87 protein-coding genes and 1 pseudogene (2 of these 88 cut by a window edge) are annotated in these 115,343 nt (G+C 70.7%); 50 read left to right on the top strand and 38 right to left on the bottom strand.

Features of this window, described 5'->3' with window-relative positions:
• Window positions 1-84, top strand: partial view of a TetR/AcrR family transcriptional regulator gene (locus tag ACY34M_RS12270; RefSeq protein ID WP_462718461.1) — the final stretch only. Its footprint begins 495 nt before the window's first position; only the last 84 of its 579 coding nucleotides appear in the window; the start codon falls outside the window, past its left edge; its stop codon occupies window positions 82-84.
• 19 nt (window positions 85-103) lie between these two features.
• On the opposite strand, the gene ACY34M_RS12265 is transcribed toward ACY34M_RS12270, so the two are convergent.
• Both ACY34M_RS12265 and ACY34M_RS12260 read right to left on the bottom strand, forming a co-directional pair.
• The gene (locus tag ACY34M_RS12265) at window positions 104-1,234 is read right to left on the bottom strand and encodes an agmatine deiminase family protein (RefSeq protein ID WP_462718460.1); all 1,131 of its coding nucleotides are present in this window, start codon (window positions 1,232-1,234) and stop codon (window positions 104-106) included.
• Between the two features lie 203 nt (window positions 1,235-1,437).
• Window positions 1,438-1,833, bottom strand: a complete 396-nt coding sequence (locus ACY34M_RS12260) for a VOC family protein (RefSeq protein ID WP_462718459.1) — start codon at window positions 1,831-1,833, stop codon at window positions 1,438-1,440.
• Window positions 1,834-1,927: 94 nt separating this feature from the next.
• Here ACY34M_RS12260 and ACY34M_RS12255 point away from each other — a divergent pair, with 94 nt between their 5' ends.
• Window positions 1,928-2,902 carry a helix-turn-helix transcriptional regulator gene (locus ACY34M_RS12255; RefSeq protein WP_462718458.1) on the top strand — a complete coding sequence of 325 codons (975 nt, stop codon included), beginning with the start codon at window positions 1,928-1,930 and terminating at the stop codon, window positions 2,900-2,902.
• A gap of 2 nt (window positions 2,903-2,904) precedes the next feature.
• Here the strand turns inward: ACY34M_RS12255 and ACY34M_RS12250 are convergent, their stop codons facing one another.
• Entirely contained in the window at window positions 2,905-3,933 is a 1,029-nt protein-coding gene (locus tag ACY34M_RS12250; protein WP_462718457.1) for a LacI family DNA-binding transcriptional regulator, read from the bottom strand.
• Window positions 3,930-6,350, bottom strand: a complete 2,421-nt coding sequence (locus ACY34M_RS12245) for a glycoside hydrolase family 2 protein (RefSeq protein WP_462718456.1) — start codon at window positions 6,348-6,350, stop codon at window positions 3,930-3,932. Before ACY34M_RS12245 ends, ACY34M_RS12250 begins: the two co-directional genes overlap by 4 nt.
• Before the next feature lie 226 nt (window positions 6,351-6,576).
• Here ACY34M_RS12245 and ACY34M_RS12240 point away from each other — a divergent pair, with 226 nt between their 5' ends.
• The 4 genes from ACY34M_RS12240 to ACY34M_RS12225 all read left to right on the top strand — a co-directional run bounded on the left by ACY34M_RS12240 (window position 6,577) and on the right by ACY34M_RS12225 (window position 10,801).
• Window positions 6,577-7,905, top strand: a complete 1,329-nt coding sequence (locus ACY34M_RS12240; RefSeq protein WP_462718455.1) for an ABC transporter substrate-binding protein — start codon at window positions 6,577-6,579, stop codon at window positions 7,903-7,905.
• Window positions 7,906-8,004: 99 nt separating this feature from the next.
• Window positions 8,005-8,865, top strand: coding sequence for a carbohydrate ABC transporter permease (locus tag ACY34M_RS12235; protein ID WP_462718454.1), 861 nt, complete (start codon window positions 8,005-8,007; stop codon window positions 8,863-8,865).
• Window positions 8,862-9,725 (top strand): carbohydrate ABC transporter permease, encoded by an 864-nt coding sequence (locus ACY34M_RS12230; protein ID WP_462718453.1) that lies wholly within the window; start codon window positions 8,862-8,864, stop codon window positions 9,723-9,725. The genes ACY34M_RS12235 and ACY34M_RS12230 overlap by 4 nt, the downstream gene beginning before the upstream one ends.
• Window positions 9,722-10,801 (top strand): LacI family DNA-binding transcriptional regulator, encoded by a 1,080-nt coding sequence (locus ACY34M_RS12225; RefSeq protein ID WP_462718452.1) that lies wholly within the window; start codon window positions 9,722-9,724, stop codon window positions 10,799-10,801. The genes ACY34M_RS12230 and ACY34M_RS12225 overlap by 4 nt, the downstream gene beginning before the upstream one ends.
• On the opposite strand, the gene ACY34M_RS12220 is transcribed toward ACY34M_RS12225, so the two are convergent.
• From ACY34M_RS12220 to ACY34M_RS12185, 8 genes are all read right to left on the bottom strand, one after another.
• Window positions 10,791-11,795 carry a glycosyl hydrolase gene (locus ACY34M_RS12220; RefSeq protein WP_462718451.1) on the bottom strand — a complete coding sequence of 335 codons (1,005 nt, stop codon included), beginning with the start codon at window positions 11,793-11,795 and terminating at the stop codon, window positions 10,791-10,793. The genes ACY34M_RS12225 and ACY34M_RS12220 overlap by 11 nt on opposite strands.
• 138 nt (window positions 11,796-11,933) lie before the next feature.
• Entirely contained in the window at window positions 11,934-13,493 is a 1,560-nt protein-coding gene (locus ACY34M_RS12215; protein WP_462718450.1) for an AbgT family transporter, read from the bottom strand.
• 15 nt (window positions 13,494-13,508) lie between these two features.
• A complete protein-coding gene (locus ACY34M_RS12210) occupies window positions 13,509-14,456 on the bottom strand; it encodes a CE1 family esterase (protein ID WP_462718449.1) in 948 nt (315 codons plus the stop codon).
• 67 nt (window positions 14,457-14,523) lie between these two features.
• Window positions 14,524-15,297, bottom strand: a complete 774-nt coding sequence (locus tag ACY34M_RS12205) for a creatininase family protein (RefSeq protein ID WP_462718448.1) — start codon at window positions 15,295-15,297, stop codon at window positions 14,524-14,526.
• A complete protein-coding gene (locus tag ACY34M_RS12200) occupies window positions 15,294-15,992 on the bottom strand; it encodes a FadR/GntR family transcriptional regulator (RefSeq protein ID WP_462718447.1) in 699 nt (232 codons plus the stop codon). Before ACY34M_RS12200 ends, ACY34M_RS12205 begins: the two co-directional genes overlap by 4 nt.
• Before the next feature lie 76 nt (window positions 15,993-16,068).
• Window positions 16,069-16,701, bottom strand: coding sequence for a response regulator (locus tag ACY34M_RS12195; RefSeq protein WP_462718446.1), 633 nt, complete (start codon window positions 16,699-16,701; stop codon window positions 16,069-16,071).
• Entirely contained in the window at window positions 16,698-17,903 is a 1,206-nt protein-coding gene (locus ACY34M_RS12190) for a sensor histidine kinase (RefSeq protein WP_462718445.1), read from the bottom strand. The genes ACY34M_RS12195 and ACY34M_RS12190 overlap by 4 nt, the downstream gene beginning before the upstream one ends.
• Window positions 17,904-17,908: 5 nt before the next feature.
• Window positions 17,909-20,080 carry an MMPL family transporter gene (locus tag ACY34M_RS12185; RefSeq protein WP_462718444.1) on the bottom strand — a complete coding sequence of 724 codons (2,172 nt, stop codon included), beginning with the start codon at window positions 20,078-20,080 and terminating at the stop codon, window positions 17,909-17,911.
• Between the two features lie 261 nt (window positions 20,081-20,341).
• On the opposite strand from ACY34M_RS12185, the gene ACY34M_RS12180 reads away from it, so the two are divergent.
• The 5 genes from ACY34M_RS12180 (at window position 20,342) to ACY34M_RS12160 (ending at window position 23,974) form a co-directional block, all read left to right on the top strand.
• Window positions 20,342-21,100, top strand: a complete 759-nt coding sequence (locus tag ACY34M_RS12180) for an ABC transporter ATP-binding protein (RefSeq protein ID WP_462718574.1) — start codon at window positions 20,342-20,344, stop codon at window positions 21,098-21,100.
• Window positions 21,101-21,206: 106 nt separating this feature from the next.
• Entirely contained in the window at window positions 21,207-21,587 is a 381-nt protein-coding gene (locus ACY34M_RS12175; RefSeq protein ID WP_462718573.1) for a cell division protein SepF, read from the top strand.
• 111 nt (window positions 21,588-21,698) lie between these two features.
• Window positions 21,699-22,865 carry an ATP-binding protein gene (locus tag ACY34M_RS12170; RefSeq protein ID WP_462718443.1) on the top strand — a complete coding sequence of 389 codons (1,167 nt, stop codon included), beginning with the start codon at window positions 21,699-21,701 and terminating at the stop codon, window positions 22,863-22,865.
• A complete protein-coding gene (locus ACY34M_RS12165; RefSeq protein ID WP_462718442.1) occupies window positions 22,862-23,218 on the top strand; it encodes a nucleotide pyrophosphohydrolase in 357 nt (118 codons plus the stop codon). The genes ACY34M_RS12170 and ACY34M_RS12165 overlap by 4 nt, the downstream gene beginning before the upstream one ends.
• Window positions 23,219-23,470: 252 nt before the next feature.
• Entirely contained in the window at window positions 23,471-23,974 is a 504-nt protein-coding gene (locus ACY34M_RS12160) for a DUF6099 family protein (RefSeq protein WP_462718572.1), read from the top strand.
• An 18-nt stretch (window positions 23,975-23,992) separates the two neighbouring features.
• Here the strand turns inward: ACY34M_RS12160 and ACY34M_RS12155 are convergent, their stop codons facing one another.
• Both ACY34M_RS12155 and ACY34M_RS12150 read right to left on the bottom strand, forming a co-directional pair.
• A complete protein-coding gene (locus ACY34M_RS12155; RefSeq protein ID WP_462718441.1) occupies window positions 23,993-24,181 on the bottom strand; it encodes a hypothetical protein in 189 nt (62 codons plus the stop codon).
• 346 nt (window positions 24,182-24,527) lie between these two features.
• Window positions 24,528-25,451: an LLM class F420-dependent oxidoreductase gene (locus ACY34M_RS12150; protein WP_462718440.1), complete on the bottom strand. Its 924-nt coding sequence runs from the start codon at window positions 25,449-25,451 to the stop codon at window positions 24,528-24,530.
• A gap of 105 nt (window positions 25,452-25,556) precedes the next feature.
• Between ACY34M_RS12150 and ACY34M_RS12145 the strand changes: the two genes are divergently transcribed.
• The 7 genes from ACY34M_RS12145 (at window position 25,557) to ACY34M_RS12115 (ending at window position 37,101) form a co-directional block, all read left to right on the top strand.
• Window positions 25,557-27,140, top strand: a complete 1,584-nt coding sequence (locus tag ACY34M_RS12145) for a 3' terminal RNA ribose 2'-O-methyltransferase Hen1 (protein ID WP_462718439.1) — start codon at window positions 25,557-25,559, stop codon at window positions 27,138-27,140.
• Window positions 27,137-29,704 carry a polynucleotide kinase-phosphatase gene (locus tag ACY34M_RS12140; protein WP_462718438.1) on the top strand — a complete coding sequence of 856 codons (2,568 nt, stop codon included), beginning with the start codon at window positions 27,137-27,139 and terminating at the stop codon, window positions 29,702-29,704. The genes ACY34M_RS12145 and ACY34M_RS12140 overlap by 4 nt, the downstream gene beginning before the upstream one ends.
• 194 nt (window positions 29,705-29,898) lie before the next feature.
• Window positions 29,899-31,134, top strand: a complete 1,236-nt coding sequence (locus ACY34M_RS12135) for an arginine deiminase (RefSeq protein WP_462718437.1) — start codon at window positions 29,899-29,901, stop codon at window positions 31,132-31,134.
• A gap of 170 nt (window positions 31,135-31,304) precedes the next feature.
• On the top strand, window positions 31,305-32,777 hold the full coding sequence (locus tag ACY34M_RS12130) for an APC family permease (protein WP_462718436.1): 1,473 nt from the start codon (window positions 31,305-31,307) through the stop codon (window positions 32,775-32,777).
• Window positions 32,778-32,825: 48 nt separating this feature from the next.
• On the top strand, window positions 32,826-34,427 hold the full coding sequence (locus ACY34M_RS12125; protein WP_462718435.1) for an amidohydrolase: 1,602 nt from the start codon (window positions 32,826-32,828) through the stop codon (window positions 34,425-34,427).
• A gap of 106 nt (window positions 34,428-34,533) precedes the next feature.
• On the top strand, window positions 34,534-35,529 hold the full coding sequence (gene argF / locus ACY34M_RS12120) for an ornithine carbamoyltransferase (RefSeq protein ID WP_462718434.1): 996 nt from the start codon (window positions 34,534-34,536) through the stop codon (window positions 35,527-35,529).
• A 120-nt stretch (window positions 35,530-35,649) separates the two neighbouring features.
• Entirely contained in the window at window positions 35,650-37,101 is a 1,452-nt protein-coding gene (locus ACY34M_RS12115) for an amino acid permease (RefSeq protein ID WP_462718433.1), read from the top strand.
• Here the strand turns inward: ACY34M_RS12115 and ACY34M_RS12110 are convergent.
• Complete coding sequence (locus ACY34M_RS12110; RefSeq protein ID WP_462718432.1) at window positions 37,064-37,522, bottom strand: ATP-binding protein; 459 nt, start codon at window positions 37,520-37,522, stop codon at window positions 37,064-37,066. The genes ACY34M_RS12115 and ACY34M_RS12110 overlap by 38 nt on opposite strands.
• A 254-nt stretch (window positions 37,523-37,776) precedes the next feature.
• Between ACY34M_RS12110 and ACY34M_RS12105 the strand changes: the two genes are divergently transcribed.
• Both ACY34M_RS12105 and ACY34M_RS12100 read left to right on the top strand, forming a co-directional pair.
• A complete protein-coding gene (locus ACY34M_RS12105; RefSeq protein WP_462718431.1) occupies window positions 37,777-38,607 on the top strand; it encodes an enoyl-CoA hydratase family protein in 831 nt (276 codons plus the stop codon).
• Window positions 38,608-38,614: 7 nt separating this feature from the next.
• Window positions 38,615-40,903, top strand: coding sequence for a bifunctional salicylyl-CoA 5-hydroxylase/oxidoreductase (locus ACY34M_RS12100; RefSeq protein WP_462718430.1), 2,289 nt, complete (start codon window positions 38,615-38,617; stop codon window positions 40,901-40,903).
• A gap of 426 nt (window positions 40,904-41,329) precedes the next feature.
• On the opposite strand, the gene ACY34M_RS12095 is transcribed toward ACY34M_RS12100, so the two are convergent.
• From ACY34M_RS12095 to ACY34M_RS12060, 8 genes are read right to left on the bottom strand one after another with little or no spacing between them, the layout of a single operon-like run.
• Complete coding sequence (locus tag ACY34M_RS12095; RefSeq protein WP_462718429.1) at window positions 41,330-42,541, bottom strand: sulfate adenylyltransferase subunit 1; 1,212 nt, start codon at window positions 42,539-42,541, stop codon at window positions 41,330-41,332.
• A 2-nt stretch (window positions 42,542-42,543) separates the two neighbouring features.
• Window positions 42,544-43,452 (bottom strand): sulfate adenylyltransferase subunit CysD, encoded by a 909-nt coding sequence (gene cysD / locus ACY34M_RS12090; RefSeq protein ID WP_462718428.1) that lies wholly within the window; start codon window positions 43,450-43,452, stop codon window positions 42,544-42,546.
• Window positions 43,449-44,006: an adenylyl-sulfate kinase gene (gene cysC, locus ACY34M_RS12085; protein WP_462718427.1), complete on the bottom strand. Its 558-nt coding sequence runs from the start codon at window positions 44,004-44,006 to the stop codon at window positions 43,449-43,451. The genes cysD and cysC overlap by 4 nt, the downstream gene beginning before the upstream one ends.
• The gene (locus ACY34M_RS12080; protein WP_462718426.1) at window positions 44,003-45,250 is read right to left on the bottom strand and encodes a glycosyltransferase family 4 protein; all 1,248 of its coding nucleotides are present in this window, start codon (window positions 45,248-45,250) and stop codon (window positions 44,003-44,005) included. The genes cysC and ACY34M_RS12080 overlap by 4 nt, the downstream gene beginning before the upstream one ends.
• On the bottom strand, window positions 45,247-45,678 hold the full coding sequence (locus tag ACY34M_RS12075) for a hypothetical protein (protein WP_462718425.1): 432 nt from the start codon (window positions 45,676-45,678) through the stop codon (window positions 45,247-45,249). Before ACY34M_RS12075 ends, ACY34M_RS12080 begins: the two co-directional genes overlap by 4 nt.
• Complete coding sequence (locus ACY34M_RS12070; RefSeq protein WP_462718424.1) at window positions 45,660-46,550, bottom strand: sulfotransferase family protein; 891 nt, start codon at window positions 46,548-46,550, stop codon at window positions 45,660-45,662. The genes ACY34M_RS12075 and ACY34M_RS12070 overlap by 19 nt, the downstream gene beginning before the upstream one ends.
• Window positions 46,551-46,608: 58 nt before the next feature.
• Window positions 46,609-47,424 carry a PaaX family transcriptional regulator gene (locus ACY34M_RS12065; RefSeq protein ID WP_462718423.1) on the bottom strand — a complete coding sequence of 272 codons (816 nt, stop codon included), beginning with the start codon at window positions 47,422-47,424 and terminating at the stop codon, window positions 46,609-46,611.
• Between the two features lie 4 nt (window positions 47,425-47,428).
• Entirely contained in the window at window positions 47,429-49,051 is a 1,623-nt protein-coding gene (locus ACY34M_RS12060) for an AMP-binding protein (protein ID WP_462718422.1), read from the bottom strand.
• A 150-nt stretch (window positions 49,052-49,201) separates the two neighbouring features.
• On the opposite strand from ACY34M_RS12060, the gene ACY34M_RS12055 reads away from it, so the two are divergent.
• Window positions 49,202-50,329, top strand: coding sequence for an acyl-CoA dehydrogenase family protein (locus ACY34M_RS12055; protein ID WP_462718421.1), 1,128 nt, complete (start codon window positions 49,202-49,204; stop codon window positions 50,327-50,329).
• Complete coding sequence (locus ACY34M_RS12050; RefSeq protein WP_462718420.1) at window positions 50,326-50,730, top strand: RidA family protein; 405 nt, start codon at window positions 50,326-50,328, stop codon at window positions 50,728-50,730. Before ACY34M_RS12055 ends, ACY34M_RS12050 begins: the two co-directional genes overlap by 4 nt.
• A gap of 62 nt (window positions 50,731-50,792) precedes the next feature.
• Here ACY34M_RS12050 and ACY34M_RS12045 read toward each other — a convergent pair whose 3' ends face one another.
• On the bottom strand, window positions 50,793-52,322 hold the full coding sequence (locus ACY34M_RS12045) for a UDP-N-acetylglucosamine 1-carboxyvinyltransferase (protein WP_462718419.1): 1,530 nt from the start codon (window positions 52,320-52,322) through the stop codon (window positions 50,793-50,795).
• A gap of 329 nt (window positions 52,323-52,651) precedes the next feature.
• Between ACY34M_RS12045 and acnA the strand changes: the two genes are divergently transcribed.
• A complete protein-coding gene (acnA, locus tag ACY34M_RS12040; protein ID WP_462718418.1) occupies window positions 52,652-55,366 on the top strand; it encodes an aconitate hydratase AcnA in 2,715 nt (904 codons plus the stop codon).
• A gap of 85 nt (window positions 55,367-55,451) precedes the next feature.
• Here acnA and ACY34M_RS12035 read toward each other — a convergent pair whose 3' ends face one another.
• Window positions 55,452-55,976, bottom strand: coding sequence for a hypothetical protein (locus tag ACY34M_RS12035; protein ID WP_462718417.1), 525 nt, complete (start codon window positions 55,974-55,976; stop codon window positions 55,452-55,454).
• A gap of 120 nt (window positions 55,977-56,096) precedes the next feature.
• On the opposite strand from ACY34M_RS12035, the gene ACY34M_RS12030 reads away from it, so the two are divergent.
• The 3 genes from ACY34M_RS12030 (at window position 56,097) to ACY34M_RS12020 (ending at window position 63,099) form a co-directional block, all read left to right on the top strand.
• Window positions 56,097-59,300: an NACHT domain-containing protein gene (locus ACY34M_RS12030; RefSeq protein WP_462718416.1), complete on the top strand. Its 3,204-nt coding sequence runs from the start codon at window positions 56,097-56,099 to the stop codon at window positions 59,298-59,300.
• A gap of 116 nt (window positions 59,301-59,416) precedes the next feature.
• Entirely contained in the window at window positions 59,417-61,573 is a 2,157-nt protein-coding gene (locus ACY34M_RS12025; RefSeq protein WP_462718415.1) for an ATP-binding protein, read from the top strand.
• A complete protein-coding gene (locus ACY34M_RS12020) occupies window positions 61,573-63,099 on the top strand; it encodes an ABC transporter substrate-binding protein (RefSeq protein ID WP_462718414.1) in 1,527 nt (508 codons plus the stop codon). Before ACY34M_RS12025 ends, ACY34M_RS12020 begins: the two co-directional genes overlap by 1 nt.
• Window positions 63,100-63,144: 45 nt before the next feature.
• Here the strand turns inward: ACY34M_RS12020 and ACY34M_RS12015 are convergent, their stop codons facing one another.
• Together ACY34M_RS12015 and ACY34M_RS12010 are read right to left on the bottom strand one after the other, a co-directional pair.
• Window positions 63,145-66,999 carry a GH92 family glycosyl hydrolase gene (locus tag ACY34M_RS12015; RefSeq protein WP_462718413.1) on the bottom strand — a complete coding sequence of 1,285 codons (3,855 nt, stop codon included), beginning with the start codon at window positions 66,997-66,999 and terminating at the stop codon, window positions 63,145-63,147.
• Window positions 67,000-67,079: 80 nt separating this feature from the next.
• A complete protein-coding gene (locus tag ACY34M_RS12010; RefSeq protein ID WP_462718571.1) occupies window positions 67,080-68,225 on the bottom strand; it encodes an MFS transporter in 1,146 nt (381 codons plus the stop codon).
• Window positions 68,226-68,592: 367 nt separating this feature from the next.
• Here ACY34M_RS12010 and ngcE point away from each other — a divergent pair, with 367 nt between their 5' ends.
• The 10 genes and pseudogenes from ngcE to ACY34M_RS11960 all read left to right on the top strand — a co-directional run.
• Entirely contained in the window at window positions 68,593-70,050 is a 1,458-nt protein-coding gene (ngcE, locus tag ACY34M_RS12005; protein WP_462718412.1) for an N-acetylglucosamine/diacetylchitobiose ABC transporter substrate-binding protein, read from the top strand.
• A gap of 64 nt (window positions 70,051-70,114) precedes the next feature.
• Entirely contained in the window at window positions 70,115-71,038 is a 924-nt protein-coding gene (locus tag ACY34M_RS12000) for a carbohydrate ABC transporter permease (protein ID WP_462718411.1), read from the top strand.
• A gap of 2 nt (window positions 71,039-71,040) precedes the next feature.
• Window positions 71,041-71,973 (top strand): carbohydrate ABC transporter permease, encoded by a 933-nt coding sequence (locus ACY34M_RS11995; protein WP_462718410.1) that lies wholly within the window; start codon window positions 71,041-71,043, stop codon window positions 71,971-71,973.
• Between the two features lie 200 nt (window positions 71,974-72,173).
• On the top strand, window positions 72,174-73,385 hold the full coding sequence (locus ACY34M_RS11990; protein ID WP_462718409.1) for an ROK family transcriptional regulator: 1,212 nt from the start codon (window positions 72,174-72,176) through the stop codon (window positions 73,383-73,385).
• Window positions 73,386-73,506: 121 nt separating this feature from the next.
• On the top strand, window positions 73,507-74,625 hold the full coding sequence (locus tag ACY34M_RS11985; RefSeq protein ID WP_462718408.1) for an ABC transporter substrate-binding protein: 1,119 nt from the start codon (window positions 73,507-73,509) through the stop codon (window positions 74,623-74,625).
• Between the two features lie 157 nt (window positions 74,626-74,782).
• Window positions 74,783-75,574, top strand: coding sequence for an ATP-binding cassette domain-containing protein (locus ACY34M_RS11980; protein ID WP_462718407.1), 792 nt, complete (start codon window positions 74,783-74,785; stop codon window positions 75,572-75,574).
• Window positions 75,571-76,851 (top strand): sugar ABC transporter permease, encoded by a 1,281-nt coding sequence (locus tag ACY34M_RS11975; RefSeq protein WP_462718406.1) that lies wholly within the window; start codon window positions 75,571-75,573, stop codon window positions 76,849-76,851. The genes ACY34M_RS11980 and ACY34M_RS11975 overlap by 4 nt, the downstream gene beginning before the upstream one ends.
• A 225-nt stretch (window positions 76,852-77,076) precedes the next feature.
• The gene (gene dxs, locus ACY34M_RS11970; protein WP_462718405.1) at window positions 77,077-78,999 is read left to right on the top strand and encodes a 1-deoxy-D-xylulose-5-phosphate synthase; all 1,923 of its coding nucleotides are present in this window, start codon (window positions 77,077-77,079) and stop codon (window positions 78,997-78,999) included.
• A 147-nt stretch (window positions 79,000-79,146) separates the two neighbouring features.
• Window positions 79,147-80,679, top strand: a complete 1,533-nt coding sequence (locus ACY34M_RS11965) for an amino acid permease (protein WP_462718404.1) — start codon at window positions 79,147-79,149, stop codon at window positions 80,677-80,679.
• A gap of 71 nt (window positions 80,680-80,750) precedes the next feature.
• Window positions 80,751-82,211: pseudogene (locus ACY34M_RS11960) on the top strand (ArnT family glycosyltransferase); the annotation flags it as partial.
• Between the two features lie 41 nt (window positions 82,212-82,252).
• Here the strand turns inward: ACY34M_RS11960 and ACY34M_RS11955 are convergent.
• A complete protein-coding gene (locus tag ACY34M_RS11955; RefSeq protein WP_462718403.1) occupies window positions 82,253-83,341 on the bottom strand; it encodes an LCP family protein in 1,089 nt (362 codons plus the stop codon).
• A gap of 302 nt (window positions 83,342-83,643) precedes the next feature.
• Between ACY34M_RS11955 and ACY34M_RS11950 the strand changes: the two genes are divergently transcribed.
• Window positions 83,644-84,705 (top strand): PLL family lectin, encoded by a 1,062-nt coding sequence (locus tag ACY34M_RS11950; RefSeq protein WP_462718402.1) that lies wholly within the window; start codon window positions 83,644-83,646, stop codon window positions 84,703-84,705.
• A gap of 243 nt (window positions 84,706-84,948) precedes the next feature.
• On the top strand, window positions 84,949-88,824 hold the full coding sequence (locus tag ACY34M_RS11945; protein ID WP_462718401.1) for a bifunctional glycosyltransferase/CDP-glycerol:glycerophosphate glycerophosphotransferase: 3,876 nt from the start codon (window positions 84,949-84,951) through the stop codon (window positions 88,822-88,824).
• A 14-nt stretch (window positions 88,825-88,838) separates the two neighbouring features.
• Here ACY34M_RS11945 and ACY34M_RS11940 read toward each other — a convergent pair whose 3' ends face one another.
• Window positions 88,839-89,645 carry an endonuclease/exonuclease/phosphatase family protein gene (locus ACY34M_RS11940; RefSeq protein ID WP_462718400.1) on the bottom strand — a complete coding sequence of 269 codons (807 nt, stop codon included), beginning with the start codon at window positions 89,643-89,645 and terminating at the stop codon, window positions 88,839-88,841.
• A gap of 149 nt (window positions 89,646-89,794) precedes the next feature.
• Here ACY34M_RS11940 and ACY34M_RS11935 point away from each other — a divergent pair, with 149 nt between their 5' ends.
• Complete coding sequence (locus tag ACY34M_RS11935; protein WP_462718399.1) at window positions 89,795-91,309, top strand: hypothetical protein; 1,515 nt, start codon at window positions 89,795-89,797, stop codon at window positions 91,307-91,309.
• Here the strand turns inward: ACY34M_RS11935 and ACY34M_RS11930 are convergent.
• Both ACY34M_RS11930 and ACY34M_RS11925 read right to left on the bottom strand, forming a co-directional pair.
• A complete protein-coding gene (locus ACY34M_RS11930) occupies window positions 91,303-91,695 on the bottom strand; it encodes a PIN domain-containing protein (protein ID WP_462718398.1) in 393 nt (130 codons plus the stop codon). The genes ACY34M_RS11935 and ACY34M_RS11930 overlap by 7 nt on opposite strands.
• Window positions 91,692-92,609, bottom strand: coding sequence for a hypothetical protein (locus tag ACY34M_RS11925; RefSeq protein WP_462718397.1), 918 nt, complete (start codon window positions 92,607-92,609; stop codon window positions 91,692-91,694). Before ACY34M_RS11925 ends, ACY34M_RS11930 begins: the two co-directional genes overlap by 4 nt.
• An 80-nt stretch (window positions 92,610-92,689) precedes the next feature.
• Between ACY34M_RS11925 and ACY34M_RS11920 the strand changes: the two genes are divergently transcribed.
• The 6 genes from ACY34M_RS11920 to ACY34M_RS11895 all read left to right on the top strand — a co-directional run bounded on the left by ACY34M_RS11920 (window position 92,690) and on the right by ACY34M_RS11895 (window position 100,542).
• Window positions 92,690-93,913 carry a CapA family protein gene (locus ACY34M_RS11920; RefSeq protein WP_462718396.1) on the top strand — a complete coding sequence of 408 codons (1,224 nt, stop codon included), beginning with the start codon at window positions 92,690-92,692 and terminating at the stop codon, window positions 93,911-93,913.
• Window positions 93,914-94,136: 223 nt separating this feature from the next.
• Window positions 94,137-96,392 carry a HAMP domain-containing protein gene (locus ACY34M_RS11915; RefSeq protein WP_462718395.1) on the top strand — a complete coding sequence of 752 codons (2,256 nt, stop codon included), beginning with the start codon at window positions 94,137-94,139 and terminating at the stop codon, window positions 96,390-96,392.
• An 8-nt stretch (window positions 96,393-96,400) separates the two neighbouring features.
• Complete coding sequence (pgsB, locus tag ACY34M_RS11910; RefSeq protein WP_462718394.1) at window positions 96,401-97,888, top strand: poly-gamma-glutamate synthase PgsB; 1,488 nt, start codon at window positions 96,401-96,403, stop codon at window positions 97,886-97,888.
• Window positions 97,885-98,367: a poly-gamma-glutamate biosynthesis protein PgsC/CapC gene (locus ACY34M_RS11905; protein ID WP_462718393.1), complete on the top strand. Its 483-nt coding sequence runs from the start codon at window positions 97,885-97,887 to the stop codon at window positions 98,365-98,367. Before pgsB ends, ACY34M_RS11905 begins: the two co-directional genes overlap by 4 nt.
• A 31-nt stretch (window positions 98,368-98,398) precedes the next feature.
• Window positions 98,399-99,460 carry a C40 family peptidase gene (locus ACY34M_RS11900; RefSeq protein WP_462718392.1) on the top strand — a complete coding sequence of 354 codons (1,062 nt, stop codon included), beginning with the start codon at window positions 98,399-98,401 and terminating at the stop codon, window positions 99,458-99,460.
• A 44-nt stretch (window positions 99,461-99,504) separates the two neighbouring features.
• Window positions 99,505-100,542 carry a hypothetical protein gene (locus tag ACY34M_RS11895; RefSeq protein ID WP_462718391.1) on the top strand — a complete coding sequence of 346 codons (1,038 nt, stop codon included), beginning with the start codon at window positions 99,505-99,507 and terminating at the stop codon, window positions 100,540-100,542.
• A gap of 83 nt (window positions 100,543-100,625) precedes the next feature.
• Here ACY34M_RS11895 and ACY34M_RS11890 read toward each other — a convergent pair whose 3' ends face one another.
• From ACY34M_RS11890 to ACY34M_RS11870, 5 genes are all read right to left on the bottom strand, one after another.
• Window positions 100,626-102,758, bottom strand: a complete 2,133-nt coding sequence (locus tag ACY34M_RS11890) for a 3-hydroxyacyl-CoA dehydrogenase NAD-binding domain-containing protein (RefSeq protein WP_462718390.1) — start codon at window positions 102,756-102,758, stop codon at window positions 100,626-100,628.
• On the bottom strand, window positions 102,755-103,981 hold the full coding sequence (locus tag ACY34M_RS11885; RefSeq protein ID WP_462718389.1) for a thiolase family protein: 1,227 nt from the start codon (window positions 103,979-103,981) through the stop codon (window positions 102,755-102,757). The genes ACY34M_RS11890 and ACY34M_RS11885 overlap by 4 nt, the downstream gene beginning before the upstream one ends.
• 302 nt (window positions 103,982-104,283) lie before the next feature.
• The gene (locus tag ACY34M_RS11880) at window positions 104,284-105,588 is read right to left on the bottom strand and encodes an HRDC domain-containing protein (RefSeq protein WP_462718388.1); all 1,305 of its coding nucleotides are present in this window, start codon (window positions 105,586-105,588) and stop codon (window positions 104,284-104,286) included.
• Between the two features lie 144 nt (window positions 105,589-105,732).
• A complete protein-coding gene (locus ACY34M_RS11875; protein ID WP_266602921.1) occupies window positions 105,733-106,395 on the bottom strand; it encodes a response regulator transcription factor in 663 nt (220 codons plus the stop codon).
• A 326-nt stretch (window positions 106,396-106,721) separates the two neighbouring features.
• The gene (locus ACY34M_RS11870) at window positions 106,722-107,447 is read right to left on the bottom strand and encodes a DUF3000 domain-containing protein (RefSeq protein WP_462718387.1); all 726 of its coding nucleotides are present in this window, start codon (window positions 107,445-107,447) and stop codon (window positions 106,722-106,724) included.
• 137 nt (window positions 107,448-107,584) lie between these two features.
• Here ACY34M_RS11870 and hemE point away from each other — a divergent pair, with 137 nt between their 5' ends.
• The 5 genes from hemE to ACY34M_RS11845 all read left to right on the top strand — a co-directional run bounded on the left by hemE (window position 107,585) and on the right by ACY34M_RS11845 (window position 113,740).
• Window positions 107,585-108,664 carry a uroporphyrinogen decarboxylase gene (hemE, locus tag ACY34M_RS11865; protein WP_462718386.1) on the top strand — a complete coding sequence of 360 codons (1,080 nt, stop codon included), beginning with the start codon at window positions 107,585-107,587 and terminating at the stop codon, window positions 108,662-108,664.
• Between the two features lie 135 nt (window positions 108,665-108,799).
• Window positions 108,800-110,176 (top strand): MFS transporter, encoded by a 1,377-nt coding sequence (locus tag ACY34M_RS11860; RefSeq protein ID WP_462718385.1) that lies wholly within the window; start codon window positions 108,800-108,802, stop codon window positions 110,174-110,176.
• Complete coding sequence (locus tag ACY34M_RS11855) at window positions 110,173-111,402, top strand: CaiB/BaiF CoA transferase family protein (RefSeq protein WP_462718384.1); 1,230 nt, start codon at window positions 110,173-110,175, stop codon at window positions 111,400-111,402. The genes ACY34M_RS11860 and ACY34M_RS11855 overlap by 4 nt, the downstream gene beginning before the upstream one ends.
• Window positions 111,403-111,535: 133 nt before the next feature.
• Complete coding sequence (locus ACY34M_RS11850; protein ID WP_462718383.1) at window positions 111,536-112,753, top strand: acyl-CoA dehydrogenase family protein; 1,218 nt, start codon at window positions 111,536-111,538, stop codon at window positions 112,751-112,753.
• An 18-nt stretch (window positions 112,754-112,771) separates the two neighbouring features.
• The gene (locus tag ACY34M_RS11845; protein WP_462718382.1) at window positions 112,772-113,740 is read left to right on the top strand and encodes a LysR family transcriptional regulator; all 969 of its coding nucleotides are present in this window, start codon (window positions 112,772-112,774) and stop codon (window positions 113,738-113,740) included.
• A 37-nt stretch (window positions 113,741-113,777) separates the two neighbouring features.
• Here the strand turns inward: ACY34M_RS11845 and ACY34M_RS11840 are convergent, their stop codons facing one another.
• Both ACY34M_RS11840 and ACY34M_RS11835 read right to left on the bottom strand, forming a co-directional pair.
• The gene (locus ACY34M_RS11840) at window positions 113,778-115,166 is read right to left on the bottom strand and encodes an FAD-dependent oxidoreductase (RefSeq protein ID WP_462718381.1); all 1,389 of its coding nucleotides are present in this window, start codon (window positions 115,164-115,166) and stop codon (window positions 113,778-113,780) included.
• 9 nt (window positions 115,167-115,175) lie between these two features.
• Window positions 115,176-115,343: the end of a DUF4349 domain-containing protein gene (locus ACY34M_RS11835; protein ID WP_462718380.1), read on the bottom strand. The gene runs 792 nt beyond the window's last position; the window shows 168 of its 960 coding nt (coding positions 793-960); its start codon lies beyond the right edge, outside the window; it ends in the stop codon at window positions 115,176-115,178.

Genomic DNA, 115,343 nt, shown 5'->3' with positions numbered 1-115,343 from the left:
CTCAGCGGCATGCTCCAGATCGCCCACGCGCGGACCTTGATGAGCGAGGCCGTCGAAGCCGAGGTCGAACGACTGGGCCGCTGACGGCGCGCACCACCGCGAGTCAGTCGACCGGCTTGCCGGGTTCGTCGTGCGTCGAGCAGTGGATGCCGCCGCCACCGGAGGCGATGGCGTCGATCCGCACCTGCACGATGTCGCGCTTCGGGAAGTGCTCCTGCACGATGCTCCGGGCGCGCTTGTCGGCCTTGCGGTCCCCGAACTTGGGCAGGAACACCGAGTCGTTGGCGACGTAGAAGTTGGCGTACGTCGACACGAAGTCGTCGCCCTCGCCGGTGATCTCGTAGAGGTCGGGCTGCGGCAGATCGATGATCTCGAAAGGCCGGCCCTTCGCGTCGGTCGCCTTGCTGAGCACGGCCCTCGCCTGGTCGGACGAGCGCGACCAGGAGTCCGGGGGCGTGTCGGGGTGCGCCGTGTCCAGGAGCACCACGCCGGGCGCGGTGAACCGGACAAGGCTGTCCACGTGCGCGTCGGTGATGTCCTGGCCGCGCACGCCGGCCAGCCAGATCACCTTCTCGATGCCCAGCGTCCGCTTGATCTCGGCCTCGATCCGGTCCCGGCTCTTTCCGGGGTTGCGGTTGTCGTTGACGATCGAGCTCTCGGTGATGAGGAGGGTGCCCTCGCCGTCGGTCTCGAAGGAGCCGCCCTCGGCGACCAGGGGAGCCTTCCGGCGCGGGATGTCGTACCGCGCCAGGAGCGTGGCGCCCACACGGGCGTCGTTGGTGTGCACCTGCTTGTTGCCCCAGCCGCTGAAGTTGAGGTCGACGCCGGTGACCTTGCCGTCGTCCTCCACGAACACCGGCACGGTGTCGCGGGCCCACAGGTCGTCGACCTCCAGCGGGATGACCTCGACGTCGCGCCCGCACGCCTTCTGGGCTGCCTTCTGCTGGCCGGGCCGGGCCATCATCACCACGTACTCGTACTCCGCGACCGCACGGGCGACGCGGGCGATGTCCTCGCGTACGTAGGGGAGGTCCTCCCCCCATACGGACTCCAGCGCGGGCCACGACATGAAGGTACGTGCGTGGCTCTCCCACTCGGCACCCATACGAAGTCCCGTGCTCGTGGCGCCCGCCGCCTTGTCGCCGGGGCCGCAGGCCGAGGCGCCGAGGGCGACGGCACCGATTCCGGTGAGCGTGCGCAGGGCCGTGCGGCGGGTGGGGAGAGGAGGAGACACGGGGAGCTCCGTTGATCGCGGTGGGGGGCGAGGTATCCATCGTCGCTTCCTCGACTCTGGCACAGACTGAAAATTCAGTCAAAGAGGTGGTGTGGTTGGCGAAACCACGGGTGGATGGGCGACGCCCAGTCGCCGGTCGACTCACTTTCACGCTTTATGCAGCTTTATGTCCCGGTCTTAGAGTGGCCAGGCTGACTGAAATTTCAGTTAACAGTCGCCCGTCCCGCCCCGCTTGCCGGCGTGAAGAAGTTGACGAGGTTGCCGTCCGGGTCGCGGAAGAGCAGGGAGCGGTTGCCCCAGGGCATCGTGGTGGGGCCGTTGACGAAGTCCGTCACGTGGTCGGCCAGGTCCCGGTGGACGCGGTCGACGTCGGCCACGCGGAACTCGATGATCACGCTGTGGTTCGCCGCGGGACGGGCCGAGCCCGGGGCGAAGAGCGGCACCGTGCGGGTGCCGGCGATCGCGAGTGTGCCGTGGGATGTCCGGAGTTCGGCGAAGTCCTCGGTGGCCCACGCCGCCTTCACGCCGGTGGCCCGCTCGTAGAACGCGACCAGGCGTGCGACGTCACCGGTGATGATGCGGATCGAGACGAAGTCCATGGGGTCTCCCTGAGCTGTGGGTGGGGTCGGGTGCTTCGCAGGCTAGGAGCAATAGCGGACAGAATCGGTCCGGTATACGCGCTAACCTGCGAGCATGTCCCGACCCACCGGCCGCGTGCTCACCCTCCTGGAGCTGTTGCAGTCCGGCGGCACCCGCACCGTCGCCGAACTCGCCGACCGGCTCGGCGTCGACGGGCGCACCGTGCGGCGGTACGTCGACCACCTGATCGACCTCGACGTTCCCGTGGAGTCGGTGCGCGGCCGCTACGGCGGGTACCGGCTCGGTCCCGGACACCGGCTGCCGCCGCTCATGCTCGGCGACGACGAGGCGCTGGCCGTGCTGCTCGGCCTGATCGCCGGTCGCCGGTCTGGGCTGACGGCGGCGGGGGACACCGCGAGCGAGACGGCCGCGGCGAAGATCCGGCGGGTACTGCCCAAGCCGCTCGCCCGGCGGCTCGACGCGCTCCTGGACTCGCTCGCCTTCACCGACGGCACCCCGGAATCCCCCGCCCCGGACGCAGGCGTCCTGCTCACGCTCGCCGACGCGGTGCGCCACCGCAGGCCCGTCTCCGTCCGCTACGTCGACGGCCAGGGGCGGCGCAGCGAGCGCACGCTGCACGCGTACGGGATCGTCGCCCACGCGAGCCGCTGGTACGTCGCCGGGCACGACGCCGGGATCGGCGAGGACCGGACCTTCCGGCTCGACCGCATCGCGGACGCGCGCGCCCTGACCGGCACGTTCGAGGCGCCCGATGGGCCCGAACCGGCGGAGCGCGTGCTGTCGGCGCTCGCCACGGCCGCGTACCGCTACGAGGTCACTCTGCGGATCCACGGCACCGTCGAGCAGATCCGCGCCCGCCTTCCCGCGAGCGTCGCGGTCCTCGACGAGCCAGGTCCCGCGGAGTCCGAGAGCTGGCGGCGCGTCGAGCTACGGGCCGAGCGGCTCGACTGGCTGCCGCCCGTACTCGCCTCGCTCGACCGGCCGTTCGTCGTCGAGCGGCCCGCCGAACTCCGTGACCTCGTCGGCGAGTTCGCCGGGCGTCTCGCCTCGTACGCCCGTCGGACCTGACGTCACCCTCGCGGCGGCGCCGTCGACCCCCGAGGGGTCAGGGACGGGGTCGGGGCCGGGCCCGGCGTGGCCGGGGTGCCCGCGATGATGTCGAAGAGGACGCGGGCGACCCTCGCCCCGAAGCTGTGCACGTCGTGGCTCATCGCGGAGAGCGTGGGGTGGGTGAGGCGGCAGAGCTGCGAGTCGTCCCACGCCAGCAGCGAGAGGTCGTCGGGCACCGCGACGCCCATCTCGGCGGCGACCCCGAGCCCGGCCACCGCCATGATGTCGTTGTCGTAGACGATCGCGGTCGGCCGGTCGGGGCGGAGCAGGAGCGAGCGGGTGGCCCTGGCCCCCTCCTCGTCCGCGAAGCCGGTGTTGAGGTGCAGGCTCGGGTCGAGGCCGAGCCCGCGCAGCGTCGACTGGAACGCCTCCTCGCGGATCGCGCTGTGCCCGAGGTCCGCGGGGCCGCCGACGCGGGCGATCCTGTGGTGGCCGAGCGCCGCGAGATAGCGCACGGCCTCCGTCATCGCGGTGGCGTCGTCCGTCCACACGGAGGGCAGGCCGCCCGTGAGGTCCGGGTGGCCGACCGCGACGGCCGGAAGACCGAGCCGGGAGAGCGGTTCCACGCGCGGGTCGTCCTGGTGGAAGTCCACCAGCACGCTGCCGCCGACCTGCCGTTCGCGCCACCACGTCTGTTGCAGCGCGATCTCCTCCTCCAGCGTGCTGACCAGGCGCAGCAGCAGCGAGCAGGAGTGCTCGGCCAGGACGCTCTCGATGCCGGAGATGAACTCCATGTAGAAGGGTTCCAGGCCGAGCAGCCGCGCCGGACGGCACAGCGCGAGGCCGATCGTGTCCGTGGTGCGCCGGGAGAGGCTGCGCGCCGACGCGTTCGGCGCCCAGCCCAACTCCCGTGCGGCGGCGAAGATCCGCTCGCGGGTCGCCTCGGAGAGCCCCGGCTTCTGGTTGAAGGCGATCGACACCGCGCCCTTGGACACCCCGGCCGCCGCCGCGACGTCCTTGATGGTGACGTTCCTGATCGGGGCGCTCACGCCGGTTCCACGCAGAAGAGGGCGGCGCGGACGGTGTTGGCTCCCGCCCCGCCCGCGCCGGTCAGGCGGATCCGGGCCCGCTCGCCGGGCAGCAGCGTGATCAGGCCCCGGTCCGCGCGCGCGTGCGGAGCGACCCGGTCGGGCTGGAGCAGCAGGTCGCGTACGAGGGTCTGGGCGGTCACCACGACGTCGACTGTATCCGGGTCCCCGCCGACGGTCTCGACCACGACCGTGAAGCGCGGCTCGGGGTAGCCGAACTCCCGGTCCCGTACGGGGAAGTGGAGAGCGCGCGAGCCGTCCGCGTCCGCCACCAGGAACTCCTTCGCCGAGCCGGCCGCGGGCACGAGCTCGCGCGGCACCGGCACCCGCACCACCTCGCGTGCCCCCGCAGTCGCCTCCAGGCGGGTCTGTCCGGCCACCGTCCCGTCGGCGCGCATCAGGCGCAGTGTGACGGTGGTGGACCAGGGGGCGGCGCCCAGGTTGGAGAGGACCAGCTCCGGTACGGCACCGTCGCCACCACCGGCCGGTTGCAGCGTCAGCAGCCGGTCCGCGTACAGTCGGCGCAGTTCGTGGTGGAGCGGCTTGAGGCGGCCGTCGCCGTCGACCGCGGACCAGGAGCTGACCGGCCAGCAGTCGTTGAGCTGCCACACGATCGTGCCCGCGCAGCGCGGCCAGTTGGCCCGCCAGTGCTCGATGCCGGTGGCGACGGCGCGGGCCTGCACGACCTGCGTGAGGTAGTGCCAGCGGTCGAAGTCGCCGTCGGGCGAGGCGAAATGACGCTCCAGGCCGCGCTGGAGCTTCCCGTTCCCGTCCTCCGCCTTCTGGTGGTGCAGCATGCCGGGGGAGTCGGGGGCGAGCCGCTCGCCGGGAAGAGCGCGCCGCAGCGTGGCCAGAGCGGGCGGCGCCTGCCAGCCGAACTCGGAGACGAAGCGCGGGACGTCGGTCCGGTAGTCGGTGTAGTCGCGCCGGTTCCAGGCCTCCCACTGGTGGTACGTGCCGTGGGCGGGGTCGTTGGGGTGGTGGTCCCAGGAGCCGGACCAGGGGCTGCCCGCGGTGTACGCGCGCGTGGGGTCCAACTCGGCCACCACGCGCGGCAGTACGCCCAGGTAGTAGCCCTCGCCCCAGGAGTCTCCCGCGAGCGCGTCCTCCCAGCCCCAGTCGCGAAAGCCCCACAGGTTCTCGTTGTTGCCGTTCCACAGGACGAGGCTGGGGTGCGGCATCAGGCGCACCACGTTCTCCCGCGCCTCCGCCTCCACCTCGCCGCGCAGCGGCTGCTCCTCCGGGTAGGCGGAGCAGGCGAAGGGGAAGTCCTGCCAGACCATGAGGCCCAGCTCGTCGCACGCGTCGTAGAAGGCGTCGTCCTCGTAGATGCCGCCGCCCCAGACGCGTACGAGGTCGATGTTGGCCTCGGCGGCCTGCGTGAGGCGGGTGCGGTAGCGCTCGGGGGTGAGGCGGGAGGGCAGGGCGTCGTCGGGGATCCAGTTGACGCCGCGCACGAAGATCCGTACGCCGTTCACGACGAAGGTGAAGCCGGTGCCGTGGTCGTCGGCGCTCTGGTCGACCTCGACGGTGCGGAAGCCCACGCGGCGGCGCCAGACGTCCAGTTCCTGCGACGAGGCGCCGTCCAGGAGCGTCAACTCCACGTCGTACAGCGGCTGTTCGCCGTACCCGCGCGGCCACCACAGGTGTACGTCGGGGATGTCCAGGACGAGTGCGGCCGTGTCGCCGTCGAAGGTGGTGTGCGCTTCCACGCCTGCCACCGAGGCGCGCGCCGTCAGCGGTCGTCCGGCGCCCCTCTCGGTGCGCTCGACCTCAACGCGCAGCTCCACGCGCCCTGTTGTACCGGACACCGTCACCAGGGGGCGGACCTGTGCGAGGCGCGCCGCCGACCAGCGTTCGAGGCGCACCGGCCGCCACACGCCCGCCGTCACCACCGTGGGGCCCCAGTCCCAGCCGAAGGCGCAGGCCATCTTGCGGATGTACTGGGAAGGCGCCGGATAGACGTTGGGCCGCTCGCCCGTCAACGCCCGTACCGCGTCCGCCTCTTCGTAGGCGGACGCGAACTCGACCCGCAGCTCGCCGGAGCGTCCGGTGACGTCGTAGCGGTAGGAGCGGTGCATATTGCGGGTGCGGCCGAGCGGCTGTCCGTCGAGAGTGATGCGGGCCGCCGTGTCGAGGCCGTCGAACACCAAGTCGGCTCGCTCGTAGGGGCCTTGAGTCGCGTCCAGGATGCGGGTGTAGGTCCAGGAGCGCCGGCCCACCCAGTCGACCTCGTGCTCGTTCGTGCCGATGTACGGGTCCGGGATCAGGCCCGCGGCCAGCAGATCGGTGTGGACACAGCCGGGGACACGGGCGGGGACCTCGGTCCCGTCGTGGTCGAGGCTCCAGCCCTCGCCGAGCTGGACGGCGTCCTTCATAGTGCGACTCCAATCGGACATGCGGCGGCCCGAGTTCGGGATCCGCGCCAACCTAACTCCGGATTTGTGAACCGGTCTAGTCCCCTTCCACCACCACCTATCAAACAGATTGAACTCAGCCTGGAGCAAAGGGCTTTACCGGTTCACGGATCGCTGCCATAGTGCCGTCAGCCCGCTGGGCCGGAGCCGTCAACCCTCAAAGGGAACCCTCGAAGGAGTGGGGCACATGAGGAAGAAGCCGAGCAAGCCATTGGTCGTCGCACTGCTCGCCACCGCGATGCTCGCCGCCGCGGGATGCAGCGGAGGGAGCGCGGGAACGGGTGGGGAGGCGAAGGCGCCGACCGACCCCAAGGACGTGTCGGGCACCATCACCGTCCTGACCCACCGCACCGACCTCGTGCAGAGCGGCGCGATGAAGAAGTACGCCGCCGAGTTCAACAGGACGTACCCGAAGGTGAAGGTCAAGTTCGAGGGCATCACCGACTACGAGGGCGAAGTCAAGATCCGCATGAACACCGAGAACTACGGTGACGTGCTGATGATCCCCGGCGTCATCGCCAAGAACGACTACCCCAAGTTCTTCGCCCCGCTCGGCGGCACCTCGGAGCTGAAGAAGAAGTACCGGTTCACCGACAAGACCGACGTCGGCGGCAAGACGTACGGCGTCGCCAGCTTCGGCACCGTCAACGGCGTCCTCTACAACAAGGCCGTGTGGAAGAAGGCCGGCGTCACCGAATGGCCCACCACACCGCAGGAGTTCCTCGCCGACCTCAAGGCGGTCAAGGGGAAGACCGACTCGGTGCCGTACTACACCAACTTCAAGGACGGCTGGCCGCTCAGCAGCCCCTGGTCCAACTCCGTCGGCTCCGTCAGCTGCGACGCCCTGGCCAACGACAAGCTCGCCACCGACAAGCGCCCGTGGGCGGAGGGCAGCGACCTCGACGTCATCGACACGCTGCTCCACGACATCGTCCACGACAAGTACGCCGAGCAGGACCCCACCACCACGAACTGGGAGAACTCCAAGAACCTGCTGGCCAAGGGCAAGATATCGAGCATGCTGCTCGGCTCCTGGGCCATCACGCAGATGCAGGACGCCGCGAAGAAGGCCGGCGAGAACCCGGACGACATCGGGTTCATGCCGTTCCCCGTACAAAAGGACGGGCGGTTCTGCGCCACCCTGCTCTCCGACTACCAGCAGGCCGTGAACATCCACTCCGGGCACAAGGCCGCCGCCCGCGCCTGGATCGACTGGTTCACCGAGAAGTCCGGCTACGCCGCCAAGGAGGGCGCCGTCTCCGCCCTGCGCGCCGCGCCGATGCCGGCCACCCTGAAGCCCTACGAGGACAACGATGTCAAGTACATCGAGCGCTCGGAGGCGAAGACCGGGCAGGTCAACGCCGTCGACAACGCGTCCGAGGTCGGGCTCGGCAAGCCGGACTACCGGCAGAAGCTCGTCGACATCGCGCGGGGTGCGCAGAAGGGGTCGTTGGAGGGGTACTTCGCGGAGCTGGACGAGCGGTGGGGTGACGCGGCTGCTGGTGCGGGTGGGTGAGTCGTGGTTTTTGACGCCAAGTCCAGTGTGACGCCCGCCGTTCCTACGACACGGGGCTCCGCCCCGGACCCCGCTGCTCAATCGCCGCAGGGGCTCAAAATGCTCGCCCGCGTCACCCCCTGGCTCTTCCTGCTCGTGCCGCTCGCGTTGCTGATCACCTTCACGTACGTCCCCGTCGGGAATCTGCTCTACTACAGCTTCACCGACTGGGACGGTGTCAGTCCCGACCGGAACCTCACCGGGGTCGACAACTACACCCAGCTCTTCACGCGGCCCGAGCTGTTCAAGGTGTTCGCCGTCAGCCTCTACTACCTGGCCGCGTCCGCCGTGCAGATCGCGATCGCGCTCTACTTCGCGACGGTCCTCAGCTTCGACCTGCGCTTCCGCAATCTCTTCAAGGGCATCCTGTTCTTCCCCTACCTCATCAACGGCGTCGCCATCGGCTTCGTCTTCCTGTACTTCTTCCAGGGCGGCGGCACCCTCGACTCGGTGCTCTCGTGGTTCGGGGTCGGCAGTGACCACGCGTGGCTCGGTGACGCGGAGTCGGCGAACACCTCGCTCGCCGGGGTGTCCGTGTGGCGCTTCACCGGACTCAACTTCGTGCTCTTCCTCGGCGCGATCCAGTCGATTCCGGGGGAGCTGTACGAGGCGGCGCAGCTCGACGGCGCGAGCCGCCGGCAGCAGTTCCGGCACATCATCGCGCCGGGCATCAAGCCGGTCATCGGCCTCAGCGTCATTCTCGCGATCTCGGGCTCGCTCTCCGTCTTCGAGATCCCGTACATCATGACCGGCGGCGCGACCGGCACCCAGACCTTCGTCATCCAGACCGTGAAGCTCGCCTTCCAGTTCAACAAGACGGGGCTCGCCTCGGCCTGTGCCGTGGTGCTGCTCCTGATCATCCTGCTGATCACGTGGATCCAGCGCCGACTGGTGCCCGACGAGGAGGTGGACCTCGTATGACCGCGCTTCCCGCAGTGGGCCGGGCGGCCCGCAGGCGCCCGCGCCTCGGCACGGCGCTCACCTATCTCTCGCTGGTCGTGGCCTCCCTCGTGGTCCTGGTGCCGCTCGTCGTCGTGTTCCTCACGTCGCTGAAGTCCTCGCACGAACTCACCGAGGGCGGGGGCGTGTTCAGCCTGCCCGACGACTGGCTGAACCTCTCCAACTACGTCACCGCCTTCCGCGACGGCCGGATGCTCACGGCGTTCGGGAACACGGCGTTCATCCTGCTGTTCTCGATCACCGGCACCGTGCTCATCGGCTCGATGACGGCGTACGCGATCGACCGCTTCGAGTTCCGGCTGAAGAAGACGGTCATGGCGCTGTTCCTGTTCGCCACGCTCGTGCCGGGGGTGACGACGCAGGTCGCCACCTTCCAAGTGGTCAACAGCTTCGGCCTGTTCGACACGCGGTGGGCGCCGATCCTGCTCTACATGGGCACGGACATCGTGTCGATCTACATCTTCCTGCAGTTCATCCGGGGCATCCCCGTCTCGCTCGACGAGGCCGCCCGGCTCGACGGCGCCAGCACCTTCACCGTCTACCGGAAGATCATCCTGCCGCTGCTCAAGCCGGCCATCGCCACCGTCGTCATCATCAAGGGCATCACGACGTACAACGACTTCTACATCCCGTTCCTCTACATGCCGTCCGAGGAACACGGCACGATCTCCACCGCGCTGTTCCGCTTCAAGGGGCCGTTCGGCGCGCACTGGGAGGACATCTCCGCCGGCGCGATCCTCGTGATCCTGCCGACGCTGCTCGTCTTCCTCTTCCTCCAGCGCTACATCTACAACGGCTTCGCCGCGGGTGCCACGAAATGACCGGGCGGCCCGCACGACGCGTCACGATCACCGATGTGGCGGCCCGCGCCGGGGTGTCGCGCGGCGCGGTGTCCCTCGCGTACAACAACCGCCCCGGCCTCTCCGACGCCACACGCAGCCGCATCATGGCGGCCGTCGCCGAACTGGGCTGGTCGCCGCACCGGACGCCGAGCAAGCTGTCCGGGACGGCGACCGGCGCGGCGGACACCGTGGGGCTCGTCATCGCGCGCCCCGCGCGGCAGCTCGAACTGGAGCCGTTCTACGTGGAGTTCATCGCCGGCGCCGAGTCGGTCCTGGAGGAGCACGGCTGCTCGCTCCTCCTCCACCTCGTACGGGACACCGCGCGGGAGATCGCCGTGCACCGGCAGTGGTGGCACTCCCGCCGCATCGCCGGTTCCCTGCTGGTCGACATCCAGCACGACGACCCGCGGATCACCGCACTGCGGGCGATCGGCCTGCCCGCCGTCGCCGTCGGCCATCCGTCCCTGACCGGCGGCTACACCTCGGTGTGGACCGACGACGAGACCGCCGTACGGGAGGCCGTGCGCCATCTCGCCGGGCTCGGGCACCGGCGGATCGCCCGGATCGGCGGCCATCCGGCGCTCGGCCACACCGTCCTGCGCACCGCCGCGCTCAACGCGGCCGTCTGCGACCTCGGCCTCGAACCGGCCCGCAGCGTCACCACCGACTTCTCCGCCGAGCAGGGCGCCCGCGCTACCCGCCGGCTGCTCGGCTCCGCGCGACGGCCCACGGCGGTCGTCTACGACAACGACATCATGGCCGTCGCCGGGCTCGCGGTCGCCGCCGAACTGGGCCTGGCCGTACCGGAGGACGTCAGCCTGATCGCCTGGGACGACTCCCAGCTGTGCCGGCTCACGGCCCCGCCGCTGTCCGCCATGAGCCACGACGTCTTCGGCTTCGGAGCCGACGCCACGCGCCGTCTCTTCGACGTGGTCCACCGCCGCAACCCTTCCTCGGAACCTGTCGCGATGCCGGTGCTCGTGCCCCGCGGCAGCTGTGCGCCGCCGCGGGGCACGAGGGCTCGTCGTGGTTCGGCCTCCGGGGCTACAGCGTGAGTTCGCCCTGGTTCAGGACCCGGGAGTCGAAGTACGTCGACTGGATCTCGGCGTTGGTGTTGTTCCCGCGCAGCTGCTCGGACCAGATCATGAACCAGGCCCACTGGGGCTGGCTCGTCAGCAGCGAGGCGTTCGGCATCTTGCCCATTTCCGCGATGGCCATGGGCTTGGATCCGGCGATGCTCCGCATTTGCGAGTAGTCGGCGGAGCTCGGGTAATTCTTGTACCAGGCGTCGAGTGAGACGACGTCCACGTATTGGCTGCCGGGATAGTAGCTGCTCCAGCCGCCCGCCGGATTGTCCTGGACGTTCCACACCCAGATCAGATTGTCGAGACCCTTGGTGCCGGCCAGATAGTCACGGGTGATCTGGTAGAGCTTTGCGCTGCCGTTCGCGCCGGGGCGGTGGCCCCACCAGTTCCACGATTCGTTCATTTCGTGCAGCGGCCGGAAGAGCACCGGCACTCCGGCGTCCTTCAACTGCTGCAAATACGGCACGACTTCGTCGAGCCGCTTCTTCCACGCCGTGTTCAGCGCGCTGCCGCCGGTGACGAGCTGGGAGAACTGCGCGTCCGAGATGTTCGACTTCACGCCGCCCTCGAACGCGCAGCTGCTGCCGCCGGTGGGCGGGCAGACGTGCCAGGTCAGCGCCACCAGCGAGCCGTTCTTCCACTCGGTCTTCGCCTGGTCGACCACCCGCTGCCGGTTCGCCACGTCCGTGGCGTTGAACATCAGGTCGCCGCCCCACAGTCCGGGGTACTGGCCGGTGACGTCGTGGACCTGCGCCGTGTACTGGCTCGGGGCGGTTGCTGGTTCCTTGTTGTGCTGACCGGAGACGATGTGGTTTCCGGAGACGGACCGTAAGTAATTGAGCACGGTCTGCTTGGAACTCGGCGGGAATGCCTGTGCCGTTTGTGTCGCGGGCCAGGCGAAGAGTCCCGCGGCGACGGCTGCGGCCGCCACGAGGAAGGCTACGCAGTGCTTGATTCTTTTCATGGGTGTCCCAGCTCCCAAGAAATGGTCGGAATGCTTGTCGCCAAGACGGTGGCGGCAATTCCGGCGCCCGTCAATGACTTTCGCCGCTTCCCGGGAGCTGTCGACGGGAATGTTTACTCGACGTTTTGTAAACGGGGATCAGCGCACCGGCGCCCCCGGCCCCAGCGGAATCCCGAGTGCCCACCAGGCCAGGAACAGCAGGGTCCATGCCGCCGTCATCGCGATCGCCAGCGGCAGCGTGTACGCGGCGAGCGTGCCGAGCCCTGCGTCCTTGCGGTAGCGCTGGAGGAAGCCGAGGGCCATCACGAAGTACGGGCTCATCGGGGTGATCGCGGTCGACCCGGAGTCCGCGATGCGGAACAGGGCCTGCGTCGTCTCCGCCGGCACGTGCGCCAGCATCAGCATCGGTACGAGGACCGGCGCGGCCAGCGCCCACATCGCGGAGCCGCTGGTCACCATGACGTTCACGACGGTCAGCAGAAGCAGGATCAGCAGGAAGACGACGACGATCGGCATCCCGCTGTGCTCCAGGAGCTCAGCCGCCCGCACCGCGAGCACATCGCCGATGTGCGTCCAGTCGAAGTAGGCGAGGAACTGGGCGATCGCGAAGAACAGCACCAGCACCGGCGCCATCTGCTTCACGCCCGCCGCCATCAGCTTCGGTACGTCGCCGGGCTTCGCGGTCGACCCCGAGCGCGCCCCGTACACGATGCCGGTGAGCGCGAACAGGACGGCCACGACCGCCGCGATGCCGTCGATGAACGGCGACTCGACGATGCTGCCGCCGTCCCCGCGCAGCGGGGACGACGTGGGCGCGAGGGCCGCCACGACCAGCACCAGACCGCCGCCGAGCGCGAGCAGGGCCCGGCGCAGCGCGGACCGCTCCCGCTCGCTGAGGTCCAGCGTGCCCAGGTCCTCGACGTCGGCGTCGGGATCCGGGTCGAGGTCGGGCCGCTTGCTGAGGACCCAGCGCGTGACCAGCGTGATGACGGTCGCGAGGAGCAGGGAGGAGGCGATGTTGAAGAACCAGTTGGACAGCGGCGAGACGTACGCGCCGTCGCCACCGGCGATCTTCGCCGCCGCCGTCGTGATGCCCGCGAAGATCGCGTCGTTCGGCGTGGGCACCGGGCTCGCGTCGTAGCCGGAGGCGATCGACGTGTACGCCACGACGATGCCGAGGATCGGCGAGCGGCCCACGGCACGGAAGGCGAGCCCGCCGAGCGGCACCAGGATGATGTACGCGGCGGCCGACGCGACGTGCGCCACCGTCCCGGCGAACGCGACGGCGAACACCACCCACGACGCGGGCACCCGCGCGACCCCGACCTTCATCGCGGCGGACAGGAATCCGCTGCGCTCGGCGACGGCGACGCCCATGATGACGACCACGATCGTCGCCATCGGCGGGAACTCGGCGAAGTTCGACACCATCGTCGACACCGCCATGGCGAGCCCGTCGCCGCTGAGCAGGTTCTGCACGACGACCGTTTTGTGGTCGGCGGGCGACACCACGGACACGTCGAGCCCGGCGAGTACGGCGCTGACGACGGCGAGCACCGCCGACAGGATCCAGAACAGCCAGAACGGGTGCGGCAGCGCGTTCCCTGCCCGCTCGACGACGCCGAGTGCGCGCAGGACGAGCGGCAGCCGCTCCGCCCCGGCCTCCGCGGGCGAGGGCGCCTCTCTCTGTACGGTCATGATCGCGGCTCCGAACTAACGCGGTGGGACGGGGAGTTGGTGGTTCCGGAAGAACGCCCACATCACCTTGTGGGCCTGGATCGTCTGCGTCGTGTATCCGCCGCCGCTGTAGCCGTCGGCGCCCGGCCAGGTGTGCCCGCCGTCGGTGACCGCGACGTGCTCCACCTCCGCGCCGCCCGCGCAGCCGGTCCACCGCGACGTCGTGATGTCGGGCTCGGTCACCTCGTCGGGCGTCCGGGTGCGGCAGCCGTCCCGGTCGGCCCACTCGCGCACCCAGTCCTGGACGGCCGGCAGCCCGCGCTCGGCGTCGCCCGCGTACGGGATGGTGGTGTCGCCCGTGCCGTGGAAGTCGAGGACCGGCATCGGGCGCCTCGGGTCGCAGCCGCCCTCGCGGGTGCCCGGATAGAAGGCCCCGGCGACCGGCGCGACGGCCGCGAACCGGTCGGACATCCGGCAGGCGAGCAGGCCCGTGAATCCGGCGCCGTTCGACTTGCCGGTCGCGTACACCCGCCGCTCGTTCACGCACAGCCCGCCTTCGAGCGAGTCGAGGAGATCGCCGGTGAACGCGACGTCGTCCACGCCTGCCGCCGCGTACGGCGCGCCCTGCCAGGCCTGCCGCTCGCCGTCGCCGGTGCCGACGACACCGTTCGGATAGGCGACGATCGCGGGCAGCGTGGAGAGCCGCGAGAACGCCTCGGTGCCCGCGCCGGTGTTGCCGCGCCCGTGGTACGCGACGATCAGCGGCCAACTGCGGTCGGGTGTATAGCCGTTGGGGAGGTGCAGCTGGTACGTGCGCTCGCGGCCGCCGCTGGTCATGGTGTGCTGGGCGCTGGTGCCGGGTTGCTGCGGGGCGGGGGCGCCGCAGCCGGTGGGGTGGGCGGCCGGGGAGGCGTGGGCCGGGGCGAACGGTACGGCGACGAGCGTGGCGGCCAGTACGCAGGCACGCCGAAGTAGACCCTTCATGTGCGGCTCCAAATGAGGGTTGCTCAGGGGGTCGGGGAAGTCGGGTGAGTCGGAGTGGGGCAGGGGCTTACAGGTCGAGCCATTCCTCGACGAACGCGCATACCCGCCCGACGGCGGCGTCCACGATGGCCTTTCCGTCCTCGGCCGTGACGGACGTCGGGTCGCCGAGCACGCCGTTGGCGCTCAGCTCGTCGTACGGGAGGGTGAGCGTCGGCTGCGAGAAGGTGCGGGCGAGGCGGGCCTCGGGCTTCAGCCCGTCGAGGGAGACCGACCCCGGCTCGAGCCGGTCCCGGTGCACCAACTCCGGTGCGAGGTGCAGCATTTGCGCGGTCTCGGCCTCCCCGCTGTGCCCGTGCACCTCGCTCACCCCCATGCCCGCCACCACGCCGGAGGCGAGCGCGGTCACGGGTGACCAGGCGAACCGTACGTCCGGGTGGGCCACGAGCAGGTCCTGCGCGACGGTGGTCAGCGCGGCGTTGTTCCCGCCGTGCCCGGTGAGCACGAGGAAGCGCCGCCAGCCGTGCCGCCGCAGGCTCTCCACGTACTCGCGCACGACGGCGGCGAACGTGGTCGTCGTCAGCGTCACCGTCCCGGCGAACGCCATGTGGTGCGGCGAGACGCCGACCGGGACCGGCGGGCCGATCACCACGCGTCCGGCGAGCCGGGCCCCGACGAGGTCGGCGATCCGCTCGGCGCGGATGGTGTCCGTGGCGATCGGCATGCCGGGGCCGTGCTGCTCGTAGGCGCCGGCCGGGATGATGACGACGGGCGCGCGGGTGACGGCCTCGGCGGCCTCTTCGGTCGTCAACTCCGCCAGCTTCAACGGCTGTTCGGTGCTCACGCTCGCTCACCTCCGTCGGGGAACTCGGCGCCGAGCACGGTGTCCCGGATCGCGGTCAGATGCTCGCGGGTGATCCGCTCGGCGGCCGCCGCGTCGCCCTCCCGGACCGCCTCGACGATCTGGAGATGCTCGGTGTGGTCGCGCTCGCGGTCGTTGTAGCGATGCCGGATCTCGATCTGGTCGCGGGCGCGCACCTGGAGCAGCGCCTCGACGGTCTCCTTCAGCAGCGCGTTCCCGCTGGCCGTCGCGAGCGCCACGTGGAAGTGCACGGAGCGGCGCAGCGACTCCTCGGGCGGCAGCAGGGCGTTGGCCGCGGCGAACTCCAACTGCTCGATGCCCTGCGGGAGTCGGATCCGGGCCGCCTCTGCCGCCACCGCCGGCTCGACGACGAGGCGGGCCTCGACGAGTTCGAGCACGGACCGCCGCGAGGTGCGCGGCCGGTGCGGATTGGCGAGCAGCCGCCGCTCGATGCCGGGCCCGACGTACGTCCCCGAACCGTGCCGGAACTCCACGACCTGCATGGCCTCCAGGCGGCGCAGCGCCTCCCGCACGGTCGGTGTCGTCACCTCGAACCGCTTTGCCAGCTCGCGCGAGGAGGCCAGGGCGTCGCCGGGCCCGAGCCGCTCGGTACGGATGATCTCGACGATGTCGTCCGCCAGGCGCTCGGACAGCGAGGGTTGATCGGCGTAACTCATAAAGTGAATAGATCACTTGCTCAGTTAAGGTGTCAACGGTCGTGCACGGACTTGTCCGCGCGGGCCCCGGCCCCGGCTACAGCACCCCGCGCTCCATCGCCACGACCACCGCCCGCGTCCGGTCGCTCACGTCCAACTTGGCGAAGATCCGCAGGAGATGCGTCTTCACGGTCGCCTCGCCGATGACGAGGCGCTTCGCGATGTCCGGATTGGACAGTCCGTCGGCGACCGCCGTCAGGACGTCCACCTCGCGCGCGGTCAGCGCCGTCTGCGCCGGCCGCCGCAGCTTCGCCACCAGCTTCTGCGCGACGCGCGGCGCGAGCACCGTCTCGCCGCGGGCCGCCGAGCGGATCGCGTCGACGAGCTGCTCGCGGGAGGTGTCCTTGAGGAGATAGCCGATCGCGCCCGCCTCCACCGCCCGCTCGATCTCGGTGTCCGTGTCGTACGTCGTCAGGATCAGGACGCGGGTGCGGCTCGGCCCCGCGACGATCCGCTCGGTCGCCGCCACCCCGTCGAGCCCCGGCATCCGCAGGTCGAGCAGGGCCACGTCGGGACGGAGCTCCTCGACGAGCGCCACGCCCGAGCGTCCGTCGTCCGCCTCGCCGACGATCTCGATGCCGGGCTCCGGCGCGATCAGGGCGACGACACCGGCGCGCATCACGGTGTGGTCGTCGACCACGACGACCTTCAGGTTCGCGGCGTCGCTCATGCGGTCTCCTCCACGTGGGTTCCGGGCAGTGCGGCGAGAATCCGGGTGCCGTCGCCCGGCGAACTGGTGACGGTCAGCCCGCCGCCGAGCTCGGCGAGCCGCTTGCGCATGCCGTCGAGGCCGAAGCCCCGCGCCGCGCCGACGTCGAAGCCGCGCCCGTCGTCGGTGATCTCCAGGTCGACGCCGTACACGCTCTGTTCGAGCACCACGACGACGGTCGAGGCGGCGGCGTGCTTACGGACGTTGGCGAGCGACTCCTGGGTGCAGCGCAGCAGGGCGATACGGGTCTGCTGGTCGCAGCCGACCTCGGCGAGCTCGGCGTCCACCGTGATGCCGGTGTCCTCGGCGAACCGGTCGAGGGTGCGGCGCAGCGTGTCCGCCACCGGGCCCTGGGCGCCGCCGCCCGGCGGGGGAGTGGCCCCGACCAGGGCCCGCGCCTCGGCCAGGTTCTCCCGCGCGGTGTGCTCGATCGACGTCAACTGCTGCACGGAGCGCTCCGGTTCGGCCGCGAGGCCCGCCCGCGCCGCTTCGGCGAGGACGATGATCGAGGCGAAACCCTGGGCGAGCGTGTCGTGGATCTCGCGGGCCATCCGCTCCCGCTCGTCCGCGGCGCCCTGCTTGCGATGGGCCTCGGCCAACGCCGCCTGGGTGTCGGCGAGTTCGTCGCTCAGGCGACGGGTGCGGGCCTCGCCCTGTGCGCCGACCCGGTGTATGAGGAGGCCGACCGCGGACCCGGCGGCGTATCCGGCGAGCGTGAACATCACGTTCCCGCCGAAGAGTTGCGTGCCGGGATCCCGTCCGGCGATGGTGCCGCCCGCCGTGAGCGCGGCCGCGGCGCCGCTGAGGGCGAGCGCCGGGCCGGGCCCGGAGGCGTAGATCCAGAAGTGCGGCAGCGAGACGATGAACAGGGCGGCGCCGCTGCCCATCAGGTACGCCACGGCGCCGACCCCGGCGGCGAGGACCGCGAGATACGCGGTCGGCCGCAGCGGCTCCCGGCCGGGGAACATCGCCACGGCCGCGTAGGCGCAGGTCATCACGGACAGCAGCACGAACGTCGGGTACTTGGTCCCCGCCGGGGCGTCCGCCACCGCGATCGCGGGCGGCACGAGGCCGCACAGGACCCACAGCACCGCGTTCCAGCGGTGGGTGAGGGGCACGGGCGTAGGACTCGGGGCGAGGAGAGGCGCGCGGCTGCTGTCCACGACGATCAGCCTACGTTCGCCAGTGGGCGCCGCGGCGGGGTATTCGCGGCCCGCAGCGGTCCGCGCGAGGGCCACCAACTCCGCTCGCCCAGCAGCAGCATGAGCGCGGGAAGGATCAGCACCCGGATGACGAACGCGTCCAGCAGCACCGCCACGGCCAGGCTGAAGCCGATCTGCTTCATCTCGATGAAGTGCAGCGACACGAAGCTGGCGAACACGGTCACCATCACGAACGCCGCGCTGGTCACCACCCCGGCCGAACTGCCGACCCCGTCGAGCACCGCCTGCCGGGTCGACACCCCGCGCAGCACACCCTCCCGGATCCGGCTGATCACGAACACCTGATAGTCCATGGAGAGCCCGAAGAGGATCACGAAGAGGAACAGCGGCACGCGCGAACCGATCGTGCCCGTCGACTGGAAGTCGAGCAGCCCCTCGGCCCAACTGCCCTGGAAGACAAGGGTGAGCACGCCGAGCGAGGCGGCTGCCGACAGCAGATTCAGCGCGACTCCGACGAGGCCGAGCACCACGGACCGGAAGGCCCACACGGTCATCGCGAACGTGACGAGCAGCAGCGCCCCGATGATCAGCGGCAGCTTCTGCTTCTGGTGCGCGGGATAGTCGGCGTAGCGGGCCACGTCACCGGTGACGCCGGCCTCTATGTCCCCGCTCAGCTTGCCGACGGTGGCGGGGAGATACTCCGACCGCAGCCGCTCCAGCGACTCCTGGGCGGGCTTGGTGCTGACGTAGTGCGGGACGGGCAGGTCCAGCGAGGTGACGCGGTGGTCGGCGGAGGTGCGCAGGGTGTACGTGCCGTTCAGGCCGGGGTCGTCCTTGGCGTCGGCGGCGAGGGCGCGCAGGGCCCCCTCGACCTCGCCCGCGCGGTCGGCGTCGGCCCGTACGAGTACCTGATGTGCCGCCTTGACCTCGGGGAACGCCGCGTTCAGCCGGTCGAAGGTGGGCATCGACCGGGTCTGTCGCGAGTGCGTCTCGCGGCCCATGTCGGTCAGCTTCATGCCGAGCAGCGGCGCGGCGAGCGCGAGGAGAGCGACGACCGCGACGGCCAGTACGGCGCCGGGCCGGCGGGCGGTGAGCCGCAGCAGGGCGTTGTGGCGTACGGGCTTCGGCGGTTTGGTCCCACGGGACTTGCGGGCGGCGCGGCGCTCGGCCCGCGAGCCGATCTTCACCAGCAGCGCGGGCAGCACCGTCAGCGAGCTGACCACGGCGACCAGCGTCACCACGATCGCGGCCGTCGCGATCGACGAGAAGATCACGTCGTCGGCGAGATAGAGCGTCGCGCTGGAGACCGCGACCGCGAGCCCGGACAGTACGACGGCCCTGCCGGAGGTGGCGGCGGCCAGCTCCACCAGCGCCCGCGTGCTCAACGTCCCCTGCGCACGGGCCCGTTCCTCCCGCTCCCGCTTCAGGTAGAACAGCGTGTAGTCGACGCCGACGGCGAGACCGATCAGCAGAATGATGTTCGTGCCGACGCCTGCGTCGGGGAAGACGTGCGAGGCGAGCATCGACAGGCCGATCGACGCGACGATCGCGGACAGCGCGAGCAGCAGCGGCACCGTCGCCATCGCCACGGACCGGAAGACGAGCAGCAGCGTGAGCAGCGTGATGGGCAGCGCGATCATCTCCGTACGGGAGAGGTCGCTGCCGCGCAGCTTGTCGACGCCCTGGCTGATGGAGGGGCCGCCGGTCTCCTCGACACGCAGGTCGGGGTGGGCCTTCTGCACGGCGGCGGTCTGCGCCCGCAGCGGGTCGACGTGCTTCTTCCCTTCGAGTTCGGCGCCCTTCATGGTGACGTCGACGCGGACCGCCCGGCCGTCCTTCGACCACACGGGCACGGCCACGGACCGCACCTGCGGCAGCCCGCGCATCCGGTCGGCGACATCGGCGGCGACGGCCCCGCCGGCCGCCCGGTCGAGCCGCCCGGCCGAGCGGTCCTCGATCAGCACCCGCTCGACGGGCCGCTGCGCGAGCCCACCGTCACGGGCGACGGCCTCGGCGCGGCCGGCCTCACCGACTCCGAAGTCGGCGGACGTGGCGGCGTTGCCACCCACGGCGATCCCGGCACCGAGGCACAGAACGACAAAGAGGAACCAGCCGGCGATCGCCCTCCAGGGGTGCCCGGCGCTCCAACGAGCCATGTTCACGGGGTAGTTGGTCATGGCGTCCATGCTGGTCGCGGCGGTGCATCCGCGGACAGCGGCGACCGGTGGAACCCGGGGTCCACCGGTCGGTGGACACGAGCGCGTCAAGGACGCCGCCGGGCCCGCCCGTCCACGAAATGGACACCCATCGGGATGAATGCAGCATGCAGCTACTCTCCGGGGTGTACGAGACCCCGTCACCGGGTCGTACGCGACGAGGCAGGAGGCGCCGTGAACGAGAACCAGGGCCGTGCCGTGGCCGCCCTCGACGGCGTGAGCATGCGCCGCTACACCACCGGCCAGGTCATCCTCGACGACATCGACTGGACCGTGCGCTCCGGCGAGCACTGGGCACTGCTCGGACCGAACGGCGCGGGCAAGACCAGCATCCTGCGGCTCATCGGCGCCACGAACTTCCCCACCACCGGCACCGTCGAGGTCCTCGGCCACCGGCTCGGCCGCGTCGACGTCCGCGAGCTGCGCGCCCTCATCGGCCACGTCTCCACGTCCCAGCGCGTCCCCCAGGACCTGCCGGGCCACACCGTCGTCCTCACCGGCCACAGCGGCACCGTCCAGCCGCTCTGGAAGTCGTACGACGACGAGGTGCGCGAGCGCGCCCACGCGCTGCTCGCCGAACTCCAGGTCAAGGAACTCGCCGACCGCCCCTACGGCGTCTGCTCCGGCGGCCAGCGCGCCCGGCTCCTCATCGCCCGCGCCCTCATGGCGGACCCGGCGCTGCTCCTGCTCGACGAGCCGTTCAACGCGCTCGACCTGCCCTCCCGCGAGGACCTCATCGACACGATGCGGCAGCTCGCGGCCGGGCGCCCCGAACTGGCGACCGTCACCGTCACCCACCACCTGGAGGAGCTCTCCCCGGCCATCAGCCACGCCGTCCTGCTGCGCGAGGGCCGCGTCCTCGCCCGCGGCGCCGTCGAGGACGTGCTGACGAAGGATCTGATGACCTCCTGCTTCGGGCGCCCCATCGAGGTCACCCGGCACGCCGGACGCTGGCTCGCCCGCTCCGGCGACCAGGTGTGACCGGGCGCACGGGCACCGGCGTGTGTCGGTGTTGGGCCGAACGGGTTACATGACGTAAGAATTGGGCGGTGCAGACACGAGTGCGAGCCCAAACGGGGTGGGGGAACTGAACAGCCACGACGTCACCGACGAACAGTGGGAAGGGCTCGCCCAGGTCGTCCCGCTGCGCAGCCGCAACGAGTGGCCGTCAGCCGTCGACCACCGGGCGATGCCCGAGGCGGAGACCGAACCGCGGCGCCGCTTCGTCGTCCTGCGTGTCAACGTCTTCGGCGACGCGCGCGAGGTTGCCGAGACCGTCATGTCCGGCATCCCGGTGCTGCTCGATCTGACCGGCGCCGAGACCGACGTGGCCAAGCGCGTCCTGGACTTCAGCAGCGGCGTCGTCATGGGCCTCGGCTGCGGCATGCACCGCGTCGACCGCAATGTCTTCCTCCTCGCCCCTCCCGGCACGGAGGTGCAGGGGCTGGTGCAGGGCGCCGTCTCCTGAGCGGTGCCCCGGCGGACGTCGGGGCAAGCCCGACAGGCATAGTCCCCCGATCGTAGGAAGGCCTGCGAGCGCAAACGCTTCTGCACTGCGCGGCCCACCTACGTTCATCCCATGACCGTGCTACGCCGGGGCGCTGCCCCGCTCCCCGGCGCCTCCGCCGACCGGCCGCGCGTGACCCGGCTCAGGCTCTCCGCCTTCGCCCGGCACCGCGGCACCACCGTCCCCCTCGGCCCGTTCACCGCCCTGTCCGGCCCCAGCGGCAGCGGCAAGAGCAGCGCGCTGCGCGCCTTCGCGGCGCTCGCCGGACTCGGCGGCGGAGCACACCTGGCCGACGTGTTCCCCGACCCCCGCGCCTACGTTCCCGAGCGTGCGCGGCCCGATGCCGAACGCCGCCGCGGCTTCCACATCGGCTGCACCGTCGAGGGCCCGATGGGACCCGTCCGGCTCGACCTGGCCGTCCAGGCGGAGCCCGAACTCCGCGTGGTGGGCGAGCGGTTGACCGGCCCAGACATCACGTACCTGGAAACCGCCCTGCGCGACCCCGGCCGGCGCGACGTCCAGGCCGCCTGGCACACCGCGGGGTCGGTGCCCGTGACCCGCGGGCCGCTCCCGGACGACCTGCTCGGTACGGCGATGCTCCCGCTGCGCGTCGCGGGCCGCACCGAAGGGCAGCGCAAGGTGCTCGCCGCGGCCGAACAAGTCGTCGTAGGGCTGCGCTCCACCTTCGCCTGCGACCCCGACCCCGCGCGGATGCGCACCCCGGTCCGCAGGGCGGCCGACCGGCTGCACGGCGGCTGCGACAACCTCCCCGCGGTGCTGCGCCGCACCGGAGCCGAGTGCGGGAACCGGCACGCGCTGTTCGTCGCGGCGGCCCGCGCGGGCCTGGTGGGGCCTGTGCGGGACGTACGCGCCGAGACCGCGCCCGACGGGACCGTGCGCGCCGTCGTGGACCGGGGCGACGGGGTGACCAGCCCCGTCGAGCGGCTCGCGGACGGCGAGTTGCGGTATCTCGCCCTCGCGCTCGTCCTGCTCACCGGGCCGCGGGTGCTCGCCGTCGACACGGCGGCCGAGGTCCCCGAGGCGTACCAGAGTCTGACCGTGCTCGCGGACGGCTTCGACCGGGGTCTCGACCGGACCCAGTGCGCCGAACTGACCGCGCTGGCCGCCCGCATGTGCGCCCGCGGCCACATCCGACTGGTCGCCGCGGTCGGCGAGGGATCGGACGCGGAGCGGGGAGCGCGGGAGGCGGGGGCCGCGATGGTAGACCTGGGGCGGTGAACGAGGAACAGGAACGCGTAGAACTGAACGTGGCGACCTTGCAGGAGCGGCTGGCCCGATTCGCGGCCGCCCGCGACTGGCAGCCCTTCCACACGCCGAAGAACCTGGCGACGGCGCTGAGCGTCGAGGCGGCCGAACTGGTCGAGATCTTCCAGTGGTTGACTCCGGAACAGTCGGCCCGCGTGATGGAGGACCCGGAATCCGCCCACCGGGTCGAGGACGAGGTCGCCGATGTCCTCGCCTATCTGCTGCAACTGTGCGAGGTGCTGGGCGTCGACGCGCTGGCCGCGCTCGCGGCGAAGATCGACCGCAACGAACTGCGGTTCCCGGCGCGCGGCGGGGGAGAGGGCTAGATCGGTTGCCGGAGCGCTTGCCGGATCGGTTGCTGGATCGGTTGCTGGATCGGTTCGGAGGACTGCTGGGCCGGACGCCCGGCCTCCGTCAACTGCCCTTCCAGGGACCGATTGTCACTCTCCGAAGTCGTTAACTTATCCACAACGCACTTTGTGTCCACAGATTTCGGGCTTCCCCTAGCTTTTCGTCGCGCATGCCTTCACTCTGGGTAGTGGACAGAGGTGTTCGGCCGGGAGATGGACGGGGACACGATGGAAGCGGTGCGACTCATCGGGGTCGGCCGACGGGTCTTGGCGGAGAGCCAGGAGCCGCCGGACATCATGAGGGAGGCGTGGCAGGCCCAGGCCCTGGCGCAGGCGATGGGGAGTCGCCTCGCGATCCAGGGCCCACGGGAATTACGAGGCGTGGCGCTGGGACTGAGCGAAGCGGGGGCCCGCGGCAGCGGTGGCTCGGCGGCACCGGTCGTAGGGGCCGGGGGAATACGGGCGGCCCAGCTCACCGAACTGGGCGATGTGCAGAAGGCCTTGCTCGCGCTCGGCGCGCTGCTCAGCGACGTGGGCATCGCGCTCGTCGCGGTGGCGAGCGAGTCGGTCGAGGAGGGGGCCTACTGGCAGTGCATGGAAGCGATCGACGCTGCGGACGAGTCGCGGGACAGGGTCATCGACATACTGCGGCGGCTGCCCGTGCGCGGCGTCGCACTCACCCTCGCCGACCGGGAGCCCGAGCCGGAACCGGACTCGGACTCGGCGGCGTGAGACCGGCGGACGTACCGCTCAGTCGTTCTCGCCGGTCGGTCGCGCGGTCCCGGGCGGCTGCTGGAGGTCGGCGTCGAGCTGCGTCAGGTCGGCGTTGAGCGCGGCCATCAGCTCTTCCATCTGCTGCAGCAGACCCTTGGGTGCCTCTTCCTGCTCCGGTGCGGACGTGGCGTGCACGTCCTGATCGGGCACGGCTTCGTGGGACATGGCGGCCTCCTCGGCCCTCGCTCTCCCGCTGGGGAGAGGAGTTGACACATGATGACGCCCGGCAGCGACCGCCGGCGCGGGTGCCGGGCGGTCCGGCTCCGCCCGGAACAACGATCACGACCGGGGCCGGGTCACTGCGCGCACCCGCCACCACGTGCGGGTTGACGTGATTTCACCCGACCGTGGTGGCGAGCCCGAAGGAGCGGACGGCGGACTCGACGCCTGTGCGAGGGGACAGATGCGCGAACGACGACGCCGCCGGGGCGGCAGGTGGGAGGTGCCGTGTTGGTTCGGTCGGTCCGGTTGATCAGCCCAGTTGATCAGCCCGGTTGGTCCGCCCGGTTGATCAGTCCAGTTGAGGGGTCACCTCGGAGGCGATCAGTTCCAGGTGGTCCAGGTCGTCGAGGTCGAGCATCTGGAGGTACATCCGTTGGGAGCCCACGGCTTGGTAGGCGGCGAGGCGTTCGGCGACCTCGGCGGGGGAGCCCGCGAGACCGTTGGCCTTGAGCTCGTCGACGTCGCGGCCGATCGCGTCGGCGCGACGCTTGACCTCGGCATCGGTGCGGCCGACGCAGGCAATGAGCGCGTTGGAGTAGGTCAGCGCGTCCTGGGCGCGACCGTACTCGCCGGCCGCCGTCTTCACGCGCTTGAACTGCTGCTCGGTGTCGGCGATGGAGGCGAACGGGATGTTGAACTCGGTGGCGAACCGCGCGGCGAGCGCCGGGGTCTTCTTGGCGCCGTGTCCGCCGACGAGGATCGGCACGCGCTGCTGGGTGGGCTTGGGCAGCGCCGGGGAGTCCTTCAACTGGTAGTAGGTGCCGTCGTAGTTGAAGCGTTGGCCGACCGGCGTCTCCCACAGGCCCGTCACGATGGCGAGCTGCTCCTCCAGCCGCCCGAACTTCTCCTTCGGGAACGGGATGCCGTACGCGGAGTGCTCCTCCTCGTACCAGCCGGAGCCGAGCCCCAGCTCGACGCGGCCGCCGGACATCTGGTCGACCTGCGCGACCTGGATGGCGAGCACGCCGGGCAGCCGGAAGGTGCCGGCGGTCATCAGGGTGCCGAGCCGGATCCGCTCGGTCTCGCGGGCCAGCCCGGCGAGCGTCGTCCAGGCGTCCGTGGGCCCCGGCAGACCGTCGACGGACCCCATGTGGAGGTAGTGGTCGGACCGGAAGAAAGCTCCGTAGTTCAAGTCCTCTGCGGCCTTGGCGACGCGGAGCAGCGTCTCGTAGGTCGCGCCCTGCTGCGGTTCGGTGAATACGCGAAGATCCATGCACCCATCATGCAGGTCAGCGGCGCGCGCTTCGATGACGCGGGCACCGTCGGGCGGGCGAAAACCCATGGTGGTGAGGGCGCCGCGATGGTCATACTCGGCCGTGTGTTTCTGACGATCTCGACCACGGGCACCGCCGCGAATCCGGCCACCGATCTGGGCTTTCTGCTGCACAAGCATCCCGGAAGGGCGCAGTCCTTCAGCACGGCGCACGGCACCGCGCACGTCCTCTACCCCGAGGCGGGCGACGAACGGTGCACGGCAGCGCTGCTGCTGGAGGTGGACCCCGTGGCGCTGGCGCGCAAGGGCCGGGGCAAGGGGCGTGGCGGAGCGCCCGACGCGGCGCTCGCGCAGTACGTCAACGACCGGCCCTACGCCGCCTCGTCGCTGCTCGCCGTCGCGCTGAGCCAGGTGTTCTCCAGCGCGCTGCGCGGCGTGTGCAAGGCCCGTCCCGAGCGGGCCGAGCAGGCGCTGCCGCTGCGCATCGAGGTGCCGGCGCTGCCCGCGCGTGGCGGCGCCGATCTCGTGCGGAAGCTGTTCGAGCCGCTCGGGTGGGAGGTCGGGGCCACGCCCGTACCGCTGGACGAGCAGTTCCCCGAGTGGGGCGACTCGCGGTACATGCGGCTCGTCCTGGAGGGCGAGTTGCGGCTCGCGCACGCGCTGCGGCACCTGTACGTGCTGCTGCCGGTGCTCGACGACGCGAAGCACTACTGGGTCTCGGCCGACGAGGTGGACAAGCTGCTGCGCGCGGGCGACGGCTGGCTGGCCGGGCACCCCGAGCAGAAGCTGATCGTCGGCCGGTATCTGTCGCGGCGCTGGTCGCTGACCCGGCAGGCCCTGGACCGGCTCGAACTGGTCCGGCTCGCGGACGCCGACGACACGGACGTCGACGAGATCGACAACGCCGTGGACGAGGAGAGCGACACCGAGGAGCGTCCGGTGCCGCTTGCCGTGCGGCGCAGGGAGGCGATCCTCACCGCGCTCCGCGAGTCCGGTGCCGCCCGGGTGCTCGATCTGGGCTGCGGCCAGGGCCAGTTGGTGGGCGAGCTGCTGAAGGACGTGCGGTTCACCGAGATCGTGGGTGTCGACGTGTCCGTCCGGGCGCTCACCATCGCCTCCCGCCGCCTCAAGCTGGACCGGATGGGCGAGCGGCAGGCCGCGCGCGTACGGCTGATGCAGGGCTCGCTCGCGTACACCGACAAGCGGCTCAAGGGGTACGACGCCGCGGTGCTCAGCGAGGTGATCGAGCACGTCGACCTGCCGCGGCTGGCCGCGCTCGAGTACGCGGTGTTCGGTTCGGCGCGGCCCCGCACGGTGGCCGTGACCACGCCGAACGTCGAGTACAACGTCCGCTGGGAGTCCCTGCCCAGCGGGCACGTCCGGCACGGCGACCACCGGTTCGAGTGGACGCGGGCCGAGTTCCGCGGCTGGGCGGAGCGGGTCGCGGCGCGGCACGGATACGCCGTGCGGTACGTGCCGGTGGGGCCCGACGACCCGGAGGTGGGGCCGCCGACGCAGATGGCGGTGTTCACGATGAACGAGACGGGGACCGAGCCGACAACCGGGCCGACGACAGGGACGGCGACGAAGCCGACGACGAAGCCGACGATCAATACGACGACGAAGCCGACGACGAAGCCGACGACATTGACGACGGCCGCGAACGAGAAGGAGGCGAAGACCGTATGACCGCCACCGACACCACTGTCACGCAGGGGCGCGTGCTGCCCGTCACCGACCTCTCGCTCGTCGTGCTGGTCGGGGCGTCCGGCTCGGGCAAGTCCACGTTCGCGCGCGCCCACTTCAAGCCGACCGAGGTGATCTCCAGCGACTTCTGCCGCGGCCTCGTGGCCGACGACGAGAACGACCAGAGCGCCAGCCGCGACGCCTTCGACGTGCTGCACTACATCGCGGGGAAGCGGCTCGCGGCCGGCCGTCTGACGGTCGTCGACGCGACCAACGTCCAGCAGGACTCCCGCCGCCAGCTCGTCGATCTGGCGCGCAAGTACGACGTGCTGCCCATCGCCATCGTGCTCGACGTGCCGGAGGACGTGTGCGCCGCGCGCAATGCCGGGCGCACCGACCGCGCCGACATGCCGCGCCGCGTCATCACCCGGCACACCCGCGAGCTGCGCCGCTCCATAAAGCACCTGGAGCGGGAGGGCTTCCGCAAGGTGCACGTCCTGCGCGGCGTCGCGGAGGTCGAGGGCGCGGGCGTCGTGCGCGAGAAGCGGTTCAACGACCTCACCCACCTCACCGGACCGTTCGACATCATCGGCGACATCCACGGCTGTGCGAGCGAACTCGACACCCTGCTCGGCAAGTTGGGCTACGTGGACGGGGCGCACCCCGACGGCCGAACCGCCGTCTTCGTCGGCGACCTCGTCGACCGCGGCCCCGACACACCCGGCGTGCTGCGCCGCGTGATGGGCATGGTGAAGGCCGGTACGGCGCTGTGCGTGCCGGGCAACCACGAGAACAAGCTGGGGCGCTGGCTCAAGGGGCGCAACGTCCAGCACACGCACGGCCTCGCCGAGACGGTCGAGCAGCTGGGCGGGGAGAGCGAGGAGTTCCGCGCCGAGGTGCGCACGTTCGTCGAGGGGCTGGTCAGCCACTACGTCCTCGACGGCGGCAGGCTCGTCGTCTGCCACGCGGGCCTGCCCGAGAAGTACCACGGCCGCACGTCCGGGCGGGTGCGCTCGCACGCGCTGTACGGGGACACGACCGGGGAGACCGACGAGTTCGGGCTGCCCGTGCGCTACCCGTGGGCGGAGGAGTACCGCGGCAAGGCGGCCGTGGTCTACGGCCACACCCCGGTCCCGACCGCCACGTGGCTCAACAACACCATCTGCCTCGACACGGGTGCCGTGTTCGGCGGCAAGCTCACCGCGCTGCGCTGGCCGGAGCGCGAGCTGGTCGACGTACCGGCCGAGCAGGTCTGGTACGAGCCGGCCAGGCCGCTGGCCACCGAGGCGCCGGGCGGGCACGAGGGCCGTCCGCTCGACCTCGCCGATGTGCACGGCCGCCGGACCGTGGAGAGCCGGCACACGGGCCGCGTCACCGTGCGCGAGGAGAACGCGGCGGCGGCCCTTGAGGTCATGAGCCGGTTCGCGGTCGACCCGCGGCTCGTGCCGTACCTGCCGCCGACGATGGCGCCCACCGCCACCTCCGAGGTGGCGGGCTACCTGGAGCACCCGGCCGAGGCCTTCGCGCAGTACGCCGCCGACGGTGTGGAGCGGGTCGTGTGCGAGGAGAAGCACATGGGCTCGCGGGCCGTGGTGCTGGTGTGCCGGGACGCGGAGGCGGCGCGGGAGCGGTTCGGGGTCGCCGAGGACGACGGAGGGCAGGTCACCGGTTCGGTCTACACGCGCACCGGGCGGCCCTTCTTCGACGACGCGGCGATCACCGAGGCGGTCCTCGGGCGGGTGCGGGACGCCGTCACCGCCGCCGGACTGTGGGAGGAGCTGGACACCGACTGGGTGCTGCTCGACGCCGAGTTGCTGCCGTGGTCGCTCAAGGCGTCCGGGCTGCTGCGCGCGCAGTACGCGGCGGTGGGCGCGGCGTCCGGTGCCGCGTTCCCGAGCACGCTCGGGGCCCTTGAGACGGCGGCGGAGCGGGGCGTCGACGTGAGCGACCTCCTGGAGCGGCAGCGGGGGCGTGCGGCGGACGCCGCCGCGTTCACGGACGCGTACCGGCGCTACTGCTGGAGCACGGACGGGCTCGACGGGGTGCGGCTCGCGCCGTTCCAGATCCTGGCCGTGCGGGGACGCTCGCTCGCGGGGCTGCCGCACGACGAGCAGCTCGCGCTCATCGACCGGGTCGTCGCGCACGACACGACGGGGCTGCTGCGGACGACGCGGCGGCTGTACGTCGACGTGGGGGACGCCGAGTCGGTGCGGGCCGGGGTCGACTGGTGGCTGGAGATGACCGGGCGGGGCGGCGAGGGCATGGTCGTCAAGCCGGTCGGGGCGCTGGTGCGGGATGCGCAGGGGCGGCTCGTGCAGCCGGGGGTGAAGTGCCGTGGGCGGGAGTACCTCCGGATCATTTACGGGCCGGAGTACACGCGGCCGGGGAACCTGGCGAAGTTGCGGCAGCGGTTTCTTGGGCACAAGCGGTCGTTGGCGATCCGGGAGTACGGGCTGGGCCTGGAGGCCCTGGATCGGCTGGCGGAGGGGGAGCCGTTGTGGCGGGTGCACGAGGCGGTGTTCGCGGTCCTTGCGCTTGAGTCGGAGCCGGTCGACCCTCGGCTCTGACGTTCCCGCCCGGCCCCCCGTGGCCAAGCCCTCGGGGCTCCGCCCCGGACCCCGCTGCTCAATCGCCGCAGGGGCTTGAAAGACCGGGGCTCCGCCCCGGGCCCCGCGCCTCAATCGCCGGCGGGGCTTGAAATTCCTCAAGCCCCGCCGGCGCGTGAAAGATGCGGGTGGCGGGGCGGGGGAAGGATGGACCCATGGGATTCCACGTCGACTCCGAAGCCGGTCGCCTACGCCGAGTGATTCTGCACCGGCCCGATCTGGAGCTGAAGCGGCTCACGCCCAGTAACAAGGACCAGTTGCTCTTCGACGACGTGCTCTGGGTGCGGCGGGCACGGCAGGAGCACGACGGGTTCGCCGACGTGCTGCGCGACCGGGGCGTCAGCGTGCACCTCTTCGGTGATCTGCTCACCGAGGCCCTGGACGTCGAAGCGGCCCGCGGCCTCGTCCTGGACCGGGTCTTCGACGAGAAGGAGTACGGGCCGCTCGCCACGGACCATCTGCGGGCCGCCTTCGAGACGCTGCCGTCCACAGAGCTCGCCGAGGCGTTGATCGGCGGGATGACGAAGCGCGAGTTCCTGGAGGCGCACCCGGAGCCGACCTCCGTGCGCTTCCACGTCATGGAGCTGGACGACTTCCTGCTCGGCCCGCTGCCCAACCATCTGTTCACGCGCGACACCTCGGCCTGGATCTACGACGGGGTGTCCATCAACGCGATGCGCTGGCCGGCCCGGCAGCGCGAGACCGTCCACTTCGAGGCGATCTACCGGCACCACCCGCTGTTCCGCGACGCCGAAGACGGCTTTCGCGTCTGGTCCGAAGGGCAGGCCGACTATCCCTCGACCATCGAGGGCGGTGACGTCCTCGTCATCGGGCAGGGCGCCGTGCTCATCGGGATGAGCGAGCGGACCACGCCGCAGGCCGTGGAGATGCTCGCGCACAAGCTGTTCGCGGCGGGTTCGGCGCGCACCATCGTGGCGCTCGACATGCCGAAGCGCCGGGCCTTCATGCACCTGGACACGGTCATGACGATGGTCGACGCGGACACGTTCACGCAGTACGCGGGGCTCGGCATGCTGCGCTCGTACACCATCGAACCGGGCGCTTCCGGCACCGAGTTGAAGGTCACCGACCATCCGCCCGAGCACATGCACCGGGCCATCGCCGCCGCGCTCGGGCTCAGCGAGATCCGGGTGCTGACCGCGACGCAGGACGTGCACGCCGCCGAGCGCGAGCAGTGGGACGACGGCTGCAATGTGCTCGCCGTCGAGCCGGGCGTCGTCGTCGCGTACGAGCGGAACGCGACGACGAACACGTTTCTGCGCAAGCAGGGGATCGAGGTCATCGAGATTCCGGGCAGCGAGCTGGGGCGGGGGCGCGGCGGCCCGAGGTGCATGAGCTGCCCGGTGGAGCGCGACCCCGTGTTCCCGTAACAGCTCTGCTCGACGTAGTAGCTCTGCTCGACGTAAAGGCTCTGCTCGACGTGAAGGTCCTGCTCATACGCGAGTTGCGCCCGTTGCGGCGGCACGGACAAGGCGACCTTCCCGTATGACCTCGGTCCGGCGTACGGTCCTGGCGACCCGGCAAACGAAAGGCATTCGTTTTGACGTCGTCCACCGAGACCGCACAGGGCGCGGCCACGTCCGCCCCCGCCCGCACTCTGGAGAAGGGCGCCATCGGCGCCGGCGACCTGGTCTTCTTCGTCGTGGCCGCCGCGGCGCCGCTGACCGTCATGGCGGGCGTCGCCCCGCTGGCCATCGGGATGGCGGGGCAGGGCGCGCCGCTCGGCTACCTCGTCTCCGGTCTGCTCCTGATCGTCTTCGCCGCCGGGTTCACCGCGATGAGCCGCCATGTGCGCAACGCCGGGGCCTTCTACGCGTACATCGGCCGGGGCCTCGGCCGCCCCGCCGGGGTCGGCTCCGCGTACGTCGCGCTGCTCGCGTACAACGCGATCGAGGTCGGACTCCTCGTGGCCTTCGGCTGGTTCACCGAGTCGGGGTTCCAGGACCTGACGGGCGTACTGGTCCCGTGGTGGGCCTGGGCGCTCGCCGGGATCGTCGCCATCGGCGTGCTCGGGTACCTCAAAGTCACGCTCAGCGCCAAGGTGTTGGGCGTCGCGCTCGTCCTCGAAGTGCTCGTCCTGCTGGTGTTCGAGGCGGGGGTCTTCGCGCACGGCGGCGGCCCGCACGGCCCGGAGTTCGGCGTCCTGTCGCCCGGTCACCTCATGAACGGGGGCGTGGGCGGCATGTTCGTCCTCGCCATCGGCGCCTTCGTCGGCTTCGAGGCGACCGCGATCTACGCCGAGGAGGCGCGCGAGCCGGAGCGCTCGGTGTCGCGCGCCACCTACATCGCCGTCGCGTTCCTCGCGCTCTTCTACACCTTCACGGTCTGGACGATCATCAACGCGTACGGGGCGGACGACGCCCAGCGGGTCGCCAACGGGGACGGCGGCGGCGACATGGTGTTCACCGCGACCGAGCGGTTCGTCGGGTCCTGGGCCGCCGACGCCATGCACCTGCTGATCATCACCAGCGCCTTCGCGGCCACCCTCGCCTTCCACAACGGCGCCACCCGCTACTTCTACGCCCTCGGCCGCGAGGGCCTGCTGCCGCGGCGCCTCGGCCGGGTCACCGCCCGCACCCGGGCGCCCGCCGTCGCCGTGCTCGTGCAGTCGGCGCTCGCCCTGCTGACGGTCGTGGTGACGCTGATCGCGGGCGTCGACCCGTACAGCGTCACGTTCCTGTGGACCAACGGCACCGGGATCCTCGGCGTGATGCTGATGCAGGCCTGCGCCGCGCTCGCGGTGTACGGGTTCTTCCGCCGGGACCGGCGTGGGCTGCCCGCGTGGCGGGTGGTGCTCGCGCCGCTCGTCTCCTGCGTCGGGCTCACCGTTCTGATCGGCCTCGCCTGCGTCAACCTGGACCTGCTCACGGGCGCCACCGCTGGCGTCAACGCCGTGCTGCTCGCGCCGCTGCCCGTGCTGTTCGCGCTCGGGATCGCGGTCGCGCTGCGGGCACGGCGCCGCGATCCGGCCGCGTACGCCCGGCTGACCACCGTCGACGCCGAGCGCGTCTGAACCACTGCATCGACGCGTCTGAACCACCGCATCGAAAGGAGCACGTACGTGCTGGTACTGCGCGGAACCGTCCGCACCGGGAGCGAGGCGTACGGCGATGTCGGCGCCGTCGCCGTGCGCGACGGCCGGATCGCCGCCCTGGGGGCGGAGGCCGAGGCGCTGGCCGCCACCGCCGACGAGGTGCTCGACCTCGGCGCCGGCGGACTGCTCATGCCCTCCTTCGGCGACGGCCACGCACACCCCCTCTTCGGTGGCCTGGAGCACTTCGGCCCGCAGATCAAGGAGTTGGGCTCCGTCGAGGAGATCGCCGCGGAGGTCGGCCGGTGGGCCGCCGCGCATCCCGAGGAGGAGTGGATCGTCGGTGCGAGCTACGACCCGGCGCTCGTCCCCGACGGCGAGTTCGACGCCCGCTGGCTGGACGCCGCGGTCCCCGACCGGCCCGTCGTGCTGCGGGCGTACGACTACCACACGGTGTGGTGCAACACCGAGGCGCTGCGCCGCGCAGGGGTGAGCGACACGACGCCCGAGCCGCGCCTGGGCTGGATCGTGCGCCGCCCCGACGGCACCCCCATGGGCACCCTGCGCGAGTGGCACGCCTGCGACCTGGTGCTCGACCGGGTGCCGGGCCGCCCGGTGGACGAGCTGGTCGAGGCGATCGGCGTGGCGGGGGAGGCGTACGCGCGGGCGGGCCTGACGTGGGTTCAGGACGCCTGGGTGGAACCCGAGATGGTCGACGCCTACCTGGCGGCCGCCCGCCGGGGCGCCCTCCGCTTCCGCGTCAACCTCGCCCAGCGCGCCGACCCGGACCGCTGGCGCGAGCAGCGGGCCACGTTCCGGGAGGCACGGCGCCGCGTCGAGGCCGAGGGCGGCGAACTGCTCACGGCCCGCACCGTGAAGTTCTTCAGCGACGGCGTCATCGAGGGCGGCACCGCCGCGCTCCTGGAGCCGTACGACGACGCCCCGCACAGCTGCGGCATGCCCGTCTGGGAACCGGCGGCGCTGGCCGAGGCGGTACGGGCGTTCGACGCCGACGGCTTCCAGATCCACATCCACGCCATCGGCGACGCCGGGGTGCGGGCCGCGCTCGACGCGATCGAGTCGGCGGCGCAGGCCAACGAGGCGTGGGACCGGCGCCCCGTGATCACCCACGTCCAGCTCGTCGACCCCGCCGACCTGCCGCGCTTCGCCGAGTTCGGCGTGATCGCCAACTTCGAGCCGCTGTGGGCGCAGCCCGATCCGCTCCAGACCGTGCTGTCCGTCCCGCGCATCGGCGAGAAGCGCTCGGCGCTCCAGTACCCGATGGGCGAGCTGGAGCGCGGCGGTGCGCGGCTGTCGTTCGGCAGCGACTGGCCGGTGAGTTCGTACGAGCCGCTGGAAGGGATCCAGGTCGCGGTGACCCGGCGGACGTTCGACGGCGCCCCGGAGGGCGGCTGGCTGCCGCATCAGCGGCTGACGGTCGAGGAGGCGCTGGCCGCGTACACGGCGGGCTCGGCGCACCAGGCGTTCGCCGACGAGCGCGCCGCTCTCGTGCCCGGGGCCCCGGCCGACCTGGTGTGGCTGTCGGCGGACCCACGGGCCACGGAGCCCATGCGGCTGCGGGAGATCGAGGTGCGGGGCACGTGGCTGGCGGGGGAGCGCACGTTCGGGTAGGCAGTGAATCGCAGGGGTCGGGAATACTCATGAATAGAAATGTGGAACATCGTATAGACTTCCACTGTCCCGACCCCGTCCCCGAGTCATGCGCAGGAGCCCCCGAATGAACCTCACCGGCCGCCACTTCCTCAAGGAGCTGGACTTCACCGCCGAGGAGTTCCGAGGTCTGGTCGACCTTGCCGCGGAGCTGAAGGCGGCCAAGAAGGCGGGGACCGAGACACAGCGCCTCAAGGGCAAGAACGTCGCGCTGATCTTCGAGAAGGCGTCCACGCGTACGCGCTGCTCCTTCGAGGTCGCGGCCGCCGACCAGGGTGCGTCGACGACGTACATCGACCCGGCCGGTTCGCACATCGGCAAGAAGGAGTCGAGCAAGGACACCGCGCGCGTCCTCGGCCGGATGTTCGACGCCATCGAGTTCCGGGGCGACGAGCAGTCCATCGTCGAGACGCTCGCCGAGTACGCGGGCGTGCCGGTCTACAACGGCCTGACCGACGACTGGCACCCCACGCAGATGCTCGCCGACGTGCTCACGATGACCGAGCACAGCGCCAAGCCGCTCACCGAGATGTCCTTCGCGTACCTCGGTGACGCCCGGTTCAACATGGGCAACTCCTACCTCGTCACCGGCGCCCTGCTCGGCATGGACGTCCGGATCGTCGCGCCGAAGGCCTACTGGCCCGCCGAGGACATCGTCGCCAAGGCCCGCGAGCTGGCCGCCGCCAGCGGCGCGCGCATCACGCTCACCGAGACCGTCGAGGAGGGCGTCGCGGGCGCCGACTTCGTGGTCACCGACGTGTGGGTGTCGATGGGCGAGCCGGAGGAGATCTGGGACGAGCGGATCAAAGCCCTCACGCCGTACGCGGTGACGATGGACGTCCTGCGCGCGACGGGGAACGCGGACGTGAAGTTCCTGCACTGCCTCCCGGCCTTCCACGACCTCGGCACCAAGGTCGGCCGCGAGATCCACGCCAAGTACGGTCTGGAGTCCCTCGAGGTCACCGACGAGGTCTTCGAGTCCGAGCACTCCGTCGTCTTCGACGAGGCGGAGAACCGGATGCACACCATCAAGGCCGTCATGGTCGCGACGCTCGGCCAGTAGCGACAAACCGCATATTCCACCAGTAGGCGTTCAAACTGGTGGGGTCGGAACACCCTCTCCGGCCCCACCGGCACGCGGCACATCCCGTCGCACCGCACCACCAGAAAAGAGCACCACCCCATGGCGTCCACGCCGTCCGGGCTGCGCATCAAGTCGCCCGAATCCCTCATCGCCGAATCGGGCGCCGACCTCGAAGGCCATGGCCTCAAGCGCACCATGGGGCTCTTCCAGCTCGTGTGCTTCGGCGTCGGCGCGATCGTCGGCACCGGCATCTTCGTCGGTCTGTCCGACACGGTCGCCGAGGCCGGGCCCGCCGTCATTCTCTCCTTCGTCCTCGCGGCGATCACCTGCATCTTCACGGCGTTCTCCTTCGCCGAGCTGGGCAGCGCGATCCCGGTCTCGGGCTCCTCGTACTCCTTCGCCTACGCGACCCTCGGCGAACGCGTCGCGTTCCTGGTCGGCTGGTGTCTGCTCCTGGAGTACGGCGTCTCTGTGTCGGCCGTGGCCGTCGGCTGGAGCCAGTACCTCAACGAACTGCTCGACAGCGTCTTCGGCTGGCAACTGCCCGACGCGCTGTCCGCCGGGCCCGCCGACGGCGGCGTGATCAACCTGCCCGCCGTGCTCGTGATGCTGATGGCCGCCACGCTGCTGGTGCGCGGCATCCGGGAGAGCGCGGGGGCGACCGCCGCGATGGCCGTGCTCAAGATCGGCATCCTGATCGTGTTCTGCGCCATCGCCTACTCCGCCTTCGAGGCCGGCAACCTGACCCCGTTCCTGAAGGACGGCATGGCCGGTGTCACCTCCGGCGCCTCGCTCGCCTTCTTCTCGTACATCGGCTTCGACGCGGTCACCACGGCAGGCGAAGAGGTCAAGAACCCGCGGCGCAACATCCCGCTCGCGATCCTGATCTGCATCGGCATCGTCACGCTGCTCTACGTCGCCGTGGCCGTCGCCGCCATCGGCGCGCTCGGCGCGGACGCCGTCGGCGACAAGCCGGCCGCGCTCTCCCTCGTTGTCGACCAGGTCACCGGCTCGTCCCTCGGTGGCGGCGTCATCGCCTTCGGCGCGGTCGTCGCGATCGCCTCGGTCGTCCTCGCGGTGATGTACGGGCAGACCCGGATCCTGATGTCGATGTCCCGCGACGGGCTGATCCCGCGGGTCTTCGAGCGGGTCTCCCCGAAGACGCACACGCCCGTCACCAACACCTGGATCGTGGCGGTCGTCTTCGCGATCCCGGCCGCGTTCTCCTCGCTCGACGCCGTCGTCAACCTGACGACCATCGGCACGCTCGCCACCATGGTCGTGGTGAACATCGCGGTGATCGCGCTGCGCCGCTCGCACCCCGGCCTGAAGCGCTCGTTCCGGGTGCCGCTGTTCCCGGTCAGTCCCGTCCTGGGCGTCGCCTTCTGCCTCTACCTGATCTGGGGCACGGGGTGGACGACGTGGCTGCAGTTCGCGGTGTTCCTCGTCGTGGGCGCGCTCGTGTACGCGCTGTACGGCCGCCGCAACTCGCGGCTCGGGCGCAGCGGGGAGGCTACGCCTCGGACGCCGGGCGGGGCATCGGCACCGTAGCGGGCAGCGTGAACCACACCGCCTTGCCGGAATCGGTGGGGCGGTGCCCGCACGACGAGCTGAGCGTGCGGATCAGGAGCAGTCCGCGGCCGTGCTCCTGCCAGGGGTCGGGCGTCCCGGTGTCCTCGGGGTTGGTGAGGTCGGTCGGCGGCGCCGGGTCCGTGTCGTGCACCTCGACCTGACAGCCGGATTCGAGCAGCTCCACGACCAGCTCGATCGGCGTGTCCCCCGCCGTGTGCTCCACCGCGTTCGCCACCAGCTCCGCCGTCAGCAGCTCCGCCGTGTCCGCGTCCGCCGCCGGTGAGTCGATCTCGGAGAGCGCGGTCCGCACGAGGGCGCGCGCGACCGGCACGGCCGCGGCCGTGTGCGGCAGGGCTATGCGCCACGACGTGGGCGTGGGGGGACCGGAGAAGGGAGGCACGGCGGAATCCTGGGGGCGGAGGGCGCTGACGCGGCTCGTGGGCGGGCTCGGAGGAACGGGCTCAAGGGGGACTGTCCTGCGTTCAACCTTATGAATGGTACGGCGTGGGGCGAAAGAGGCTCCCGTCGGTGCTGGTCGGGACGTCCGGCCCCTCTTGCGTTATCGCGTACTCGTGACGGCGGTCACGATGCGGTGATACGGTCGACGCGTCGCGTCCGCCCCTCCGCACGCCCATGACCCGCCGGAGGCACCGCATGAGTCCCTTCACCGGCTCCACCCCCAGCACCGACTCCTGGCAGCACCTGACGTACGCCGTGGACGAGAGCGGCGTCGCCACCGTCACCCTCGACCGTCCCGAGAAGCTCAACGCGCTCACCTTCGGCGCCTACGCCGACCTGCGTGACCTCCTCGCCGAGCTGTCCCGGACCAAGTCCGTGCGCGCCCTCGTCCTCGCGGGCGAGGGCCGCGGCTTCTGCTCCGGCGGCGACGTCGACGAGATCATCGGCGCCACGCTCTCCATGGACACCGCGCAGATCCTCGACTTCAACCGGATGACCGGACAGGTCGTACGGGCCGTGCGCGAGGCCCCGTTCCCGGTGATCGCCGCCGTGCACGGGGTCGCGGCCGGTGCGGGCGCGGTCCTCGCGCTCGCCGCCGACTTCCGCGTCGCCGACCCGAGCGCCCGCTTCGCGTTCCTGTTCACGAAGGTCGGCCTGTCCGGCGGCGACATGGGCGCCGCCTATCTGCTGCCCCGCGTCGTCGGCCTCGGCCACGCCACCCGCCTGCTGATGCTCGGCGACGCCGTCCGCGCGCCCGAGGCCGAGCGCATCGGCCTGATCAGCGAGCTGACCGACGAGGGCCGCGCCGACGAGGCCGCGCAGACCCTCGCCCACCGCCTCGCCGAGGGCCCCGCCCTCGCGTACGCACAGACCAAGGCCCTGCTCACCGCGGAGCTGGACATGCCCCTCGCGGCGGCGATCGAGATGGACGCGGCCACACAGGCACTGCTCATGCACGGCGAGGACTACGCCGAGTTCCACGCGGCGTTCACCGACAAGCGCCCGCCGAAGTGGCAGGGGAGGTGACCGGCCGATGATCGTACGCGCCCGGCGCATCGCCGTCGTCGGCGGCGGCCCCGGCGGCCTGTACGCGGCCGCCCTCCTCAAGCGCCTCGACCCGGACCGCGAGATCACGGTCTGGGAGCGGAACGCCCCGGACGACACGTTCGGCTTCGGCGTCGTCCTGTCCGACGAGACCCTCGGCGGCATCGAGCACGCCGACCCGGTGGTCTACCGGGCGCTCCAGGACGAGTTCGTGCGCTGGGACGACATCGACATCGTGCACAGGGGCCGCCGCTCCACCTCGACCGGGCACGGATTCGCGGCGCTCGGCCGCCGCCGGCTCCTGGAGATCCTGCACAGCCGCTGCCGCGAGCTCGGCGTCGACCTGCGCTTCCAGGAGGAGGCGCCGCCGATCGCCGGCCTCCGCGAGGCGTACGACCTGGTGATCGCGGCCGACGGCGTGCACAGCAAGACCCGCGAGACGTACGCCGACGCGTTCGGGCCGCACATCGAGGAGCACCGCAACCGCTACATCTGGCTCGCCGCCGACTTCGCCTTCGACGCCTTCCGCTTCGACATCGCGCAGACCGAGCACGGTGTGATGCAGCTGCACGGCTACCCGTACAGCGACCACGAGTCGACGGTCATCGTGGAGATGCGCGAAGAGGTCTGGCGGGCGGCCGGCTTCGCCGACCTGGACGTACGGGAGTCGATCGAGGCCTGCGCGAAGATCTTCAAGGACGCGCTGGGCGGCCGCACCCTCAAGACCAACAACTCCTCGTGGCTCACCTTCCGCACCGTCGTCAACGACCGCTGGTCGCACGGCAATTGCGTGCTCATCGGCGATGCCGCGCACACCGCGCACTTCTCCATCGGCTCCGGTACGAAGCTCGCCGTCGAGGACGCGCTCGCGCTCGCCGCGTGCCTCACCGAACAGCCCACGACCGACGCGGCGCTGGCCGCGTACGAGGAGGAGCGCAGGCCCGTCGTTGCGTCGACGCAGCGGGCGGCGCGGGCCAGCCTCCAGTGGTTCGAGGAACTGGAGCGTTATCTCGACCAGCCGCCGCTCCAGTTCGCGTTCAACCTGCTCACGCGCTCGCGGCGCGTCACGCACGACAACCTGCGGCTGCGCGACGCGGGCTTCACGGAGTCGGTGGAGCGGGAGTTCGGCTGCCCCGAGGGCACACCGCCGATGTTCACGCCGTTCCGGCTGGGCGGCCTGGAGCTGCGCAACCGGGTCGTCGTCTCGCCGATGGACATGTACTCGGCGGTGGACGGGGTGCCCGGCGACTTCCACCTCGTGCACCTGGGGGCGCGGGCGCTCGGCGGGGCCGGGCTGGTCATGACGGAAATGGTGTGCGTGAGCCCGGAGGGCCGCATCACGCCCGGCTGCGCGGGCCTCTACACGCACGACCAGGCGGAGTCCTGGCGCAGGATCGTCGACTTCGTCCACACGCGGGCGCCCGGCACGGCGATCGGCGTGCAGCTCGGGCACTCGGGCCGCAAGGGTTCCACGCGCCTGATGTGGGAGGGCATGGACGAACCGCTCCCGGACGCCGACGAGAACTGGCCCCTGGTCGCGGCGTCCGCACTCCGCTACCGACCGGACAGCCAGCTGCCGCGCGAGCTGACGGTGGCCGAACTGGCGGAGGTGCGAGAGCAGTTCACGTCGGCGGCGCGGCGGGCGGCACACGCGGACTTCGACCTGCTGGAACTCCACTGCGCACACGGCTACCTCCTCTCCGGCTTCCTCTCCCCGCTGACGAACCGGCGCACGGACGCGTACGGGGGTTCGCTGGAGGGGCGGTTGCGGTTCCCGCTGGAGGTCTTCGACGCCGTACGTGAGGTGTGGCCGGAAGGGCGGCCGATGACGGTGCGGATCTCCGCCACGGACTGGGCCGAGGGCGGCACCAGCGAGGAGGAGGCCGTGGCGATCGCCCGCGCCTTCGCGGCGCACGGGGCCGATGCGATCGACGTGTCCACGGGCCAGGTGGTCTCGGACGAGCGCCCCGCGTTCGGACGCTCCTACCAGGTGCCGTACGCGGACCGGATCCGGGCCGAGGCCGACGTCCCGGTGATCGCGGTGGGCGCGATCTCTTCCTGGGACGACGTCAACTCCCTGGTCCTGGCCGGTCGTACGGACCTGTGCGCGCTGGCCCGCCCGCACCTGTACGACCCGAACTGGACGCTGCACGCGGCGGCGGAACAGGGCTGCACGGGGCCGGGCGTGCTGTGGCCCCAGCAGTACGGGGCGGGCAGCCGCCGCCCCCAGACCGGCCGCCTGGACGCCCCCAAGCCGAGGCTGGTCCTCCCGGGGTGACCGACCCGCACCGGGGCCGCCCCTCGTCACGGTTCCGCGGCACCGGGGGCCGCCTTGCCCACCCTGCCGCCCAAGGCGGCAGATTGCCCAAGGCGGGAGGCGGCCCACCGCCACGGGCGGGAAGCCGTGCCTGCGGCAGCCTGCCCGGGGCGAGGTGGCGGCACCCCGTGGGGCCGACGCCCCCGGAGGGGGCGGGTGGGAGGGGGATGGGCGGGGCGCCGGGTGCAGATCAAGCCCGCTTTTCGAGCCAGAGCCGGCGGGGGCCGGGGCGGGGCCCGGTCCTTCAAGCCCCTGCGGCGATTGAGCAGCGGGGCCCGGGGCGGAGCCCCGAGGGCGCAACCCCGGTTCGGCGAATGAGTGAGGGCCCCGTTCCTTCAAGTCCCGCCGGCGATTGAGGCGCAGGGTACGGGGCGGAGCCCCGGGGCGTCAGGACGGTGGGGCGGCCATGCCCGCCGTCAAGGTCATGCCATCCGACGGGTCGACCAAGAGGAACGAACCCGTGCGGCGGACCTCCGCGTACGCGTCCAGGGCCAGGGGTTCCGCCGTGCGGAGCGACACCACGCCCAGATCGTTCGCCGACAACTCGGACGCCTCGCCCAGCGACCTGACGACCGCCCGCACCGTGCGCGTGGTGTGCCGCACCAGAACCCGCTGACCCACCTGCAGCGGCCGGTCCGCCACATGACACACCGACGCCAGGACGTCCCGCGTGACCGTAGGCGCCCGGTCGTCGTCCGACGGGGCGATCAAGTCACCCCGCGCCACGTCCAGTTCATCGGTAAGCCGCACCGTGAGCGACGCCCCCGCATGCGCCTCCTCCACCTGCGTGCCCAGCACATCCAGCGCCGCGACCGTTGACGTACGCCCCGAAGGATGCACCGTCACGGCCTCACCCACCCGCAGCGACCCCGACACCAACTGGCCTGCGTAGTACCGCTCCTCACCGTGCCTGATCACGTACTGGACCGGGAAACGGGCAGGCGCCGACGGAGACTCCACCGCCACCGGAACCGTCTCCAGGTGCTCCAGTACGGTCGGCCCGCCGTACCAGCCCGTGCGCGCGGACGGCTCCACCACGTTGTCCCCCGCGAGCGCGGAGATCGGGATCGCGGTCACCTCCGGGACGCCCAGATCGTGCGCGTACGCCGTGAACTCGTCCGCGATCGCCGCGAACACCGACTCCTCGTACCCGACGAGGTCCATCTTGTTCACGGCGAGGACCACCTGCGGGACGCGGAGCAGCGCCGCGATGGCCGCGTGCCTGCGCGTCTGCTCGACGACACCGCTCCGGGCATCGACCAGGATGATGGTCAGCTCCGCCGTGGAGGCCCCCGTGACCATGTTCCGCGTGTACTGCACGTGTCCCGGCGTGTCCGCGAGGATGAAGCGGCGGCGCGGGGTCGCGAAGTAGCGGTACGCGACGTCGATCGTGATGCCCTGCTCGCGCTCGGCGCGCAGGCCGTCCGTGAGCAGCGCCAGATCGGGCGTGCCGGTCCGGGAGACCGACTCCAACTGGTCGGCGAGGACCGACTTGGAGTCGTGCAGCAGGCGGCCGACGAGCGTGGACTTGCCGTCGTCGACCGAACCGGCCGTGGCCAGCCGCAGTGTGCCCACATCGGCCGTCGTGGCAACAGACATCTCTAGAAGTACCCTTCGCGCTTGCGGTCTTCCATGGCCGCCTCGGACAGCTTGTCGTCGGCGCGCGTGGCGCCGCGTTCGGTGAGCCGGGAGGCCGCGATCTCGGCGATGACCTGATCGAGCGTCTCGGCGTCGGAGTCGACGGCCCCGGTGCAGGACATGTCGCCGACGGTCCGGTAGCGCACCTGCCGCTTCTCGACCCGCTCGGTGTCCTTCGGGCCGCCCCACGCACCGGAGGTCAACCACATGCCGCCGCGGTCGAACACCTCGCGTTGATGGGCGAAGTAGATCGAGGGCAGCTCGATGCGCTCCCGCGCGATGTACTGCCACACGTCCAGCTCGGTCCAGTTGGACAGGGGGAACACGCGGACGTGCTCGCCCGGCGCGTGCCGGCCGTTGTAGAGCTGCCACAGCTCCGGCCGCTGGCGGCGCGGGTCCCACTGCGAGAACTCGTCGCGCAGCGAGAACACCCGCTCCTTCGCGCGCGCCTTCTCCTCGTCGCGGCGTCCGCCGCCGAACACGGCGTCGAAGCGCTCGTTCTGGACGGCTTCGGTCAGCGGCACGGTCTGGAGCGGGTTGCGTGTCCCGTCGGGGCGTTCGCGGAGCACACCACGGTCGATGTAGTCCTGTACGGACGCCACATGGAGCCTCAGCCCATGTGCGGCGACCACACCGTCCCGGTAGTCGATGACCTCGGGGAAGTTGTGCCCCGTGTCGACGTGAAGGAGTGGGAACGGCACCGGCGCGGGCGCGAACGCCTTCAGCGCCAGATGCAGCATCACGATGGAGTCCTTGCCGCCGGAGAAGAGGATCACCGGTCGCTCGAACTCGCCCGCCACCTCGCGGAAGATGTGCACCGCCTCGGACTCCAGGGCGTCCAAGTGGCTGAGCTGATACCTGAGATCGCTCACACCAGCCCCCTCGCCGCGAGCACCGCCCGCACCGCCCCCGCCGACTGCCGCGGCGTCTGGGCTTGCGTCTCCAGGGCCAGGTCGGGGTCGACCGGCGGCTCGTACGGGTCGTCGACCCCGGTGAGCCCCTTCAACCGCCCGGCGGCCTGGCGCGCGTACAGGCCCTTCACGTCGCGCTCGCTGCACACCTCGACCGGGGTCGCGACATGCACCTCGACGTACGGGGTGTCGCTGGCGCCGTGCCGCTTGCGCACGGCCTCCCTGCTGTCCGCGTACGGCGCGATGACGGGCACGACGGCGAACACGCCGTTGCGGGCGAGTACTTCGGCGACGAGGCCGATGCGCTGCACGTTCGTGTCGCGGTCGGCGCGGCTGAAGCCGAGCCCCGCCGACAGGAAGCGGCGGATCTCGTCGCCGTCGAGCACCTCGACGCGGTGGCCCTCCGCGCGCAGCTGCCCGGCGAGGGCGCGCGCCACGGTCGTCTTGCCGGAACTGGGCAGCCCGGTGAGCCAGATCGTGGCCCCCCGTGGGCGGGCCTTGGTGGCCGTGGTCATACGTGCAGTCCTTCCGCGGCGCCGTCGGCGGCCCGCAGTTCGTCGGATTCGGTCAGTTCGGTGAAGAGGGCCTCCCAGCGCGGGTGCACCGCGTCGGGCCCGTAGGCCGCCGCTGTGAGCAGGGCCGCCGTGCCCATCTCCGCGCGCAGTTCGCGGTCGCCCATGAGGCGGGCGAGGGCGTCGGCGAGGGCGTCCGGGTCCTGTTCCGGCACGAGCAGCCCGTCCACGCCGTGCGTGAGGACGTCCGAGGGCCCGGTGGGGCAGTCGAAGGAGACCACCGGCAGGGCGTGCGCCATCGCCTCGATCATCACCATCGGCAGTCCCTCGAACCGGGAACTCAGCACGTAGAGCGAGGACTTGGCGAGTTCGTCGTCGAGCCGGTCGGTGTGGCCCATCAGCAGGACGTGGTTGTAGAGGTGGTGTTCCTCGATCAGGGCGCGCAGCTGTGCCTTCTTCTCGCCGCCGCCGTAGATCCGCAGCTGCCAGTCGGGGAACTCCCGGACGAGCTTCGCCCATGCGGGGATCAGCAGGTCGAAGCCCTTCTGCGGGAAGAGCCGGCCGGCCGCGGTGACGATCCTGGAGCCGTGGTTCGACGGGATCTGGTCGAGGGAGTGCACGGCGTTCGGGATGCGCACGACGCGGGTGCCGGGCAGCAGCCGGGCGTACTCGCTCCGGTCGCGTTCCGTCAGCACGGCGACCGCCGCGAAGTTCCCGTACGTCTCGACGATGCGTTTCTGCACGTCGGGGCGGTGCGTGCCGTGGTTCATGTGCTCCTGCGCGACCCGCACCACGCCGTTCGTGGCGTGCGCGGCGGCGAGGAAGTTCAGGGCGGGGCGGGTCGTGACGAGGACGCCGTCGGTGAGCGAGCGCAGGTAGGCGCCGAGGGCGAGTTCGAGGCGCCGGTCGAAGTAGCGGTGGCCGAACTCGCCGCGCGGGATCTCGCGGGCGGGCGTCGCCGCCAGCTTGTCGCGCTTGCGGGCACGCCACCAGCCGCCGAGCCCCGGCTCCCTGACCACGGTGGCGGTGGCGCTCTCGCGCAGATCGACGACCGTCGTCACGGGCACCCGCTCGTCCAGCGGGAACTGCAGGGCCTCGCGGCGCCGCACGGCGCTGACGATTTCCACGTCCCAGCCCGCCGCGGCGAGGGAGTTGGCCTGGTTGAACACGGTGCGGATGGTTCCGCCGCGCCCGTAGGCGTGCAGCAGCAGATAGCGGACCTTCACCGGCGTACGGGTGGTGCTCATGCGCGGCACTCCAGCGACAGGTTGTCCTCGACGGTGAAGTACGGCCGCACGTCGAACCCGGCCCCCGGCACCGCCTGCCGCGGATAGACGTAGATCGCCTTCTTGCCGCGGATGTCGTCGAGCCGGCGCCCCACGCGCAGCCTCAGCGCCCCGTCGCTCAGGTGCAGGTCCCACTGGTCGGCGTCGCCGAACCCGTCGTACGCGGCGAGGTCCGCCACGTCCCACGCGCAGCTGAACCGCGCGCCGTCCCACGCGACGTCGTAGGCGAGCACCTGCTCGGTGTGCGACCGCCGGGTCACCAGGAGCCGCCAGCCGTCACCGGCCCCGGCGTCCGCGCCCCCGTGCAGCCGTCCGACGAGCCCGATGCGCCCGTCCCGCGGCCACACCTCCTCGATCTCGGCGCGGGGCTTCACTTGGCGTACCCCCACGCCTCGCACATGGGCCGCAGGATCTCGGGGATCTCGTCGTCCTTCGGCAGCTCGCGCCCGGCCTGCACGCTGCCGGTGCGGATCTTGTCGCGCCAGTCGCCGAGCCCCTTCTGGACCTGGGTCTCGTCGCGCGCGCCGTACTCCAGCATCGAGGGCTCGAAGTCGACGCCGAGGAATGTGCACAGGCCGCGCATCTTCCCCTCCGGGTCGGCGGTGAGCTCCTCGTAGCGCAGGGTGTGGCCGCCGGTGATGCCCTTGCGGGCGTTGTCGACGGCCTTCATGTAGCGCAGCGCGTCCGCGCAGGCCTCGTCGTAGGTGCGCTTGTCGGGGTCGCCCTCGTGCCAGGACCGGGCGATGGAGACGGGGTGGCGCAGCAGGAACACGAAGCGGGCGTCGGGCCAGCAGTCGCGGATCCGCCGGTAGGCGAAGGCGTTGCTGGGCGTCTTCTCGACGACGAAGTCCTTGCCGGACCGCACGAGTTCACGGTGCAGGACGCGGTCCCACAGCAGGTGCTCCAGGTCGCCGCGGCCGAGGTCCAGGGCGTCCATGGCGCGCTGCGAGAGCTTGCTGCCGTAGCCGACCTCCAGGCGGCGGATGTGCAGCTCGTGCGGGGCGTGCAGCCGTGGGTGCGCGTCGAGCAGCATCCGCAGCAGGGTCGAGCCGGAGCGGACCGGCGACATGATGAAGACGGGCCGCTTCAGCAGCCGGTCGGTCGCCGGATCGTCCGTACATCGGTACTCCGGAGCGGGCCGCTTCACCGGTGCCGACCGCGCGGCCTCCTTCTTCACGGGCGCGGGCTCCTTGGGCGCGCGGCGTACCTGAAGGCCGGTGGTCGCGGTCAGCGCCCGGTTCATGTTGCGCATGAGACTCATGCGAACCGACGCTAAAGACGCATTCTGAGAGGAAGCGCGGAGGAACCTGAGGGTTGCCTTAGGGTGCCGTGCCGCGGGCGAACCGCGCCCCCGCCTCCCGCAGCCGCCGGTCGAGACCCCGGAACACCTCCGCGGCCCGTACCCCCGGCCACCCCTCGGGCAGCAGCTCGGGCGGCAGCCCCGGGTCGGCGTACGGGAGGTGGCGCCAGGAGTCGAGGGCCAGGAGGTAGTCCCGGTAGGCCTCGCGCGGCGGGGCCTCGGAGCGGGGGAGCCAGGTGCGCAGGACCGGCTCGTGCTCGTCGAGGAACGCCTCGTGGAGCTTGGCGAGGGCCGACAGGTCCCACCAGTGGGCCACGGCGTCGGCGGTCGCCGCGAAGCCGAGATGTTCGCCGCGGAACAGCTCCACGTACCCGGAGAGGCCGATGCGCTCCAGGGTGTGCCGGGTCTCCTCGTAGACGCCGAGGGGCGCGAGCCACACGCCGGGCGCCGCCGTGCCGAAGCCGAGGCCGCTGAGCGTGGAGCGCAGCACGTGCCGCTTGGCGCGCTCGGACTCCGGTACGGAGAACACGGCCAGCACCCAGCCGTCGGCGGGCGAACCGCTGCCGTAGATGCGGCGGTCGCCGTCGTCGAGGAGCTGGCGGGCGTCGTCGGACAGCGCGTAGGCCGCGGCTCCGGTGTCGGTGCGGGCCGGGAGCAGCAGTCCGCGGCGCTTCAGGCGCGACACCGCCGAGCGCACCGACGGGGCGTCGACGCCGACCGCGCCGAGCAGCCGGATCAGCTCGGCGATCGGCAGCGGTCCCGGCAGGTCGCGGCCGTAGGCGCCGTACAGGGTGACGATCAGGGAGCGGGGCGTATGCGTGGGCTGCTCGGGCACGTGCTCACTCTACGGTCGTGGGTTCGCGGAGCCGGAACCGCTGGAGCTTTCCCGTGGCCGTGCGCGGCAGCGCGTCCAGGAACTCGATCGCGCGCGGGCACTTGTAGGGGACCAGCTCGGACTTCACGAAGTCCCGCAGGGCTTCCGCGTCCTGCCGGGCTCCCGGCCGCAGCACCACGTACGCGACGGCCACCTGGCCGCGCTCCTCGTCGGGCCGGCCGACCACGGCGGCCTCCGCCACGTCCGGGTGGCGCAGCAGCGCCTCCTCCACCTCCGGGCCCGCGATGTTGTACCCGGCGGAAATGATCATGTCGTCGGCGCGGGCCACGTACCGGAAGTAGCCGTCGGCCTCGCGGACGTACGTGTCCCCGGTGATGTTCCAGCCGTGCCGTACGTACACGGTCTGCCGCTCGTCGGCGAGGTACCGGCAGCCGACGGGGCCGCGCACCGCGAGCAACCCCGGCTCCCCGTCCGGGAGTTGCCGCCCCTCGGGGTCGACTATGCGGGCGTCCCAGCCCGGCACCGCGACCCCCGTCGTCCCCGGCCGGATCGCGTCGTCCGTCGCCGAGATGAAGATGTGGAGCAGCTCGGTCGCGCCGATGCCGTTGATGATGCGCAGCCCGGTCGCCTCCTGCCAGTCCTGCCAGGTCGCGGCGGGCAGGTTCTCGCCCGCGGACACGCAGCGGCGCAGCGAGGAGATGTCGTACGAGGCGAGGTCGGGCAGCATCGCGCGGTACGCGGTCGGCGCGGTGAACACGACCGACACCCGGTGCTCGGCGATCGCGGGCAGCAGCTTCTGCGGGCCCGCCTGTTCGAGCAGCAGCGCCGAGGCGCCCGCCCGCAGCGGGAAGAGCACGAGCCCGCCGAGCCCGAACGTGAAGCCCAGCGGCGGGCTCCCCGCGAACACGTCGTCGGGCTCCGGCTTCAGCACGTGCCGCGCGAAGGTGTCCGCGACCGCGAGCACGTCCCGGTGGAAGTGCATGCACCCCTTGGGCCGCCCGGTGGTGCCCGAGGTGAAGGCGATCAGCGCGACGTCGTCGGCGGCGGTCGCCACGGCCTCGTACGCCGCCGGTTTCGGGGCCGCCCGGTGGAGCAGGTCGTCGGGCCCGTCCCCGCCGTACGTGGTGATGTGCAGGCCCGGCACTTCGGCCTTCGCCAGGTCGTCGACCGAGCGTATGTCGCACAGCGCGTGCTCCACCCGCGCGATCCCGCAGACGGTGGCCAGTTCGCTCGCCCGCGCCTGCGCGAGCACGGTCACGGCGACGGCCCCCGCCTTCATCACGGCGAGCCAGCAGGCCGCGAGATGCCGGGTGGTGGGTCCGCGCAGCAGCACCCGGTTGCCGGGCACGACGCCCAGGTCGTCGGTGAGCACGTGCGCGATCCGGTCGACGGTTGCCCTCAACTCGCCGTAGGACCAGGAGGGTTGACCGGGGGAGTGGAAGGCGGGGCGGTCGGCTCCGTGCCGCTCGATGGTGGCGTCGAGGAGTTCGGTCCCGCAGTTCAGGCGCTGCGGGTAGCGCAGCTCCGGCAGGTCGAAGGTGAGTCCCGGCCACAGCTCCGCGGGCGGCAGATGGTCGCGGGCGAAGGTGTCGACGTGGGCGGACGGGCTGAGCGGATGGTGGGTCATGGCCGGGCGCCCCCTCGTGGTGGTGGGCTCGCATGCCGTCGCCGAGTGAGGCGGCGCGCAACGAGCGTATCGTGATGGTGACGACAGTCAACGGGGCGCGATACGGTTCCTTTGTGTGACCGGTTGGCCGTCGTGAGAGGAGCACCACGTATGGGGACATTCTCGCTCGAACCGGAGCAGCGTGCGTGGTGCGGCGAGCTGCGCGCCCTCGCGGCCGACCGTCTCGCCCCGCTCGCCGAGAAGGGTGAACCGGGCCGCGTGAACCGCCCCCTCGTCGCCGAACTCGGTCAACTCGGCCTCCTTGAGCGCCTGTTCACCTCCGGCGCGCTCGACCTCTGTCTGCTGCGCGAGTCCCTGGCCCGCGTCAGCACGGAGGCCGAGACGGCGCTCGCGCTCCAGGGGCTGGGCGCGCACCCGATCCACGCGTACGGCGGCGCGGCGGTGCGCGAGCGGTGGGTGCCGGAGGTGGCCGCGGGCCGGGCCGTGGCGGCGTTCGCGCTGAGCGAGCCGGGCGCGGGCTCGGACGCGGCGGCGCTGTCCCTGCGGGCGGACCGGGACGGCGAAGGCGACGGCTGGCGGCTCACCGGCGAGAAGTGCTGGATCTCGAACGCCCCCGAGGCCGATGTCTACACCGTCTTCGCCCGCACCACCCCCGACGCGGGCGCGCGCGGAGTGACCGCCTTCGCTGTCCCCGCCGACCGCCCAGGACTGACCGGCGAACACCTCGACATGATCTCCCCGCACCCCATCGGCTCGCTCGCCTTCGACGGCGTCCCGGTCACCCGCGCCGACCTGCTCGGCGAGGTCGACGCCGGATTCCGGGTCGCGATGGGCACGCTGAACCTGTTCCGGCCCAGCGTCGGCGCGTTCGCCGTCGGCATGGCGCAGGCGGCCCTCGACGCGACGCTGACGCACACCACGGGGCGCGAGGCGTTCGGCGGCCGCCTCAAGGACCTCCAGGCCGTCGCCCACCAGGTCGCCGACATGTCGGTCCGCGTCGAGTCGGCGCGCCTGATGGTCTACGCGGCGGCGTCGGCCTACGACGAGGGCGCGCCCGACGTGCCGCGCCGCGCCGCCGCGGCCAAGCTCCTCGCGACGGAGACGGCCCAGCAGGTCGTCGACGCGGCGGTGCAGCTGCACGGCGCGCGGGCGCTGCGCCGCGGCCACGTACTGGAGCACCTGTACCGGGAGGTCAGGGCGCCCCGTATCTACGAGGGGGCGTCCGAGGTCCAACGCACGGTCATCGCACGCGAGTTGTACAAGGAGGCGGCCAAGTGAACGACGACTTCCAACGGATCAACCCGCCCGAACTCTCTCCGCCCACCGGCTTCTCCCACGCCGTCGTCACCACCGGCGGCCGGCTCGTGATGCTCGCGGGCCAGACGTCCCTGGACGCCGATGGCAAGGTCGTCGGCGACACCCTCCCCGGACAGTTCACCCGCGCCCTCACCAACCTGCTCACGGCCCTGCGTGCGTCCGGCGGCACGCCCGAGCAGCTGGCGCGCGTCACCGTCTACGCCACGGACGTGGCGGACTACCGGGCGCACGCCCGCGAACTCGGCAAGATCTGGCGCGAGTTGGCGGGCCGCGACTATCCGGCGATGGCGGTGATCGGCGTGAGCCGCCTCTGGGACGAGCAGGCCATGGTGGAAATCGACGGACTCGCCGTCCTGCCCTGAGCGGACGCGCCACCCTCACGTCCCGCCCGCCCACAGAGCAGGCGGGAGCCGAGGGCGACGACCTAGATGTCCCGGAACGTCTCGATCTGCGCGCCGACGGAGTTGAGCCGCTCCGCCAGCTCCTCGTACCCGCGGTTGATCACGTAGACGTTGCGCAGCACCGACGTGCCGTCGGCCGCCATCATCGCCAGCAGGACGACCACGGCGGGGCGCAGGGCCGGCGGGCACATCATCTCGGCGGCCCGCCAGCGGGTCGGACCCTCGACGAGCACCCGGTGCGGGTCGAGCAGTTGCAGGCGCCCGCCGAGCCGGTTGAGGTCCGTGAGGTAGATCGCGCGGTTGTCGTAGACCCAGTCGTGGATCAGGGTCTTGCCCTGGGCCGAGGCGGCGATCGCCGCGAAGAACGGCACGTTGTCGATGTTCAGGCCGGGGAACGGCATGGGGTGGATCTTGTCGATCGGGGCTTCGAGCTTCGACGGCCGGACGGTGAGGTCGATCAGGCGCGTGCGCCCGTTGTCGGCCGGGTACTCCGCCGAGCGGTCGTGGTCGAGGCCCATCTCCTCCAGGACCGCCAGCTCGATCTCCAGGAACTCGACCGGCACGCGCTTGACCGTGAGCTCGGACTGCGTGACCACGGCCGCGGTCAGCAGGCTCATCGCCTCGACCGGGTCCTCGGACGGCGAGTAGTCCACGTCGACGTCGATGTGGGGCACGCCGTGCACGGTGAGGGTGGTGGTGCCGACGCCCTCGACCTCGACGCCCAGCGCCTCGAGGAAGAAGCACAGGTCCTGGACCATGTAGTTGGACGAGGCGTTGCGGATGATCGTCGTGCCGTCGGCGCGGGCGGCGGCAAGCAGCGCGTTCTCCGTCACGGTGTCGCCGCGCTCGGTCAGCACGATGGGACGGTCCGGCGCGATGTCCGGCTGCACCTCCGCGTGGTAGAGCCCCTCGGTCGCCGTGATGTCGAGGCCGAAGCGGCGCAGCGCGATCATGTGCGGCTCGATGGTGCGGGTGCCGAGGTCGCAGCCGCCCGCGTAGGGCAGCTTGAAGTGGTCCATACGGTGCAGCAGCGGGCCGAGGAACATGATGATCGACCGGGTGCGGCGGGCGGCGTCCGCGTCGATGGCGTCCATGTCGAGCTTGGCGGGCGGCACGATTTCGAGATCCGCGCCGTCGTTGATCCAGCGGGTGCGTACGCCGATCGAGCCCAGTACCTCCAGAAGGCGGTACACCTCCTCGATGCGGGCGACGCGGCGCAGCACGGTGCGGCCCTTGTTGAGCAGCGAGGCGCACAGCAGCGCCACGCAGGCGTTCTTGCTCGTCTTCACTTCGATCGAGCCCGACAGCCGGCGTCCGCCGACCACGCGCAGATGCATCGGTCCCGCGTACCCCAGAGAGACGATTTCACTGTCGAGCGCTTCGCCAATTCGGGCGATCATCTCAAGGCTGATGTTTTGATTGCCGCGCTCGATGCGGTTCACCGCGCTCTGGCTGGTGTTCAGGGCCTCTGCAAGCTGCGACTGCGTCCAGCCCCTGTGCTGACGGGCGTCGCGGATGAGCTTGCCGATGCGTTCGAGGTAGTCGTCTGCCATGGCGGCAGGTTATCTCAGATATGAGATGCCGCATCTTGTGAGGCGCGCAGGAGTGACGAGTCGCCGAGGTTCGCGCCTCGTACGACGATGAAGAGGGCGGGTGCGGGTACGTGCCCAGGTGTGAACTCGGCGGCACCGCTTGATGGCACCACCGAGTGATGTATTAGAGTTATCTCGACATCGAGATATCTGCCGAGGCGCACCGTGGCCGCACGGCGCGGACGTTCTGTCGGTAAGGGTTACCTAACTTAGCCTTACCTTAGCGGATCGTCGAGTCGACGTGGCGGCAGGATTGCGGTGGAACGCGCACATATATGAAGGAGACTGTCGTGTCGGCGAACAGCTTCGACGCCCGCAGCACGCTGCGCGTGGGCGACGAGTCGTACGAGATCTTCAGGCTGGACAAGGTCGAGGGCTCTGCTCGCCTTCCCTACAGCCTCAAGGTCCTTCTGGAGAACCTGCTCCGCACCGAGGACGGCGCGAACATCACCGCCGATCACATCCGTGCGCTCGGCGGCTGGGACTCCCAGGCTCAGCCCGCGCAGGAGATCCAGTTCACGCCGGCCCGCGTGATCATGCAGGACTTCACCGGCGTGCCCTGCGTCGTGGACCTCGCCACGATGCGTGAGGCCGTGAAGGCCCTCGGCGGCGACCCGGCGAAGATCAACCCGCTGTCCCCGGCCGAGATGGTCATCGACCACTCCGTCATCGCCGACAAGTTCGGCACCTCGGACGCGTTCAAGCAGAACGTGGACCTGGAGTACGGCCGCAACAAGGAGCGCTACCAGTTCCTGCGCTGGGGCCAGACCGCGTTCGACGACTTCAAGGTCGTCCCGCCCGGCACCGGCATCGTCCACCAGGTCAACATCGAGAAGCTGGCCCGTACGGTCATGGTCCGTAACGGCCAGGCCTACCCCGACACCCTGGTCGGCACGGACTCGCACACCACGATGGTCAACGGCCTGGGCGTCCTTGGCTGGGGCGTCGGCGGCATCGAGGCCGAGGCCGCGATGCTCGGCCAGCCGGTCTCCATGCTGATCCCGCGCGTCGTCGGCTTCAAGCTGACCGGCGAGCTGCCGGCCGGCACCACCGCCACCGACCTCGTGCTCACGATCACCGAGATGCTGCGCAAGCACGGCGTCGTCGGCAAGTTCGTCGAGTTCTACGGCGAGGGCGTCGCCGCCACCTCGCTGGCGAACCGCGCCACCATCGGCAACATGTCGCCGGAGTTCGGCTCCACCGCCGCGATCTTCCCGATCGACGACGAGACGCTGAACTACCTGCGTCTGACCGGCCGTGACGCCCAGCAGGTCGCGCTCGTCGAGGCCTACGCCAAGGAGCAGGGCCTCTGGCTGGACCCGGCCGCCGAGCCCGACTTCTCCGAGAAGCTGGAGCTCGACCTCTCCACGGTCGTCCCGTCGATCGCCGGTCCGAAGCGTCCGCAGGACCGCATCGTCCTCGCGAACGCCGCCGAGCAGTTCAAGACGGACGTGCGCAACTACGTCTCGGACGACTCCGAGGCGGGCAAGGAGTCCTTCCCGGCCTCCGACGCCCCGGCCGTCTCCAACGGCACCCCGTCGAACCCGGTCACCGTGACCGCCCCCGACGGCACGACGTACGAGCTGGACCACGGTGCCGTCACCGTCGCCGCGATCACCTCCTGCACCAACACCTCGAACCCCTACGTGATGGTGGCCGCCGCCCTCGTCGCGAAGAAGGCCGTCGAGAAGGGCCTGACCCGCAAGCCGTGGGTCAAGACCACGCTCGCCCCGGGCTCGAAGGTCGTCACCGACTACTTCGACAAGTCGGGTCTCACCCCGTACCTCGACAAGGTCGGCTTCAACCTCGTCGGCTACGGCTGCACCACCTGCATCGGCAACTCGGGCCCGCTGCCCGACGAGGTCTCCAAGGCCGTCAACGACCACGACCTCGCCGTCACCTCGGTCCTCTCCGGCAACCGGAACTTCGAGGGCCGCATCAACCCCGACGTCAAGATGAACTACCTGGCGTCCCCGCCGCTGGTCGTCGCGTACGCCATCGCCGGTTCGATGAAGGTGAACATCACCAAGGACGCCCTGGGCACCGACCAGGACGGCAAGCCGGTCTTCCTCCAGGACATCTGGCCCTCCGAGGCCGAGGTGAACGACGTCGTCGCCAACGCCATCGGCGAGGACATGTTCTCCAAGTCCTACGAGGACGTCTTCGCGGGCGACGCCCAGTGGCAGGCCCTCTCGGTCCCCACCGGCAACACCTTCGAGTGGGACAGCGAGTCCACCTACGTCCGCAAGCCCCCGTACTTCGAGGGCATGCAGATGGAGCCGGCCCCGGTCCAGGACATCTCCGGCGCCCGCGTCCTCGCCAAGCTGGGCGACTCGGTCACCACCGACCACATCTCCCCGGCCGGTGCGATCAAGGCCGACACCCCGGCCGGCAAGTACCTGTCGGAGCACGGCGTCGAGCGTCGTGACTTCAACTCGTACGGCTCGCGTCGCGGCAACCACGAGATCATGATCCGTGGCACGTTCGCCAACATCCGCCTGCGCAACCAGATCGCGCCGGGCACCGAGGGCGGCTACACCCGCGACTTCACCCAGGCCGACGGGCCGGTGTCGTTCATCTACGACGCCTCGCAGAACTACCAGGCGCAGGGCACCCCGCTCGTCATCCTGGGCGGCAAGGAGTACGGCTCCGGCTCGTCCCGCGACTGGGCCGCCAAGGGCACCGCGCTCCTCGGCGTCAAGGCCGTCATCACCGAGTCGTACGAGCGCATCCACCGCTCGAACCTCATCGGCATGGGCGTCCTGCCGCTGCAGTTCCCGGAGGGCCAGTCGGCCGACACGCTGGGCCTGACCGGCGAGGAGACCTTCTCGATCTCCGGCGTCACCGAGCTCAACAACGGCACCACGCCGTCCACGGTGAAGGTCACGACCGACACCGGTGTCGAGTTCGACGCGGTCGTCCGCATCGACACCCCCGGTGAGGCGGACTACTACCGCAACGGCGGCATCCTGCAGTACGTGCTGCGCAGCCTGATCAGCGAGTAAGCAGGTCAGCAAGGCAGTCGAGGGCCGCATCCCGGTTTCGGGGTGCGGCCCTCCGCCTGTTCTCCTGTTGTCCTGTTTCCTTGTTCTACGAGGCGTCCGGGCCCTGCGCCCGTACGCGCCGCACCTGCTCAAGGGACTCGCTCAGCTCGCTCAGCCAGTCCTCCGCATTGCGCTGCACGAGCCGCACGCACCAGCCGAGGGCGTCACTGCGGCTCCGCGCCACGCCTCCGGCGACCAGCGTGTCGAGCACCTGTCGCTCGCGCTGCCGCAACCGGGTCATGACCGGCGCCGACACGTGCGTGAACAGGGCCTCCTCGGTGCCGCAGCGCACGCCCCACGACACTTTCTTGCCGTACCGGTGCTCGGCCTGCCGCGCGACGCCGATGCGCTCGTCGCGCGTACGCTCCCGGAACTCCTGGATACGGCCTTCGACGGCAGCCGCGCGCTCCGCGTCGGAGGCGTCCTTGGCGAGCCGCGGCTCGGGCACGGGACCGACGACGGTGATCTCCTCGCGGTCCACGGTGATGTCGACGGGTCCCTCGAAGAGCCCGTCGGGCAGACGGCCGGCGAACCAGCCGCGCAACTCCTCGTGCTGTTCGGCTGTAAGCATGTAATCAACGTGGCACCGCCGGGAGTTGCCGACAACCCCCGGTGCGCGTCGGCTTCGGCTGCCGCGCCGCGACTCGCTGTGGACGTATGGTGGAAGGCAGTTGGGCGACGGGGGTGAGCGGTGGAACTGGGCGCAATGGGGCTGAAGCTCGCGTCCTCGGTGGTGGTGCCGCTGCTGAAGCGGTTCGTGCTGCCTCCGGCGAAGGTGGCGGGCGCCGAGTTCCCCGGTGAAAAGCCTGTGCGCATAAGGGCGTTGCTGTCCTTCGTCGGCGATCATCCCGCTCTCAGCCGTGACGACATGTACCGGCTCTCACGGGAGCTGGTGCGGCGCGCGGTGCGGGCCATGCCGCCGAACGAGAGCCGACTGCCCGACGACGAGCACGAGGCGGTGGCCCAGGCCCTCAGCCGTACGCTCTTCGCCCTCGGTCAACTCGACATGAACGACGTCGAATTGGTGCTGCTCGGTCCCGACGAGCTGGCCGCCAGGCTCAACAAGGCGGCGCAGCGGGACATCCGGGGACTGCTCACCGCGGACGCGGCCCGCTTCCACGACGCGCTGCTGGTGACGGCCTGCGTGCACCTCGTGCGGTTCTTCACCGAGCGGCCCGGCTTCCAGGCCCGCGCGGAGCTGGAGAACTCCCGCCAACTGCGCGAACAGAAGGAGCTGTTGGAACGCTTGCTGCGGATCGTCTCCGGTGAGGACCATCATGCCGCCGACCTCCGCTTCGAGGAGGAGTACGCCCGCTACGTCGTCGAGCGGCACGGGCGCCTCACGATCTACGGCGTCGACCTCCGCGACCCCGCAGGCCCCGAATGGCCGCTGGACGAGGCGTACTTGAGCCCCACCGCCGTACCGCTCGCGGCCGCGGAGCAGGAGGAGCGCGACTACGAGTCCGTGCCCGAGGAGAGCGTCGAATCGGTGCTCGCCGGATGCGGAAAGGTCCTGCTGCACGGCCTCGCCGGCACCGGAAAGACGACGCTCGTGCAGTGGCTCGCCCTGACCACCGCACGCCAGGAGTCCGTCCCCGTCGCGCTGCCGCAGCTCATCGGACGCGTCCCGTTCGTGCTGCCGCTGCGGACACTGGCCCGCCAGGGCTCCGAGCTCCCGGTGCCCGAGGAGTTCCTGGACTGGATGCGCTGCGACCTGTCCGGCAGCGAACCCGACGGCTGGGCCGTCCGCGTCCTGCGCAACGGGCGCGCGGTACTCCTCGTCGACGGCCTGGACGAGATCCCCCGAGCCGACCGGAGGCGCGCACGCGACTGGCTGCGCCGTCTCGTGCGCCAATTCCCCGGCAACCTGTGGTTGTGCACCACCCGTCCCTCCGCCCTCGAACCGGGCTACCTGGACGCCGAGGGTTTCCACGAGCTGAGCCTCAACCCGCTCAGCCCCGAGGATCTGCGCCGCTTCATCGCGCGGTGGCACATCGCGGCGGACGCCCGCGAAGGACTCGCCGAGGAACTCGTCGAGTCCCTGCGCTCCAATCCCGAGCTGAGCCGCCTCGCCACCAACCCGCTGATGTGCTCGCTGATCTGCGCCCTGCACCGCGAACGCCGCGGTTTCCTGCCGAACGGACGGGCCTCGCTCTACCGGGCGGCCCTGTCCATGCTGCTGGAGCGGCGCGACGTCGAGCGCGATCTGTACGGGCGGGGCGACGACCGGCCGCGGCTCGACGAGGAGTCCGCGACCGAACCGCTGAAGCGGCTCGCGTACCGGCTGATCCGGAACGACGACATCCAGATGGAGCGCGGCGACGCGATCCACGAGCTGCGCAGGCTCCAGCCGCAGGTGCCGAGCCTGGAGCGGCTCGGCGGCCCGGAGCACGCGCTGGAGTATCTTCTGGAGCGCTCGGGGCTGCTCCGCGAGCCCGCACCCGGAGCGGTGGACTTCATTCATCGCACGTTTCAGGACTACCTGGGTGCCAAGGCTGTTCTTGAGGACCGTGACTTCGGCATGCTGGTGAAACACGCTCACATGGATCAGTGGGAGGACGTGGTGCAGATGGCCGTCGCGCAAGCCGACCACAACGGACGGGCCGATCTGCTCATGCGGCTCAGCGACCGCGGCAAGCGCGAGAAGGACGTGACCGTCCAGGCCAGGATCCGGCTCCTCGCCCTCGCCTCCCTCGAACAGGCCACGCGGCTCGAACCCGCCGTGCGCCAGACCATCGAGGCCGAGGCCGCCAGCATGCTCCCGCCGCGCAGCCTGCGCCAGGCCCGCGTCCTCGCCCGCACCGGACCCCTGCTGCTCGGCCTGCTCCCCAGGGCGGACGAACTCGAAGGGGACGCCGAGCTGGCGACCGCGCACGCCATCTGTCAGATCGGCGGCGACGCCGCCATCCCGCGCCTGCGCGAATTCCTCACCACCTCGCAGTCCACCGTGCGCGCCCAGCTCCTCGGCCACTGGGACCGCTTCGACACCGAGACGTACGCCCGCGAGATCATCGCGCCGCTCCTCGAAGCCGCGCCCGACGAACCGGTCACCGTCCGCTCGCAGGCCGAACTCGACGCCCTGGGGCGCCTCCCCGGCTGCCGTCGCGTCGGCATCCACGGCGACTTCGACCCCTCCGCCATCCGCGCCGCCCTCTCCTCCGAGCACCTCCGCGAGCTGCGGCTGCGCGGCGCGCTGCAGATCGACGACCTCACGCTGCTGCACGACTTCCAGCACCTGGAGAGCCTCACCCTGCAAGGCTGCCGCAACGTCAAGGACCCCGACCCGCTCACCGGGCTCCCCCTGCTGCGCAGCCTCACCCTGGAGAACGTCCCGCAGTTCGAGCCGCTGGAGCGGCTCGACCAGTGCGAGCACCTCGAAGCCCTGCACATCGGCGCGGGCGTCCCCTGGCGCGGCGTCGCCGGACTCCCCAGGCCCGGCCGGCTCACGACGCTCTCGCTGCCACCCGGCACCTCCGAACTCTCCGACATCACCCGCTGCGTCGCCCTGCGGGAGCTGCGGCTCCAGGACGCGAGCAGCCGCCTCCTGCCAGAGGACTGGGGCGGCCTGCTCGGCCGGCTGCCCGAACTGCGCACCCTGTGCCTGTCCGCCGAGCAGCTCAGCACCCTCCTGTTCAACCCCGCCAGCCAGATCCCCCAGCTGACCAAGCTCTTCGTCTACGCCCAGCCCGGCACCCCGCTCCAACTGCGGCGCATGTCACGGCGGTTGCAGGGCCTTGAGGAGCTGCACGTGACGCAGGGCGGCGACCTCGACCTCTCCCCGCTGAAGGGGATCGCGTCGCTGCGCCGGGTGCGGATCGCCTACCCCGGCGGCGCCGTCCAGGGCGTCGAGGAGCTGCCCACGGGCGCCGAGCTGGAGATTTACCCCCAACCGTGAGACCGCCGGGACCACAGCGCAGCGCTTCGCCCCATCTGGCAAGAGATACGCGTCACAGGTAAGTTCTAGGGTTCACATGGCAGTTGACGATCCCTAGGGAAGCAGGACAGCCGAAGATGGCGAGGCCCAAGGCGCCCTTTCTGTACGGGCGTGAACCCCTGGTGGGATCGCTCGTCCCCGCACTCACCGGGCTCGCGTTCCACGAACGTATGCGAGCGAAGCGGGAGTTCGGATCCGACGTGCCCGTCGTGCTGCTCACCGGCGAGCACGGCACCGGCCGCAGCGCACTCCTCGACGCCCTCGCCCGCGGCTACCGCGGCCGCCTCCCGCTCGCCCACGTGCGCGCCGTCGTACCGGGCTCGCCCGTCGCGTCCGGCATCGCCGAGGAGGTCCCCGAAGGCAGCGTGCCGCCCCAGACCGCCGCCTCCGCCGCCGAGATCCTCGAACGCCTGGTGGGCGCGCTCACCCCCACGTACGGGCTCTTCCGGACGCTGATGCCCGCCCTGTTCGCCGTGTCCGGCTGGCACCACGGACAGACCGACGAGCGCGACGCGGTCTGCCGCCGCCACGCCCGGATGCTGATCGCGAGCGGCCTCGCGCGCGGCACCGAACGCGAGGTCGCCCGCGACTGGGCCATGGGGGTCGAGACCTCCGTCAGCGAGGCCGCCGCCCGCAACGGCGACCCCGACGACCCCGACGGCACACAGCCCGTCACCGCCGCCCTGCTGCGCCAGCTCGCCGAGCGGATGCCGCTCGCCGCGTCGCGCGCCTGGTTCCGCCGGCGCCACACCACCCCCGACGGCACCATCGCCGAGGAGGACCCGCTGTGGCTGCTGTCCCGCCGCTTCCACCGCGGCGGCGACTACCGGCACGCGGCCGAACAGGCCCTGACCGCCGCCTTCCTGGAGGAGCTGGCCCACACCCACGGACTGGTGCGCCGCCTCAACCGCGAGCCCTGGCCGCTGATCCTCCTCGACGAGGCGCACACCCCCGCAGGCGCCCGCTTCCTCGAACTCCTCCTGGAACAGCGGGCCCTGGGGACGCGCAAGTACGACGACCGGACCGTCGTCGTCGCCACCCGCCTCGGCGACCTGCCCCACGAGGACGCGCCGTACGCCGTACGCCGGGAACTCGTCGACCTTCTGCCGCCCGGCGGGACCAGACGGACCGGACACGCCGCCACCCTGTGGAAGCGGACCGGACACGAACCGTCCGAAGGCCTCCTCGTCCTCCCGCTCACCCCGCTGACCAGGGACGACATCCTCTCCATGCTCGACCGCGCGTCCTCGCGCCTGCTCCACCCCCACCTCGCGTCCGCGCTGCACGCGCTCACCGGCGGCCACCCCTCGGCCAGCACCGTCCTCGCCGACGCCGCCGTCGAGACCGCCCGGCAGAACCGCACCGTCGTCCCCCGCGACCTGCTCGACCTGCGCGTCGAGGGCGGCCGACCCGTCACCGAGGTGCTGCTGCGGGATCTGCTGCCCGACCGCAGACAGCGCGACCGCCTCGTCAAACTCTGCCTCGCCAGGGACGCCAAGGCCGCCGAGGCGCTCGCCCAGGACCTCGGCCTCGTCGGCCCCGAGCAACTGCCCGCCACGGCCGCCGCCCAGTACCTCGTCGAGCGGGAGTGGCAGGACCTCCCCGACGCCGACCAGCCCCTCGTCACCAGCGGGCTGCTGCGCACGCTCCTGGTCCACGAGGCGCGGCGCACCATGCCGCCCGGCGACGAGCCGCACAGCTGGCGCTCCGTCCACGCCTTCCTCCACCTCCACCACGTCCAGCGCGCCGAGACCGAGGAGGCCGACGCCCTGCGCCACAACCTCGCCGCCGGGAACCCGCAGCAGGTCGTCGCGATGCTCGCCGACGAGTTCGACGCCGAGGAGGCCGAGCAGAGCGTCGAGCACTGGCTGCTGTGCCTCAAGCGCTGCGCCAGCGCGCCCGTGCCGCCCACCGACGACACCTGGCGCGACGAGCGCGTCGAGATAGCCGACGGCGAGCACGCCGCCCGCTACGCCCGCCTCGACCCCTCGGGCCGCAGCATCAACCGGCTGCTGCACGCCCTGTGGTACCTCTCCGAGCCGTACGCCGACGCCGCCCTCGACCCGGACGCCGACCGGATGTGCCGGGCCGTGGGGGAGGAGCTGGGCTTCCTCGCGCGCCGCCATCCCACCTGGTACGCGGCGCTCGGGCAGGCCGCCCGCGACTGGCCGACGGCCGCCCGCAAGGGGCAGGAACTGCCCGTCCCCGCGACGACCACCTCCGTGGAGGGCTGATGTTCGGCAGCAGGATCAGGGAGTGGGGACCGCTGGACTGGTGCATCGCGCTGGTCGTCGTGCTCGCGCTCGTCGCGGGCGGCGTCTGGGGCGGCAGGGAACTCCTGCGGAAGTGCGACGGCGGACTGCGCGAGGTCGCGGGCGAGTGCGTCGGCGTCACCCGGGACACCTTCGACGCGGACCCCGGCATAAAGACGCTGCTCCAGGCCGTCGCCGACGAGAACTCCCGCGTGGCCAAGGAGGGCGGCAAAACGCCCTACGTGCGGATCGCCCTGATGATGCCGTTCACCTCCGACGACTCCAGCGCCATGACCCCGGACATGATCCGCCGGGCGCTCACCGGCACGCTCGCGGGACTCCAGGAGGCCAACGCGGGACAGGGCGGGCCGCAGTTCCAGCTGCTGTTCGCGCCCGACGGCCGCGACCTCGGCCAGTGGGAGCCCGTCGTCGAGGAGCTGGCGAAGCGGCAGGGCGACACGAACGCGCCGCTCGTCGGCGTCACCGGCATCCCCAGCAGCCAGACCGAGACCAAGCACGCCCTCGCCGAACTGAGCCGCCACCAGATCCCGACGGTCGGCCCGGTGATAACCGCGTCGTCGATGAACTACCCGTACTTCTTCAAGACCTCGCCCAACAACAAGGAGTTCGCGAAGGCGCTCGCCGGCTACCTCAAGCGCTACCCGCAGAAGAAGAACGGGCTGCTCCTGTGGGACCGGCGCAAGGGCGACGTCTACTCCGACGACCTGCGCGACGCGCTCCTGACCCGCTTCGGCAAGGAGTACGGCTTCAAGGCGCACAACTCCAGTTTCACCGGCTCCTCGGGCAACGACCAGGGCGTCCCGCAGCTCTTCACCGACGCCGTCAACAAGATCTGCCGCGACAAGTCCGACACCGTCTTCTTCGCGGGCCGCGACCAGGACCTCCCGGCGTTCATCAACGCCCTCGCCGACGACAGCAGCTGCGACCGCAGGACACACGTCCGGATCCTGAAGATCGGCATCGGCCTCGAACCGACGCTCACCACGCCCCAGACGGAGCGCGACCTGCGCACCGCCAACGCCACGATCGTCGACTCCTCGTCCTTCGACCCGGCGTGGGAGAAGCAGGGGGCGAGCGCGCGCCCCGCGGGCTTCGACGACTTCCTCGACCGTTTCGACACCCTGAAGGGCCAGCACGCACTCGGTGACAAGCCCCTGGACGACGGGTACGCGGCCTCGTACTACGACGGCCTGCGGCTGCTCGCCCAGGCGACGGGCCGCTCCTTCAGCGAGATCAACGCGGCCGGTACCACCGAGCGCCTGCCGACGGCGAAGGACGTCTACAACAGCCTGTCGCAGTCCACCAGCGGCGGCGCGACGTGCAGCGGCTGCCTCCAGGGCGCCACGGGCACGTACGGCTTCTCGGGGCTCGAGAGCAACGACCAGTGGGCGGCGTGCAAGCCGGTGCCGGTCGTCGAGTTCCCCTCGCGGGGGCGTGCCGTGCCGCTCTACCGGACGTACCAGGACGACGCGAACTGCCCCGGCTGAGCCCCGGCCGGCGCGGGTGAGGCCCCCCGCGCCGACCGGGACGCGTCACGACAGCAGCTCCACCTCCGCCACCGTCGCCGCCCCGCCGGTGAACACCAGCCGGTAGTGCTTGTGCGCCGCCGGGGAGGGCACGGAGAACGCCCGGGTCTGCTTGTCCCAGGCGAAGGACTCGCCGGACCGGGAGTCGACGGTCTTCCAGTCCTCGCCGTCGTCCGAGGCCTCCAGACGCCAGCCCTTCGGGGCCTTCGCCTTGTCCTCCGACGTCAGCGTGTACTGGACCGCCTTCGCGCCGTCCGTACCGACCGGCAGCTCCACCGACTCCGAACTCGCCGACGTGGCGGACGAGTTGTCGAACAGCGGACCAGAGCCCTTGATCGCGTCGGTACGCGGCGACGGCACCTTGTCGTCGTCCGTGATCGACGTCGGCGCCGCGTCCGCACCCGTGCCCCACTTCGACGGCTTGTCGCCCATCGCGAACTCGATGGTGCCGCCCTTGGCGATGGCCGAGTGCGGCAGCGAGGTCTTCGTCCACGTACGGCCGTTGACCTTCACGCCCTGCACGTAGATGTTCTTCGCGCTGTTCTTCGGCGCCTTGACGACGAGGTCCTTGCCCCCGTCCAGGTGCAGCGTCATCTTCGTGAACTGCGGGGATCCGATGGCGTACTCGCCGCTGCCCATGACCAGCGGATAGAAGCCGAGCGCCGAGAACAGGTACCAGGCCGACTGTTCGCCGTTGTCCTCGTCGCCGTGGTAGCCCTGGCCGATCCCGCTGCCCGTGTAGAGCCGCGACATGACCTCGCGCACCTTCTCCTGCGTCTTCCACGGCTGACCGGCCGCGTCGTACATGTACGTGACGTGGTGCGCGACCTGGTTCGAGTGGCCGTACATGCCCATCCGTACGTCACGCGCCTCGGTCATCTCGTGGATGACACCGCCGTACGAGCCTGCGACATCCGCGGAGCCGGTCTCCGGCGTGTCGAAGTACGTGTCGAGCTTCTTGGCGAGTCCGCTGCGGCCGCCGTACAGATTGGCGAGGCCGCGACTGTCCTGGACGGCGGTGAAGGCGTAGCCCCAGGCGTTGGTCTCCGTGTAGTCGTAGCCCCAGATCGCCGGGTCGAAGTCGGACGACTTCACCCGCCAGTTGCCGTCCTTGTCCTTGCCCTGGAAGAAGCCGGTACCGGCCGCCTTGTCGTCGAACATGTTGACGTAGTCGCGGGCGCGGTTGCGGAAGTACTCCGACTCCTCCTTGTAGTGCTTCTCGCCGGTCTTCTTGTAGAGCTTCTGGCCCATCTCCGCGATGCCGAAGTCGTTGAGATAGCCCTCCATCGCCCACGACATGCCCTCGTGCGTGTCCGAGGACGTGTAGCCGAGGAACGGGGAGGTGGTCATGCCCTTGCGGCCGACACCGGCGGACGGCGGCACCACGGTCGCGTTCTTCACGGCCGCCTTGTACGCCGACTCCACGTCGAAGCCGTCGACGCCCTTCACGTAGGCGTCCGCGAACGCCACGTCGGAGGAGGTGCCGGTCATCAGGTCCGCGTAGCCGGGGGAGGACCAGCGGGAGGTCCAGCCGCCGTCCCGGTACTGCTGCACGAACCCGTCGACCAGCTCACCGGCCTTCTTCTTCGTCAGCAGCGAGTACGCGGGCCACGTCGTGCGATACGTGTCCCAGAAGCCGTTGTTCACATACGGCTTGCCTTCGACGATCTTCGCCCCCGTGTGGGTCGGGGTGTCGGGGTTCGGCATGGGGGAGAAGGGCGAGGCGTACTTGTACGTCGCCTTGCCGCCCTGCGAACGGACCTTCTCGAACGCCGAGTTCGGGTACAGGTACAGCCGGTACAGCGAGGAGTACAGCGTGGTCCGCTGGTCGTCCGTCGCGCCCTCGACCTCCACCTTCTTCATCAGCGTGTCCCACTGGGCGCGCGCCGCGTCCCGTACGGCACCGAAGGACCGCTTCGCCGGGAGCTCCTGCGCGAGGTTGTCCTTCGCCTGGTCGACGCTGATCAGCGACGTCGCGAGGCGCAGCGTGACCGTGCGGTCCTTGCCCGCGTCGAACGTGAAGTGCCCCTTCACGCCCGAGGCGGCGGAGTCCGTCACCGGCTTGTCGAAGACGCCGTAGACGAAAAGGCGTGTCGCGCCCGCCGACAGACCGGACTTCACGTCGGAGTAGCCCGTGACGGTCCCGCTCTCCTTGTCGAGCGTGAGCCCGCCCTGGTCGGAGACGTTGTCGAAGACGACGCTCGCGTCGTCGTCCGGGTAGCTGAAGCGCAGCGCCGCCGCGTGGTCGGTCGGCGTCATCTCCGCCTTCACGCCGTTCTGGAACGTCACGCCGTAGTACGAGGGCGTCGCCGTCTCGTCGTCGTGCTTGAACGGCAGCGCGCGCCCGGAACGCGAGGTGTCGAGCGCGTCGCCCTTCTTCGCCGACGGCATCACCTGGAACGTCTGCCGGTCACCCATCCACGGGCTCGGCTCGTGGCTCGCCGCGAACGCCTCCATGGTCGGCAGGTTGTCCGCGTTGTTGTCGCGCGCGTAGTCGTACAGCCAGCTCAGCGAGCCCGCGTTGGTCACCGGCGTCCAGAAGTTGAAGCCGTGCGGTACGGCCGTCGCCGGGAAGGTGTTGCCGCGCGAGAAGCCCCCGGTGGAGTTCGTGCCGCGGGTCGTCGACGCGTAGTCGCTCAGGTGCGCCTTCGGCTTGACCGGTTGGGCCTTGGCGATGCTGATGTCGTCGAGCCAGCCGCGGAACTTCGCCGGACCCTTGGGGGAGTCGTACGCGACGAGGACCCGGTCGACCGTCTTGCCGGCGGCCACGGACCCGATGCCCGACGTCACGGCGTTCCACTGGTTCACGTACAGCCGCTTGGCCGCGCCCTGCCCCTGCGGGGTGAGCGCGCCGCCGTAGGAGTCGACCGCCTTGAGGTCGCTCAGGTACGTGCCGTCGGTGAAGGCGAGGTCGACGGAGACGTTCGTGGCGTCGTAGTCGCGGTCACCGTCCGCCATCGACGGGAAGACCTTGTACGCCAGCTCGGTGTCCTTGGCCACCGCCACGTTCACGTCGAAGACCTTGTTGTACGAGTACGCGCGCCCGTCGCCCTTGTGGGTACCGGCGTAGCGCAGCGCGCGCGTCCCGGTGAAGCCGACGCCCGCCTTGGCGGTCGGCGAGGCGGTGGGGCCGCGGTCGACCAGCGAGAGCATGTCCTCGGGGGCCGGGGCGGAGTCCCCGCCCGTCGAGAGCTGGAGGTCGGCGAGCTGCGTCGCGTCGCTCGCGCCGTTGTTCTTGGTGAACTCGACGCGGAAGTGGGCGTACTCCGCCGGGTTCTCGATGTCGTACGACTTCAGCTGGTGCCGCTTGTCGAACGTCTCGCCGGAGCGGGTGTCGAGCGTCTTCCAGTCCTTGCCGTCCGTCGAACCCTTCAGGGTCCAGTCCTTGGGGTCGCGCTCGTCGTGGTCGTTGGCCGACGTGAGCGCGTACTTCGATATCTTGACCGGCTCGTCGAGGTCGTACTCGACCCAGGCGGTCGGCGTGAACGCCAGCCACTTGGTCGTCGCCTCGCCGTCGACGAGGTTCTCCTTGGTCTCGCCGCCGCCCGTGTTCTCGTCGCTGGCGCGGACGTCGGTGACATGGCCGTTCACATTGCCGGGCATGCCGCTGCTGTACGCGCCGTCGACGCCGCTCGCCCGCTTCTCCCCGCCCGGGGCGGTCTCCACGGTGTTCAGCCAGTCGGGCGCGGGCTGCCCGGCCTCGAAGGAGGAGCGGAACTCCGGCTTCCCTCCGGCGGCCTGGGCGGCCGGGGCGGGACCGAGCCCCTGTCCCGCCGCCGCGAGCACGAGCGCGGCCGCGCCGAGCGCCGCCGTGCCGCCGAGTCTGTGCCTGGACCTGAGGTGTCTGTATCTGCCTCGCATAAAGGGCGTACCCTCCGGCTACTGGACAACGTTGTCAGTTGCTGAGCAAGGTCCAGTAGGGGTGCAAGTGCGCAGCGGTGTCAAGGGTGTTGGAGCGAGTGTGCGTGTCGGCGGGTGCGGGCGAGCAGCGCGCCCGCCGCGGTGACCAGCGCGAGCGCCCCGAAGCCGTACGTGAGGGTGGCCGTCGACGCGACGGCGGCGACCAGCAGCGGGCCGCCCGCGTCGCCGAGTTCCCGGCCGAGTTCGGCGGCGCCCATGGTCTGCCCGAGGCGCTCCTTCGGCGTCGCGGACGCCAGCGCGGCGAAGCCGAGCGGGGTGATCAGGCCGGTGCCGAGGCCGATGAGGGCGGCGGCGAGGAGGATGCCGGTGAGGCCGGGCAGCATCGCGCAGGCGAGCCCCGCGGCGGTGGCGGCCAGCCCGGCGGCCAGGCCCGTACGCGTACCGAGGCGCCCGTCGTCCAGGGCCCGCCCGGCCCGCGGCTGGACCACCGCGGCGCAGGCCGCGAGCAGGGAGACGGCGGCGCCGGTGGCGACCGTGCCGAGCCCCGCCACGCGGCCGGAGACCGGCAGGAAGCCGACCCCGACGGAGAGCGCGGCGGTCGCGGCGGCGAGCGCGGCCGTCGGGCCGAGGAACACCGGATCCACGAGGCGCCGGGCCAGGTCGAGGACCGTCTGCCGGGCCTTGGGCAGCGGCGGCACGGCGGGCACGACGAGCGCGGCCCACAGGGCGACGGCGGCGCCGAGCACCGCGAGCACGAAGAACAGCAGACGCAGACCGCCGGCCCACACCAGCACGCCGCCCAGCAGCGGGCCGAGTGTGTAGCCGACGGACTTGTGGAAGCCGTAGGAGCCAAAGGCCCTGCCGTGCTTGGCCGTTGGGTTGAGCCGGGCGACCAGCGCGGACGCCGAGGGGGAGAACGCGGAGGCGGCGGCGCCCTGGCCGAGCCGGGCCGCCCACAGCAGCGCGGGGCTGTCGGCGATCGCGTACAGGGCGGAGGCCGCGGCGAACGCGGCGAGGCCGCCGAGGAGCACGGGGCGGGCGCCGATCCGGTCGGCGAGTGTCCCGAAGAGCGGCTTGAGCACGACCTCGGCGCCGTCGTAGAGGGCGAGCAGGCCGCCGAGGACGAGCAGTGAGGTGACCGCGTCGTCCGTGTCGCCGCCGAGGGTGGCGGCGATTCCGTGGGCGCCGAAGGCGGTGGTGAAACCGGCCGCGTACAACGGCCACATCCGGCGGGTCGTGGACACGTTCCGGAATGTAGCAGGCGTCGCTTCCCGCCTCATGGTTCAGCGAAATCCGGGACCTTGAGAACCGTTCCTCCTACACCCTTTGCACGCAAGGAAGTTGAAAGATCGTCTTCGTCGGTCGTGCGACGTATTTCCGGGAGGTCTCAACTCGGAAAAGACCGATACCCAAACCTGCATTCGATCTTGCCCCCCTCACAGGAAGTGGACTATACCTGTCGCCACCGCCCCGACCCGTCGTGAGTTCCGGGCGGGCATCACCCAGCTCCACCTGTGTTACGCAGCACATCACCGCGGTGCCGGGGAGGATCCGGTTCACCGCCTGAGTCCTGGAGAAGGCGAGGACTTGAGCATGGGATCCACTTCCGAGCAGAACACGCAGAGCACCAACGGTGGCGTCGGCCGCCGCGATCTGATGAAGCGCTCCGCGGCGCTCGGCCTGCTGTCCGTACCGGCCATGGGCATGCTCTCCGCGTGCGCCAGCGGCAGCGACGACAGCGGCAGCAAGGACAAGGGCGGCAAGAAGTCCGCCAAGAACCCGCTGGGCGTGAACGAGAGCGCCGCCGTCTCCGTGGTCATCTTCGACGGTGGGTTCGGTACTCAGTACGCCAAGGACGCCACCAAGATGTACGAGAAGGCGCACCCGAAGGCGAAGGTCAACTTCCACTCGACGCAGAAGATCCAGTCCGAGCTGCAGCCGAAATTCAACGGCGGCACCCCGCCGGACCTGATCGACAACTCCGGCGCCGAGCAGATGGACATGGGTGTTCTCTTCTCGAAGAAGCAGCTCGCGGATCTCACGCCGCTCCTCGACGCCCCGTCCGTCGACGACCCGAACAAGAAGTTCCGCGACACGCTGCGCCCCGGTGTCGTCGAAATGGGCCAGTTCGAGGGCTCGCAGTGCGTCGTGATGTACATGGCCTACACCGTGTACGGCGTCTGGTACTCCAAGAAGGCGCTCGACGGCCTCGACGCGGAGTACCCGCAGACCTGGGACGACATGCTCGCCGTCTGCGAGAAGGCGAAGAAGAAGGGCATGGCGGGCTGGACGTACGCGGGCAAGTACCCGTACTACCTGCCGTTCTCGCTCTACCCGTTCATCGCCAAGATCGGTGGCCGCGAGGTCCTCGACAAGATCGACAACCTGGAGCCGAACGCCTGGAAGGACCCGGCCGTCAAGGCCGCCTTCGAGGCGTACTACGAGCTCTACAAGAAGGGCTACATCCTCAAGGGCACGCCAGGCATCGACCACATCCAGTCCCAGACCGCCTGGGCCAAGGGCAAGGCGCTGTTCCTCCCGAACGGCTCCTGGGTCGAGAACGAGTCGGCGAGCGTCATCCCCAAGGACTTCGAGCTGACCGTCAGCGCCCCCTCCGGCCTCGACAAGAGCGACAAGATGCCGTTCGGCACCATCTGGGCGGCCGGCTCCGAGCCGTACATCGTCCCGGCGCAGGCGAAGAACACGCAGGGCGGCATGGAGCAGCTGCGCATCATGCTCAGCGAGGCGTCCTCGAAGAACACCACGAAGCTCGTGAAGTCGCTGACGGCTTACAACGGCGGCACGGAGGGCATCAAGCTGACGTCGGGCACGGAGTCGGCCAACGCGGCCCTCGAGCTGGCCAAGGACAACGTGGTCAACCCCCGTATGCAGGACTGGTACGCGAAGCTCCAGAAGGAACAGATCGGTGTCGCCTGTCTGGGCGAGATGATGGCAGGCCGCATGACCCCGGCCGAGGCCATCAAGAAGATCCAGGCCTTCGCGGACGCGACGGCCAAGGATCAGTCCATCAAGCACTACAAGCACCAGTAGCAGCAGGGCACATGAGCAACTGTCACCAGCGGCGGCGCCCGCCTACCGATCGGGGTCGTTAACCATGCAACACGGCAAGTACCGCTTCATTGTGGGGTTCTTGGTGGCCCCCTTGGTGCTGTACGCGGTCTTCGTCATCTGGCCGTTCATCCAGGCGATCTACTACTCGTTCACCGACTGGACCGGACTGAGCCCGGATTTCAAGATGGTGGGCTTCGCGAACTACAAGAGGATGTTCGAGGACGACGTCTTCTGGAAGGCGTTGCAACACAGCGTCATGTTCGTGGTGTTGCTGCCGCTGGTGACGCTCGGCCTCGCACTGTTCTTCGCCTTCATGATCAATGTGGGCGGGCGGCACCGGAAGGGCGCCACCATCGCGGGAGTGCGGGGTTCGGGCTTCTACAAGATCGCGTACTTCTTCCCGCAGGTGCTTTCGATCGCGATCGTCGCGATCCTCTTCCGGTTCGCGTACAGCCCCAATGACGGGGCGATCAACGGGGCGCTGCGGGCGATCGGCCTGGACTCGCTCGCGCAGGACTGGCTGGGCGACCCGAACGTCGCCCTGTGGTCCATCATGGCCGTCCTGGTGTGGAGCACCGTCGGGTTCTTCGTGGTCCTCTTCTCGGCGGGCATGGCGTCCATTCCGAAGGACTTCTACGAGGCGGCGCTGCTCGACGGGGCCGGCCGGGCCACCACCTTCTTCAGGATCACCGTGCCCCTGCTGTGGGACACCATCCAGTCCGGCTGGATCTACATGGGCATCCTGGCCCTCGGCGCCGAGGCCTTCGCCTCGGTCCAGATCATGTCCGTGGGGCCGGGCGGCCCCGCCTACTCGACGACCGTCCTTCCCCTGTACGTCTGGCAATCGGCGTTCCGTGACGCGAACGCCGCCTACGCAACGACGATCGGTGTCGCCCTGCTCGTCCTCACGCTGCTGTTCGCGGCCGTCGTGATGCGCCTCGGTCGACGCGAGCGGCTGGAGTACTGACCATGAAGACCACCGACACCCCGCCGTCCGAGGTGCCCGCCCAGCGCGGCAGCGGCGGCGACCCGGTCACCAAGACCGAGCCCTCCCGCAAGGGCAAGGAGAAGAGCAGCGAGGGCGGCGTCCTCAACGTCTTCTCGCACGGCATGCTCGTCCTCTGGGCCTTCATGGTCGTCATGCCGCTGCTGTGGGCGGTGATGACGTCCTTCAAGACCGACGGCGACATCTTCGGCTCGCCCTGGTCGCTGCCGGACAAGCTGCATTTCGAGAACTGGTCGCGCGCGTGGTCCGACGCGCACATGAGCGAGTACTTCCTCAACACCATCATCGTGGTGGGTCTCTCGCTCGCCGGCACGCTCGTGTTCGGCTCGATGGTCGCGTACGTGCTGGCCCGCTTCGAGTTCCCGGGCCGCCGCTTCATCTACTTCCTGTTCATCGGCGGCATGAGCTTCCCGATCATGCTGGCCCTGGTGCCGCTGTTCTTCGTCATGAAGAACATGGCCCTGCTGAACACGATCCACGGCCTGGTGCTCGCCTACATCGCGTACTCGCTGCCGTTCACGGTGTTCTTCCTCACCTCGTTCTTCCGGACGCTGCCCACCTCGATCGCGGAGGCGGCGTTCGTCGACGGGGCCTCGCACACCCGGACGTTCTTCCAGATCATGCTGCCGATGGCCAAGCCCGGCCTGATCAGCGTCGGCATCTTCAACTTCCTCGGGCAGTGGAACCAGTACATGATCCCGACGGTCCTCAACACGGAGGCCGACAAGCGCGTCCTCGCCCAGGGCCTCGTCGAGCTCGCCACGAGCCAGGGATACAAGGGCGACTGGTCCGGACTCTTCGCGGGCCTGGTGATGGCGATGCTGCCGGTGCTGGCGGCGTACATCATCTTCCAGCGACAGGTCGTTCAGGGGTTGACCGCGGGGGCGCTGAAGTAGCGCTCTGCTTTCTGGTGCGACGAACCATCCGGCCCCGGGGCAAATCCCTCCGGGGCCGGACTTCTGCGCGTTTCCTCGGCAAGGTATTTCCGTCAAGGGCTTGACGGCGGAGACACCTTCAGCGGAGCTTGGAGTTCATAACTTGTACAAGGTCCGGTCACACTGGGTGACGCGGACCAAAGATGAGGTGGAGAGAGTCAATGGAGACTCCGGGGTCGCAGTCCTCGCTGCACCGGGCCAATCTCGAGCGGGTCGTACGTGCCGTGCGGCTTGCCGGTTCGCTCACGCAGGCGGAGATCGCGAGGACGACGGGCCTGTCGGCCGCGACGGTCTCCAACATCGTCAGGGAGCTCAAGGACGGCGGGACGGTCGAGGTCACGCCCACATCGGCCGGCGGCCGCCGGGCCCGCAGCGTCTCCCTCAGCGGCGACGCCGGGATCGTGATCGGCGTCGACTTCGGCCACACCCACCTGCGCGTGGCCGTAGGCAACCTCGCCCACCAGGTGCTCGCGGAGGAGTCCGAGCCGCTCGACGTGGACGCCTCCGCCGCGCAGGGCTTCGACCGGGCCGAGGAGCTGGTGGAGCGCCTCATCGAGGCCACGGGCGTGGACCGCTCGAAGGTCGCGGGCGTCGGGCTCGGCGTGCCAGGACCGATCGACGTGGAGAGCGGCACGCTGGGCTCCACGTCGATCCTGCCGGGCTGGGCCGGCACCAAGCCCGCCGAGGAGCTGGCGCGGCGCCTGGGCGTCCCGGTGCACGTCGACAACGACGCGAACCTCGGCGCGCTCGGCGAGCTGGTGTGGGGCAGCGGCCGCGGTGTGAAGGACCTCGCGTACATCAAGGTCGCCAGCGGTGTCGGCGCAGGGCTCGTGATCAGCGGAAAGATCTACCGCGGCCCCGGCGGCACGGCGGGCGAGATCGGGCACATCACGCTCGACGAGTCGGGGCCCGTGTGCCGCTGCGGCAACCGCGGCTGCCTGGAGACCTTCACCGCCGCCCGGTACGTCTTGCCCCTGCTCCAGTCCAGCCACGGGACCGACCTCACGATGGAGGGCGTCGTGCGGCTCGCGCGCGACGGGGACCCCGGCTGCCGCCGCGTCGTCGCGGACGTGGGGCGGCACATCGGCTCCGGCGTCGCGAACCTGTGCAATCTGCTGAACCCCAGCCGGGTGGTGCTCGGCGGCGATCTGGCGGAGGCCGGAGAGCTGGTCCTGGGGCCCATCAGGGAGTCCGTGGGGCGCTACGCGATCCCCAGCGCCGGGCGCCAACTCTCGGTCCTCCCAGGGGCGTTGGGCGGCCGCGCCGAGGTGCTCGGGGCACTGGCCCTCGCGCTGAGCGAGATGGGCGATTCGATGCTTTTGGACGGGTCCGGTGCGGGCTCTGTGCCCGCAGCCACACCTGCCTTCACTTAGAAAACGCATGACACCGTTGCCAACCCGTTAAGGATTTACTCCTTGACGCTGCGGTTGCGGCCGAGTTGACTTCCAGCCACCTCGGCCGCAACGACGCGGCCTCGTCAGGGAGGTTTCTGAAGTGAACACGCGTATGCGTCGTGCCGCCGTTGCCATCTGTGCCAGTGCCATGGCCGTGTCTCTCGCCGCCTGTGGCAGCGCCAAGGAGTCCAAGGACGAGGGCGACAAGACCGCCGGCAAGAAGACCGACGCGCTGAAGATAGGTCTGCTCCTTCCGGAGAACCAGACGGCGCGTTACGAGAAGTTCGACAAGCCCATCATCGAGCAGCAGGTCAAGAAGCTGACGAACGGCAAGGGCAAGGTCCAGTACCTCAACGCCAAGCAGGACGCGTCCGTCCAGTCGCAGCAGATCGACACCATGATCACCAACAAGGTGGACGTGCTGATCCTCGACTCGGTCGACGCCAAGGCCGTCGCCGGCGGTGTGAAGAAGGCCAAGGACGCCGGCATCCCCGTCGTCGCCTACGACCGCCTGGCCGAGGGTCCGATCTCCGCCTACACCTCGTTCGACAACGAGGAGGTCGGCAAGACGCAGGGCAAGGCGCTGCTGAAGGCCCTGGGCGACAAGGCCAAGCCGAGCAACCAGATCGTCATGATGAACGGCTCGGCCACCGACCCGAACGCCGGTGACTTCAAGAAGGGCGCCCACTCCGTCCTCGACGGCAAGGTGAAGGTCGCCAAGGAGTACGACACCAAGGAGTGGAAGCCGGAGAACGCCAACGCCAGCATGGAGGCCGCGATCTCCGCGCTCGGCAAGGACAAGATCGTGGGCGTCTACTCCGCCAACGACGGCCTGGCCGGCGGCATCATCACCGCGCTCAAGGGCGCGGGCGTCTCCAAGCTTCCCCCGGTCACCGGCCAGGACGCCGAGCTCGCCGGCGTGCAGCGCATCGTGACCGGCGACCAGTACATGTCGGTCTTCAAGTCGTACCCGCAGGAGGCCGAGACCGTCGCCAAGATGGCCGTCTCGATCGCCAAGGACGGCAAGCTCGACAGCTCGCTGCAGACCACCAAGGTCGACAGCGGCAGTGCGAAGGACATCCCCTCCGTGATCGTCCCGGTGGTCTCGCTGACCCAGGACAACATCAAGGACACGGTCATCAAGGAGGGTTACTACACGGTCAACGACATCTGCACGGCCAAGTACAAGAAGGCCTGCGACAAGATCGGCCTGAAGTAACCCGCACATGGGCGCAAGTCGCCCTCTGATGCACGTCCGGCGCCCCGCCGCCAACAGCCCCGCAGCTCAACGGCCGGGCGCCGGACGGAACACCCAACACCCCCCTCATTCTTCTGAGTTCAACCTCCCGCCGGGTCAGGCCTTGGCGGTGAAGGAGATGGTTCACGTGTCCGCTACGCCCGTGCTGGCGTTGCGCGGGGTCTCCAAGCGATTCGGTGCCGTGCAGGCGCTCACCGACGTAGAGCTTGAAGTCCACGCCGGTGAGGTGGTCGCCCTGGTCGGCGACAACGGTGCCGGAAAGTCCACCCTGGTCAAGACGATCGCCGGCGTGCACCCCATCGATGACGGTGTCATCGAGTGGCACGGCAAGGCCGTCGCCGTCAACCGGCCGCACGATGCCCAGGACCTGGGGATCGCGACCGTTTATCAAGACCTCTCGCTGTGCGACAACATCGATGTCGTCGGCAACCTGTTCCTGGGGCGCGAGATCAAGAAGCGCGGCATCCTCGACGAGGTCGAGATGGAGCGCCGCGCCCAGGAACTGCTCGACACGCTGTCGATCCGGATACCCAGCGTCCGGATCCCGGTCGCCTCGCTCTCCGGCGGTCAGCGCCAGGTCGTGGCGATCGCCCGCTCCATGCTCGGCGAGCCCAAGCTGGTGATCCTCGACGAGCCGACCGCCGCCCTCGGCGTCGAGCAGACCGCTCAGGTCCTCGACCTCGTCGAGCGGCTGCGCGAGCGCGGCCACGCGGTCATCCTCATCAGCCACAACATGGCCGATGTGAAGGCCGTCGCCGACAAGGTCGGCGTGCTCCGGCTCGGCCGCAACAACGGCGTGTTCGACGTCAAGAGCACGTCTCAGGAAGAGATCATCTCCGCCATCACCGGCGCCACGGACAACGCCGTGACCCGACGTGCGGCGCGCGCGAACGGGGAGGCTCAGAAGTGAGCATCGACAAGACCAAAGCCCCCGTGGACGAACCCGGTGTCGCCGCCGGAGCCGCAGTGACCGCCGTGGACCCCCGCCTCCTCGTGCGCGAGCAGGGCTTCGCGGGCTACATCAGCGAGTTCAAGCGCAAGGTCAAGGGCGGTGACCTGGGCGCCATCCCGGTCGTCATCGGCCTGATCGTCATCGGCGCGATCTTCCAGAGCATGAACTCGGCGTTCCTGGGCGCGGAGAACCTCAGCAACATCTTCGTCGCGATGGTCGCCACCGGCATGATGTCGGTCGGCATCATCTTCGTGCTGATGCTCGGCGAGATCGACCTGTCGGTGGGATCCGTCTCCGGTGTCTCCTCGGCGATCACCGCGGTGCTGAGCGTCACGCACGGCATGAACGAATGGCTCGCCGTCCTCGCGTCGCTCGCCGCGGGCGCGGTCATCGGAGCCCTGCACGGCTTCTTCTTCGCACGGCTCGGCGCCCCGGCGTTCGCCGTCACCCTGGCGGGCCTGCTGTTCTGGAACGGCTTCATGCTCCAGATCCTGGGCTCCAACGGCACCATCAACCTCGACGGCGACGGCGTGGTCGGCAAGCTCACCACGTACTACTTCTCGGACGTCGCCGCCGCCTACGGCCTCGCCGTGATCGCGGTCCTCGGCTACTTCGTGCCGACCTTCCTCGGCAACCGGCGCCGCGAGGCCGCGGGGATCCCGTCCCGGCCGCTCAGCGACATCGTGCTGCGCACGGTGCTGCTCGCGATCGCCGTCTTCGGCGTCGCGGTCATCTTCAACCAGTACAAGGGCCTGCCGCTCGCGGTACTGCTCTTCGGCATCGTCCTCGTCGGCACCGACTTCATGCTGCGCCGCACTTCGTACGGCCGAAAGATCAACGCGCTCGGCGGCAGCGTCGAGGCCTCCCGGCGTGCCGGCATCAACGTCACGGCGATCCGGATCTCGGTCTTCTCCCTCGCGGGCCTGTTCGCGGCGGTCGGCGGCCTCTTCTGGGCCTCCAAGATCGCGGCGGCCAACCAGGGCGCCGGTGCCGGTGACCTTCTGATGAACGTCATCGCCGCGGCCGTCATCGGCGGCACCAGCCTCTTCGGCGGCCGGGGCCGCACCTGGAACGCGCTGCTCGGTGTGCTGGTGATCACGTCGATCCAGTACGGCCTCCAGCTCCAGGGCATCGCCACTCCGATCCAGTACATGATCACCGGCGCTGTGCTCCTCGCCACGGTCGTCATCGACTCGATCACCCGTAAGACCCAGAAGACCGCCGGCCGCGCCTGACGGCTCCCGGCCCTTCTGGCCTCGACTGACTGTGCCCGGCGTCAAGGGCGACGCCGGGCACAGTCATGCGCGCGCCGCGGGGTACTGGTTCCGTTTCGTGACGAGGGCGTGACGAGGAACGCACGGCCCGCACGCCGTCGCGACCGGCGGAACATTAGAATCGACAGGCCCAGCAAGCTCGACAGCTCAACCAGCTACTCACAGCTCTATCGCAAGGAGGCACGGGTGCCGTTGCTGACCCGCATCACGGGACCGCGCGATCTGGACCGGCTCAGCCTGGAGCAGCTGGACCAGCTGGCAGGCGAGATCCGGACCTTTCTCGTCGACGCGGTCTCCAAGACCGGCGGCCACCTCGGCCCGAACCTCGGCGTGGTCGAACTGACGATCGCCCTGCACCGTGTCTTCGAGTCCCCGCAGGACAAGGTCCTGTGGGACACCGGCCACCAGTCCTACGTGCACAAGCTGCTCACCGGCCGCCAGGACTTCGCCAAGCTGAAGCAGAAGGGCGGCCTGTCCGGCTACCCCTCGCAGGCCGAGTCCGAGCACGACGTGATCGAGAACTCGCACGCCTCCACCGTCCTCGGCTGGGCCGACGGCCTCGCGAAGGCGAATGAGATCCAGGACCGCGGCGACCACGTCGTGGCGGTCATCGGCGACGGCGCCCTCACCGGCGGCATGGCCTGGGAGGCGCTGAACAACATCGCCGCCGCCAAGGACCGCCCCCTCGTCATCGTGGTGAACGACAACGAGCGCTCCTACGCGCCCACCATCGGCGGCCTCGCCAACCACCTCGCGACCCTGCGCACCACGGACGGCTACGAGCGCTTCCTGGCCCGCGGCAAGGACCTCCTGGAGCGCACTCCGGTCGTCGGCCGCCCCCTCTACGAGACGCTGCACGGCGCCAAGAAGGGCCTCAAGGACTTCATCGCCCCGCAGGGCATGTTCGAGGACCTCGGCCTGAAGTACGTCGGCCCGATCGACGGCCACGACATCGAGGCCCTGGAGTCCGCGCTCAACCGCGCCAAGCGCTTCGGCGGCCCCGTCATCGTGCACTGCCTCACGGAGAAGGGCCGCGGCTACACGCCCGCCCTCCAGGACGAGGCCGACCGCTTCCACGGCATCGGCCCCATCCACCCCGACACCGGCCTGCCGATCAAGGCCTCGGGCGCCGACTGGACCTCCGTCTTCGGCGACGAGATGGTCGAGCTCGGCCGCGAGCGCGAGGACATCGTGGCGATCACCGCCGCGATGCTGCAGCCGGTCGGCCTGAAGAAGTTCGCCGAGGAGTTCCCCGAGCGGGTCTACGACGTCGGCATCGCCGAGCAGCACGCGGCGACGAGCGCGGCGGGCCTCGCCCAGGGCGGCCTCCACCCGGTCTTCGCGGTGTACGCGACGTTCCTCAACCGCGCCTTCGACCAGGTCCTGATGGACGTGGCGCTGCACAAGTGCGGCGTGACGTTCGTGCTCGACCGGGCCGGCATCACCGGCACCGACGGCGCCTCGCACAACGGCATGTGGGACATGTCCCTCCTCCAGGTCGTCCCCGGCTGCCGCATCGCGGCCCCGCGCGACGCCGACCAGGTCCGCGCCCAGCTGCGCGAGGCGGTCCAGGTCAAGGACGCCCCCACCGTCGTCCGCTACTCCAAGGGCGCGGTCGGCCCGGCCGTCGAGGCGGTCGGCAGGATCGGCGGCATGGACGTGCTGCGCAAGGCCTCCTCGGAGCGTCCCGACGTCCTCCTGGTCTCGGTCGGCGCCCTCGCCCCGATGTGCCTGGAGATCGCCGACCTCCTCGACAAGCAGGGCATCACGACGACCGTCGTCGACCCCCGCTGGGTCAAGCCGGTCGACGAGGCGATGGCCCCGCTGGCCGAGCGCCACCGCGTCGTCGTCACCGTCGAGGACAACTCCCGCGTGGGCGGCGTCGGCTCGTCCATCGCCCAGGCCCTGCGCGACGCGGGCGTCGACGTCCCGCTGCGCGACTTCGGCATCCCGCCGCGCTTCCTCGACCACGCCTCCCGCAAGGAGATCATGGCCGAGATCGGCCTCACGGCGCCGGACATCGCCCGCCAGGTGACGGGTCTGGTGTCGAAGCTGGACGGCCGTTACGAGGAGGCCCCCGCGAAGACGGTGGAGCCCGCGCGCGACTGACACGCGCCCCGAAATCGGCGACCGGGGCCGGTCGATCCCCCATTAGGGGGCTCGACCGGCCCCATTCGCATGAATACGGTTGACTCGCCCGCGCGCCGAAGCCAATGCGTCTCGATCATGGGACGACGAAGCCCATGGAGGTAGCCGGTGAGCACCCAGCCAGACGCAGGCGCGGAACGCACCCGCAACGGCCTGTTCAGGACCAAGTCCATCGAGCAGTCCATCCAGGACACCGAGGAGCCCGAGCACCAGCTCAAGAAGTCCCTCTCCGCCCTCGACCTCACGGTCTTCGGCGTCGGTGTCGTCATCGGTTCCGGCATCTTCGTCATCACCGGCACGGCCGCCACCGACTACGCGGGCCCGGCCGTCACCATCGCCTTCGTCGTCGCCGCCGTGGTCTGCGCCCTCGCGGCGCTCTGCTACGCCGAGTTCGCCTCGACGGTCCCGGTCGCCGGATCCGCGTACACCTTCGCCTTCGCCTCGCTCGGCGAGTTCCCGGCCTGGATCATCGGCTGGGACCTGATCCTCGAACTGGCACTGGGCTGCGCGACGGTCTCGGTCGGCTGGTCGGGCTACGTACAGTCCCTCCTGGACAGCTGGGGCATCCCGCTCCCGGCGGCGCTCCAGGGCCCCGGCTCGGGCCACGACGGCTTCAGCTTCAACATCGCCGCGTTCCTGCTGGTCATCGCCGTGATGACGGTCGTCGTGATCGGCATGAAGCTGTCGGCGTGGGTGACGTCCGTGGTCGTCGCCATCAAGGTGACGGTCGTCCTGATCGTGATCGCCGTGGGCGCCTTCTTCATCAAGGGCGCCAACTACACCCCGTACATCCCGCCCGCCCAGGACAACAAGAGCGGTTCGGGTCTGAGCGCGACACTCCTCGAAGGCATCGCCGGGTTCACGCCGTCCAGCTTCGGCGTCATGGGCATCTTCACCGCGGCGGCCGTCGTCTTCTTCGCGTTCATCGGCTTCGACGTCGTCGCGACCGCCGCAGAGGAGACCCGCAACCCGCAGAAGGACGTCCCGCGCGGCATCCTCGGCTCCCTCGCCATCTGCACGGTCCTCTACGTCGCCGTGGCCGCGGTCGTCACCGGCATGCAGAACTACAAGGACCTCGACCCGGGCGCGCCCCTCGCGGAGGCCTTCAAGTCGGTCGGCCACCCGTTCTGGGCGGGCCTGATCTCCTTCGGCGCGGTCATCGGCCTGACGACCGTCTGCATGATTCTGCTGCTCGGCCAGAGCCGCGTCTTCTTCGCGATGAGCCGCGACGGACTGCTGCCCCCGATCTTCAGCGCGGTGCACCCCAAGTTCCGTACGCCCTACCGCTCGACGATCATCCTGGGCTTCCTGACGGCCCTGGTCGCGGGCTTCATCTCGCTGGAGGAGCTCTCCAAGCTGGTCAACATCGGCACGCTGTTCGCCTTCGTCGTCGTGGCGCTCGGCGTCCTGATCCTCCGCCGCACCCGCCCCGACCTGCCGCGCGCCTTCAGAGCCCCGTGGGTCCCGTTCCTCCCCATCGCCTCGGTGGCGTGCTCGGTGTGGCTGATGCTCAATCTGTCGGTGGAGACATGGCTGCGGTTCGCGGTGTGGATGGTGGTCGGCGTGGTCATCTACTTCGCGTACGGCCGCAAGCACAGCCGCGCGGTGGAGGAGAAGACGGCGCGGGGCGGCGCCCGGTAATCGTCGCTCGATCCTCCGCCCCCTTATGTCCTTACTAAGTAGGACATACGGGAGCGGATAGTTTGGCGCCCATGCTCACCGAGGCGCCCCGGTCACGACCGTACGTATCCACAGACCGCGCCGGCTCCTCAAGACGCGGCCGCACCCGCCGCTACTGGCCCCGCCTGATCCTGTGTCTGACGGTCGTCACCTGCGTCACCCGCATCCCGTCCTTCACCCGCCCGCTGTGGAACCCCGACGAGGGCTATCTGGCGGTCCAGGCACGGATGTTGGCGCACGGCGGCACGCTCTACGAAACCGTTGTCGACCGCAAACCCCCGCTGCTGCCCTGGCTCTACGAGGCGGTGTTCGCGCTCTTCGGTTCGGACTCGCTCACGCCGGTGCGGATCTGCGCGGTGGCGGCGCACGTGGTGACGGCGGTCTTCCTCGCCTCGCTCGCCCGCCGCCGCTGGGGCGACCCGGCGGGCGCCACGGCGGGCGCCCTGTACGTCGTGCTGTCCATCGGCCTGAACCCACAGGACACGCAGGCGGCCACCTTCGAGGTGTTCATGCTGCCGTGGACCGCGGCGGCGATGTGGTGCGCGGACCGGCGCAGGTGGGGCTGGTGCGGGATCGCCCTCGCGGGCGCGTTCCTGACGAAGCAGACCGGGGGAGCGGTGCTGCTGCCGGTGGTGTGGATGCTGTGGCGGGCGGGGTGGCCGCGGCGCGGGCTGCTGCGCTGCGCGGCCGGGGCGCTCGCACCGCTCGCGGCCGCCGCGCTGGCCACGAACCCCGCCGGCTTCGTCTTCTGGACGGTGACGGGCTCGGGCGCCTACGCCGCCGTCACCGGCTCCGAACTCCACGTACTCGTACGAGGACTGACCAACGCGGCGATCCTCGCGGGGGCGTGCGCGGGTGTGCTGCCGCCGGTCGTGCGGGTGCTGCGGATCGCGCGGACGGGCTGCGCGGACCTGTGGCTCTGGCTCGCGTCATCGGCCGCGGCGGTCGCCGTCGGCTTCCACTTCTTCGGCCACTACTACCTTCAACTGGTGCCGCCGCTGGCTCTGTTGGGGGCACTGGCGTTGCACATTCTCCCCCGCGAACACCTGAGACGTTCCCTGCTCGCCACGGCGGCCTGCGGCGCCCTGTTCCTGACGTGGGGCCTGCTCGCACCACGCACCGAACTCGCCCACGCGCAGCGGGTGGCGTCCGTGGTCAAGGAGCACGCCTCCCCGGACGAGCGGGTCCTGATCTGGGGCATGCACCCGGAAACGTACTGGCTGGCGAACCGCACCCCGGCGAGCCGCTTCCTGACGGCGGGCCTCCTGACGAACTACAGCGGGGGCCGCGACGGCGGCAGGGTGGGGGAGCGGTACGGGGTACCGGGCAGCTGGCCGACGTTCCGCTCGGAGGTGCGACGCCGCCCCCCGACGGTGATCGTGGACGACTCGCGCGGGGAGGCGTACGGGCCGGGGCGCGTGGGGGCGGTGCGCCGGATGCTGGCGGGGTATCGGCCGGTGGAGCGGGTGGAGGGGGCGGTGGTGTACGTGCGGATCCACGCGGACCAGAGCGCCCCGTCCTGGCCGGCCGCCGGTCAGCCGCCCTTCGCGGGAGACTTCTTCGCCGACTCGGGGATCTCGCGGTCGCCGCGGATCGCCTTCCACAACGTGTCGGCCTGCGGCTGCGCGGCCACGACCCGGTTCGGGTCCGTCTTGTCGTAGGCGACCGGAAGCATGATCGTCTCCATGCTCGCCGGGTCGACGCCCTGCATGCTCCGCCCGAACGTGGCGAGCTTGGTGAGCGAGGCGAGCCCGTTGTCGGTCGTGAGCGAGGCGGTGAGGCTGTCCGCGATCTTGTACGTCTTGGTGGGGCTGCCCAGCAGATCCTGCTGCTTGATCTCGCTCAACAGGGCGACCATGAACTGCTGCTGGAGCCCGATCCGGCCGAGGTCGGAGCCGTCTCCGATGCCGTGCCGGGTCCGGACGAACGCCAACGACTGCGTGCCGTCCAGCTTGTGCGTCCCGGCGGTCAGGTCGAGCCCACTGGACTTGTCGTGAATCGGCTTGTCGACGGTGACGGTCACCCCGCCGATGGCGTCGACCAGGCCCTTGAACCCGGAGAAGTCGATCTCGACGAAGTGGTCCATGCGCACTCCGGACATCGCCTCGACGGTCTTGACCACACACGCCGGACCGGCAAGCGAGTACACGGAGTTGAACATGACGCGCTGCGCCGAGGGCGTCGTCGTGCCGTCCGTCTTCGTGCACGCGGGCCGGCTCACGAGGGTGTCGCGCGGGATGCTCACGGCGGTCGCACGGGACCGCCCCTCGGGTATGTGCAGCACCATCGCGGTGTCGGACCGGGCGCCGGCGACCTTGCCGGTACCGAGCGAGGCGTTCTTGCCCGACCGGGAGTCGGAGCCGAGCACCAGGATGTTCTGCCCCGACGTCGGAAGCTTCTCGGGCCGCTCGCCGCCGATGGCCTTGTCGAGGTCGACGCCGTCGATGTTGCTGTCGAGGCTGCTGTAGAGCCAGTAGCCGGTGCCGCCTGCGGCGAGGACGAGGACCAGCAGGGTCCACAGGATGATCCGTCGAACCCGTCTGCCACGACTCTTCACCTTGCGGCGCCCACGCCGCTCGGGAGGAGCCGCACGGCGGCGCGAGGTCGTGGTGGCATGGCTCATCGGCCTGAGTCCTTGTAAGTCGTGCCCGTGGGGCGGGTGTTCGGTGTGAGGACTCGGGTGGGGGGAGAGCCGGTCCGCGGTGTGGCTGGGGACTGTCGCAGCACTATAGACGTGAAATCGCCCGATAGAGCGGGGCATGTGACCGAAACGTGTCCAAGTTTGGAAGTTTGAATGAAGGAATAGTATGCGCGCATCGTCACGGACGGCGCTCCCGGTGCGTCCGTATCCCTACGGCGAGATCCAGGAAGGTACGCCAGGCCATGCGGAGAAGGTCGCCAGATACCCAAGGTGCCGACCGGCCAGTGGCCGAAGGGCAGCCGCGCCTCGCGTCCCGCGCCGCACACGGCCGCTGGCTCACGACCGGCAAGGACGGTCGGCTCAGTCTCTACGCCCTCGCCGATGGGGCCCTGTTGAGGTGGACCGAGCGCACCGTCGGCGGGCCCGGCTGGGACGGCCCCCACGCCGTGCCGGCGCCGGATCTTACGCATCTGGCCGTCGTGCAGGGGGCGGACACGTACGTCCACTTCCTCGGGCGCAGGCGGCGGACGGGGGCGGACGGTGCGCCGAGCGTCGATGTCGTCCACGCCACCCAGTACCAGACCGGCCTCGCCTTCACCGACTGGCGTTCGCTGGGCAACCCGCACAAGGACCGCGAGCAGGGGCGGCATGTCGCCCCACCGGTCGGGGCGACGGCCCGGGACGGCACCGTCCACGTCTTCGTGCGCGGGGCGCACGGCGGGCTGATGGTGCGGCGCGAGCACCCGAGCGGCAAGTGGCGTGCCTGGGAGGACCTTGGGGGTGCGGGGCTCGACGCGCGGTCGGCCCCGGTCGCCCTCGACGACGGCCGGATCGAGGTCGTCTCCGCCGCCGAGACGGGCGTGTTCGTCTGGGGGCAAGTGCAGCCCGGTGGTGACTTCACCGGGCCTCGTGGGTTCGGCCTTCACCCGACCCCGGGGACGCTCGCGGCGGTCGAGACCGGTCCGGGGCGGCCGACCGTCTTCTGGGCCGACGGTGCGGCCGGGAGTGCGGCGGCGTGGCGGACCGGCGCCTGGCCGCTGCCGCTGGGCGGTGGCCTTGCCGACGGCCCATATGCCGTACTGCGGGCCCCCGTTGACGGTTTCGACTGTGTCGTCCTCGCCGGTCGGGGTCCGGACGGCGGGGCCGTGCTCGGACTCGGCGGTACGGAGCACGAGGCGGGCGGGTTCTGGTGGTACGACCTGAACGAGGCCTGTCAGGGTTCCCCGGCTCTGGCCAGGGACGGGCGTGGCCGCATAGTGGTGGCCCTGCTCGGGCCCGACGGCGTACCCGCGGTCGCCAGGCAGGACGGCGAGGGGCTGACGCTGTCCCGGTGGCAGCGGCTCTGAAGACGGTTTCCGACCGTTCCTGAAAGATGGCCAGCACATTAACAGCGGTTGACCACTCAAAAGAGTTGCATAAGATGTGAAGGACTTGTGACCGCTGGGCCGGGGGGCTTTGACGAGGTCACAAGGGCGGATGACGCCAAGGCGACGTGAAGTGCCTTGTGGGCGCGCCGGGCAAGGGGAGGGCACCCACGTGGTGCGGCGAGCAGCCCATAGGGCGATATGTCTTGGTAGGAGTGTGGACCGGTGGGTAGTCCGCGGCTGAGTATTGTTGTCCCTTTTCAGGATGTTGAGGCATATCTGGGGGAGTGCCTGGAGTCCATCGCGCGCCAGTCGTTCCGCGACTTCGAGGTGATCCTCGTCGACGACGGATCCACCGACGAATCCACGCGGATCGCCGGCCAGTTCTGTGCCGCGGACCCACGGTTCCACCTGCTCCGCCAAGAGCCCCAAGGGCCCGGGCACGCGCGCAACACCGGCCTGCGGGCGATGCATCCGGACGGCGAGTTCCTCGCCTTCGTCGACGGTGACGACGTTCTTCCCGAGTACGCCTACGAGCTCTTGGTGCGCACCCTGGACGAGTCCGACTCGGACTTCGTCTCGGGCAACGTGCAGATGATGAACTCCACCAAGAAGTGGCAGTCGCCCCTGCACAAGGGGCCGATGCAGAAGAACCGCCGCGGCACCCACATCACCCGCAACGAGGCGCTCATCTACGACCGCACCGTGTGGAACAAGCTGTTCAGGCGGTCCTTCTGGGACCACCACTACATCGAGTTCCCCGAGGGCGTCCTCTACGAGGACTCCTGGGTCAACATGTTCGCCCACTTCCGGGCGACCAAGGTCGATGTCATCAGCGACACCGTCTACTTCTGGCGGCGCCGTGAGGGAGGTGCCGCTCCCTCCATCACCCAGCGCCACACCGAACTGTCCAACCTGCGCGACCGGGTCGCCGCCGTCCAGTCCGTCAGCCGGTTCCTGGCCGAACGACGGTCCAAGCTCTACCTGGAGAGCAAGCGCAAGTACGACCTGGCCTGCCTCAAGTCCGATCTCCTGCTGCATCTGAAGGTGCTGCCCGACGCGGACGAGGAGTACCAGGACGCCTTCATGGACTGGGCGAACGAGTTCCTCGACGAGGCCGACCCGGACATCATCGACGAACTGCCCGCCGAGATCCGCGTGAAATGGCTGCTGGTGCGCGAGGACCGGCTCGACGAACTCCTCGACGTCATCGAGTTCGAGCGCAAGGGCGGCCCCATCCCCGTCCAGCGGCGCTTCCACCGCTACCTCAAGTACCCCTACCTCGGGGACCGCGAGGTGGGCCTGGACCGCAAGGCGTACCGTCTCGACAAGGAGCTGTCCCTCAGCGGTTCGCTCGCCGGTGCCCGCTGGAGCACCAACGGTGATCTGCTCACGCTGACCGGCTCTGCCTACATCCGCTTCATCAACGTGCACAAGAAGCACATGTCGGTGAAAGCCATCGCCCTGCGCAACAAGAAGCAGGGGCGCATGGTCGTCACCGCGGCGAAGACCACGTACGCACCGCAGGCCACCGAGCGCTCCAACCAGAATCGTTACTGCTACGACTGGGCCGGCTTCGAGACGCGGATCGACACGACCCGGCTCAAGCGGAAGGGCAAGTGGGTCGAGGGCACCTGGGACGTCGCCGCGGGGGTCCTCAGCCGCGGCCTGTTCCGCTACCGCGGCATCGACCGGGGCGGCTCCGGGGCCGCCGCCAACCCGCCGTACAAGTACGTCGACAACAACACCCGCATCCTCCCTGTGTTCGTCCAGGGCAAGCTCAAGCTGCGCGTGGAGATCGTGCGGTGCCGGATCACCGGCCATCGTGTGGTGGGAGATCAGCTCGAGCTGCGCGGCGTCCATCTCGGCCCCAAGGTCCCGGCGTGGGGCAAGTTCCGGGTCGTGAGCATGGGCGGCGCCGGACGGCACGACGCCCGGGTCCACTTCACACCCGGCGGCGACGGCTGGTGCACGTTCACCACACGGCTGCCGCTGGACTCCCTCGTCCCCGGGTTCCGGGCCGAGGCTCAGGCCGGGGTCGACATCCCGGAGTCCTGGAGCATGGGCAGCAACGGCTGGAAGGCAACCTTCCATGTCGAGGGCCGGAAAATGGCTATTTATCCGGTTGTGGCACGGGGCACTCCCGACGGCCACTACCGGATGCCGGCGCACTTGCAGACGGGCGAGGCCGACCGCGAGATCGTCGTCCACCGCAACGGCTCCGGCTACCTCGTGCTGTTCGAGCGGGCCACCCTCCCGACGGCGAACCGTATCGCCTGGCGCGAGAACGGCGACCTGGAGATCATCGGCCAGTACGCCGCCGCGGACACCCTCACCGCACAGCAGTACCGCGACACCCACGTCGTGGTGCGCTCGCGCGCGCACGGTGCCGAGCGCGACGTTCCGCTGGAGTGGCACGGCAACAGGTTTCGCTGCGTGCTGTCCCCCGCGGCGATGCGCACCCTCGCCGGGGAGATCCCGCTGGCCTCCGGTCGCTGGGACTTCTACCTGCGGCGGCAGGACCTGTCCTCGGTCAGCCGCGAGGAGCGCCTCGAAGACCTGATGATCAAGATCCCGCAGGATCTGATCGCCGCGTTCCCGCAGCGGTACGAGGAGAACGAGCGCGGTTACGAACTCCAGGCCGAGGCCTACGACCGGCTCTCGCTGATGGTGGAGTCCGCGATGCCGGACCACGCCCGTGGCCCCTACCGGCAGAAGCTGCTGCGTACCAAGGCCTACCCGGCGGCCCGTCGAAGACCGGTGCTTCCCGCGATCCTGTTCGATGCCTTCAAGGGCACCCAGTACTCCGACAGCCCACGGGCCCTGCACGAGGAACTGGTGCGCCGGGGCGTCGACCTGGACCACCTGTGGGTCGTCAAGGACGACCAGGTGCAGGTCCCCGAGACCGCGATCGCGGTGCGCATGTGGTCGCCCGAGTGGTACGAGGCCCTGGCCACCAGCGCGTACATCGTGGCCAACAACCACATGCCGGACTGGTTCCAGAAGCGCGACGGCCAGGTCGTCGTCCAGACCTGGCACGGCACCCCGCTGAAGAAGATCGGCCACGACATCGAGGCCATCCACTTCGCGGACAAGCGCTACCTGGAGCGCGTGGAGAAGGAGGTGCAGAACTGGGACATGCTCGTCTCGCCCAACAGCTTCTCCACCCCCATCCTCAAGCGGGCCTTCGGCTTCCCCGGCGAAATGGTCGAGTGCGGATATCCGCGCAACGACCTGCTGCGCCGCCCCGGAATGGAGCACCGTGAGCAGGAGATCCGCCGCCGCATCGGCCTGCCCGACGGCAAGCGCGTCGTCATGTACGCCCCGACCTGGCGGGACGACCAGTTCTACGCCCCCGGCAAGTACAAGCTGGACTTCCGTATCGACCTGGACGACGCCCGCGCCCGCCTCGGCGCCGACCACGTTCTCCTCGTGCGCCGCCACCCGAACGTGGTGGACCCGGTACCGGGCGCCGGTGACGGCTTCGTCTTCGACGTCTCCGACTACCCGGACATGGCCGACCTCTCCTTGATAACCGACGTGATGATCACGGACTACTCGTCGCTGATGTTCGACTACGTCAACACCGGGCGGCCGATCCTCTTCTTCACGTACGACCTGGACCACTACCGCGACACTCTGCGCGGCTTCTACTTCGACTTCGCGAACAGCGCCCCCGGCCCGCTGGTCGACACCTCAGAGCAACTGATCGGCGCGATTCGCGACATCGACCGGATCCAGGAGATGTACGCCGAGCGCTACCGCTGGTTCCAGGACCAGTTCTGCGACCTCGACGACGGCTGTGCGGCCGCGAGGCTCGCCGACCGGATGCTCGTCGCGGGTGGCGACCTGGCTCCGGGGGAGGCGAGGGCGCCCGCGGTGGGCACCGTCGACGCCCGGCGCGCGGCGCGGCCGATGACGCCGCTCGCCCACCCCCAACGGCAGCAGTACGTGTACGGTCAGCAGGGGCGGGCGCTGCGCGCGCTCCCGGCACAGCCCCAGGCGGCGCAACTGCCACCGGTTCCGTACCAACAGCCGTACATGGTCCAGCCGTTGGCGCCGACGCCCGGCGCACGGGTCTACGAGGGCGTGATCGTGTGAGGCCGCGGACCGGCTCAGCCGGTGCGCACGCGCAGCAGCACGGCGAAGTGGTCCGAGGCGCCGCTGTCGCGCACCGTGCAGCCGACCCCGGGCAGACCGGTGAAGAGGTAGTCCACCTTGTGCCCGCTGATGTGGGTGGCGCGGCCCGCTCGGGCCGCGGCCGACCGCTGATCGCACTCGCGGTGGGCGCGGTACGGAGCGGACGGCCATACCCGGGCCACGGGATTGCGGCTGCCAGGCGGGTCGACGTTCAGATCACCGCCGTACACGACTCGCCTGCCGCTCAAGGCGCCGGTGAGCGACCTCAATTGGTCGTCCCGCAATTCCCATGTGGGATGCGCCAGATCGTCGCCCGGGCGGCTCAGATGGGCGTTGCACACCGTCAGTCGGTGCGTGGCGACCGAGGCGCACACGATGCCGCGGCGCAGGCCGACCGTGGGCTGACGGGAGGCCACCGTGCGCACGTCGGACAGCGGATACGCGGCCAGTATCGCGAAACCGGCCGCGTGGGGGTCGTCGGTCCCGCACCGCACGGCAGTGGTGCGGCCCGTCCTGCCGCGCCACGCGTAGGGGCGGAACGTCGAGTGCCAGGAGCGGCCAAGACGCGTCCGCAAGGCCGCGACGTCCGAGGTGCACGCTTCCTGGAGGAAGATCACCCGGGCGCCCCGGCCCGTGGCGATCTCCACGACGGCGTCACGCTTGGCCCGCCGACTACCGGTCCCTTCGCAGTGCCAGCGCTCGATACCGCACATGTTCCAGGTGGCGACCGTCAGCGTGCGCTCGGCCGGGTGGGACCGGGCAGGCGTCGTCGGCCGGCTCACAAGCAGCACGACAGCGCCCGTCAGGACGACCGCGGACGTGACGAGAACCGCCGCCAGGCGACGCCGACGGGCAGACCTCGTCGGGCCGGGCAACCGAAACATCCGAAGCATTCAGACATGATGTCCGATCCGCTGGGAGGGAGTCGTACATGTCCAAAGCACCTGCGAGCGGACGGAAGTTGCTCAACGGAATAGAGGCCTCGGGGTCCTATCCCGTCGAGTACCGGTTCGCGCACGCCAAGAGCGGCAACCGTCATCTGGTCGTCGTCTTCGCGAACTTCTCCGCGCCCGACGAATACGGCTGGTCGAACGGCGTCTTCGACAACCTGAGGGCGAACATCCTCTGGATACGGGACAAGTTCGACGGCAAGAACACCTACTACTGGTGCAAGGAGATGGACTTCTCCCTGGAACAGTCCGTCATCGGGCTGATCTCCCACGTCATGAAGTCCCTCGGTCTCACACCCGACCAGGTCACCATGTGGGGCGGGTCCAAGGGTGGCAGCGCCGCCCTGTACTTCGGTCTGCGCTACGGATTCCGCAACATCGTCTCCATCGTGCCCCAATTCCTGGTCGGCACATACGTCGAGGGAAAGCACCCCACCGTGGCCCGCTACATGATGGGCGACGGCAACCGGCAGGAGAACGTACGGGTTCTGGACGCGATCATTCCCGATCTGGTGCGGTCCGAGACACACACCGACGCCAACATCTATCTCCTGTCGTCACCGCAGGACGAGCAGTTTCCCGTCCAGGTCGAGCCGTTCGTCGGGCTGTTCCAGAGATACCGCAATTTCAATTTCATCTTCAGTGAGTCCCCCTTCATCACCAATCACACCGATGTGACACGACGGAACGTTCCGGTGCTCATGGGGCTCATCAACTTCCTCATCGACGGAATGGCCCCGCGCATCGGGTTCGTGCGCAACGGCAACGAACAGCCGGATCACGACCGTTCGGCCATCGACGGCTACCTCGCGGCCACGTCCGTGGTGAAGCAGGGCTTCCTGCCTCCCGTCGTGCTGGCCCCGTCGTTCAACGAGGAGATGCCCACCACGCGCGTGACGTTCATGGGTTCGGCCCCGGGAGCGGTGCGCGTGAGTCTGTGGGAGCACGGCAAGTTCCTCGGCTCGCCGGACGTCGCGCCGGACGGCAGCTGGAGCTGGGAGCTGGGGCGACCGTGGACCAAGGGCAAGCACCTCGTCCGGCTGTTCGGCGTGGATCATTCCGGCTTCCACTCGGAGCGCACGGAGATTCCCTTCGCCGTGTCGGCGCGCGCCACCACCCCGCCGCAGGCCCCGGTGGCGGCCTCGCCCGTCGCGGCGATGCCCGTCGGCGGACAGGGGCCGACCACACCGATGGTCACCTCGCCCGCCGTGCACGAGCAGGTGATGGACGGAGCGGTCACGTTCGCGGGCACCGCGGCGGGCGCCTCGCAGGTCGGATTCCGGGAGAACGGGGTGTTCCTCGGCACGACGGCCGTGGCGCCGGACGGCCGGTGGGTGTGGGCTCCCGGCTGGGCGTGGAACGAGGGGCAGCACCTCGTGGAGGTGCTGGCCGCCGACCCGTCCGGCGCGCAGTCACCGGCGGCGCAGATTCCCTTCACGGTTCTCGGCGCTCCGGTCGGTGTGCCGGCGAACGGCTACTACGGAGGGAACTACTGACCGCCCCGCGTCGGCCGATCGTCTCCTCCCCGGCCGACGTCGCGGACCGCGCGCGGGCCCACGGTGCTCGCGCCCAGCTCCGCCACCCGTCTACGCAGCTCACGATCCGCCGTCACCACCACACACGCCCCCTCGGCCCCCGCCGCCACCGCCACGATGTGGTCGTCCCCCTCGCCGGGGGCCTCCTCCACCCGGACACCCGGCACCGGCTCGACCCCACGGGCCCGACCCTCCAGGACCAGCACCACATCCTCGTCGGGGTGCTCCCGCGCGTACTCGGCCAGCCGGTCCCGCAGCCGCTCCGCCGCTCCCCGCCGGTCGCGCCACCATCCGTCGGGCACGGAGCCGACCACGTTCGCGCCGTCCACCACCAGAAGTGTTGTCATGGCCGCTCGCCCTTCCGCCACAGGTCCGTGACCCGGCCGAGCGCCGCGACGGCGCGTGCCGTGCGCTGTTCGTCCGTACGGGCCCGGTTGCTGAACTCGATGTGCAGGAACGGTACGTGTTCCTCCGCCGCCTTGCGGCCCTGCACATTCGTACGGCCCTCCAGGGGGCAGGAGGCGGACCAGGCGCGGCACACGGGGAAGCCCCGCTCGCGCAGGGCGTCGGCGAGGAGCCGGCCTTCGGGGCGGGCGACCGTGCCCCGCCCCGTGGAGACGACGGCGTCGCGGCCGGGCGCGGAGGAGTCGGCGAAACCGTGGACCTGAACGGCGGGCAGGCCGCGCTCGGCCAGCGCGGCGCAGACGGCGTCGAACACGGTGTCCCTGCGGTGGGCGACGTCCGCCGCGTTGCCCTCGCCGGCCGCGCGGTGCGCGCCCGCGATCACCATGATGCCGCCGCGCGCGCCGCGCAGGACGCCGACGCCGAGGCGCTCGGTGTGCCGGTCCGCCGTCGGGTGCGGCACCTGCACCGTCCAGCGCCGGCTCGTGGGCGTGGTGTCCCGGGCGAGGTAGACACGGCCCCAGCCGCGGGGCGTGGGCCCGTCGTCGCTCCGGTCGGCGACCTCCTCGTACCGCCGCCCGGTCGCGCTGTCGGTGACCGTGCGGACGGTGAAGTCGATGTCGGACAGCGTGCGTCGGGCCTTGTCGCGCTCACCGTCGAGCAGCAGGGACACGCCTCGCGCCACCGCCTCGCGGTCGTGGCGCGACGGCTCCCGGTAGCCGGAGTCCGGCCGGAAGCGGTCCGCGTAGGCGTCGACGCGGGCCCTCAGGTCGACCCCCGAACGGCTCCCGGACGGGGCGCCGTCGGCCGTGCCGACGGAGTGCTGCCGGGCGATCCCGGTCGTCAGGAGTATGGCCACAGCGCCGACAACGGCAAGGATTGCTGCAATTGTGACCATCTTTGTCTTGTTCGCCGTCATAGTTGTATAAAAATATCCCGGTGATCAGACGCCCCCTCCGCACTCCACGCCCGGCCCGCCTCGCGACAGCCGGTGCCGCCCTGACCGTCCTGCTCGCGGGCGTCGCAGCCTGCGGCCCGTTCGGTTCGGACGACGACAAGGCCGCCGGAGGCGGCGGACCCTCGTTCACCGTCGCCGCGGCCGGTGACATCCTCGTCCACCCGGAACTCACCGAACAGGCCCGCAAGGACGCCAAGAAGACGGGCAAGGGCGAGAAGGGGCTCGACTTCGGCCCGATGCTGGCCGGTGTCGAACCGGTCATCAGCAGGGCCGACCTGGCCATCTGCCACTTCGAACCCGTCGCGGGCAAGCCCGGCGGGCCCTTCGAGGGGTTCCCCGCCTTCCGGGTGCCGCCGCAGATCGCCACGACGATCAAGGACGTCGGCTACGACACCTGCTCCACCGCCTCCAACCACACGCTCGACCACGGCGCCGCCGGTGTCACCACCACGCTGGACGTCCTCGACAAGGCGGGTCTGAAGCACACGGGTTCGGCCCGCAGCGCCGCCGAGGCCGCCAAGCCGCTGATCATGGACGTCAAGGGCGTCAAGGTCGCCCAGCTCTCCTACGCCTTCGGGTTCAACGGCAACGAACTGCAGAAGGGCAAGCCCTGGCTGGCCAACGAGACGGACTTCGACCGCATCGCCGCCGCGGAGAAGCGGGCCCGCAAGGCCGGCGCGGACGTGGTGATCCTCTCCATCCACTGGGGCCGCGAGTACCACTCGGACCCGAGCCGCTCGCAGCTCGCGCTGGGCCGCAGGATCGCCGAGAACACCGGCGTCAACCTGGTGATCGGCCATCACGCGCACGTCGTGCAGCCGATGGAGAAGGTCGACGGCACGTGGATCGCGTACGGGCTCGGCAACGAGCTCGCCCGCCACGATGTGCCCACCGGACTGACCGAGGAGGGCGCCATCGGCTGGTTCGAGTTCAGCAAGCGTGGCGGCGACTGGGACGTGCGCGCCAAGTACGTGCCCACGCTCACCGAGATCCCGCCGGATCCCGACGAGTCGGGTGACGTCCCGGACGGCGCCGTCGCCGACCACCGGCTCGTCGACGTGGCCTCCGCGCTCCAGGGCGGCGACGGTCTGACGGCGCAGCAGCGCGCCCGCTACCGCCTGGCGTTCCAGCGCACGGAGGGGACCATGCTGAACCGGGGTGCCACGAAGGACGGCATCAAGCCCCTGCGGTCGCTGCCGAACTGATCTCCTACCACTCCCCATTGAGGCGTGGGTCACATTCACATAATCCTCATGCAACCATTCGGGTCTCGTCCGAGTCAGATGCATCTGGACCGCGGGTTCTGTACGCGGTCTCACGCCCGCGCGTGTTCTGACCGTGCGTGCGCGCACTGATCCGCCCGAGAGGAGTCCTCCCTTGGCCGCTTCGAGTTCGAAGCGACGGCACAAGGTCCGCCGACGATCCGACATGTCCCTTCTGGGTGGAATACGTCCGCCCATCGCGGTGCTGTCGGTTCTGCTTCTCGCTCTCGCGGGGGTCACCGCTCTGACGCTCGGCCGCGCCGACAACGCGGGCCTGCCGAAGGCGGTCATGACGTCGCAGCAGCACTTCGCGGAGGACGGGGCGATCGCGCTCCGTGCCTCCGTCGACGAAGGCGTCACCGACCTGACGCGGACGGCCGCCCTGTTCAACGCCGGTGACCCGGTGTCGGCCGACGCGGTCCTCGACAAGATCGGGAACGTCTACCAGAAGTGGACCGGCTCCGCCGTCGTCGAGATCAAGTCCGGCAAGCTGCTCGCCGCCCGCGGGGAGAACGTCCCGCTGACCGCCGTCGACCGCAGCAAGCTCGCCGCGGAGGACGGCCTCGCCCCGCGCATGGTCCGCCTGCGCAGCGGCGAGAGCCGACTGCTCTCCTTCGGCCTGCTCGCCTGGAAGGGCCATCCGCAGCAGCTCGTCGTCACCTCCTCCAGCCTGAAGTTCCCCGGCATCAGCCTCGGCAAGTTCCGCTCCATCGCCGTCGTCGACGCGTCCGGCGAGGTGCTCAGCAGCGACGGCGTGCCCGACCCCGATCAGGTCCGCACCGATCTCCAGCGCCAGGAGGCCAAGGAGACCGACCGGCAGCTCACGGCGTTCGCCAAGACCGCCGCACGCAAGTCCGAACAGAACCCGGTCCAGTCCAAGGAGCCCGGATCCGGCGGCTTCACCGGCGTCAGCGGCAGCCTCACCGGGGACCGCTACCTGGGCGAGCGGCAGATCGCCGGATACGCGACGCTGGCCGCGCCCGAGGCCGGCGAGACGACCGTCGCCACCTCGCTCGGCCTCAGCGTCGTCGCCATGACGAAGGTCGCCGAGGACCCGCTGGCGGCCACCAGCCCCGTCTTCGGCCTGGTCGCTGCCGCCGCGCTGCTCGTCATCGGCGGCCTCACCGTCGCGTTCCTGATCGGCACGGTGCAACGCCCGCTCATCCGGCTGTTCCTGGAGAGCCGCCGCCTCACCCGCGGCGACCTCGCCCGCCCGGTCGGCGTGCACCGCCGCGGCGAGGCCGCCCGGATCGGCGCCGCCCTGGAGCGCCTGCGCAGGCAACTGCTCGGCGCGAGCCCCGAGGACAGCGCGAAGGGCGTGCCGGCCCCGCGCGGCCGCTTCGGCGCCCGCGGCCTCCTGGCGGTCGCGGCGGTGCTGCTCCTCGTGTGGTGCGCGCCGCTGCTGCTCCTGCTCAACCGGGCCGGCGACACCGCCGTCGTACCGCAGCAGATCGTCAGCGACCAGCGCGAACGCACCGACACCCTCAGCGACCGGGTGCGCCGCGCCCTCAACGAGGGGCAGGCGGACCTGGCGTCCGTCGCCTCCCTGATCGGCGACCGCACCCGCCCCGACGACATGGCCGACGTGCTCGAACGCACCATGAGCGAGCACACCCGCTACCAGTCGATCTACGTCCTGGACGCCAAGGGCACCGTCCTCGCGAAGGCGGGCGGCGAGGTGCACAGCCCCGAGGGCAAGGCCCCCTCGACTAAGGCCGTCCGCGTCCTCGACCACAGCGGCAAGACCCCCGTCGTCCTCGGCACCGCCGAACTGCCGGGCCGCGGTGGCGCCGCCGTCGTCGGCGAGATCCGCATCGACTTCCTGAACGCGCTCCTGAAGCGGCCGGGACTCGGTGACGTCCGGGTCGTCGACGCCGAGAAGCGCATCATCGGCGGCAACACCGGCTACCTCGCCTTCCACCGGCTGCCCGGCAGCCACCTCGACGAACTGGTCGAGGGCAGCAACCAGAAGGTCGGTCTCGCCCCGCGCCCCAGCGGCGTGCTCCTCCGCGACGGCGGCGACATCCGGATCGCCGCGGCGGCGCCCTTCGTCGGCGGCGGCGTGGCGAAGTCGCTCGGCTGGACCGTCGTCAGCTGGCAGCCCGCGTCGGGCCTCGCGATCCCCGCGTACACCTACCAGGACCGCACCGTGCTCGCGGGCCTGCTCGGTGGCACGGCCGCCGCCGCGTGCCTGGGCTGGCTGCACATCGTGGTCGTCCGGCCGCTGCGCGAACTGGCCCGCCAGGCCGAGCGCCTCGCGGACGGCGACCGCAAGACGGTGCTCTTCCCCCGGCACCACGACGAGGTCGGTGCCATCACCCGCAGCCTCGAACTCGTCCGCGGACAACTGCAGGGACAGCGGCAACAGCAGCGACGGCAGGGCGCCCCCGCGGGCCCGCCTGCCGCAGGCCGAAGGAATTAGGAACCACCGTGCTCTTCCTCTACTCCGTGCTCGTGGTGTGCGGAGCCGTCCTGCTGATCGCCGGAGTGATCGAGCAGAGACGGCACTTCGCCAATCTCGAACACATACCGAGCCGTGTGCTCGTCAACGGCATCCGCGGCAAGTCGTCCATCACCCGACTGTGCGCGGGCGCCCTGCGCGGCGGCGACCTGACCACGGTCGCCAAGACCACCGGCACCGCCGCCCGCTTCATCCACCCCGACGCCACCGAGGAGCCCGTCTACCGCAAGTTCGGCATCGCCAACGTCGTCGAGCAGATCGGCATCGTGCGCCGCGCCGCCGCGTACGACCCGGACGCCCTGGTCATCGAGTGCATGGCGGTCATGCCTGCGCTCCAGGAGATCAACCAGTCCAAGCTGATCCGCTCCACGATCGGCGTGCTGTGCAACGTCCGTGAGGACCACCTCGCCGAGATGGGCCCCACCCTGGACGACGTCGCCCGCTCGCTGTGCCGCTCCATGCCGGAGAACGGCATCTGCGTCACGGCCGAGGTCGACCGCTTCCACATCCTTCAGGAGGAGGCGGACGCCCGGAACTGCAAGCTGGTGTACGCCGACCCGGAGATGGTCAGCGACGAGGAGCTGCGCGGCTTCAGCTGGTTCACGTTCAAGGAGAACGTCGCCATCGCCCTCGTCGTCGCCGAGCTCCTCGGCGTGGAGCGGGAGACCGCCCTGCAGGGCATGTACGACGCCCCGCCGGACCCGGGCGTCCTCTCCGTCGAGCGCTACGTCGCCCCCGGCGACAAGAGGCTCCGCTTCGCCAACGTCTTCGCGGCCAACGACCCCGAGTCGACGCTGATGAACATCAACCAGCTGCTCGACCTCGGCGCCATCCACCGCCCGCTCAACGTCGTGATCAACTGCCGCCCCGACCGTGTGGAGCGCAACGGGCAGATGGGCGAGATCATCCCCGACCTCGACCCCGAGCACGTCTTCGTCATCGGCCACCCGGCCAAGTCCGCGATCGACGCGATCCCCGCCGCCTACCGCGACCGCGCCGTCGACCTCGGCGGCGACCGCCGCGACCCCGACGAGTTCATGGGACAGCTGCTCGGCCGCCTCGGCCCGGACTGCTCGCTCGTCGCCATCGGCAACATCCACGGCCAGGGCGAGCACCTCCTGGAGTTCCTCGCCGAACTCCCGCCGGACGAGAGCCCCGACGACAGCCGGGACCACGGCCCGGCGCAGCCCGCGGACCGGATGCCGCAGCACGTCGAGACCATCCAGCTGTACGCGCCGCACATCGACCCGTACCAGCAGTACTCACCGGCGTACGAGGAGCGGTACGTGACGCCGCCCGTCATCCCCGTGCAGCGGACCGACAGCGACTACTCCTACCCCGGTCCATACCTCGAACCGGTCCGCCCGCGCGGCATGTTCGACCCCGTCGTACCCCCCTCCCCGCCCGCCGACGACTTCGAGCAGTGGCACGACTCAGCAGGAGAGCAGCAGCGTTGATCCCCTCCGTCCTCACCCCCGAGATCGCCGCGATCGGCATCGCGATCGGGCTGCTGTTCTCCCTGATCTGCTATCTGACCACCAACCTGTCGCCCGGCGGCATGATCACGCCCGGCTGGCTCGCCCTCACCCTCGTCGAGGACCTGCAGCGGGCCGCGATGGTCGTCGGCGTCACCGTCCTGACGTACGTCGGCACCCTGCTGATGCAGAAGTTCGTGATCCTCTACGGCAAGCGGCTGTTCGCGGCCGTCGTGCTGCTCGGCGTCACGCTGCAGGCCACGGTCATGATCGTGCTGTCCATCGAGTTCCCGCTGATGTACGCGAACCAGACGCTCGGCTTCATCGTGCCCGGCCTCATCGGCTACCAGCTGGTGCGCCAGCCCAAGGGGCCCACGCTGCTCGCGACCGGCTCGGTGACGCTGATGGCCTACGTCGTCCTGACCGCCGGCATCCTCCTCGGCTTCATGCCGTCCGCCTGACCCGCCACCCGACCTCCGGAGCCGAACCCCCATGCCTCCCAAGAAGAAGCGCCCCGTCCTGCACGCCGTCACCGTCCTCGCCCTGCTCGGCGCCAGCGGATACCTCACCGTCGAGCTGAGGAAGGACACGGAGGCCAAGGCGCCCACCGTGCAGACGGTCACCGACTCGCCGCTCCTGGAGTCCAGCGCCGGCGACAAGGGCGGCAAGCAGACCTGGGAGCGCCTGAAGAACCCCGAGCGGTCCGTGCTGCGGGGCGAGGGCGGTCAGGTCCTCGCGACGTTCACCGACGGCGCCCGCACCGCGACGCTCAAGGGCCCCTCCCGCACTTTCAGCGAGCCCGCGAACACCGAGTCCAAGGTCGTGACCGAGGACTGGGTGCGCCTGATGCCGGAGGCCTGGGCCAAGGGCGCCGAGAAGCAGCAGTGGTTCAAGGACTGGTTCAAGAAGTACTACGGCAACGAGGAGGACGACGTCTTCGCGTACGCCTTCCAGTACGTGCAGGGCGCGCCCGTGAAGAAGGACGACGAGGGACAGCAGTACGCGGGCGACGCGTTCTTCGGCCCGTTCAAGGAGGACGGTGTCGACCGCCTCGAACAGAACGACTTCTACGACTACTTGGGCATCCCGTACACGTTCCGCAACGGCACGACGCTGCAACCGCACGCGGACCGCCTGAGGTCCCTCGACTGCTCCGGCTTCATGCGCATGGTGTGGGGCTACCGGGCCCGCTTCCCGCTCGCGGCCACCAACAAGGTGGGCGACGGACTGCCGCGCACCGCGGACGGTATGGCCCGCTCCAAGGTGGGTGTCGACATCATCAAGATCCAGGGACCCTCGCCCTGGTACACCCGGCCGACCAACATCGACGTACTCCAGCCCGGCGACCTGCTGTTCTTCAAGATGGACCACCGCACGGGCAACCACATGGACCACGTCGCCCTGTACCTGGGCCTCGACACGAACGGCCACCGTGTCTTCATCTCCAGCCGCAAGGAGGTCAACGGACCGACCATGGGTGACCAGGGCGGAACCTCGCGGATCGACGGCAACGGCTTCTATGCGGGCCTGTTCCGCAGCGCCAAGCGACTGTGAGACCCGGGGACGAAGTGAAGAACGCGCGACCTAAGCTGGAACCCGTGAACGGCGACTGGCTGATCGGTGGGCGCGACGGTGCCCTCTGTGCGTATGCGTACGCACCTGAAGGAGACGCGGTCGTGTGCCGCGTCGAGGAGCACCCCGAAGGGGCCTGGACGGCGCCCCGCGTGGTCGGTGGTGAGCAGCGCGTGCGCCGGGACGTCGCCGTCGCCCGCAGCGCCAACGGCTACGCCCACCTCGTCACCTGGCGCCCCACCGTCCCCGGCGAGTCGGGGCTCGTGCACTCGACGCACTTCCAGTCGCATCTCGCCGCGCTCGACTGGGCGTCCATCGGTCACCCCAACAAGAAGGGCGACCGTACCGGGCCGCCCGCCATCGCCGTCGACGCGCAGGGGCGTGCCCACGTCTTCGTACGGAACAAGGGCGGCGGAGTCAGCCTGCGCATGCAGGAGGAGAAGGGCGGCTGGGGGCCCTGGCGGGATCTCAAGGGTGAGGACGTGCGCGGGGAACTCGCCGCGGTGGCGGGGGAGTCCGGACTCGTCACCCTGTACGCGGCCACCGCCGACGGCAGCCTGTTGCGCTGGCGTCAGGAGGAGCCGGGCAAGCCCCTCGTACGGGACGAGAAGCCGCAGTCGGCCGCCGCCCGGCCGGACACCCTCCACGCCCTCGCGACGTCCCCGGAGCACACCACCCTCTTCTTCATCGACGAGGACGGCGCCGTGTGCGCCTGGCGCGGGGAGGATGCGCCCGTGCGGCTGCTGGACGCGGCCGGGCCGGGGCCCGTCTCGGCGATCCGGTGTCGACTGGACGACGTGGACTGCACGGTGCTCGCCCAGCGCGCGGCGTCGGGGCGGGTCGCCTTCGCCGCGTATCCGACCGAGACGGAGTCGGCGGGCGCCTGGTGGGCGGAGTCCGGTCCCGAACTTCCGGCGGATGCGCGGGTCGCGCTCGCGGAGGACCGCAATGGGCGTGTCGTGGCCGGGAGTTGGGTGCCGGGGGAGCCCGCGCGGTTCCACATCGCGCGGCGGAAGCGGGACGAGCCCGGGCTCGCCTTCGAGGGCTGGCGGGACGTGGGCTGAGGCCCCCGGGAACACAGGAAACAGTGACGGCCACCCACGAACATGTCGTGTGTGGCCGTCACTGTCGTGTCAGGCGTTCCTGTTTACGCGGGGACCGAAGCCACCCCGGCCTCCAGGAACTTCTTCCCGATGACCCGCTCCGAGACGCCCGCCCGGTCCAGGTACGGCGTGATGCCGCCCAGGTGGAAGGGCCAGCCGGCGCCGGTGATCAGGCAGAGGTCGATGTCCTGGGCCTCGGCGACGACGTTCTCGTCGAGCATCAGGCCGATCTCCTGCGCCACCGCGTCGAGGACGCGGTCGCGGACCTGCTCCTCGGTCAGGACGCTGTCGCCCTGCTTGAGGAGCGCGGCGACCTCCGGGTCCAGCTCCGGCTTGCCGGAGTCGTAGACGTAGAAGCCGCGCTTGCCCGCCTTGACGACCGCCGCGAGGTTCGGGGACACCGTGAAGCGCTCCGGGAAGGCGCGGTTCAGGGTCTCCGAGACGTGCAGGCCGATGGCCGGGCCGACCAGCTCCAGGAGGACCAGCGGGGACATCGGCAGGCCGAGCGGCTCGACCGCCTTCTCCGCCACGGCCACCGGGGTGCCCTCGTCGATGACGTTCTGGATCTCGCCCATGAAGCGGGTCAGGATGCGGTTGACCACGAACGCCGGGGCGTCCTTGACCAGGACCGCGGTCTTCTTCAGCTTCTTGGCGACGCCGAACGCCGTGGCGAGCGCCGCGTCGTCCGTCTGCTCGCCGCGGACGATCTCCAGGAGCGGGAGGATCGCGACCGGGTTGAAGAAGTGGAAGCCGACCACGCGCTCGGGGTGCTTGAGCTTCGAGGCCATCTCCGAGATGGAGAGGGACGAGGTGTTCGTCGCCAGGATGGCGTGGGCGGGGGCGACCGCCTCGACCTCCGCGAACACCTGCTGCTTGACGCCGATCTCCTCGAAGACCGCTTCGATGATGAAGTCGGCGTCGGAGAAGCCGTCCGCCTTGTCGAGGACACCGGAGACGAGGCCCTTGAGGCGGTTCGCCTTGTCCTGGTTGATGCGGCCCTTGCCGAGCAGCTTCTCGATCTCGGCGTGGACGTAGCCGACGCCCTTGTCCACGCGCTCCTGGTCGATGTCCGTGAGGACGACCGGGACCTCGAGGCGGCGCAGGAAGAGCAGGGCCAGCTGCGAGGCCATCAGTCCCGCGCCGACCACGCCGACCTTCGTCACCGGGCGGGCGAGGTCCTTGCTCGGGGCACCCGCCGGGCGCTTGGCGCGCTTCTGGACGAGGTTGAACGCGTAGATGCCCGCGCGCAGCTCGCCGCCCATGATCAGGTCCGCGAGGGCCTGGTCCTCGGCGTCGAAGCCGGCCTGAAGGTCACCGGACTTGGCGTTCGCGATGATGTCGAGGGCGCGGTACGCGGCCGGGGCGGCGCCGTGCACCTTGCCGTCGGCGATGAACTTGCCGCGCGCGACGGCCTGGTCCCAGGCCTCGCCGCGGTCGACGTCCGGGCGCTCGACCTTGATGTCGCCCTTGAGGACCTGGGCGGTCCAGATGAGGGACTGCTCCAGGAAGTCGGCGCCCTCGAAGAGCGCGTCGGCGATCCCGAGTTCGTAGACCTGCTTGCCCTTGAGCTGCTTGTTCTGGTTGAGGCTGTTCTCGATGATGACCGAGACGGCCTTGTCCGCGCCGATCAGGTTCGGGAGCAGGGCGCAGCCGCCCCAGCCCGGGACCAGGCCGAGGAAGACCTCGGGGAGCGAGAAGGCCGGGAGGGCCTTCGAGACGGTGCGGTAGCTGCAGTGCAGACCGACCTCGACGCCGCCGCCCATCGCCGCGCCGTTGTAGTACGCGAAGGTGGGGACCGCGAGGGCGGAGAGGCGCTTGAAGACCTCGTGGCCGCCCTTGCCGATGGCGAGCGCGTCGTCGTGCTTCTTCAGCAGCTCGACGCCCTTGAGGTCGGCGCCGACCGCGAAGATGAACGGCTTGCCGGTGATGCCGACGCCGACGATGTCGCCCTCGGCGGCCTCCTTCTCCACCTGGTCGATCGCCGTGTTCAGGTTGGCGAGCGACGCGGGACCGAAGGTGGTCGGCTTGGTGTGGTCCAGGCCGTTGTCCAGCGTGATGAGGGCGAACTTGCCCGCACCGTACGGGAGGTCGAGGTGGCGTACGTGCGCGGACGTGACGACCTCGTCGGGGAAGAGGGCCGATGCGCCCTTCAGGAGCTCAGCGGTGGTGGTGCTCACTTGTCGCCTCCGGCGTCCTTGTGGTGCGGGTTCTCCCAGATGACCGTGGCGCCCATGCCGAAGCCGACGCACATGGTCGTGAGGCCGTAGCGGACCTCCGGCTGCTCCTCGAACTGGCGGGCCAGCTGCGTCATCAGACGGACGCCGGAGGAGGCGAGCGGGTGGCCGTACGCGATGGCGCCGCCGTACTGGTTGACGCGCGCGTCGTCGTCGGCGATGCCGTAGTGGTCCAGGAAGGCCAGGACCTGGACGGCGAACGCCTCGTTGATCTCGAAGAGGTTGATGTCCTCGATGGACAGGCCCGCCTTGGCGAGGGCCTTCTCCGTGGCCGGGATCGGGCCGTAGCCCATGACCTCCGGCTCCACGCCCGCGAAGGCGTAGGAGACGAGGCGCATCTTCACCGGGAGGTTGTTCTCGCGGGCGAAGTCCTCGGAGGCGATGATCGAGGCCGTCGCGCCGTCGTTGAGACCGGCCGCGTTGCCGGCCGTGACGCGGCCGTGCGTGCGGAACGGGGTCTTGAGGCCCGCGAGGCTCTCCAGGGTGGTGCCCGGGCGCATCGGCTCGTCGGCCGTGACGAGGCCCCAGCCGGTCTCGCCGACCTCGGCGTTGGTGTTGCGCACGGAGATCGGGACGAGGTCCTGCTGGATCTTCCCGTTCGCGTACGCCTTGGCCGCCTTCTCCTGGGAGGCGACGGCGTACTTGTCCGTGCGCTCCTTGGTGATGTGCGGGTAGCGGTCGTGCAGGTTCTCGGCGGTCATGCCCATGAACAGGGCCGACTCGTCGACGAGCTTCTCCGACACGAAGCGCGGGTTCGGGTCCACGCCCTCGCCCATGGGGTGGCGGCCCATGTGCTCGACGCCGCCCGCGATGACGGCGTCGTACGCGCCGAAGGCGATGGAGCCGGCCGTCGTCGTGACGGCCGTCAGGGCGCCCGCGCACATGCGGTCGATGGAGTAGCCGGGGACCGACTGCGGCAGACCGGCGAGGATGCCCGCGGTGCGGCCGATGGTCAGGCCCTGGTCACCGATCTGCGTGGTCGCGGCGACGGCGACCTCGTCGATCTTGGCGGGGTCCAGGTTCGGGTTGCGGCGCAGCAGCTCCCGGATGGACTTGACGACCAGGTCGTCGGCGCGGGTCTCGTGGTAGATGCCCTTCGGGCCCGCCTTGCCGAACGGGGTGCGGACGCCGTCGACGAAGACGACGTCCCTGACGGTACGAGGCACGATGGCTCTCCTCCAGGTGCGGGAATGCGCTGCCGCGCGGCGCGGGCGTCCGGTACGGATCCGTTTCCGGGTACGCGGACGGCGCGCTGCGAATACCGCCATGCTACTTGCGAGTAACCAAGTCTTGAAGCCCCCTCGGCCGGAGCGGCGAAGGTCACATTTGCGGCGGGCACTGTTAAGCCCGCCTTTCGTACGAGAGCCTGCGGGGTCCGGGGCGGAGCCCCGTGGCGTGGGGGACGGTCGCGCACGCCAAAACGCCCCCCGGGCGTGGGCCGAGGGGCGTACGTGGCGGAGGGTACGGGTCAGCCGCGGGACGCAAGCGCCGGGAGGAGGATCGGCGTGACCTGGTCGACCTGCCAGTGACGGGCCCCGTGCGAGGTCAGGGCCGCGGCCACCGACTCCGCGTCGATGGACGCCGGCGGCTCCCAGCACACCCGGCGCACGGTGTCCGGCGTGATCAGGTTCTCCTGGGGCATCGAGAGCGTCTCGGCGAGGGCGGTGACCGCCGCGCGCGCCGCCGAGAGGCGGGCCGCCGCTGCGGGGTCCTTGTCGGCCCAGGCGCGGGGCGGCGGCGGGCCCGTCGTGGCCTGGCCCGGCTGCGGCAGCTCGGAGTCGGGCAGAGCCCTGGCCCGGTCGACCGCGGCCTGCCACTGCTCCAGCTGGCGCCGGCCCATGCGGTGGCCGAAGCCGGGCAGGGCGGACAGCGCGTGCACGTTCTGCGGGAGCGCGAGCGCGGCCTCGACGATCGCCGAGTCGCCGAGGACCTTGCCCGGCGAGACGTCCCGCCGCTGCGCGACCTGGTCGCGCGCCGTCCACAGCTCGCGGACGACCGCCATCTGACGCCTGCGCCGCACCTTGTGCATGCCGGACGTGCGCCGCCAGGGGTCCTTGCGGGGCGGTGCGGGCGGCGCGGAGGCGATGGCGTCGAACTCCTCGTGGGCCCACTCCAGCTTGCCCTGCCGGTCGAGCTCCTTCTCCAGCGCGTCGCGCAGGTCGACGAGGAGTTCGACGTCGAGCGCCGCGTAGCGCAGCCAGGGCTCGGGAAGCGGCCGCGTCGACCAGTCGACCGCGGAGTGGCCCTTCTCCAGTACGTAGCCCAGCACGTTCTCGACCATCGCGCCGAGGCCCACCCGCGGGAAGCCCGCGAGCCGCCCGGCCAGCTCGGTGTCGAAGAGCTGTGCGGGCCGCATGCCTATGTCGCGCAGGCAGGGCAGGTCCTGGGTGGCGGCGTGCAGGTCCCACTCGGCGTCGCCGATGGCGGCGCCGAGGGAGGAGAGGTCGGGGCAGGCGACCGGGTCGATGAGTGCGGTGCCGGCGCCCTCGCGGCGCAGCTGCACCAGATAGGCGCGCTGCCCGTAGCGGTAGCCGGACGCGCGCTCGGCGTCGACGGCGACGGGGCCCGAGCCCGCGGCGAAGGCGGCGACGACGTCGGCGAGCGAGGACTCGTCGGCGATCACCGGCGGGATGCCCTCGCGCGGTTCGAGAAGGGGTGTGGGCGCACCGTGCACCGATCCAACAGATCCTTCAGCAGATCCGCCGTCGTCCGGAGGGGCGCCTCCGGTGGTGCGCAGTGAACTGTCTGCTGCGGTCTCTTGGGCGTCGGTCACCTGTCAAGAGTATCTGTGAACGCACGACGCCCGTCGACGGAACGTTACGTCGACGGGCATCGTGCCGCAGTAAAGCGGATGATTCAGGCCACAGTGGTGTCGCGGGCACCGATTCCTCGGACTGGCGTCCGAGCCCGGTACCTGTCAGTGGATGATGCCGGTGCGAAGCGCCACCGCCACCATCCCGGCCCGGTCCCCCGTGCCGAGCTTGCGCGCGATACGGGCGAGGTGGCTCTTGACGGTCAGTGCGGACAGGCCCATGGAGACGCCGATGGCCTTGTTCGACTGGCCCTCGGCGACCAGCCGCAGTACCTCCACTTCGCGGCCGGACAGTTCGCGGTAGCCGCCCGGGTGGCTCGGGGCACCCGGGGGGCGACGGTGCATACGGGCGGCCGCGGCGCCGATGGGCGCGGCGCCGGGACGGGTGGGCAGGCCGATGTTCGTACGGGTGCCGGTGACGACGTAGCCCTTGACGCCGCCCGCGAGGGCGTTGCGCACGGCGCCGATGTCGTCGGCGGCGGAGAGGGCGAGCCCGTTGGGCCAGCCGGCGGCTCGGGTTTCGGAGAGGAGCGTCAGGCCGGATCCATCGGGGAGGTGGACGTCGGCGACGCAGATGTCGCGGGGGTTGCCGATGCGGGGACGAGCCTCCGCGACGGACGAGGCCTCGATCACGTCACGAACACCGAGCGCCCACAGATGGCGGGTCACGGTGGAACGGACGCGGGGGTCGGCCACGACCACCATCGCGGTCGGCTTGTTCGGGCGGTAGGCGACCAGGCTTGAGGGCTGCTCGAGGAGAACGGACACCAGGCCTCCTGGGGTGCGGGACGGAGCCGGCTCGGGGATGAAGCCGGGATGAACCGTGCTTTCAAGGTCACTGGGTCCTTCGGCACCAAACCCGGTCGCCTTTAGAGAATGATCACGATTTGGTGAGTAACAATGCACCCAATTCGGACAGACTAGCGATCATTCGAAAGGGTGGCGAATAGTCATCAGTCGCATGTAAGTGGGCTAAAGGGGAATCAAGGAGACCCATTCGAAAGGACCCGAAACATGCGGCGGCCGCGCCGGAGAGACTCCGACGCGGCCGAAAACGATCCCCTCGGGAACCCGTGCAAAGGGGGGGCGAGCGGTCAGGAAGGCTGCGGACCCCGCCGCTGCGGCAGCGTCACCACCGCGCCGTCCTGCCCCTGCGGCCCCGCCGCCACCGGCGGAAGACCCGCGATCTGGCACAGCACCTCGCACCACGCCGCGAGATGCGCCGCCGTGTCCGGCACGCCACCCGGGCCCTCGCGCGGGGTCCACGACGCCCGGATCTCGATCTGTGAGGCGGGCGCCCGGTCGCCGAGCCCGCCGAAGTAGTGCGAACTCGCACGGGTGACGGTGCCCGAAGGCTCCCCGTAGGACAGTCCGCGGGCCTGCAGCGCGCCCGTCAGCCACGACCAGGAGACGTCGGGCAGCAGCGGGTCGGCCGCCATCTCCGGTTCGAGTTCGGCCCGCACCAGCGTCACGAGCCGGAACGTGCCGTGCCAGGCGTCGTGCCCCGCCGGATCGTGCAGCAGGACGAGCCGGCCGTCGGCCAGATCGTCCTCGCCGTCGACGACCGCGGCCTCGAGCGCGTACGAATAAGGGGCCAGGCGCTGCGGCGGCCGCGTCGGGTCGATCTCGATCTCAGGGCGCAGCCGTGCGGAACGCAGGGCGTCGACCGCCGTGCGGAAGGCGGGCGGGGTGGGGTCGTGCTCCTGTGCAGCGTTCATGTCCCGAGCGTTCTGCCCCTCCCGCACCGATTCACTCATCCCGCCTGTCCCGTTGTGGTCGTGGCGCCCGTCGTCCGACCGTCGTCCCTGAGCCGCAGCCATGCCGGGAAGGTTAAGGGGAAGTGTCCCCGCGCGCGGGGAAGAACACCCCTCACCGCGCCCCCTTCCCATGTCCTTCACAGGCGCCGTCGACGGCAGTCCTTCGCGGGGGACTTCGCGGGCGTGCGAAACTCTCGGGTGTGAGTGCCAACACCGAGGCCACGGGCCAGCAGCCGTCAGCGACGTACGAAGCCACCAAGGATTCCGCCTTCCTCAAGGCGTGCAGGCGCGAGCCCGTTCCGCACACCCCGGTGTGGTTCATGCGCCAGGCGGGCCGCTCGCTGCCCGAGTACCTCAAGGCGCGCGAGGGCATCGCGATGCTGGACTCCTGCATGCGTCCCGACCTCGTCGCCGAGATCACGATGCAGCCGGTGCGCCGCCACGACGTGGACGCGGCGATCTACTTCAGCGACATCGTCGTGCCGCTCAAGGCCATCGGCATCGACCTCGACATCAAGCCCGGCGTCGGCCCCGTCGTCGCCAACCCGATCCGCACCCGCGCCGACCTGGCCCAGCTGCGCGACCTCACCCCCGAGGACGTCTGGTACGTCACCGAGGCCATGGGGCTGCTCACCGCCGAGCTCGGCGAGAAGCCGCTCATCGGCTTCGCGGGCGCGCCGTTCACTCTTGCGAGCTATCTCGTGGAGGGCGGCCCGTCCCGCAACCACGAGCACACCAAGGCGCTCATGTACGGCGACCCGCAGCTGTGGGCCGACCTGATCGACCGGCTCGCCGAGATCACCTCCGCGTTCCTGAAGGTGCAGATCGAGGCCGGCGCCAGCGCCGTCCAGCTGTTCGACTCGTGGGTGGGGGCGCTCGCGCCCGCCGACTACCGGCGCTCCGTGATGCCCGCATCCGAGAAGGTCTTCCGCGCCGTCGAGAGCTACGGGGTGCCCCGTATCCACTTCGGCGTCGGCACCGGCGAGCTGCTCGGGCTCATGGGCGAGGCCGGCGCGGACGTCGTCGGCGTCGACTGGCGCGTCCCGCTCGACGAGGCCGCCCGCCGCGTCGGCCCCGGCAAGGCGCTCCAGGGCAACATCGACCCGGCCGTCCTCTTCTCCACGCGCGAGGCCGTCGAGGCCAAGGCCCGCGAGGTGCTCGACGCCGCCTCCGGCCTGGAGGGCCACGTCTTCAACCTCGGCCACGGCGTGCTCCCGACCACCGACCCGGACTCGCTGACCCGGCTCGTGGAGTACGTGCACACGCAGACCGCCAAGTAGTCCGCGCCGCCGCGGGAGACCCTTCGGAATCGCCGAAGGGTCCCTGCGGAAAGCGGCCATTGTTCGCGCCCGTCACCTCCGATTGCCTGTGCGGTGCGCCACCCGAACCGGTGGCGTGGGACCGTGGAGGTGGACGTGACCGCGCATGCAGCGTCGCAGGCGGCGGCCGGGGCCGGGACCGCGAAGGCGCCCGGAACCCGTCGAGGGGTGTCCGCGAAGGACTGGTGGATCATCGGCCTGCTCCTGGCCTTCTTCACCCTCAACTTCGCCGACAAGGCGGCCATCGGGCTCGCCGCGCCCGACCTGGAGAAGGACCTCGGGCTCACCGCCGCCCAGTACGGACTGATGTCGAGCGCCTTCTTCTGGCTGTTCGCGGCCGGTGCGGTCGTCCTCGCGCTGTTCTTCCGGCGGATCGGCTGGCGCTGGTCCGCGGCCGGGCTGATGATCGCGTGGGTGGCGAGCATGGCGCCGCTGACCGTGCCCACCACCGTGGGCGTCGTGATCGCCTCGCGGATGGTGCTCGGCTTCTTCGAGGGCCCGGCCCACGCCCTGTGCCAGTCCGTCGTCGCGGACCGCTTCCCTTCCGAGCGGCGGGCGTTCGCCGGCGCGGTCGTCAACGCGGGTTCGTCCGTGGGGCCGTTGATCGCGACTCCCTTGCTCACGTGGGTCATCATCACCTGGACCTGGCATGCGGCGTTCATCGTGCTCGTCGTGGTCGGTGCCGTGTGGGCCGTGTTGTGGCTGGTCGTGACGCGGCGGGAGCCGGGGATGGGGCCGCGCCTCGCGGGGCCCGTGGCGCAGGAGGCCGACCCGAACGGTGACATCGACGTACCGCTGACCTCGCTCCTGCGTACCGGCAGCTTCTGGGGACTCGCCCTGCTCTCCTTCGCCGGGTACCTCATCTCCTCGCTCAAGGTGTCCTGGCTGCCGTCGTTCCTGCACGACGGGATGGGCTACTCGCGCGGCACCGTCGGGCTCCTCGCCACCCTCCCGTACGGGCTCGCGATCGTCGTGCTGCTCACCGCCGGGCTGATCTCGGGGCGGATGCTGAAGGCCGGGCGCTCGGCGCGGGCCGCGCGCGGATTCCTGACGATGGGATACCTGTGCTTCGCGGGCGTCGCCATGATCGCCTTCACGCAGGTGCCGCCGGGCGGACTCCAACTGGCCCTGGTCGTCGCCGCGTTCTCCATCAACAGCGTGGCGTTCTCCGTCGCCTTCGCGGGCGCCGCCGACTTCCTGCCCCGCAGGCACCGGCCCGGCTTCTTCGGCTGCATCATCGCCGCGTACAGCGTCGCGGGGATCGTCGCGCCGTGGCTGCTCGGCGTCATCGTGGACGCCGCCGACACCGTCTCGCAGGGGTACGCCGACGGGTTCCTGGTCGTCGGCATCACCATCTGCGTCTTCGCCGTCGCGGGCGGACTGCTGCTGAACCCGGCGCGCTCGCGGGAGGCGCTGCTCGCCGAGACCGCGCGCCGCAAGGCCGCCGCCGACGCCTCGGAGGTGACCCGATGAACGCCGAACGTCCCCTGACCGGGCTCCGCGTCCTCGACTTCGGGCAGTACATCGCCGCGCCCGGAGCCGGACAGAACCTCGCCGACCTCGGCGCCGACGTCATCAAGGTGGAACCCCTCTCAGGCGACCAGGCCCGCGGCATCGGTCCCTTCGGCACCGCGATGGTCCGCGCCAACAATCGCGGCAAGCGCAGCATCGCCGTCGACCTGCGCTCGCCCGGTGGCGAGGCCGTGGTCCGCGAGCTGCTCGGCACCGCGGACGTGCTGCTGCACAACTTCCGGCACGGCGTCAGCGAGCGCCTCGGACTCGGCCCGGACACCCTGCTCGCCCGCCACCCGCGGCTCGTCTACGGCTACGTCACCGGGTTCGGCACGCGGGGCCCCTCGGCGTACCGGGTCGGCCTCGACATCGCGGCGCAGGCCGAGTTCGCCGTCATGGACCTCACGGGTACGGCGGACGGGGACCCGCAGCGGGTGGGGTTCGCGGTCGCGGACGTGCTGGCGGCGCAGGCCCTCACGTCCGGTGTCCTCGCCGCGCTGTTGCAGCGCGCGAACACCGGCCGCGGCGACGTCGTCGAGACCTCGCTCATGGAGGCCGTCGTGCACGCCCAGGCGTCCACCTGGGCCGAGCACGAGCTGAGCGGCAGCGTGCCGCGGCGGCGCGGCAACGGGCAGGCGCTGGCGGCGCCCGCCGCGGACCTCGTGCGGACCCGGGACGGCGGGGCGCTGGTGCTCTCCGCGTACACGCGGGAGAAGTTCGCGGCGCTGTGCGGGGTCATCGGGCGGCCGGACCTTGCCGACGATCCCCGGTTCGCTTCCAACCCCGCGCGGGTCGAGCACCGGCCGGAACTCCTCGACCTGCTGCACGACACCCTCGGCCGGCTCGACCGGGCCGAGGCTCTGGAGAGGCTGCGCGGCGCGGGGATCGTGTGCGGGGCGGTGCGGCGCTTCGACGAGCTCGCCGACGACCCCGACGTACGCGCTTCCGGGCTGATCGCGGACTGCGGCGCCGGACACACCGCGCCCACGACCGCCTTCTCGGTCGGCGGGCGGCGTCCGGTCAGTACGCCTCCGGCGCCGGGGGTCGGTGAGCACACGGGGGCCGTCCTGGCGGAACTCGGGTGCGGCGAGCGGGAGATCCGGGCGCTGGTCGAGGGCGGGGTGGTGGTTGCGGCGGATGTCGCGTCTGCCGGGCCGTCGGCGCCGGTCCGTGGTCGGACCCCTTAGCCATCGTTGCGCGGCACCGGGGGCCGCCTTGCCCACCCTGCCGCCCAAGGCGGCAGATTGCCCAAGGCGGGGGCGGGGGCGCCGGTCGCGCCGGCGCCCCCCGTCAATCGCCATCACCCGTAGGAGAATTCGCATGATCGATCCTGATGTTCTCGACCTCGGCTTCGATGCGTACCTGGAGCGCGTGGCCCGCCTCACCGACGACGTCCTCATCCCTGCCGAACCGGAGATGGTGGAAGCGGGGGAGGTCCCCGAGCACGTGTTGGAGGCCCTCGCGCACAACGGGCTGTTCGGGGTGTCGATCCCGCGGCGGCTCGGCGGGCTCGAGTGGTCCATGGCTCAACAGGTGCGGCTGACCATGGAGTTCACCCGCGCCTCCTGCGTGTACCGGTCCCGGTTCTCCACCGTGATCGGGCTGTGCTCGCAGGCGATCCTCGACCACGGCACCGACGCACAGCGCGAGAGCCTGCTGCCGAAGATGGCGGCGGGGGAGCACGTCACGGCGTTCGCGCTGACCGAGCCCGGCGCGGGCTCCGATGCCGGATCGCTGACCACCACCGCGCGCAGGACCGACGGCGGCTGGGTCCTCGACGGGCACAAGCGGTACATCACCAACGCCCACTGGGCCGACGAACTCGTCGTGTTCGCCCGGACCGGCGAGCCGGAGGAAGGCGCCGCCGGTGTCTCCGCGTTCCTCGTGCCGCGCGACACCGAAGGCGTCACGACCCGGCTGCCCACCCGCATGAACGGGCACGCCGAGGCGCCGGTCGCCGAGATCGACCTGGCCGGCGTCCGCGTGGGCGACTCCGCGCTGCTCGGCGGTGCACTCGGCGCCGGGTTCAAGGCCGCGCTGCGCGGCATCAACCACGCCCGGCTGCACGTCGCCGCCACCTGCGTCGGACAGGCCACGCGGATGCTGGAGGAGACCTCCCGGCACCTGTCGGGTCGGGAGCAGTTCGGCGCGCCCCTCGCGGACCTCGGCGCCGTCCAGGCCGACCTGGGCCGCTGCTTCGCCGACCTGGAGGCCGCCCGCGCGCTGACCATGGAGGCGGCGCACGCCTTCGACTCCGGCACCGTGCCGCGCCACCGCATCGCCGCCGCCAAGCTGTTCGCCTCCGAGATGGCGAGCCGCGTCGCGGACCGCTGCGTCCAGCTCCTCGGCGGCGAGGGCATCGTCGGCGACCACCCCGTACCGCGCATGTGGCGCGACGTACGGGCGCTGCGGATCTACGAGGGGTCCTCGCCCGTGCACGAGCGCAACCTCGGACGGGCCGTGACCAGGCAGGTCGGCGTGGACGGGACGCTTCCGGACACTTACCGTGTCACCCGCGGAGCGGCCGTGGGGGAGTAGCACTTCGAGGGAGACCCGGTGGAGCTGAGGCAGCTGGAGCAGTTTCTGGCCGTGGTGGAGCACGGAGGTCTCGGGCGCGCCGCCGAGCGGCTGTACCTGTCGCAGCCCACCGTCTCCGCCTCCGTCCGGGCCCTGGAGCGCGAGCTGAAGGTCGAGCTGTTCCACCGCACCGCACGCCGCCTCGTGCCCACCTCCGCGGGGCGGCAACTGGTGCCGCTGGCCCGGCGGGTGCTCGACGACGTGGTCGCCGTCCAGGACGCGATGCGCAGCGCCCGCGAGGTCGGCGGGGGTGTCCTCACGGTGATGTGCACGCCCGACATGTCCGGGGAGGCGGTGGCCTCCTGGGCCGGCGGGTTCACGCGCGCGTACCCGGCCGTCCGGCTCGACATCAGCGAGGTCGGCTCCCGGCACGAACTCGTGGCGGCGGTCGCCGACGGGCGCGCCGAACTGGGCTTCACGCTCGCCCCGGACGAGCTCCGCGGCGATCTCGACTTTATCGAGCTGGGGGTGCAGCGGCTGCTGCTGGTCCGTCCGCCGGGGCGGCACCCCGGCACGGCGGCGCGGCGCGTCCCCCTCGCCGGGATCGGCGATCTGCCGCTCGCCCGCCGCCAGGTCACCCGCAACGAGGAGGACGCCGTGCAGGCGGCGCTGGCCGCGCACGGCGTCGACGCGACGACCGGCGCGACCGTGCCCAGCAGGAACGCGCAGCTCACGTTCGTGCTCCGGTCCGGGTTCCAGGCGTTCCTGCCGCTGCGGATGTGCGCGGCGGCGCTCGACGCCGGGGCCGAGGTCGTCGAGACGGACCCGCTCATCGAGTCGCCGTTCGGTGTCGTGCACCGCGCCGGTGAACTCGCCCCCGCCGCGCAGCAGTTCGTGGCCGACGTACGGTCGGCGCTGCGTGCCTGGTTCGACGCCATCGCCGCCGGGAGCGAGTCCGGGCTCGGCCTGGTGGACGCGGTCGTCGCGGCGCGGGAGGCGGCGCTCTGAACCGACGCTCCGAGCAGCGGTGGTCCGCCGGGCGGCGTCAGCCCGCCCGCACCGCCGCCACCGCCTTCCGCGCCGCCACGAGCACCGGGTCCCACACCGGTGAGAACGGCGGCGCGTACCCCAGGTCGAGCATCGTCATCTGCTCCACCGTCATGCCCGCGGTCAGCGCGACCGCCGCCACGTCGACCCGCTTGGCCGCGCCCTCCCGGCCCACGATCTGCACGCCGAGCAGCCGCCCGGTACGCCGCTCGGCCAGCATCTTCACCGTCATCAGGGCGGCGCCGGGGTAGTAACCCGCCCTGCTGGTCGACTCGATGGTGACGGTCACGTACTGCAGGCCCGCACGCCGCGCGTCCTTCTCGCGCAGGCCGGTGCGCGCGATCTCCAGCTCGCACACCTTGCTGACGGCGGTGCCGACGACGCCGGGGAACGTCGCGTAGTCCCCGCCCACGTTCGCGCCGATGACCTGCCCGTGCTTGTTGGCGTGCGTGCCGAGTGCGATGTGCCGCTCGCTGCCCGACACCAGGTCGAGCACCTCGACGCAGTCGCCGCCCGCCCAGATGTTCTCGTGGCCGCGCACCCGCATCGCCCGGTCCGTGAGCAGCCCGCCGTGCGCCCCGAGCGGCAGCCCGGCCTCCCGCGCGAGGGCCGTCTCCGGGCGCACCCCGATCCCCAGCACGACCACGTCCGCCGGGAATTCGGCGTCCTGCGTGGCCACGGCCCTGACCCGCCCGTCGTCCCCGGTGCGGATCTTCGTGACCTCGGCGTCGTCGACCATGGTGATGCCCATGCCGGTCATCGCCTCGTGCACCAGGGCGCCCATGTCCGCGTCGAGCGTCGACATCGGCTCGGCGCCGCGGTTCACGACCGTCACCTCGTACCCGCGGTTGATGAGCGCCTCCGCCATCTCCACGCCGATGTAACCGGCGCCCACCACGACGGCCCTGCGCCCCTCGGTCGCCCCCAGCGTGTCGAGCAGCGCCTGCCCGTCGTCCAGCGTCTGCACGCCGTGCACGCCCGGCGCGTCGATGCCGGGCAGATCGGGGCGGACCGGCCGGGCCCCCGTCCCGATCACGAGCTTGTCGTACGCGGTCCAGGACTCGCCCCCGCCGTCCAGGTCACGCGCGCGGACCCGGCGCCCCGCGACGTCGATCTCCACGACCTCGGTCCGCGTCCGCAGGTCGATGTCGCGCGCCCGGTGCTCCTCGGGCGACCGGGCGATCAACTCGTCCCGCCCCTCGACCTGGCCGCCCACCCAGTACGGGATCCCGCACGCCGAGTACGACGTGAAGTGCCCTCGCTCGAAGGCCACGATCTCCAGTTCTTCGGGGCCCTTGAGGCGGCGGGCCTGCGATGCGGCGGACATGCCGGCCGCGTCGCCGCCGATGACCACGAGGCGCTCACGCTCGGTGTTCTCGGTGCTCATCCCGTCACGCTAACCCGGGGGTGCGGCCGCGGGGCTCTGCCCCGGACCCCGCTGCTCAGTCGCCGCAGGGGCTTTAAGTGTCCGCGCCCGCACGAAGCGCGCGAACACGAACACCACCAGCGCCAGCACCGCCGCGAACGGCAGGGCCGCTGCCAAGGCGATGCCGATCCACTTCAT

It is taken from the genome of Streptomyces sp. EDA2-14, from assembly GCF_054963755.1.
Note: the sequence above shows the minus strand (reverse complement) of the source record. Positions and strands in the feature narration are given on the sequence as shown.

Bases quoted from the DNA above. Each gene is read 5' to 3' on its own strand.
- ACY34M_RS12260 (WP_462718459.1), bottom strand. From the start codon at position 1,833: ATGGACTTCGTCTCGATCCGCATCATCACCGGTGACGTCGCACGCCTG.
- ACY34M_RS12255 (WP_462718458.1), top strand. From the start codon at position 1,928: ATGTCCCGACCCACCGGCCGCGTGCTCACCCTCCTGGAGCTGTTGCAG.
- ACY34M_RS12245 (WP_462718456.1), bottom strand. From the start codon at position 6,350: ATGAAGGACGCCGTCCAGCTCGGCGAGGGCTGGAGCCTCGACCACGAC.
- ACY34M_RS12240 (WP_462718455.1), top strand. From the start codon at position 6,577: ATGAGGAAGAAGCCGAGCAAGCCATTGGTCGTCGCACTGCTCGCCACC.
- ACY34M_RS12235 (WP_462718454.1), top strand. From the start codon at position 8,005: ATGCTCGCCCGCGTCACCCCCTGGCTCTTCCTGCTCGTGCCGCTCGCG.
- ACY34M_RS12230 (WP_462718453.1), top strand. From the start codon at position 8,862: ATGACCGCGCTTCCCGCAGTGGGCCGGGCGGCCCGCAGGCGCCCGCGC.
- ACY34M_RS12225 (WP_462718452.1), top strand. From the start codon at position 9,722: ATGACCGGGCGGCCCGCACGACGCGTCACGATCACCGATGTGGCGGCC.
- ACY34M_RS12220 (WP_462718451.1), bottom strand. From the start codon at position 11,795: ATGAAAAGAATCAAGCACTGCGTAGCCTTCCTCGTGGCGGCCGCAGCC.
- ACY34M_RS12215 (WP_462718450.1), bottom strand. From the start codon at position 13,493: ATGACCGTACAGAGAGAGGCGCCCTCGCCCGCGGAGGCCGGGGCGGAG.
- ACY34M_RS12210 (WP_462718449.1), bottom strand. From the start codon at position 14,456: ATGAAGGGTCTACTTCGGCGTGCCTGCGTACTGGCCGCCACGCTCGTC.
- ACY34M_RS12200 (WP_462718447.1), bottom strand. From the start codon at position 15,992: ATGAGTTACGCCGATCAACCCTCGCTGTCCGAGCGCCTGGCGGACGAC.
- ACY34M_RS12195 (WP_462718446.1), bottom strand. From the start codon at position 16,701: ATGAGCGACGCCGCGAACCTGAAGGTCGTCGTGGTCGACGACCACACC.
- ACY34M_RS12185 (WP_462718444.1), bottom strand. From the start codon at position 20,080: ATGACCAACTACCCCGTGAACATGGCTCGTTGGAGCGCCGGGCACCCC.
- ACY34M_RS12180 (WP_462718574.1), top strand. From the start codon at position 20,342: ATGCGCCGCTACACCACCGGCCAGGTCATCCTCGACGACATCGACTGG.
- ACY34M_RS12170 (WP_462718443.1), top strand. From the start codon at position 21,699: ATGACCGTGCTACGCCGGGGCGCTGCCCCGCTCCCCGGCGCCTCCGCC.
- ACY34M_RS12160 (WP_462718572.1), top strand. From the start codon at position 23,471: ATGGAAGCGGTGCGACTCATCGGGGTCGGCCGACGGGTCTTGGCGGAG.
- ACY34M_RS12155 (WP_462718441.1), bottom strand. From the start codon at position 24,181: ATGTCCCACGAAGCCGTGCCCGATCAGGACGTGCACGCCACGTCCGCA.
- ACY34M_RS12150 (WP_462718440.1), bottom strand. From the start codon at position 25,451: ATGGATCTTCGCGTATTCACCGAACCGCAGCAGGGCGCGACCTACGAG.
- ACY34M_RS12140 (WP_462718438.1), top strand. From the start codon at position 27,137: ATGACCGCCACCGACACCACTGTCACGCAGGGGCGCGTGCTGCCCGTC.
- ACY34M_RS12135 (WP_462718437.1), top strand. From the start codon at position 29,899: ATGGGATTCCACGTCGACTCCGAAGCCGGTCGCCTACGCCGAGTGATT.
- argF (WP_462718434.1), top strand. From the start codon at position 34,534: ATGAACCTCACCGGCCGCCACTTCCTCAAGGAGCTGGACTTCACCGCC.
- ACY34M_RS12115 (WP_462718433.1), top strand. From the start codon at position 35,650: ATGGCGTCCACGCCGTCCGGGCTGCGCATCAAGTCGCCCGAATCCCTC.
- ACY34M_RS12105 (WP_462718431.1), top strand. From the start codon at position 37,777: ATGAGTCCCTTCACCGGCTCCACCCCCAGCACCGACTCCTGGCAGCAC.
- ACY34M_RS12100 (WP_462718430.1), top strand. From the start codon at position 38,615: ATGATCGTACGCGCCCGGCGCATCGCCGTCGTCGGCGGCGGCCCCGGC.
- ACY34M_RS12095 (WP_462718429.1), bottom strand. From the start codon at position 42,541: ATGTCTGTTGCCACGACGGCCGATGTGGGCACACTGCGGCTGGCCACG.
- cysC (WP_462718427.1), bottom strand. From the start codon at position 44,006: ATGACCACGGCCACCAAGGCCCGCCCACGGGGGGCCACGATCTGGCTC.
- ACY34M_RS12080 (WP_462718426.1), bottom strand. From the start codon at position 45,250: ATGAGCACCACCCGTACGCCGGTGAAGGTCCGCTATCTGCTGCTGCAC.
- ACY34M_RS12070 (WP_462718424.1), bottom strand. From the start codon at position 46,550: ATGAGTCTCATGCGCAACATGAACCGGGCGCTGACCGCGACCACCGGC.
- ACY34M_RS12060 (WP_462718422.1), bottom strand. From the start codon at position 49,051: ATGACCCACCATCCGCTCAGCCCGTCCGCCCACGTCGACACCTTCGCC.
- ACY34M_RS12055 (WP_462718421.1), top strand. From the start codon at position 49,202: ATGGGGACATTCTCGCTCGAACCGGAGCAGCGTGCGTGGTGCGGCGAG.
- ACY34M_RS12045 (WP_462718419.1), bottom strand. From the start codon at position 52,322: ATGGCAGACGACTACCTCGAACGCATCGGCAAGCTCATCCGCGACGCC.
- ACY34M_RS12035 (WP_462718417.1), bottom strand. From the start codon at position 55,976: ATGCTTACAGCCGAACAGCACGAGGAGTTGCGCGGCTGGTTCGCCGGC.
- ACY34M_RS12025 (WP_462718415.1), top strand. From the start codon at position 59,417: ATGGCGAGGCCCAAGGCGCCCTTTCTGTACGGGCGTGAACCCCTGGTG.
- ACY34M_RS12020 (WP_462718414.1), top strand. From the start codon at position 61,573: ATGTTCGGCAGCAGGATCAGGGAGTGGGGACCGCTGGACTGGTGCATC.
- ACY34M_RS12015 (WP_462718413.1), bottom strand. From the start codon at position 66,999: ATGCGAGGCAGATACAGACACCTCAGGTCCAGGCACAGACTCGGCGGC.
- ACY34M_RS12010 (WP_462718571.1), bottom strand. From the start codon at position 68,225: ATGTGGCCGTTGTACGCGGCCGGTTTCACCACCGCCTTCGGCGCCCAC.
- ngcE (WP_462718412.1), top strand. From the start codon at position 68,593: ATGGGATCCACTTCCGAGCAGAACACGCAGAGCACCAACGGTGGCGTC.
- ACY34M_RS12000 (WP_462718411.1), top strand. From the start codon at position 70,115: ATGCAACACGGCAAGTACCGCTTCATTGTGGGGTTCTTGGTGGCCCCC.
- ACY34M_RS11995 (WP_462718410.1), top strand. From the start codon at position 71,041: ATGAAGACCACCGACACCCCGCCGTCCGAGGTGCCCGCCCAGCGCGGC.
- ACY34M_RS11990 (WP_462718409.1), top strand. From the start codon at position 72,174: ATGGAGACTCCGGGGTCGCAGTCCTCGCTGCACCGGGCCAATCTCGAG.
- ACY34M_RS11980 (WP_462718407.1), top strand. From the start codon at position 74,783: ATGGTTCACGTGTCCGCTACGCCCGTGCTGGCGTTGCGCGGGGTCTCC.
- ACY34M_RS11955 (WP_462718403.1), bottom strand. From the start codon at position 83,341: ATGAGCCATGCCACCACGACCTCGCGCCGCCGTGCGGCTCCTCCCGAG.
- ACY34M_RS11935 (WP_462718399.1), top strand. From the start codon at position 89,795: ATGTCCAAAGCACCTGCGAGCGGACGGAAGTTGCTCAACGGAATAGAG.
- ACY34M_RS11930 (WP_462718398.1), bottom strand. From the start codon at position 91,695: ATGACAACACTTCTGGTGGTGGACGGCGCGAACGTGGTCGGCTCCGTG.
- ACY34M_RS11915 (WP_462718395.1), top strand. From the start codon at position 94,137: ATGTCCCTTCTGGGTGGAATACGTCCGCCCATCGCGGTGCTGTCGGTT.
- ACY34M_RS11900 (WP_462718392.1), top strand. From the start codon at position 98,399: ATGCCTCCCAAGAAGAAGCGCCCCGTCCTGCACGCCGTCACCGTCCTC.
- ACY34M_RS11870 (WP_462718387.1), bottom strand. From the start codon at position 107,447: ATGGCTGCGGCTCAGGGACGACGGTCGGACGACGGGCGCCACGACCAC.
- ACY34M_RS11855 (WP_462718384.1), top strand. From the start codon at position 110,173: ATGAACGCCGAACGTCCCCTGACCGGGCTCCGCGTCCTCGACTTCGGG.
- ACY34M_RS11850 (WP_462718383.1), top strand. From the start codon at position 111,536: ATGATCGATCCTGATGTTCTCGACCTCGGCTTCGATGCGTACCTGGAG.
- ACY34M_RS11840 (WP_462718381.1), bottom strand. From the start codon at position 115,166: ATGAGCACCGAGAACACCGAGCGTGAGCGCCTCGTGGTCATCGGCGGC.